General features: G+C 60.6%; 111 protein-coding genes and 1 pseudogene (2 of these 112 cut by a window edge). 61 read left to right on the top strand and 51 right to left on the bottom strand.

All coding sequences use genetic code 11. From position 1 onward, the window contains the following. The 7 genes from FHT77_RS16005 to FHT77_RS15975 form a co-directional block, all read left to right on the top strand. Positions 1-697, top strand: the 3' portion of a protein-coding gene (locus FHT77_RS16005) for an ABC transporter substrate-binding protein (protein ID WP_183755932.1). It extends 614 nt beyond the left edge of the window; 697 of the gene's 1,311 nt are visible here — the last part of the coding sequence; its start codon lies beyond the left edge, outside the window; its stop codon occupies positions 695-697. Between the two features lie 137 nt (positions 698-834). After that, positions 835-1,707, top strand: coding sequence for a carbohydrate ABC transporter permease (locus tag FHT77_RS16000; protein ID WP_016556940.1), 873 nt, complete (start codon positions 835-837; stop codon positions 1,705-1,707). Position 1,708: 1 nt separating this feature from the next. Continuing rightward, a complete protein-coding gene (locus tag FHT77_RS15995; RefSeq protein WP_016556941.1) occupies positions 1,709-2,539 on the top strand; it encodes a carbohydrate ABC transporter permease in 831 nt (276 codons plus the stop codon). Positions 2,540-2,557: 18 nt separating this feature from the next. After that, positions 2,558-3,556: an ABC transporter ATP-binding protein gene (locus FHT77_RS15990; RefSeq protein WP_183755931.1), complete on the top strand. Its 999-nt coding sequence runs from the start codon at positions 2,558-2,560 to the stop codon at positions 3,554-3,556. A 105-nt stretch (positions 3,557-3,661) separates the two neighbouring features. After that, positions 3,662-5,143: a mannitol dehydrogenase family protein gene (locus tag FHT77_RS15985; RefSeq protein ID WP_183755930.1), complete on the top strand. Its 1,482-nt coding sequence runs from the start codon at positions 3,662-3,664 to the stop codon at positions 5,141-5,143. 83 nt (positions 5,144-5,226) lie between these two features. Continuing rightward, positions 5,227-5,916, top strand: coding sequence for an HAD family hydrolase (locus FHT77_RS15980; protein ID WP_183755929.1), 690 nt, complete (start codon positions 5,227-5,229; stop codon positions 5,914-5,916). Then, a complete protein-coding gene (locus FHT77_RS15975) occupies positions 5,916-7,499 on the top strand; it encodes an FGGY-family carbohydrate kinase (RefSeq protein ID WP_183755928.1) in 1,584 nt (527 codons plus the stop codon). Before FHT77_RS15980 ends, FHT77_RS15975 begins: the two co-directional genes overlap by 1 nt. A gap of 49 nt (positions 7,500-7,548) precedes the next feature. Here FHT77_RS15975 and FHT77_RS15970 read toward each other — a convergent pair whose 3' ends face one another. After that, the gene (locus FHT77_RS15970) at positions 7,549-8,403 is read right to left on the bottom strand and encodes a MurR/RpiR family transcriptional regulator (protein WP_183755927.1); all 855 of its coding nucleotides are present in this window, start codon (positions 8,401-8,403) and stop codon (positions 7,549-7,551) included. Positions 8,404-8,630: 227 nt separating this feature from the next. Between FHT77_RS15970 and FHT77_RS15965 the strand changes: the two genes are divergently transcribed. Continuing rightward, complete coding sequence (locus tag FHT77_RS15965) at positions 8,631-9,344, top strand: sulfate transporter family protein (protein ID WP_183755926.1); 714 nt, start codon at positions 8,631-8,633, stop codon at positions 9,342-9,344. A 1-nt stretch (position 9,345) separates the two neighbouring features. Here the strand turns inward: FHT77_RS15965 and FHT77_RS15960 are convergent, their stop codons facing one another. Further along, positions 9,346-9,771 (bottom strand): VOC family protein, encoded by a 426-nt coding sequence (locus FHT77_RS15960; RefSeq protein ID WP_183755925.1) that lies wholly within the window; start codon positions 9,769-9,771, stop codon positions 9,346-9,348. Between the two features lie 83 nt (positions 9,772-9,854). On the opposite strand from FHT77_RS15960, the gene FHT77_RS15955 reads away from it, so the two are divergent. Further along, complete coding sequence (locus FHT77_RS15955; RefSeq protein WP_183755924.1) at positions 9,855-10,433, top strand: TetR/AcrR family transcriptional regulator; 579 nt, start codon at positions 9,855-9,857, stop codon at positions 10,431-10,433. Here the strand turns inward: FHT77_RS15955 and nth are convergent. After that, positions 10,398-11,180, bottom strand: a complete 783-nt coding sequence (gene nth / locus FHT77_RS15950; protein ID WP_183755923.1) for an endonuclease III — start codon at positions 11,178-11,180, stop codon at positions 10,398-10,400. The two genes, FHT77_RS15955 and nth, sit on opposite strands and share 36 nt — an antisense overlap. Positions 11,181-11,202: 22 nt before the next feature. Between nth and FHT77_RS15945 the strand changes: the two genes are divergently transcribed. The 3 genes from FHT77_RS15945 (at position 11,203) to FHT77_RS15935 (ending at position 13,235) form a co-directional block, all read left to right on the top strand. After that, positions 11,203-11,700, top strand: a complete 498-nt coding sequence (locus FHT77_RS15945; RefSeq protein ID WP_016556951.1) for a DUF2244 domain-containing protein — start codon at positions 11,203-11,205, stop codon at positions 11,698-11,700. A gap of 69 nt (positions 11,701-11,769) precedes the next feature. After that, on the top strand, positions 11,770-12,642 hold the full coding sequence (locus FHT77_RS15940; RefSeq protein WP_183755922.1) for a methylated-DNA--[protein]-cysteine S-methyltransferase: 873 nt from the start codon (positions 11,770-11,772) through the stop codon (positions 12,640-12,642). Between the two features lie 113 nt (positions 12,643-12,755). Next, a complete protein-coding gene (locus FHT77_RS15935) occupies positions 12,756-13,235 on the top strand; it encodes a hypothetical protein (protein WP_183755921.1) in 480 nt (159 codons plus the stop codon). A gap of 19 nt (positions 13,236-13,254) precedes the next feature. On the opposite strand, the gene FHT77_RS15930 is transcribed toward FHT77_RS15935, so the two are convergent. Further along, the gene (locus FHT77_RS15930) at positions 13,255-14,238 is read right to left on the bottom strand and encodes a sugar-binding transcriptional regulator (RefSeq protein ID WP_183755920.1); all 984 of its coding nucleotides are present in this window, start codon (positions 14,236-14,238) and stop codon (positions 13,255-13,257) included. Positions 14,239-14,563: 325 nt separating this feature from the next. On the opposite strand from FHT77_RS15930, the gene tal reads away from it, so the two are divergent. Beyond that, positions 14,564-15,529, top strand: a complete 966-nt coding sequence (gene tal / locus FHT77_RS15925) for a transaldolase (protein ID WP_016556954.1) — start codon at positions 14,564-14,566, stop codon at positions 15,527-15,529. Positions 15,530-15,585: 56 nt separating this feature from the next. Here tal and FHT77_RS15920 read toward each other — a convergent pair whose 3' ends face one another. Then, positions 15,586-16,422: an amidohydrolase gene (locus tag FHT77_RS15920; protein ID WP_183755919.1), complete on the bottom strand. Its 837-nt coding sequence runs from the start codon at positions 16,420-16,422 to the stop codon at positions 15,586-15,588. 209 nt (positions 16,423-16,631) lie between these two features. Between FHT77_RS15920 and FHT77_RS15915 the strand changes: the two genes are divergently transcribed. The 3 genes from FHT77_RS15915 (at position 16,632) to FHT77_RS15905 (ending at position 19,386) form a co-directional block, all read left to right on the top strand. Further along, on the top strand, positions 16,632-17,363 hold the full coding sequence (locus FHT77_RS15915; RefSeq protein WP_183755918.1) for an SDR family oxidoreductase: 732 nt from the start codon (positions 16,632-16,634) through the stop codon (positions 17,361-17,363). A gap of 98 nt (positions 17,364-17,461) precedes the next feature. Beyond that, positions 17,462-18,100 (top strand): DUF1345 domain-containing protein, encoded by a 639-nt coding sequence (locus FHT77_RS15910; protein ID WP_246712609.1) that lies wholly within the window; start codon positions 17,462-17,464, stop codon positions 18,098-18,100. A 71-nt stretch (positions 18,101-18,171) separates the two neighbouring features. Beyond that, positions 18,172-19,386, top strand: a complete 1,215-nt coding sequence (locus FHT77_RS15905) for an adenylate/guanylate cyclase domain-containing protein (protein WP_183755917.1) — start codon at positions 18,172-18,174, stop codon at positions 19,384-19,386. Here the strand turns inward: FHT77_RS15905 and FHT77_RS15900 are convergent. The 8 genes from FHT77_RS15900 to FHT77_RS15865 form a co-directional block, all read right to left on the bottom strand. Then, positions 19,383-19,556 carry a DUF1328 domain-containing protein gene (locus FHT77_RS15900; protein WP_037133354.1) on the bottom strand — a complete coding sequence of 58 codons (174 nt, stop codon included), beginning with the start codon at positions 19,554-19,556 and terminating at the stop codon, positions 19,383-19,385. The genes FHT77_RS15905 and FHT77_RS15900 overlap by 4 nt on opposite strands. A gap of 152 nt (positions 19,557-19,708) precedes the next feature. Further along, entirely contained in the window at positions 19,709-20,203 is a 495-nt protein-coding gene (locus FHT77_RS15895) for an ester cyclase (RefSeq protein WP_183755916.1), read from the bottom strand. Between the two features lie 67 nt (positions 20,204-20,270). After that, positions 20,271-21,698, bottom strand: coding sequence for a gamma-aminobutyraldehyde dehydrogenase (locus tag FHT77_RS15890; RefSeq protein WP_183755915.1), 1,428 nt, complete (start codon positions 21,696-21,698; stop codon positions 20,271-20,273). Between the two features lie 52 nt (positions 21,699-21,750). Beyond that, positions 21,751-22,566 (bottom strand): ABC transporter permease, encoded by an 816-nt coding sequence (locus FHT77_RS15885; protein WP_183755914.1) that lies wholly within the window; start codon positions 22,564-22,566, stop codon positions 21,751-21,753. Continuing rightward, positions 22,556-23,530 (bottom strand): ABC transporter permease, encoded by a 975-nt coding sequence (locus tag FHT77_RS15880; protein WP_183755913.1) that lies wholly within the window; start codon positions 23,528-23,530, stop codon positions 22,556-22,558. Before FHT77_RS15880 ends, FHT77_RS15885 begins: the two co-directional genes overlap by 11 nt. Continuing rightward, positions 23,527-24,513 carry an ABC transporter ATP-binding protein gene (locus FHT77_RS15875; protein WP_183755912.1) on the bottom strand — a complete coding sequence of 329 codons (987 nt, stop codon included), beginning with the start codon at positions 24,511-24,513 and terminating at the stop codon, positions 23,527-23,529. Before FHT77_RS15875 ends, FHT77_RS15880 begins: the two co-directional genes overlap by 4 nt. A 201-nt stretch (positions 24,514-24,714) precedes the next feature. After that, complete coding sequence (locus FHT77_RS15870; RefSeq protein WP_183755911.1) at positions 24,715-25,875, bottom strand: ABC transporter substrate-binding protein; 1,161 nt, start codon at positions 25,873-25,875, stop codon at positions 24,715-24,717. 130 nt (positions 25,876-26,005) lie between these two features. Beyond that, complete coding sequence (locus FHT77_RS15865; protein ID WP_183755910.1) at positions 26,006-26,914, bottom strand: LysR family transcriptional regulator; 909 nt, start codon at positions 26,912-26,914, stop codon at positions 26,006-26,008. 181 nt (positions 26,915-27,095) lie between these two features. On the opposite strand from FHT77_RS15865, the gene FHT77_RS15860 reads away from it, so the two are divergent. Then, the gene (locus FHT77_RS15860) at positions 27,096-27,821 is read left to right on the top strand and encodes a hypothetical protein (protein ID WP_183755909.1); all 726 of its coding nucleotides are present in this window, start codon (positions 27,096-27,098) and stop codon (positions 27,819-27,821) included. 64 nt (positions 27,822-27,885) lie between these two features. Here the strand turns inward: FHT77_RS15860 and lysS are convergent, their stop codons facing one another. The 4 genes from lysS to FHT77_RS15840 all read right to left on the bottom strand — a co-directional run bounded on the left by lysS (position 27,886) and on the right by FHT77_RS15840 (position 33,509). Then, positions 27,886-29,382, bottom strand: coding sequence for a lysine--tRNA ligase (lysS, locus tag FHT77_RS15855; protein WP_210280918.1), 1,497 nt, complete (start codon positions 29,380-29,382; stop codon positions 27,886-27,888). Positions 29,383-29,398: 16 nt separating this feature from the next. Then, positions 29,399-30,856: a glutamate--tRNA ligase gene (gene gltX, locus FHT77_RS15850; protein WP_183755908.1), complete on the bottom strand. Its 1,458-nt coding sequence runs from the start codon at positions 30,854-30,856 to the stop codon at positions 29,399-29,401. A gap of 192 nt (positions 30,857-31,048) precedes the next feature. Further along, positions 31,049-32,818, bottom strand: coding sequence for an SLC13 family permease (locus FHT77_RS15845; protein ID WP_183755907.1), 1,770 nt, complete (start codon positions 32,816-32,818; stop codon positions 31,049-31,051). Between the two features lie 139 nt (positions 32,819-32,957). Then, positions 32,958-33,509 carry a TetR/AcrR family transcriptional regulator gene (locus FHT77_RS15840; RefSeq protein ID WP_183755906.1) on the bottom strand — a complete coding sequence of 184 codons (552 nt, stop codon included), beginning with the start codon at positions 33,507-33,509 and terminating at the stop codon, positions 32,958-32,960. A gap of 113 nt (positions 33,510-33,622) precedes the next feature. Between FHT77_RS15840 and FHT77_RS15835 the strand changes: the two genes are divergently transcribed. Further along, positions 33,623-34,657 (top strand): aldo/keto reductase, encoded by a 1,035-nt coding sequence (locus tag FHT77_RS15835; RefSeq protein WP_183755905.1) that lies wholly within the window; start codon positions 33,623-33,625, stop codon positions 34,655-34,657. A 52-nt stretch (positions 34,658-34,709) separates the two neighbouring features. On the opposite strand, the gene FHT77_RS15830 is transcribed toward FHT77_RS15835, so the two are convergent. Then, positions 34,710-35,471 (bottom strand): hypothetical protein, encoded by a 762-nt coding sequence (locus FHT77_RS15830; RefSeq protein WP_183755904.1) that lies wholly within the window; start codon positions 35,469-35,471, stop codon positions 34,710-34,712. 135 nt (positions 35,472-35,606) lie between these two features. Between FHT77_RS15830 and FHT77_RS15825 the strand changes: the two genes are divergently transcribed. Next, positions 35,607-36,155: a glutathione peroxidase gene (locus tag FHT77_RS15825; protein WP_183755903.1), complete on the top strand. Its 549-nt coding sequence runs from the start codon at positions 35,607-35,609 to the stop codon at positions 36,153-36,155. A 27-nt stretch (positions 36,156-36,182) separates the two neighbouring features. Here the strand turns inward: FHT77_RS15825 and FHT77_RS15820 are convergent, their stop codons facing one another. Beyond that, positions 36,183-36,839 carry a TetR/AcrR family transcriptional regulator gene (locus FHT77_RS15820; protein WP_183755902.1) on the bottom strand — a complete coding sequence of 219 codons (657 nt, stop codon included), beginning with the start codon at positions 36,837-36,839 and terminating at the stop codon, positions 36,183-36,185. Between the two features lie 122 nt (positions 36,840-36,961). On the opposite strand from FHT77_RS15820, the gene FHT77_RS15815 reads away from it, so the two are divergent. Together FHT77_RS15815 and FHT77_RS15810 are read left to right on the top strand one after the other, a co-directional pair. Next, entirely contained in the window at positions 36,962-38,161 is a 1,200-nt protein-coding gene (locus tag FHT77_RS15815) for an HlyD family secretion protein (protein ID WP_183755901.1), read from the top strand. A gap of 24 nt (positions 38,162-38,185) precedes the next feature. Continuing rightward, a complete protein-coding gene (locus FHT77_RS15810) occupies positions 38,186-39,754 on the top strand; it encodes an MDR family MFS transporter (protein ID WP_183755900.1) in 1,569 nt (522 codons plus the stop codon). A 50-nt stretch (positions 39,755-39,804) separates the two neighbouring features. On the opposite strand, the gene FHT77_RS15805 is transcribed toward FHT77_RS15810, so the two are convergent. Continuing rightward, positions 39,805-40,632: an AraC family transcriptional regulator gene (locus FHT77_RS15805; RefSeq protein WP_183755899.1), complete on the bottom strand. Its 828-nt coding sequence runs from the start codon at positions 40,630-40,632 to the stop codon at positions 39,805-39,807. A 95-nt stretch (positions 40,633-40,727) separates the two neighbouring features. Between FHT77_RS15805 and FHT77_RS15800 the strand changes: the two genes are divergently transcribed. Beyond that, on the top strand, positions 40,728-41,660 hold the full coding sequence (locus tag FHT77_RS15800; RefSeq protein ID WP_183755898.1) for a phytanoyl-CoA dioxygenase family protein: 933 nt from the start codon (positions 40,728-40,730) through the stop codon (positions 41,658-41,660). A 31-nt stretch (positions 41,661-41,691) separates the two neighbouring features. Here the strand turns inward: FHT77_RS15800 and FHT77_RS15795 are convergent, their stop codons facing one another. The 3 genes from FHT77_RS15795 to FHT77_RS15785 form a co-directional block, all read right to left on the bottom strand. Further along, positions 41,692-42,441 (bottom strand): TerC family protein, encoded by a 750-nt coding sequence (locus FHT77_RS15795; protein WP_183755897.1) that lies wholly within the window; start codon positions 42,439-42,441, stop codon positions 41,692-41,694. Between the two features lie 101 nt (positions 42,442-42,542). Next, complete coding sequence (locus tag FHT77_RS15790) at positions 42,543-43,382, bottom strand: AraC family transcriptional regulator (protein ID WP_183755896.1); 840 nt, start codon at positions 43,380-43,382, stop codon at positions 42,543-42,545. Between the two features lie 101 nt (positions 43,383-43,483). Then, positions 43,484-44,161, bottom strand: coding sequence for a TetR/AcrR family transcriptional regulator (locus tag FHT77_RS15785; RefSeq protein ID WP_183755895.1), 678 nt, complete (start codon positions 44,159-44,161; stop codon positions 43,484-43,486). 155 nt (positions 44,162-44,316) lie between these two features. Here FHT77_RS15785 and FHT77_RS15780 point away from each other — a divergent pair, with 155 nt between their 5' ends. From FHT77_RS15780 to FHT77_RS15750, 7 genes are all read left to right on the top strand, one after another. Then, the gene (locus FHT77_RS15780) at positions 44,317-45,513 is read left to right on the top strand and encodes an HlyD family secretion protein (protein ID WP_183755894.1); all 1,197 of its coding nucleotides are present in this window, start codon (positions 44,317-44,319) and stop codon (positions 45,511-45,513) included. Positions 45,514-45,533: 20 nt separating this feature from the next. Next, positions 45,534-47,126, top strand: coding sequence for a DHA2 family efflux MFS transporter permease subunit (locus FHT77_RS15775; protein ID WP_183755893.1), 1,593 nt, complete (start codon positions 45,534-45,536; stop codon positions 47,124-47,126). Between the two features lie 147 nt (positions 47,127-47,273). After that, positions 47,274-48,299, top strand: coding sequence for a LacI family DNA-binding transcriptional regulator (locus tag FHT77_RS15770; RefSeq protein ID WP_183755892.1), 1,026 nt, complete (start codon positions 47,274-47,276; stop codon positions 48,297-48,299). Between the two features lie 18 nt (positions 48,300-48,317). Continuing rightward, a complete protein-coding gene (gene xylB / locus FHT77_RS15765) occupies positions 48,318-49,772 on the top strand; it encodes a xylulokinase (RefSeq protein ID WP_183755891.1) in 1,455 nt (484 codons plus the stop codon). Between the two features lie 37 nt (positions 49,773-49,809). Further along, the gene (xylA, locus tag FHT77_RS15760; RefSeq protein ID WP_183755890.1) at positions 49,810-51,120 is read left to right on the top strand and encodes a xylose isomerase; all 1,311 of its coding nucleotides are present in this window, start codon (positions 49,810-49,812) and stop codon (positions 51,118-51,120) included. A 141-nt stretch (positions 51,121-51,261) separates the two neighbouring features. Continuing rightward, a complete protein-coding gene (locus FHT77_RS15755) occupies positions 51,262-52,032 on the top strand; it encodes a phosphodiester glycosidase family protein (protein WP_183755889.1) in 771 nt (256 codons plus the stop codon). Positions 52,033-52,140: 108 nt separating this feature from the next. Beyond that, complete coding sequence (locus tag FHT77_RS15750; protein ID WP_183755888.1) at positions 52,141-52,536, top strand: ester cyclase; 396 nt, start codon at positions 52,141-52,143, stop codon at positions 52,534-52,536. A gap of 2 nt (positions 52,537-52,538) precedes the next feature. On the opposite strand, the gene FHT77_RS15745 is transcribed toward FHT77_RS15750, so the two are convergent. From FHT77_RS15745 to FHT77_RS15725, 6 genes and pseudogenes are all read right to left on the bottom strand, one after another. Continuing rightward, positions 52,539-53,474, bottom strand: a complete 936-nt coding sequence (locus tag FHT77_RS15745) for an NmrA family NAD(P)-binding protein (RefSeq protein WP_183755887.1) — start codon at positions 53,472-53,474, stop codon at positions 52,539-52,541. 41 nt (positions 53,475-53,515) lie between these two features. Next, the gene (locus tag FHT77_RS15740; protein ID WP_183755971.1) at positions 53,516-54,511 is read right to left on the bottom strand and encodes a nitrilase-related carbon-nitrogen hydrolase; all 996 of its coding nucleotides are present in this window, start codon (positions 54,509-54,511) and stop codon (positions 53,516-53,518) included. Between the two features lie 312 nt (positions 54,512-54,823). Then, positions 54,824-55,006: pseudogene (locus FHT77_RS32245) on the bottom strand (MarR family transcriptional regulator); the annotation flags it as partial. A 191-nt stretch (positions 55,007-55,197) separates the two neighbouring features. After that, a complete protein-coding gene (locus FHT77_RS15735) occupies positions 55,198-55,425 on the bottom strand; it encodes an antibiotic biosynthesis monooxygenase (RefSeq protein WP_312859752.1) in 228 nt (75 codons plus the stop codon). 84 nt (positions 55,426-55,509) lie between these two features. Further along, positions 55,510-56,034, bottom strand: a complete 525-nt coding sequence (locus tag FHT77_RS15730) for a hypothetical protein (RefSeq protein ID WP_183755886.1) — start codon at positions 56,032-56,034, stop codon at positions 55,510-55,512. A 15-nt stretch (positions 56,035-56,049) separates the two neighbouring features. Then, positions 56,050-56,493: an Ohr family peroxiredoxin gene (locus FHT77_RS15725; protein WP_409527456.1), complete on the bottom strand. Its 444-nt coding sequence runs from the start codon at positions 56,491-56,493 to the stop codon at positions 56,050-56,052. Positions 56,494-56,600: 107 nt separating this feature from the next. On the opposite strand from FHT77_RS15725, the gene FHT77_RS15720 reads away from it, so the two are divergent. Next, positions 56,601-57,098, top strand: a complete 498-nt coding sequence (locus FHT77_RS15720; protein ID WP_183755884.1) for a helix-turn-helix domain-containing protein — start codon at positions 56,601-56,603, stop codon at positions 57,096-57,098. Positions 57,099-57,227: 129 nt separating this feature from the next. Then, positions 57,228-57,446 (top strand): hypothetical protein, encoded by a 219-nt coding sequence (locus tag FHT77_RS15715; RefSeq protein WP_183755883.1) that lies wholly within the window; start codon positions 57,228-57,230, stop codon positions 57,444-57,446. A gap of 21 nt (positions 57,447-57,467) precedes the next feature. Here FHT77_RS15715 and FHT77_RS15710 read toward each other — a convergent pair whose 3' ends face one another. Further along, positions 57,468-58,499: a LacI family DNA-binding transcriptional regulator gene (locus tag FHT77_RS15710; protein WP_183755882.1), complete on the bottom strand. Its 1,032-nt coding sequence runs from the start codon at positions 58,497-58,499 to the stop codon at positions 57,468-57,470. 170 nt (positions 58,500-58,669) lie between these two features. On the opposite strand from FHT77_RS15710, the gene FHT77_RS15705 reads away from it, so the two are divergent. From FHT77_RS15705 to FHT77_RS15695, 3 genes are all read left to right on the top strand, one after another. After that, the gene (locus FHT77_RS15705; protein WP_183755881.1) at positions 58,670-60,193 is read left to right on the top strand and encodes a sugar ABC transporter ATP-binding protein; all 1,524 of its coding nucleotides are present in this window, start codon (positions 58,670-58,672) and stop codon (positions 60,191-60,193) included. Between the two features lie 80 nt (positions 60,194-60,273). Further along, positions 60,274-61,278 (top strand): ABC transporter permease, encoded by a 1,005-nt coding sequence (locus FHT77_RS15700; RefSeq protein WP_016556995.1) that lies wholly within the window; start codon positions 60,274-60,276, stop codon positions 61,276-61,278. An 88-nt stretch (positions 61,279-61,366) separates the two neighbouring features. Continuing rightward, positions 61,367-62,314, top strand: a complete 948-nt coding sequence (locus FHT77_RS15695) for a substrate-binding domain-containing protein (protein WP_183755880.1) — start codon at positions 61,367-61,369, stop codon at positions 62,312-62,314. 63 nt (positions 62,315-62,377) lie between these two features. Here the strand turns inward: FHT77_RS15695 and FHT77_RS15690 are convergent, their stop codons facing one another. Further along, a complete protein-coding gene (locus FHT77_RS15690; protein ID WP_183755879.1) occupies positions 62,378-64,153 on the bottom strand; it encodes a tetratricopeptide repeat protein in 1,776 nt (591 codons plus the stop codon). 280 nt (positions 64,154-64,433) lie between these two features. Here FHT77_RS15690 and FHT77_RS15685 point away from each other — a divergent pair, with 280 nt between their 5' ends. The 3 genes from FHT77_RS15685 (at position 64,434) to FHT77_RS15675 (ending at position 67,332) form a co-directional block, all read left to right on the top strand. Next, the gene (locus FHT77_RS15685; protein WP_183755878.1) at positions 64,434-65,486 is read left to right on the top strand and encodes a sugar phosphate isomerase/epimerase family protein; all 1,053 of its coding nucleotides are present in this window, start codon (positions 64,434-64,436) and stop codon (positions 65,484-65,486) included. A gap of 150 nt (positions 65,487-65,636) precedes the next feature. After that, entirely contained in the window at positions 65,637-66,824 is a 1,188-nt protein-coding gene (locus FHT77_RS15680; protein ID WP_183755877.1) for a Gfo/Idh/MocA family protein, read from the top strand. Between the two features lie 124 nt (positions 66,825-66,948). After that, positions 66,949-67,332 (top strand): hypothetical protein, encoded by a 384-nt coding sequence (locus FHT77_RS15675; protein WP_183755876.1) that lies wholly within the window; start codon positions 66,949-66,951, stop codon positions 67,330-67,332. A gap of 58 nt (positions 67,333-67,390) precedes the next feature. Here the strand turns inward: FHT77_RS15675 and FHT77_RS15670 are convergent, their stop codons facing one another. Continuing rightward, on the bottom strand, positions 67,391-67,792 hold the full coding sequence (locus tag FHT77_RS15670; protein WP_183755875.1) for a DoxX family protein: 402 nt from the start codon (positions 67,790-67,792) through the stop codon (positions 67,391-67,393). A 355-nt stretch (positions 67,793-68,147) separates the two neighbouring features. Here FHT77_RS15670 and FHT77_RS15665 point away from each other — a divergent pair, with 355 nt between their 5' ends. After that, the gene (locus FHT77_RS15665) at positions 68,148-69,749 is read left to right on the top strand and encodes an ABC-F family ATP-binding cassette domain-containing protein (RefSeq protein ID WP_183755874.1); all 1,602 of its coding nucleotides are present in this window, start codon (positions 68,148-68,150) and stop codon (positions 69,747-69,749) included. Positions 69,750-69,765: 16 nt separating this feature from the next. On the opposite strand, the gene FHT77_RS15660 is transcribed toward FHT77_RS15665, so the two are convergent. Together FHT77_RS15660 and FHT77_RS15655 are read right to left on the bottom strand one after the other, a co-directional pair. Continuing rightward, entirely contained in the window at positions 69,766-70,494 is a 729-nt protein-coding gene (locus tag FHT77_RS15660) for an esterase family protein (protein WP_153271540.1), read from the bottom strand. Next, positions 70,491-71,459 carry an acetylxylan esterase gene (locus tag FHT77_RS15655; protein ID WP_183755969.1) on the bottom strand — a complete coding sequence of 323 codons (969 nt, stop codon included), beginning with the start codon at positions 71,457-71,459 and terminating at the stop codon, positions 70,491-70,493. The genes FHT77_RS15660 and FHT77_RS15655 overlap by 4 nt, the downstream gene beginning before the upstream one ends. Positions 71,460-71,628: 169 nt before the next feature. Between FHT77_RS15655 and FHT77_RS15650 the strand changes: the two genes are divergently transcribed. From FHT77_RS15650 to FHT77_RS15640, 3 genes are all read left to right on the top strand, one after another. After that, positions 71,629-73,002 (top strand): GH1 family beta-glucosidase, encoded by a 1,374-nt coding sequence (locus tag FHT77_RS15650; protein ID WP_183755873.1) that lies wholly within the window; start codon positions 71,629-71,631, stop codon positions 73,000-73,002. A 43-nt stretch (positions 73,003-73,045) separates the two neighbouring features. Beyond that, a complete protein-coding gene (locus FHT77_RS15645; protein ID WP_183755872.1) occupies positions 73,046-73,594 on the top strand; it encodes an NADPH-dependent FMN reductase in 549 nt (182 codons plus the stop codon). A gap of 147 nt (positions 73,595-73,741) precedes the next feature. After that, on the top strand, positions 73,742-75,952 hold the full coding sequence (locus FHT77_RS15640; protein ID WP_183755871.1) for an EAL domain-containing protein: 2,211 nt from the start codon (positions 73,742-73,744) through the stop codon (positions 75,950-75,952). A gap of 6 nt (positions 75,953-75,958) precedes the next feature. Here the strand turns inward: FHT77_RS15640 and FHT77_RS15635 are convergent, their stop codons facing one another. Genes FHT77_RS15635 through FHT77_RS15625 form a run of 3 tightly spaced genes read right to left on the bottom strand, consistent with a single transcriptional unit; the run spans position 75,959 to position 78,321 of the window. Further along, positions 75,959-76,900 (bottom strand): rhodanese-related sulfurtransferase, encoded by a 942-nt coding sequence (locus tag FHT77_RS15635; protein ID WP_183755870.1) that lies wholly within the window; start codon positions 76,898-76,900, stop codon positions 75,959-75,961. A gap of 46 nt (positions 76,901-76,946) precedes the next feature. Then, positions 76,947-77,855: a CHAD domain-containing protein gene (locus FHT77_RS15630; protein ID WP_183755869.1), complete on the bottom strand. Its 909-nt coding sequence runs from the start codon at positions 77,853-77,855 to the stop codon at positions 76,947-76,949. Next, positions 77,833-78,321, bottom strand: coding sequence for a CYTH domain-containing protein (locus FHT77_RS15625; RefSeq protein ID WP_183755868.1), 489 nt, complete (start codon positions 78,319-78,321; stop codon positions 77,833-77,835). The genes FHT77_RS15630 and FHT77_RS15625 overlap by 23 nt, the downstream gene beginning before the upstream one ends. Positions 78,322-78,476: 155 nt before the next feature. Here FHT77_RS15625 and FHT77_RS15620 point away from each other — a divergent pair, with 155 nt between their 5' ends. The 4 genes from FHT77_RS15620 to FHT77_RS15605 all read left to right on the top strand — a co-directional run bounded on the left by FHT77_RS15620 (position 78,477) and on the right by FHT77_RS15605 (position 80,909). Further along, complete coding sequence (locus FHT77_RS15620; protein WP_183755867.1) at positions 78,477-79,115, top strand: 2-dehydro-3-deoxy-phosphogluconate aldolase; 639 nt, start codon at positions 78,477-78,479, stop codon at positions 79,113-79,115. Positions 79,116-79,223: 108 nt separating this feature from the next. Then, positions 79,224-79,934, top strand: coding sequence for a tellurite resistance TerB family protein (locus FHT77_RS15615; protein WP_183755866.1), 711 nt, complete (start codon positions 79,224-79,226; stop codon positions 79,932-79,934). Positions 79,935-80,004: 70 nt separating this feature from the next. Beyond that, positions 80,005-80,697, top strand: a complete 693-nt coding sequence (locus tag FHT77_RS15610; protein ID WP_183755865.1) for a GNAT family N-acetyltransferase — start codon at positions 80,005-80,007, stop codon at positions 80,695-80,697. After that, the gene (locus FHT77_RS15605) at positions 80,694-80,909 is read left to right on the top strand and encodes a hypothetical protein (protein WP_183755864.1); all 216 of its coding nucleotides are present in this window, start codon (positions 80,694-80,696) and stop codon (positions 80,907-80,909) included. Before FHT77_RS15610 ends, FHT77_RS15605 begins: the two co-directional genes overlap by 4 nt. A 16-nt stretch (positions 80,910-80,925) precedes the next feature. Here the strand turns inward: FHT77_RS15605 and FHT77_RS15600 are convergent, their stop codons facing one another. From FHT77_RS15600 to FHT77_RS15590, 3 genes are all read right to left on the bottom strand, one after another. After that, positions 80,926-81,945, bottom strand: a complete 1,020-nt coding sequence (locus FHT77_RS15600) for a nickel/cobalt transporter (protein ID WP_246719870.1) — start codon at positions 81,943-81,945, stop codon at positions 80,926-80,928. A 53-nt stretch (positions 81,946-81,998) separates the two neighbouring features. After that, positions 81,999-82,640, bottom strand: a complete 642-nt coding sequence (locus FHT77_RS15595; RefSeq protein WP_183755862.1) for a DUF1007 family protein — start codon at positions 82,638-82,640, stop codon at positions 81,999-82,001. Positions 82,641-82,727: 87 nt separating this feature from the next. Beyond that, positions 82,728-83,621, bottom strand: coding sequence for a LysR family transcriptional regulator (locus FHT77_RS15590; RefSeq protein WP_183755861.1), 894 nt, complete (start codon positions 83,619-83,621; stop codon positions 82,728-82,730). A 570-nt stretch (positions 83,622-84,191) separates the two neighbouring features. Here FHT77_RS15590 and odc2 point away from each other — a divergent pair. The 4 genes from odc2 (at position 84,192) to FHT77_RS15575 (ending at position 88,281) form a co-directional block, all read left to right on the top strand. After that, positions 84,192-85,325, top strand: coding sequence for an ornithine/lysine decarboxylase (gene odc2, locus FHT77_RS15585; RefSeq protein ID WP_065694722.1), 1,134 nt, complete (start codon positions 84,192-84,194; stop codon positions 85,323-85,325). A 139-nt stretch (positions 85,326-85,464) separates the two neighbouring features. Further along, positions 85,465-86,055 (top strand): GNAT family N-acetyltransferase, encoded by a 591-nt coding sequence (locus FHT77_RS15580; protein ID WP_183755860.1) that lies wholly within the window; start codon positions 85,465-85,467, stop codon positions 86,053-86,055. An 897-nt stretch (positions 86,056-86,952) separates the two neighbouring features. Continuing rightward, positions 86,953-87,183: a DUF6719 family protein gene (locus tag FHT77_RS32050; protein ID WP_312859751.1), complete on the top strand. Its 231-nt coding sequence runs from the start codon at positions 86,953-86,955 to the stop codon at positions 87,181-87,183. An 87-nt stretch (positions 87,184-87,270) separates the two neighbouring features. Continuing rightward, entirely contained in the window at positions 87,271-88,281 is a 1,011-nt protein-coding gene (locus FHT77_RS15575) for a serine hydrolase (protein WP_183755859.1), read from the top strand. Positions 88,282-88,302: 21 nt separating this feature from the next. Here FHT77_RS15575 and FHT77_RS15570 read toward each other — a convergent pair whose 3' ends face one another. The 4 genes from FHT77_RS15570 to FHT77_RS15555 all read right to left on the bottom strand — a co-directional run bounded on the left by FHT77_RS15570 (position 88,303) and on the right by FHT77_RS15555 (position 91,821). Continuing rightward, entirely contained in the window at positions 88,303-88,800 is a 498-nt protein-coding gene (locus FHT77_RS15570) for a GNAT family N-acetyltransferase (RefSeq protein WP_183755858.1), read from the bottom strand. A 5-nt stretch (positions 88,801-88,805) separates the two neighbouring features. Beyond that, on the bottom strand, positions 88,806-89,795 hold the full coding sequence (locus FHT77_RS15565; RefSeq protein WP_183755857.1) for a WD40 repeat domain-containing protein: 990 nt from the start codon (positions 89,793-89,795) through the stop codon (positions 88,806-88,808). After that, complete coding sequence (locus FHT77_RS15560) at positions 89,795-90,904, bottom strand: CobW family GTP-binding protein (RefSeq protein WP_183755856.1); 1,110 nt, start codon at positions 90,902-90,904, stop codon at positions 89,795-89,797. Before FHT77_RS15560 ends, FHT77_RS15565 begins: the two co-directional genes overlap by 1 nt. Before the next feature lie 125 nt (positions 90,905-91,029). Continuing rightward, positions 91,030-91,821 carry a creatininase family protein gene (locus FHT77_RS15555; protein ID WP_183755855.1) on the bottom strand — a complete coding sequence of 264 codons (792 nt, stop codon included), beginning with the start codon at positions 91,819-91,821 and terminating at the stop codon, positions 91,030-91,032. Positions 91,822-91,993: 172 nt separating this feature from the next. Here FHT77_RS15555 and FHT77_RS15550 point away from each other — a divergent pair, with 172 nt between their 5' ends. The 3 genes from FHT77_RS15550 to FHT77_RS15540 all read left to right on the top strand — a co-directional run bounded on the left by FHT77_RS15550 (position 91,994) and on the right by FHT77_RS15540 (position 94,618). Continuing rightward, on the top strand, positions 91,994-92,506 hold the full coding sequence (locus tag FHT77_RS15550) for a MarR family winged helix-turn-helix transcriptional regulator (RefSeq protein ID WP_183755854.1): 513 nt from the start codon (positions 91,994-91,996) through the stop codon (positions 92,504-92,506). 121 nt (positions 92,507-92,627) lie between these two features. After that, positions 92,628-93,650, top strand: a complete 1,023-nt coding sequence (locus FHT77_RS15545) for a LacI family DNA-binding transcriptional regulator (RefSeq protein ID WP_016557029.1) — start codon at positions 92,628-92,630, stop codon at positions 93,648-93,650. Between the two features lie 20 nt (positions 93,651-93,670). Beyond that, a complete protein-coding gene (locus FHT77_RS15540) occupies positions 93,671-94,618 on the top strand; it encodes a 2-hydroxyacid dehydrogenase (protein WP_183755853.1) in 948 nt (315 codons plus the stop codon). Positions 94,619-94,666: 48 nt separating this feature from the next. Here the strand turns inward: FHT77_RS15540 and FHT77_RS15535 are convergent, their stop codons facing one another. Then, entirely contained in the window at positions 94,667-95,038 is a 372-nt protein-coding gene (locus FHT77_RS15535) for a hypothetical protein (protein ID WP_016557031.1), read from the bottom strand. Positions 95,039-95,281: 243 nt separating this feature from the next. Between FHT77_RS15535 and FHT77_RS15530 the strand changes: the two genes are divergently transcribed. Then, positions 95,282-96,184, top strand: a complete 903-nt coding sequence (locus FHT77_RS15530; RefSeq protein ID WP_183755852.1) for an adenylate/guanylate cyclase domain-containing protein — start codon at positions 95,282-95,284, stop codon at positions 96,182-96,184. Positions 96,185-96,221: 37 nt separating this feature from the next. On the opposite strand, the gene FHT77_RS15525 is transcribed toward FHT77_RS15530, so the two are convergent. After that, on the bottom strand, positions 96,222-96,998 hold the full coding sequence (locus tag FHT77_RS15525) for a gamma-glutamyl-gamma-aminobutyrate hydrolase family protein (RefSeq protein WP_183755851.1): 777 nt from the start codon (positions 96,996-96,998) through the stop codon (positions 96,222-96,224). 296 nt (positions 96,999-97,294) lie between these two features. Between FHT77_RS15525 and FHT77_RS15520 the strand changes: the two genes are divergently transcribed. Continuing rightward, positions 97,295-98,404 carry a TRAP transporter substrate-binding protein gene (locus FHT77_RS15520; RefSeq protein ID WP_183755850.1) on the top strand — a complete coding sequence of 370 codons (1,110 nt, stop codon included), beginning with the start codon at positions 97,295-97,297 and terminating at the stop codon, positions 98,402-98,404. A 60-nt stretch (positions 98,405-98,464) separates the two neighbouring features. Here the strand turns inward: FHT77_RS15520 and FHT77_RS15515 are convergent, their stop codons facing one another. Both FHT77_RS15515 and FHT77_RS15510 read right to left on the bottom strand, forming a co-directional pair. Next, on the bottom strand, positions 98,465-100,003 hold the full coding sequence (locus FHT77_RS15515) for a TRAP transporter large permease subunit (RefSeq protein ID WP_183755849.1): 1,539 nt from the start codon (positions 100,001-100,003) through the stop codon (positions 98,465-98,467). A gap of 21 nt (positions 100,004-100,024) precedes the next feature. Then, positions 100,025-100,564 carry a TRAP transporter small permease subunit gene (locus tag FHT77_RS15510; protein ID WP_016557036.1) on the bottom strand — a complete coding sequence of 180 codons (540 nt, stop codon included), beginning with the start codon at positions 100,562-100,564 and terminating at the stop codon, positions 100,025-100,027. A 330-nt stretch (positions 100,565-100,894) separates the two neighbouring features. Here FHT77_RS15510 and FHT77_RS15505 point away from each other — a divergent pair, with 330 nt between their 5' ends. The 7 genes from FHT77_RS15505 (at position 100,895) to FHT77_RS15475 (ending at position 108,264) form a co-directional block, all read left to right on the top strand. After that, positions 100,895-103,198: a bifunctional diguanylate cyclase/phosphodiesterase gene (locus tag FHT77_RS15505; protein WP_183755848.1), complete on the top strand. Its 2,304-nt coding sequence runs from the start codon at positions 100,895-100,897 to the stop codon at positions 103,196-103,198. A gap of 150 nt (positions 103,199-103,348) precedes the next feature. Beyond that, on the top strand, positions 103,349-104,101 hold the full coding sequence (locus FHT77_RS15500; RefSeq protein ID WP_183755847.1) for an N-acyl amino acid synthase FeeM domain-containing protein: 753 nt from the start codon (positions 103,349-103,351) through the stop codon (positions 104,099-104,101). A gap of 183 nt (positions 104,102-104,284) precedes the next feature. Beyond that, a complete protein-coding gene (locus FHT77_RS15495; RefSeq protein WP_114714416.1) occupies positions 104,285-104,509 on the top strand; it encodes an aa3-type cytochrome c oxidase subunit IV in 225 nt (74 codons plus the stop codon). A 101-nt stretch (positions 104,510-104,610) separates the two neighbouring features. Beyond that, complete coding sequence (locus FHT77_RS15490; RefSeq protein ID WP_183755846.1) at positions 104,611-105,759, top strand: Re/Si-specific NAD(P)(+) transhydrogenase subunit alpha; 1,149 nt, start codon at positions 104,611-104,613, stop codon at positions 105,757-105,759. Beyond that, entirely contained in the window at positions 105,759-106,157 is a 399-nt protein-coding gene (locus tag FHT77_RS15485; protein WP_183755845.1) for a proton-translocating transhydrogenase family protein, read from the top strand. Before FHT77_RS15490 ends, FHT77_RS15485 begins: the two co-directional genes overlap by 1 nt. A gap of 7 nt (positions 106,158-106,164) precedes the next feature. Then, complete coding sequence (locus tag FHT77_RS15480; protein ID WP_183755844.1) at positions 106,165-107,559, top strand: NAD(P)(+) transhydrogenase (Re/Si-specific) subunit beta; 1,395 nt, start codon at positions 106,165-106,167, stop codon at positions 107,557-107,559. 81 nt (positions 107,560-107,640) lie between these two features. Beyond that, positions 107,641-108,264: a LysE family translocator gene (locus tag FHT77_RS15475; RefSeq protein WP_183755843.1), complete on the top strand. Its 624-nt coding sequence runs from the start codon at positions 107,641-107,643 to the stop codon at positions 108,262-108,264. A 51-nt stretch (positions 108,265-108,315) separates the two neighbouring features. Here FHT77_RS15475 and FHT77_RS15470 read toward each other — a convergent pair whose 3' ends face one another. The 3 genes from FHT77_RS15470 to FHT77_RS15460 all read right to left on the bottom strand — a co-directional run. Further along, on the bottom strand, positions 108,316-108,798 hold the full coding sequence (locus tag FHT77_RS15470) for a DUF992 domain-containing protein (protein ID WP_183755842.1): 483 nt from the start codon (positions 108,796-108,798) through the stop codon (positions 108,316-108,318). 57 nt (positions 108,799-108,855) lie between these two features. Then, positions 108,856-110,514 carry a sensor histidine kinase gene (locus FHT77_RS15465; protein ID WP_183755841.1) on the bottom strand — a complete coding sequence of 553 codons (1,659 nt, stop codon included), beginning with the start codon at positions 110,512-110,514 and terminating at the stop codon, positions 108,856-108,858. Positions 110,515-110,736: 222 nt separating this feature from the next. Then, on the bottom strand, positions 110,737-111,407 hold the 3' portion of the coding sequence (locus tag FHT77_RS15460) for an FAD-binding oxidoreductase (protein WP_183755840.1). 394 nt of this gene lie beyond the right edge of the window; 671 of the gene's 1,065 nt are visible here — the last part of the coding sequence; the start codon falls outside the window, past its right edge; its stop codon occupies positions 110,737-110,739.

Raw genomic sequence — 111,407 nt, 5'->3', positions numbered from 1 at the left:
GTTCGATGAACAGTGGAAGCCGCAGTTCGATCAGCCGGAGTGGAAGGACACGCTGAACTTCTACGTCAACTTGATGAAGGAAGCTGGCCCTCCAGGCGCGTCCTCGAACGGCTTCAACGAGAACCTTGCGCTCTTCCAGACCGGCAAGTGCGGCATGTGGATCGACGCGACCGTTGCTGCCTCCTTCGTCAGCAACCCGAAGGAATCGACCGTCGCCGACAAGGTCGGCTTCGCTTTGGCTCCGGACAAGGGCCTCGGCAAGCGCGGCAACTGGCTCTGGGCCTGGAACCTCGCCATCCCGGCAGGCTCGCAGAAGGTCGAAGCAGCTGAAAAGTTCGTCGCCTGGGCAACCAGCAAGGACTACACCAACCTGGTCGCCGAGAAGGAAGGCTGGTTGAATGCACCTCCGGGGACGCGCTCCTCGCTGTACGCGAATGCAGACTATCAGAAGGCTGCGCCTTTCGCGAAGATGACGCTCGACAGCATCAATGCAGCTGACCCGACAAAGCCGACCGTCAAGCCGGTGCCCTATGTCGGTGTCCAGTTCGTCGCTATCCCTGAATTCCAGGGGATCGGCACCGCCGTCGGCCAGCAGTTCTCGGCAGCTCTTGCCGGCCAGGTCTCGGTCGATCAGGCACTGCAGAGCGCCCAGCAGTTGACGACCCGCGAAATGACCAAGGCTGGTTACATCAAATAACTAACCTCCTGAGAAGGCGGGGAAGTTGACATCCCCGCCCGTCTGGGTCGCCGAATTGCCCAAACTGCGTCGGCGACCCCCTTTTTTCTCAGCTGCCCTGCAGCCGGCTACCCATTTGAACAGGATCGGTCATCGCCATGGCAACGTTACATACCCGCTCCGCAGCGCGAATGATGATCGCACCGTCTGTTGTGCTCCTCTTCCTGTGGATGATCGTCCCCCTTGTGATGACGATCTACTTCTCGACGCTGAACTACAATCTGCTCAGCCCGGGGATGGAAACCTTCGTCGGCTTCCTCAATTACAAATACTTCCTCACTGATCCGGCCTTTTTCTCCGCGCTCATCAATACCCTGCTGCTAGTGCTCGGCGTGCTCCTGATCACCGTCGTGGGCGGCATCGCGTTCGCGCTGCTTCTAAATCAGGATATCTACGGGCAGGGCATCGTTCGCATCCTGGTGATCGCTCCCTTCTTCGTCATGCCGACAGTTGCCGCGCTGGTGTGGAAGAACATGTTCATGAACCCGGTCAACGGGCTCTTCGCGCATCTCGCCAAGGCGCTTGGAATGCAGCCCTATGACTGGCTTGCCAATGCACCACTCTTTTCGATCATTCTAATCGTCGCCTGGCAATGGCTGCCGTTTGCCACGCTTATCATGCTGACCGCCCTGCAATCGCTGGACGAAGAGCAGCAGGAAGCCGCTGAAATGGATGGCGCCGGCGTCGTTTCGAAATTCATCTACATCATCCTGCCGCACATGGCCCGCGCCATCACTGTTGTGATCCTGATCCAGACGATCTTCCTTCTTTCGGTGTTCGCCGAAATCCTGGTCACCACCAACGGCGGCCCCGGCACGCAGAGCACGAACCTCACCTATCTCGTCTATGTGCAGGCGCTCCTGCAGTTCGATATCGGCGGCGCTTCTGCGGGCGGTATCGTGGCGGTCATCCTCGCCAACATTGTTGCGATCTTCCTCGTGCGCCTCGTCGGCAAGAATCTGGAGGCTTGAGATGGCTAGAAAAGTCACAACCCAGCGCAAGGTCGTCATGACCGCCATCGCCTGGACGCTCGGCATCCTGATATTCTTCCCGATCCTCTGGACGTTCCTGACGAGCTTCAAGACGGAAGCGGATGCCATCGCCTCGCCGCCGCAGTTCCTGTTCTTCCACTGGACGACGGAGAGCTATTCGGAAGTACAGAGCCGCTCCAACTATCTCAGCCACTTCATGAATTCGGTGATCATCTCCTTTGGCTCGACGCTGATCGGCCTGATCATCGCCATTCCGGCGGCCTGGGCGATGGCGTTCTCGCCGACGAAGCGGACCAAGGACGTCCTGATGTGGATGCTGTCGACGAAGATGATGCCGCCGGTCGGCGCCCTCATCCCGATCTATCTGATGTTCCGCAATTCCGGACTCCTCGATAGTCGCACCGGCCTTGTCATCATCCTCACACTGATCAATCTGCCGATCATCGTCTGGATGCTTTACACCTACTTCAAGGAAATTCCCGGCGAGATCCTCGAAGCTGCGCGCATGGACGGCGCCTCGCTTGCCAAGGAGATCATCTACGTGCTGACGCCGATGGCAGTGCCCGGCATCGCCTCGACACTGCTCCTGAACATCATCCTGGCCTGGAACGAAGCCTTCTGGACGTTGAACCTCAGTGCCTCGAAAGCGGCGCCGCTGACAGCGTTTATTGCCTCCTATTCCAGCCCCGAAGGCTTGTTCTATGCCAAGCTTTCGGCAGCTTCGACCATGGCGATCGCCCCGATCCTGATCCTCGGCTGGTTCTCGCAAAAACAACTCGTCCGCGGCCTGACCTTCGGCGCGGTGAAATAAGATATCAGGGAGAGAAACATGGGCAGCATTACCCTTCAGAGAGTCTCGAAGGTCTTCGGTGAAGCCAAGGTCATCCCGTCGATCGACCTCGACATCAAGGACGGTGAGTTCGTCGTCTTCGTCGGCCCCTCGGGCTGCGGCAAGTCCACGCTTCTCCGCCTCATTGCAGGTCTTGAAGACGTGTCGGACGGCAAGATAGTCATCGACGGCAAGGATGCAACCGAGAAAGCTCCGTCGGAGCGCGGGCTGGCAATGGTGTTCCAATCCTATGCGCTTTATCCGCATATGAGCGTGCGCAACAACATCGCGTTTCCGCTGAAGATGGCCAACGTCGACAAGGCGGAAATTGACCGAAAGGTCGCTGATGCCGCACGGGTCTTGAATCTGACGGACTATCTCGAACGCAAGCCGCGCCAGCTCTCGGGCGGTCAGCGCCAGCGCGTCGCGATCGGTCGTGCGATCGTGCGCCAGCCGTCGGCCTTCCTCTTTGACGAGCCGCTGTCGAACCTCGATGCGGCGTTGCGCGTCAACATGCGCCTTGAGATCAGCGAACTGCATCAGCAGCTCAAGACGACCATGATCTACGTGACTCACGACCAGGTCGAGGCCATGACCATGGCCGACAAGATCGTGGTGCTGAACCGCGGCAACATCGAACAGGTCGGTTCGCCACTGGAGCTCTATCACAAGCCGCGAAACCTCTTCGTCGCGGGCTTCATCGGCTCGCCGAAGATGAACATCGTCAAAGGCCAGTATGCCGCGCAGCTTGGCGCGAACACGATCGGCGTGCGGCCCGAGCATGTGCTGCTGTCGATGGAGAGTGGCGACTGGAAGGGCAAGGTCATGGTTGCCGAGCATCTCGGCGCCGACACCTTCCTGCATGTCGATGTCGAGGGTATCGGCCACGTCACAGCGCGCGGCGGTGGCGATTTCCCGGCCAAGGCTGGGGACATCGTTTATCTGACGCCCGACAAGACGCGGATCCACAAATTCAACGAAGGTGGCCTCACCATCTGAGAGTATTGGTGCCGGGTTGGGGAAGAGAGTGCGCGCCGGACAAATGCCCGGCATGCCGATATCGGGATCGTAGCCGATCCCGAAGACCTTCAAGAGGACTGAAACATGACGTGCAAACTATCGCTGGCAACGCTTTCCGAGGCGGCAAAGACGGCCGCCGTACCGACCTATGAGCGGGCGTCGCTGAAAGCGGGCATCGTGCACTTCGGCGTGGGCAACTTCCACCGCGCTCACCAGGCGATCTACCTCGACGACCTTTTCAATCAGGGCCAGGATCACGATTGGGCGATCATCGGCGCGGGTATTCTTCCTTCCGACGCGGCAATGCGCGAAAAGCTCGCCGCCCAGGACTTCCTGACGACCGTGGTCGAGCAGGACAACAACAAGACGGCCGCGCGCGTTACCGCTCCAATGATCGACATTCTGCCTGTTGGCGATGCCAAGACGATCATCGCCAAGCTCGCCGATCCAACCATCCGGATCGTTTCGATGACGATCACCGAAGGCGGCTATTTCATCGACGCGTCCGGCAAGTTCAATCCGGGTCATCCGGCAATCGCTGCGGACGGCCAGAACCCTTCCGAGCCGAAGACCGTCTTCGGTCTTGTTGTCGCGGGCCTCAAGGCGCGCAAGGAAAAGGGCATCGTGCCTTTCACCGTCATGTCCTGCGACAACATTCCGCATAACGGCGTCGTTACGTCGAATGCCGTCGTTGGTACAGCACGCCTGTCAGATCATGCCTTTGCCGACTGGATCAAGGCGAACGTCGCATTCCCGAATGCCATGGTGGACCGCATCACGCCGGCGACAGGCCAGCGTGAAATCGATTTGTTGAAGGATGTCTTCAGCATCGAGGATAACTGGCCGGTCTATTGCGAAGAGTTCAAGCAGTGGGTGCTGGAAGACAAGTTCACCGCCGGACGACCGGCGCTGGAGAAGGTCGGTGTGACCTTTGTTCCCGATGTGACGCCCTATGAACATATGAAGATCCGCATCCTCAATGGCGGCCACGCAGCGATTGCCTATCCGGCAGCGCTGATGGACATCCACTTCGTCCACGACTCGATGGAGGATCCGCTGATCCGGGCATTCCTGGCCAAGCTCGAGAAGGACGAGATTATCCCGATCGTTCCGCCGGTCCCGAATACCTCACTGACCGACTATTTTGCGCTGATCGAGCATCGCCTTCTCAATCCGAAGATCGCCGACACCATCCCGCGCCTGGCGCAGGATGGATCAAACCGGCAGCCAAAGTTCATTTTGCCGTCCACGCTCGACAACCTCAACCAGGGCCGGGATGTCGTCGGGCTGGCGCTCGTGTCGGCGCTGTGGTGCCGCTATTTCGCGGGCAAGACCGACAGCGGCAAGGACATCGTCTTCAACGACGCCAGCGCCGATCGCCTGCATGCGGCCGCACTGAAAGCCAAGAGCGATCCAATGGCCTTCCTCGCCTTCGACGACATCTTCGGCGAGGTGTCGAAATCAGAACTGTTCCGCAAGCGTTTTGCCCATGCGCTGAAAACGCTGTGGGAAAAAGGCACGCGCGAAACCCTGCAGCTTTATCTCGACAACAAGCTTGCTGTGTAAGGTCTAGTGGCGGCATTCTTGCCGCCGCGTCCGCCAAGTCCGGCGGCTGGAACTTTCCTGCACCAATTGCGAATGGGTCTGCCATGGCAGAGGTTGAAACACGGCTGGTCATCTTCGATTGCGACGGCGTTCTCGTCGATAGCGAACCGATATCGGTCAGCGTTCTTGTCAAGGCGATGAACGATCTCAACATCCCGATCACCGAGGAAGAGGTCTACGGCCGCTTCCTCGGACGCAGTCTGGCGACGGTGATCGAGACGATGAAAACCGAATACAACGTCCACCCGGGGCAGGAATTCCTCGAGCAGATCCGCACAGACCTCTACGCCCGCTTTCGCAAGGAGCTGAAACCGATGGACGGGATCGCCGAGACGATCGACACCCTCGGTATTCCGTGCTGCGTCGCCTCTTCCAGCCAGGTCGAGCGCATCCGTCTGTCGCTGACGGTCACCGGTTTGATCGATCGGTTGCCGAATATCTTCAGTGCTACGATGGTCAAGAACGGCAAACCGGCCCCGGACCTGTTCCTGCATGCGGCGCGTGAAATGAATGTCGATCCGGCAGGTTGCGTCGTGGTCGAAGACAGCCCCGCCGGGATCGAGGCGGCCAAGGCCGCAGGCATGAGGGTGTTTGCCTTCACCGGTGGTTCACACGCTAATTTTTCCGGCTATCGCGCTGAACTTGACCGGCTTTCGCCCGAAGCCGTGTTTGACGCGATGCCGGAATTGATACACCTTGTCCGCAAACATAAGCAGGACGGGATGCACCTTTAATGCCTCAGCATGTGGTTGCGGTCGATATCGGCACGGGCAGTGCGCGCGCCGGCGTCTTCGACGCTCGCGGCGCGCTGCTTGGCAAGGCCGAACACCCGATCATCATGAACCGACCGCGTGAAAACCACGCCGAGCACGATTCCGAAGACATCTGGTCGGCAGTCTGCATTGCTGTGCGCAAGGCAATGGAGCAATCGGGGGCTGCGCCGGCATCGGTCGGCGCTATTGGCTTCGACGCCACCTGCTCGCTCGTCGTGCGCGATGTCGAGGGCAATCAGATCAGTGTTTCGACCGGAGGCGAACGGCGTTTCGACACCATCGTCTGGCTCGACCACCGGGCACTGAGGGAGGCCGATTTCTGCACGGCGACGCAGCATCCGGTGCTGGAGCACTCAGGCCATTTCATGTCCCCGGAAATGGAAATGCCGAAGCTGATGTGGCTGAAGAAGAAGCTGCCCGGCACTTGGATGAACACCGGCTATCTCTTCGATCTGGCGGATTTCATGACCTGGAAGGCGACAGGTGCTTTGGCCCGCTCGCGTTGCACGTTGACAGCCAAATGGAACTACCTGGCGCATCTCAACAAAGGTTGGCAGAAGGACTTTCTCGAGCAGATCGGGCTCGACGACCTGCTGGAACGCGGACGGCTGCCGGAGGAAACGGTGGCGGTTGGCAAGACTGTCGGGACCCTGACGCAGGAGGCCGCCTCGGCGCTGGGATTGACGACGGCGTGCCACGTTTCCTCGGGCATGATCGATGCCTATGCCGGAGCACTCGGCACACTCGGCGGCGAGGCGCGCGATGCCCGCGGGCTAGAGCGCCAGCTGGCCCTGATCGCTGGCACGTCGAGTTGCATCGTCTCGTTCTCGCGCGAGCGCAAGCCAAGCCACGGCATGTGGGGCCCGTACTACGAAGCAGTCTTTCCAGAAACGTGGCTGGTCGAAGCAGGGCAATCGGCGACGGGCGCGCTGCTCGACCATATCGTACGGATGCACGCGGCCGGCGGCGAGCCGAGCGCGGCATTGCACCAGAAGATCGTCCTTAGGATCGCGCAGCTCCGCGCCGACGAGGGGGACGAATTCGGTGCGCGGATCTTCGTCCTGCCGGATTTTCACGGCAACCGCTCGCCGCTCGCTGACCCGCATGCCGTCGGCGCGGTAAGCGGCCTGACCTTGGACACCTCCTTCGATGGGCTCTGCGCGCTGTATTGGCGTACCGCAGTGGGGATAGCGCTCGGGATACGCCACATCCTGGAGCGGATGAAAGAGTACGGCTATGTGCCGGACACCCTGCATGTCGCCGGCGGCCATGTGAAAAATTCGGTGCTGATGGAGCTCTATTCGGATGCCACTGGTTGCAAGGTCGTGGTGCCTAAGATGAACGAGGCGGTGCTCCTTGGCACGGCGATGGCGGCTTCCGTGGCGTGTGGCCTCTATGCTGACCTCGCAGAAGCGGGAGCGGCGATGTATCCCGGCGGCGAAGAGCGGCTGCCGGATGCAGCAAGGCAGGCGCTTTACGACCGCGATTATCGCAGGTTACTTGCCATGTATCGTCACCGCGCCGAACTGGAGGCGATGGAGTAGGGCCAATCGGTTGCCTCGGTCTGACCGGACAACCTGTCGGAGGCCCGATCTAGCGGTTTCCGCTTTCGCCCAGCATGCTGCCAAATTCCACCATGCGGCGGGTGCGGGCGCTCGCTTCGTCGCCTGCGGCAGCAATGACGGTTTCCGACAAGCAGTCGAGCAAGGCCATCAATGGCGGCAGGTTATCGGCGTCCTCGGAGCGGGCGGGCGGAAGGGCCAGCACGAGATTGGCCTGATCTGGTATCCAGTTGGCGCCTTGTGCGGTAATCAGAATGACCTTGTATCCGTAGCGCCGTGCCGTGCGGGCGAGCAGGCGGGCCTTGCCGAAACGGCGGCTATCAATCACCACGAGCAGGGCATCATTGCCATCGAGCCGTGCGAAGAGCTCGGCGAAGCGGCTGCCCGTACCATCAAGCGCATGCACGCCATCGCGTGCATAAGTCAATCGCTGGGCGAAGTGGGATGCGAAACCGGACAGGCGCGCATGCGAAGCGATAAAGACCTCATGAGCGGCTGAGATCATCGAAACGGCTTCGGTCCACTGCGGCTGGCCGGTCAGGTGGTAGATGTGGTGCAATGCCTGGATCTGTTCGGAGACGAGTACGGCGAGCGGCTTTCCGGCGGTAGCATCGGTTTGCAGCTCAGTGAGAGATGCCTGCATCTGCGTTGGCGAGATGGCCGTTGTCTCACGGATGTGGACCTTGACGCTGTCGAGTCCCTGATAGCCGAGCGCGCGCAAAAAGCGGCCCACTGTCATTGGGCTGAGATCCAGGCGATCGGCAACCGAAGCGGCTGTTTCGAACGGCAGATCGTTCAGGTGTTCGGAGAAGTACTTCGCGATTCGTCGCTCGGCCGGGGTGCCGGACTTGGCATATTGGCGGAGCTTTTGAACAAAATCTTCCACGTCAGCCGTCCAGATCTTCCGAAGCAATTCCCGGATAGGCAGGGCAACCCCCGTCGCTTGCAACTATTCCGAAAGCTGCGTCTCAGGATAAAGCAATCTTAGATGATAAATTACTATATATTAACATAGGTTTCCCGACAAGTTTTGGGGCGATCGACCGGATTTATTTCAGCCTTGCCGTTCAAACTTCAGACTCCTACATGGTTATTGCAACCGGAGACCCCAGGATGATCTTAGAGGCCGCTCGACTATCCCTTGTCAATCTTTTTGCAGCGGAGACACGTTCAGTCTTTTGGAAGGTCCTGGGTTTGACTCTTTTGGTGCTCGTAGGGCTTTGGCTAGCATTGCGAAGTGCTTTTATGTCATTCGTTTTCCCGTGGGTTGCGAGCTTCTTTCCGGCCATGCCAGATTGGGCCGGGTGGCTGGGCTTCGTGTTTGCGATCGCAGCCGGGATTGGACTGGCGCTCGGGTTGGCCCTGTTGCTATCCCCGGTAACGGCGCTGATTGCCGGGCTGTTTCTCGACGACGTAGCCGAGGTTATCGAAAAGCGGGACTATCCCTCGGACCCGGCCGGCACCGCGATGCCGCTCGGTCCGGCGCTCGCAAGTTCCATCAAGTTTCTCGGCATTGTCATCGTCGGCAATGTCGTCGCGCTTTTTCTGCTGTTTGTGCCGGGCGTCAACCTGATTGCCTTCTTTCTCGTCAATGGTTACCTGCTCGGCCGCGAATTCTTCGAGTTTGCGGCGATGCGGTTCCGCTCACCGCAGGAGGCGCGGTCGTTCCGGGCGAAGCATGCGGCGACGGTGTTTCTCGCGGGGCTCGTCATTGCGGCGTTCCTTGCCATCCCGATCGTCAATCTGCTGACGCCGCTGTTCGCTGCCGGACTAATGGTGCACCTGCATAAGCTGATCTCCCGCGAGGATGCGGGCTTTCGCGGCTAAGTCAGGTTGGTAGGGCTGAGGCGTCGTACATTGCAGCGTATTCGGCACTCGGCGGTATCGGCTTGATGATGTCGATCAGAACCCCGTTCGGGTCGGCCGTGATGAAGTGTCTCTGTCCGAAATCCTCGTCGCAGATCGGCTTCAGGATCGGCAACTTCGCCTCTCCGCAGGCCGCATAGATAGCGTCGACATCGTCTACTTCGAAATTGAGAAGCAGTCCGGAGACCTTGCCGCGTGCGATCTCCGGGATCGTCTCATGGCTGCCGTCGAGGATTGCGAGGATGACGTGCTCGTCGTCCATCGACTGCAGGTGAATGTACCAATCGCTTTCGAAAAGCGCCTTGAAGCGGAAATGGCCGATGTAGAAGCGAGCTGTCTCGTGGACCCGGTCAGTCATGATTACGGGATAGTAGCTGGTCGATTTCATCTCTTTTCCCTCTGCTCGTTTTTTCATACAATCTGCATGTTTTGTAATTAACATACGTACAGATTGTATGTAAAGAGAATCCTATGAGCAGAAGCAATCGCGAGCGCACTGAACAGACGAAACAGGCTTTGCTCGATGCCGCGCGCCGCTTGTTCGTGGAGAAAGGTTATGGCGATACGGCGACGCCAGATATCGTCGCCGCCGCGGGGGTGACGCGCGGCGCGCTCTATCATCACTTCGAGGACAAGAAGGCACTGTTTCGCGCGGTGGTCGAACGGGAAGCCGCAGCGGTTGCTGAGGCGATCGAAGCGCGCACCTCGGGCGATCTGACGCCCCGTCAGGCATTGCTCGAGGGCGGCTCTGCATATTTCGATGCATTGGCGCAAGAGGGGCGAACGAAACTGCTCCTGCTGGAGGCACCCGCCGTCCTTGGCCTTCGCGATGCAGGCGTCATCGACGAGGAGAACGCTGAAGCCACGCTCCAACGGGGCCTCGAAGCATATCTTCCAGGCGGAGGCCCCGTGCTGCAGCCGATCGCGCGGCTTCTTTCGGCCGCCTTCGACCGCGCCGCGATCGCAATCGCAGCCGGTGAGGAACGCAGCGAGTATGAGCAGGCGATTGCCGCCTTACTCGACGGCCTCTCCTATAACCTGTCGCGGTAACTCGACCAACGCCGCCGGCACATCGCACGTCTTCTCGGGCGACTTGCAGATGTCGGCAATCACGCAACGTTCGCATTCCGGCTTGCGCGCCTTGCAGGTATAGCGGCCGTGCAAGATCAGCCAGTGGTGGGCATGATAGAGGTAGTGCTTCGGCACCACCTTCATCAGGCGTTCCTCTACCTCGTCAGGCGTCTTGCCCGGTGCCAGCTTGATGCGGTTGGCGATCCGAAAGATGTGGGTGTCCACCGCCATCGTTGCCTGACCGAAGGCCATGGAGAGTACGACATTGGCGGTCTTGCGACCGACGCCAGGTAGTGTCACCAGTTCGTCGCGCGTTTGCGGTACGACGCCGCCGAATGTGTTGACCAGCATCTGCGAGAGAGCGATGACGTTCTTCGCCTTGTTGCGATAGAGCCCGATCGTCTTGATGTAATCGCGTACTCGTTCCTCCCCGAGCGCCAGCATCTTTTCAGGCGTGTCGGCGATCTTGAAAAGTGCGCGCGTCGCCTTGTTGACGCCCGCATCTGTCGCCTGGGCGGAGAGGGCCACGGCAACGACCAGCGTGAACGGGTTGGTGTGCTCCAGTTCACCCTTCGGCTCCGGCCGCTGGATGGAGAAGCGGCGGAAAATCTCCTCGCGCTCAGCCTCGGAATAGGCCGAACGGACCGTGGCCGGCTTCTTGCTGCGAATGATCACTTTTGAGTTCTGCGGCGATGTGGCTGATGATTTGAGTTTCGGAGTTGGCATGTAAAATCTATACTTGCCAGCCATGATGGAAAGCAACGCCGATAGGGCCAACGAACAACCTGTTTTTGCTGCCGAGCTTTTTCCGTACCGGTCGCTCGGTCGCAAAGGCTTCAAGGTGTTGCTGCTTTTGACCGGCGCCGTGTGCTTGATGTACGGCATGTTCTTCGTCGCGACTGGCGCTTGGCCGATCGGCTTCTTTTTTGGGCTGGATTTCCTGCTGCTCTACGGCGCGTTCTGGCTGAACTACCGTGCCGGCCGTGCGCGGGAGGAAGTGACCGTGTCGCGGAGCGATATCTCCGTGCGCAAGTTCGCGCCCTCCGGGCGGATGGTCGAACATCATTTCAATCCCTTCTGGACGCGCTTCTTCGTTCGCCGGCATCAGGAAATCGGCATCCTTTCCATGCATATAACAGGCGAGGGAAAGGGCACGGATATCGGTTCTTTCCTGAACCCTGACGACCGCGAGAGCTTTGCCAAGGCCTTCAAAGGCGCGCTTGCCACCGTCAAGCAACGGATTTGATCGACGCGCAAGAAACGGGTGGTTTGCGGGCGGCCACTTGACTATCTCCTTGGTGTAAGGAGAAAGATCATGAACATGGTAGCCAAGCTGAACACCGATATCACCCCTGACGGTTCCGACTACGAGACGGTACGCCGGGTGATCGAACTCATCACCGAGGACTACCGCGATCAGCCGTCCCTCGAAACGATGGCGGCGCGGCTCAACCAATCGCCGACGCAGCTGCAAAAGACGTTTACCCGCTGGGCCGGTCTGTCTCCAAAGGCTTTCCTGCAGGCGGTCACGCTCGACCATGCGAAGCGGCTGCTCCGCGAGGAAGCAATGCCTCTGCTGGAGACCTCTATCGAAGTCGGGCTTTCCGGCCCAAGCCGCCTGCATGATCTTTTCGTTACGCATGAGGCGATGTCGCCCGGAGAATGGAAGGCGAAAGGTGGCGGGTTGACGATCCGCTATGGCTTCCATGCGTCGCCATTCGGCGTTGCGCTTGTGATGGCAACCGACCGTGGCCTCGCGGGACTTGCTTTCAGCGATCTCGGAGACGAGGCGGCCTGCTTTGAGGACATGACGTGCCGTTGGCCGAACGCTAGTTATGTCGAGGATTCAGAGGCAACGGCGCCTTACGCAGAGCGAATATTCGAGCCGGGCCGCTGGACCTGTGATCAGCCGTTGCGAGTCGTCCTGATCGGCACCGATTTCCAGGTGCAGGTTTGGGAAAGCTTGCTGAAGATCCCCTTCGGCAGAGCCGTGACCTACAGTGATATCGCTAATGACATCGGCCGGCCGAAGGCAATGCGCGCCGTCGGCGCAGCGGTTGGCGCCAACCCGATTTCCTTCGTGGTTCCCTGCCATCGCGCACTCGGCAAGAGCGGGGCTTTGACGGGGTATCACTGGGGCCTCACGCGCAAGCGGGCGATGCTGGGCTGGGAGGCGGCGCACGCGTGACCGCAGTCACGCGTCCATCTACGCTGTGGATACGTTACCTCCCTTGAGAGTCCGGCCATCAAAAACTCAGGAATCACCGGTTTGATTCCGTGGCTGGGACTCGAGGAGGCGAAATGAACCCTGGAGAAAAGCCATGCAAGATCGCGGGCATTGCCGTTGGCCTGCTCGCGCTGTCGCTCGTTCCAGCCTGGGCGGGCTGCAAGTCGGCGATGAGTAGTCCGCAATGGCCGGAGGTCGCGCGAGCGATATCGACCGCGCAGCTATGCGAGCAGCTTCCCGTGGGGCCCAATCGAACCAGCGGCTTCAAGGTTGTGTCCGCAGATGTCTGTTCGACGGGAGCCAATCTCGCATCCGTGAAGGCAACGGCGCTTTTGACCTGCGAGACCGGTGACAATGCGCTCTTTCAGATGGCACCGGTGGAGGGCAAGGTCGTCGCCACGGTCTCGCTCGATGTGGGAGCGTGCAAGATCACTGACACCCACGTAGAGATCGATGGTGAGATCGGAAGCCTCCTGTCGGAGCTACCGGACACCCAGGATTTTGCGCGGAACTGGGCGCAATCGCAATTGTCGCGTCTCTGCCAGTTGCAATAACGGCCTGCTCTGGAAGCTGCTAAGATGCTTCCGCCAGGGCCAACAGCGCCTTGGCGGCGCTCTCGTCCGTGATGAGGGTATTGCAGCCGATGCGTTTGATCGTCGCCCGGATAGCCACGGCGCGATGCGCACCGCCCGATGACAGCACGATGTGCTTGGCCTTCTTCAAAGTATCGAGGTCCACGGACATGACGCGGCTGTTGATCGAGTGATCGATCGTGTTGCCGCTCTGGTCGAGGAAATTGAACATCGTGTCGCAGACGCAGCCGGCGTCGATGAGTTGCTGCAGCTCCGCTTTGGAGATCCAGCCTTCCGACAGAGAGGTGGAATGCGGGCCGATATCGCCGCAGCTGACGATCGCGAGATCAAGCGTTTCGGCCAGACGATAGATCGTATCGAGCCCGCATTTCTCGATGAGGTTCCGCTTGGTCTCCGTCGAATCCACCAGCAGCGGGGCGAGGAACATGTAGCACTCGGCACCGAGCTGGCTCGCCAGCCGCCAGGTGTAGTCGATGGGGTTCGTCTGGTGGACGGCGACGACGCCGCCGAGCAGCGAGACGACCTTGCAATTGTCACGGCGGGGCGGCCGGAAGCTGGAAAGGGAAGCGGTCATGGTGCGCCCCCAGCCGACGCCGATCGTGTAATTGTCAGGAATGGCTTCGGAGAGGAACTGGCCGAGCGCCAAGCCGACGCTCTTTGCCATTGAATTGGCGTCAGGGCTTGCCGGCGCCGGCACAACAATCGCCTCATCGAGACCATAGGTACGTTCGAGCTTGACGGACAATTCGACGCAGTCGCCGATCGAGTCGTTGATCCAGATCTGAACTTCGCTGCGCTTCATCGCCTCGTCGAGCAGGCGGATCACCGTCGTGCGGCTGATGCCGAGTTGTTCGGCGACATCCTTCTGGGTCAGGCCCTGGTTGTAATAGAGCCAGGCCGCACGCAGCCTGAGAGAGGAGGCCTCGGAATAGGCCGTGTGCGTGCCGCGTTTGAGCTTGACCACATCTCCTCCGGAGCGAAATGCGCCCTAGATCTACCATTAAGCCAGGACAGGTTCGGTGTTGCGCCTGATAATGACGGGTGTGACACTTATGTCAATTGAAATGCACAAATGTCCTTGACATATCTAGGTCGTAGTAGCGATAGTCGCCGCGAAGAAGTCGCCCTTATGCGTCCGAGGAGGTAAGGTGCAACTGTCCCTCACGTTGCAGTTCGTTTGAGCAAGACGAGCGCAGCCCGATGTGCAGCATACTGACCGCTTGTTCGTAGATTATTTTGCCGGTCGAATAGGCGCCGGCTCGCAGCTCAAGTCAAAAGGACCAGTGACCATGACATCCAAGCTTGACCAACTCCGCGAAATGACCACCGTCGTTGCCGATTCCGGTGACATCGAAGCTGTTGCCCGTCTGAAGCCGGTTGATTGCACGACGAACCCAAGCATCGTCCTCAAAGCACTGGGCACGCCGATGTTTGCAGACACGGTCAAGGAAGCCGTTGCCTGGGGCAAGAAGCAGGGCGGCAATCCAGAGGCCGTTTCCGCAGCCGTTGCCGATCGTCTCGCGATCTCCGTCGGTGCTGCGCTCGTCAAACTCGTTCCGGGTCGCGTCTCGACTGAAGTCGATGCGGACCTTTCCTTCGATACCGAAGCATCGCTTGCCAAGGCACGTTCGATCATCGCTGCCTACAAGGAACGCGGTATCGAGCGTGACCGCATCCTCATCAAGTTGGCTTCGACTTGGGAAGGCATTCGTGCGGCCGAGATCCTGCAGAAGGAAGGCATCGACTGCAACTTGACGCTTCTGTTCTCGAAGGCCCAGGCGATCGCCTGCGCCGACGCCAAGGTGTTCCTGATCTCGCCGTTCGTCGGCCGTATCCTCGACTGGTACAAGAAGTCGACCGGCAAGGAGTTCACGCCCGAGGAAGATCCGGGCGTCATTTCCGTTCGCGACATCTACAACTACTACAAGGCCAACGACATCAAGACGATCGTCATGGGCGCGTCGTTCCGCAGCGCCGGCGAAATCGAAGCCTTGGCCGGTTGCGATCGCTTGACGATTGCGCCGAACCTCCTCGACGAACTCTCCAAGGACCAGGGTAAGCTCGAGCGTAAGCTGTCGCCTGACGTGACGAAGCCTGCTCCCAAGATCACCGTCGACGAAAAGACCTTCCGCTGGATGATGAACGAAGACGCGATGGCGACCGAAAAGCTTGCTGAAGGCATCCGTGCCTTCGCCAAAGACCTCGGTACGCTGCGTGGTAATGTTCAGAAGGAACTGCAGCTCGCAGCCGCTTAAGGTTATCGGGCGAACTAAACTGAAAGGGCGGCGCCGATGGCGCCGCCCTTTTTGTTTCATATCGACCAGATGCGCTTGGCATTGGCCTGATAGAACTTATCGCGCTCCTCCGGGCTGCAGCCTGCAGTCAGAGCATGGGTGGCCGCGACCCAGGGTGTCAGCCCGCCACCCAGCGTGGAGACCGGCCAGTCGCTTCCCCAGACGACGCGATCCCAGCCAAAGCTCCCGATCGTATGCTCGACATAGGGGCGCAGGCTGTCGACCGACCATTTTTCAAGATCACCATACGCGACGACGCCGGAGACCTTTGCGGTTACGTTCGGGCGCCGGGAAAAATCCGTGACACCCTTGCGCCAGACTTCGTTCATGCCCTCCTTGATCGGCGGATTGGCACAATGGTCGAGAATGAAGCGAACGTCTGGGCAATGATCGACAAGTGCGAGGATGGTTTCGAATTGATGCGGGAAGACGCAGAGGTCGAACGTCATGCGGGTGCCGGAGAGGCGCCGGACGTTCTCGCGAAACAGCGGTCGGGCGGCCGTATCGTCGGGTGCTACATGCAGGACGCGGCGGAACCCCTTGATGAAGGGATCGGCGAGCGATCGCTCGAGATACGCCTCGAACCCGTCTTCCTCCGGTCGGCATGCGGTGACGACGCCGCGCACGAGGCTACCTGGACGACGGCTGACCTCATTGACGTAGCTCGTCTCATCATCGATGCGGGTGGGTGCGACATCCACCTCCATGTGCAGGACGTTGGAGATCCCACATCGCATCGCATCGCGTGCATAGTCTTCGTAGAGACTATCTCGATTGAGATCTCCGGCGCTCGAAAGCCAGGGATAGTCAAGCGCCTGCCGATCGACGATGTGCAGGTGTGTGTCGAAAAGCATGCTGTTCCTCCACTGCATGATAACTGCCGCAGACATAAGCATATCGGTCGGGCGGCGTTCCGCGACCAGATTTGTCATGCCCGGCGACATGAGATTGATTAGGCTTCCTCCGGCGTGCAACTCTGCTCCACCCAGGTTGACGCCAATCTGAATATATTGTTTGCATATGAATGAACGCGTCGCAAGCGCTGGATTCTTTGGGAGGACGTATGAGCCACGGTCTGGAAGGCAAGAAGGTCGTCATCACGGCGGCAGGGCAGGGCATTGGTCGAGCGAGCGCAGAGCGTTTCCTGTCGCTCGGCGCGCATGTCTATGCGACTGATATCAACGAGAAGACGCTGTCCACGCTTGAGGGCGCCGAGAAGCACATTCTTAACGTACTCGATGGCGACGCTGTCCGAGCCTTCGCGACTGAGATTGGCCCGGTTGACGTTCTCTTCAATTGCGCCGGCTTCGTTCATGCCGGCACAATCCTGGATTGCGAGGAGAAGGACTGGGATTTCTCCTTCAACCTCAATGCCAAGGCGATGTATACGACCTGCCGTACTTTTCTTCCGGGCATGCTGGAGAAAGGCAAAGGGTCGATCGTCAACATGGCTTCGGTTGCTTCCAGCGTGAAGGGTGTTCCCAATCGCTTCGCCTACAGTGCATCGAAGGCTGCCGTCATCGGGCTCACCAAGTCGATCGCTTCGGATTTTGTGGCGAAGGGCATTCGCGCCAACGCCATCTGCCCCGGCACGGTAGATAGCCCGTCGCTGCACGATCGCTTGCGTGCCACGGGCGATTACGACAAGGCGCTGAGGGATTTCATCGCTCGCCAGCCGATGGGACGAATTGCGACACCAGAAGAGATTGCTGCCCTTGTGACCTATCTTTCTGGCGACGAGGCAGGCTTTACGACCGGTCAGATCCATGTTGTCGATGGGGGCTGGACTGGCTGAGGCCATATTGCTCGCGCTGCCATCAAGCTGATATCAAAGGCAATCTTGCAGTATGCGCGCTCGCCTAAGAAGACGTGTGCGACCGGGGAAGTCACGGAATGGGGCAGGTTCGCAAACACATGGTCTTTGTCGTCGCCGTGGCCGCCGGGCTGGTGACGTTTCTGCTTTTGACCAGCCGGGAGGTCAATCCGCAAAACCTGATCGTCGCCTGGAACGTCAGTGCCATCGTTTTTACCGCGCTGACCTGGCGGCGAATGTTGCGCGCGAGTGTCGCCAGCATCCGCAAACGCGCTGAGGACCTCGATATTTCGGACGTCGTCCTGCTGGCGTTGTCAATTTTGGCTGCCGTCGCCAGTATCGCCGGCATCGCGCTCGAGTTGCACTTCGCCAAGGAAGCGGGACCGAGCGAAGCGTTGGCCCGGGCGCTGGTGGCGATCGTCACCATCCTGAATTCCTGGTTCTTCCTGCACACGCTCTTCACCGTTCACTACGCGCACCGCTACTATGGCGGTTCCCACAAAGGCGATGGACTGAAGTTTCCGGAGAGCACGAAAGAGCCGATCTATTGGGATTTTCTCTATTATTCCTTCACGATCGGCGTTGCCTCGCAGACGGCGGATGTCGCGACGACATCGGTGACGATGCGGAAGCTGACGCTGCTGCATTCCATACTGTCGTTTCTGTTCAACACGACGATCCTGGCGCTAGCCATCAATGTTGGGGCGAGTCTGCTCTAACCCCTTTGGCTGCGTGGAGGGGCGCACGGATTTGGGGTAGAAAGCAATCTCCTTCCCCAAGGGTTGCCGTCATGGAAGCGTTGCCGCGTCAGAGATTGTTGGTGCTTGCCGGCTGCGACGACGCTCGGCTTGACGATCTTGAGCAACGGCAGATCATCGGTCCGGGCGTGCATGGATACTCACTCAGCGATGTCAGTAGGCTCCGCCTGATCCTTGCTCTGCAGGACGCGGGCATCGGCCCTGACATTCTGGCGGAAGGGCTAAGAAGAAAAATCTTCTCGTTCGAATTCGCCAGTCAAGTGATGTTCGAACCGGTAAGCATGACCAGCGCATCGGTAGCGGACGAAGTGGCGGCTGGAACCGTCGACCTCGATACGTTGAACGGTCTCAGGGCCAGCGCAAGCTTGCCGCCGTTGTCGGCGGAGCGCTCACTTCGCGAGGACGATTTGGAGTTCGTCCGGCTTATCGCCGAATGCATGCAGCTTGGCGCCTCGGCTGCGGGAATGGAGCGTGTCTTGCGCGTCTTTGGGCATTCGGTCCGGCGCTGCGTCGACACGATGCGCGACCTCTTCCGGGCCGAAGTCGAAGAGCCAATGCTGAATGCCGGCCTGAGTTACCATCACCTTCTGGAGATCTCCGCGGCCAAGCGTCTTGCTCTTCAGCGGATCGGCTTTCGGGTGCTCTTCCTGTTGCAACGACGAATGCTTGAAGAGGCTGTCTTCGACAATATCGTTGGCAGGCTCCAGGATGCATTGCGCGAACATGGTCTGGAGCCGGAGGACGAAGACAGCTTGCCAGCAGTCGCTTTTGCCGATCTGTCGGGGTTCGCCGGATTGACGCATGAGATCGGTGATGCACCCGCCGCCGAGAAGGCCGCTCGTTTCGAGGCGATCGCGCAACGGCTTTCTTGCTCATTCGATGGACGGATCGTCAAGCCTTTGGGCGATGGAGTCATGATGCTCTTCCCCGACGCGGCTTCGGCAGTCGAGGCATCGCTATCCTTGGTGGAGCAAAGCCGTGAATGCGATCTTCCGCCTGTGCGGGTCGGTGTCGCGACGGGCCAGGTGGTACCGCGCGATGGCGATATTTTCGGGAGGACGGTCAATCTCGCGGCACGCGTTTCCGCAGTTGCCGGGCCGTCTCAAACTCTTGTCTGCCTGAATACGCGTACTGCCGCCGAAGCGGCAGTACGCGGTCTCGCCTTCCAGGGTCTGGGAGCTGTGTCCCTGAAAGGCTTCAAGGACTCTGTGCCTCTGTTTGCTGCCCAACGCAGAACGTCAGGCTAAAGCACAGCATTGCCGGCCATCAGCGCCAGAATCAGGAAGATCAGGAAGATCACCAGCGCGATGCCGAAAAGAACGCGCGCAATTGTCGCCGTCGCGGCCGATATGCCGGAGAAGCCGAAGAAACCGGCAATCAGCGAAATAACGAAGAATATAAGAGCCCATTTAAGCATGGATTTTTTCCTCTTTGTTCATCGCTTAGATGACGCAGCGCGAGGAAATTTGTTCCATACGCTCTTTTCCGCAATCCGCGGGTGCAGGTTGCGGATGCAGCGGAGGGCTTGTGGTGACGCCCTCGAGGAGCGTCGCCATTCCGTATGGGCCGTTACATCAGGCCCAATTGCTTGTAGAAACCAAGGGCATCGTAATAATCCGACTGCTGCTTGATCGCGTTGTTCTCGATGACGAAGACGGAGGCGCCGTCGAAGGAGAAGGACTTGTCAGTCGCCTTGGTCCCATCCGCCCAGGCGCCGCTGTTCTTTCCTGAAAAGGTCCACTCGAAGGAGACCTTGTTTCCGCTGACGATCGGGTCGCCACGCATCACCCATTTCAAGTCTGGTACCGCCGCCATGAAGCTGTCGATCACGGCAGCCTTGGCTTCTGCTTTGCCGACTGTCGGTTTACCGACGGATGCGTCGTAGTAGCTGACCTTCTCATCGAAGTAGGAAGCGGCCTTGGTGGCATCATGCGCGTTCCATGCGGCGAGATACTGTTGGACGACCTCAAGCGGCGTCTGCTCGGCGGCATAGACCGGTGCGCCGACAAACGTCGAGGCGAGGCAGATGCCGCCAAAGGCGGCAAGAATGGTACGGCGTTTCATGTGGACTCCCCTTTGTACATTGTTCTGTTTTTGAATTGCGGCCGGACCGTCTGCCCAGCCGCGCGGATCAACCGTGGTTGATCATGACGTGGCGGACGGCCGTGTAGTCTTCCAAGGCGTAGACCGACATGTCCTTGCCATAGCCGGACTGCTTTAAGCCGCCATGCGGCATCTCGTTGGTGAGCATGAAGTGGGTGTTGATCCAGGTGCAGCCATATTGCAGGCGGGCCGCCATCTTCATGCCGCGGCTGATGTCCTTGGTCCAGACCGACGAAGCGAGGCCGTAGTCGCTGTCGTTGGCCCAGGTGACGGCATCCTCGACATCGGTGAAGCGGGTAACCGAGACGACGGGGCCGAAGACCTCGCGGCGAACAATTTCATCGTCCTGCGTGGCGCCGGCGATAACGGTCGGCGTGTAGAAGAAGCCCTTGTCGCCGGAGGTCTTGCCGCCGGTGGTGATTTCCATGTGCTTGTGCTCAGATGCACGGGCAACGAAACTTTCGACGCGGTCACGCTGGCGTTTGGAGATCAGCGGGCCAATCTCGTTTTCAGTGTCATCAGCCTGGTTGAACTTGATCGAGGAGACGGCCGAGGAGAGGTCGGCGACGAACTTGTCGTAGACCTTCGCGTCGGCATAGATGCGGCAGGCGGCGGTGCAATCCTGGCCGGCATTGTAGTAGCCGAAGGTGCGGATGCCTGCGACCACGGCATCGATATCGGCGTCGGCGAAGACGATGACTGGGGCCTTGCCGCCGAGTTCCAGGTGGGTGCGCTTCACGGTTTTGGCGGCTGCCTGAAGCACCTTCTTGCCGGTTGCGACGTCGCCCGTGATCGAGACCATCGAGATCTTCGGGTGGTTGATCAGCGCGTTGCCGACGCTTTCGCCGCGGCCGAGGATGACGTTGACGACGCCTTCGGGCAGGATTTCGGAGAGCAGCTTCGCCATCTTCAGCGCCGTCAGCGGCGTCTGCTCCGAAGGCTTGAAGACGACGGTGTTGCCACCGGCGATCGCCGGCGCCAGCTTCCAAGCCATCATCATCAGCGGGTAGTTCCAGGGCGCGATCGACCCGACGATGCCGACGGCATCGCGGCGGATCATCGAGGTGTGGCCGGGCAGGTACTCGCCGGCGACCGGGCCGTGCAGGTTGCGCACCGCGCCGGCGAAGAAGCGATAACAATCGACGATCGCGGGGATTTCGTCATTGAGCACGGCATTGATCGGCTTGCCACAGTTCAGTGCTTCGAGGGCTGCGAAGCCTGCGGCGTCCTTCTCGATCGCATCGGCGATCTTTAGGAGGTAGTTGGAGCGTTCGCCCGGCGTCGTCTGCGACCATTGCTTGAACGCGGCTTCCGCCGCGTCCACGGCGGCGTCGATCTGGCCAAGCGAGGCTTCCGGCAGGTCAAGCACTGTTTCACCCGTCTTCGGGTTCAGGATGTGCTCTTCCGTTTCCGTGCCCGCTTCGAAGCGGGACCCAATCAGCATCGCGGTGTCCATTTTGTTCTCCCTTGTCTTTGAGGGGCGGGATGGGGGTTATCCCGCTTCCTGTTTATTTGCCGGCTCCGGCGACCTGGTCGCCGTCGCGAGTGAGGTAGTAGGCTGCCAGGATCGGCAGGAAGGTGACGAGCACGACGACCATCGCGACCACGTTGGTAACAGGGCGCTGGCGCGGGCGGATGAGTTCCTCGAGCATCCAGATCGGCAGCGTCGATTGCTGGCCGCCGGTGAAGGTGGTGACGATGACCTCGTCGAAGGACAGCGCGAAGGCAAGCATGCCGCCAGCCAGAAGCGCGGTGCCGATGTTCGGCAGGATGACGTGCCGGAAGGTCTGGAAGCCATCGGCGCCAAGATCCATCGACGCTTCGATCAGGGATCCCGAGGTGCGGCGGAAGCGGGCGACGGCGTTGTTGTAGACGACGACGACGCAGAAGGTCGCGTGGCCAAGCACGATCGTCCAGACCGAGAACGGGATGTCGAACAGGCTGAAGGCGGAGCGCAACGCAATGCCGGTGATGATGCCGGGCAGCGCGATCGGCAGGATGACCAGCAGCGAGATCGCTTCACGGCCAAAGAACTTCGTCTGGCTGACAGCGGCGGCGCAAAGCGTGCCGAGCACCAGCGCGATCGACGTGGCGATCACCGCGACCTGCACCGACAGTCCGAGCGCTGCCCAGACATCCGGGCGGTTCCAGGCGATCCCGAACCACTGCGTCGTCAGGCCGGGTGGCGGCCATTGATAGCTCTTCTCTTCGGTTGTGAAGGCGTAGACGAAGATCAGAAGGATCGGCAGGTGCAGGAAGAGCAGACCGCCGCCGGCAGCGATCTTCAGGAGCAGCGGCGAATGCTGCGAACGGTCAGAGCGCATCGAAGGCCCCCTGTTTCTTGGCTAGCCAGAGATAGATGGCCATGATGACGATCGGGACGACGGAGAAGGCGGCGGCGAGCGGGACGTTGCCTGCCGTGCCTTGTTGCGCATAGACCGCCTGGCCGATGAAGAGACGCGACGAGCCGATGATCTGCGGAATGATGAAGTCGCCTAGCGTCAGCGAGAAGGTGAAGATCGAGCCGGCGACGATGCCGGGCAACGCCAGCGGGAACAGCACCGTGCGGAAGGTCTGGCTCGGGGTGGCGCCGAGATCGGACGAGGCCTCGATGAGGTTGCCGGGCACGCGTTCGAGTGCAGCCTGTGTCGGCAGGATCATGTAGGGCAGCCAGACATAGACGAAGACGAGAAATGTGCCGAGATAGCTGACCGACAGCGAGTTGCCGCCGATGACGGGCAGGTTGAGGACGCCGTCGAGCAGCCAGGACAGATACAGCTTATCGAAGATCCAGGTCAGGATGCCTTCCTTGGCGAGGATGAGCTTCCATGCATAGATCTTCACGAGATAGCTGGACCACAGCGGCAGCATCACGCCGAGATAGAACAGCGCCTTCCATTTGCCCTGCGCATAGCGGGCGGCATAGTAGGCGATCGGGAAGGCGACGACGGCTGAGGCCAGCGTGACTAGCGCCGCCATGATGATGGTGCGGATGATGATGTCGAAATTCGTCGGGCTGAGGAGCTGTGCGTAGGTCGCCAGCGTGAACTCGTAGTTCACTAGGCCCGAGAAATCGTCGATCGAGAAGAAGCTCTGCAGGAGCAGCGCGATCAGCGAGCCGATATAGATGATGCCGAGCCACAGCAGGGGCGGCGTGAGCATCAGGAAAAGCAGCAGCTTCGGGTGCCGCCAGAAGGCGTCGGACAGCCCGCCGAAGAAACCGCCGCGACCGGGTAGGATCGAGGTCTCGCGCAGTTCGGCCGGCTTCGTCAGTGCAATGGCGGTCATGCTGCGTTATCCATGTAGTGCACGTCGACCCGCTGCCAGGCGAGGCGGACGTTCGCGCCGACATCAGGCACGTTGGCGCCGGCGGGCAGCATCACGTGCAGGCGCGTGCCTTTGGTGGCGACCGTCAGACGGGTTGCGGCCCCCAGGAAGCTTGCATTTTCCACGCGCGCCTCGACACCTTCGTCCGCGACATGGATCGCTTCGGGACGGAGGCTCGCCCAGCGCTTCTCCCCGCCGAGCGCGGTCATCAGGTCTGGCGCGATGACATTGGAGGAACCAACGAAATCGGCGACGAAACGAGTTTTCGGGCGGCGATAGATGTCATGCGGCGTGCCCTCCTGGACGATGCCGCCATTGTTAAAGACGGCGACGCGGTCGGCCATCGACAGCGCCTCACCCTGATCGTGGGTGACGAAGATGAAGGTGATGCCGAGCGCACGCTGCAGGCTTTTCAGCTCCTCCTGCATCTGCTCGCGCAGCTTCAGATCAAGAGCGCCCAGTGGTTCGTCGAGGAGAAGGACCTTCGGCTTGTTGACGAGGGCGCGGGCGAGCGCCACGCGCTGTCGTTGGCCGCCGGAGAGTTGGCCGGGCTTGCGTGCGCCATAGCCGGGAAGCTTCACCAGCTCCAGCGCCTGTTCGGCGGCTTTGGTGCGTTCGGCCCTACCAACACCCTTGACCATCAGGCCGTAGGCGACATTGTCGAGGATATTGAGGTGCGGGAACAGCGCGTAGTCCTGGAAGACGGTGTTGACGTTGCGGCGATAGGGCGGAATGCCCTCGGCCGTTTCGCCAAAGATTTCGATGTGGCCGCCCGTCGGCTGTTCGAAGCCGGCGATCAGGCGCAGGCAAGTGGTTTTGCCGGAACCGGATGGGCCAAGCATGGCGAAGAATTCGCCCGGCGCAATTTCGAGATCAACGCCATCGACGGCACGGACCTGGCCAAAATGGCGCGAGACCTTTTGGAAACGGACGGCGGGGGTCATGGTAAGCTCCGGAATGTCGTGTTTGTTTTGACTTCTTCGCAGTGGGAAGAAGGTGGCCCAAAAGGCTCTAACGAGGGGGCAACCCGGCGTTCCGTCATCGCGCCCCCGCGCTGACGTCCGCTCTTTTGTTCGGTTGTCCCCTCGTCTGCCCTCGCAGGGCGTCTCTCCCCGAGTGAGGAGAAGACGAGGTTGCGGACGAAATTATCGTCCGCCGATTACGCCGATGTAGTCAGAGACCCAACGGTGATAGGGCACGCACTCATTCTGCGTCGTGCACTTCGCAGTCGGCGTTCTCCAGAACTTGATCTTGTCGAAGTGGTCGTAGCCGTTGGTTGCGCAACCTTCGTCGGTCAGCAGTTCGTTGCCCTTGCAGGCGGCGGGAACCGACGGCACAGCGCCGAACCAGGCAGCGGCGTCGCCCTGGACCTTGGCCTGCAGCGAATGCTCCATCCACATGTAGGCGCAGTTCGGATGCTCGCTGTCGACGTGCAGCATGGTGGTGTCAGCCCAGCCGGTCGCCCCTTCTTCCGGGAAAGTCGAGGCGATCTTCTGCTTGTCGGCCTGCATCAGGTTGACCTGGAACGGCCAGGAGCCGGAGGCGACGACGCCTTCGTTCTTGAAGTCGTCGATCTGGATCATCGCGTCGTGCCAGTAGCGCGAAACGAGCTTGCGCTGGCCGCGCAACAGCTCGATCGCAGCCTTGTACTGATCTTCGTTCAGCTCGTAGGGATCCTTGATGCCGAGTTCCGGCTTGTGGGCCATCAGGTAAAGGGCGGCATCGGCGATATAGATCGGGCCGTCATACGCCTGGATGCGACCCTTGTTGGATTTGCCATCCGGAAGCGTTTCTTCCTCGAAAACGACCTTCCAGCTGGTCGGCGCCTTACCCTTGAATGCGTCGGTGTTGTACATCAGGACGTTCGGTCCCCAGAGATAGGGAACGCCGTAGTGGACGTCCTTGACGGTATACCAAGGGCCCTTCTGCAGGCGGGGGTCGACGTTCTTGAAGCTGGAGATCAGATCGGTGTTGATTGGCTGGACACGCTTGCCGGCGATCAGCCGAAGCGATGCATCGCCGGAGGCGGTGACGAGGTCGAAGCCGCCTTCGTTCATCAACGAGACCATTTCGTCCGAGGTCGCGGCCGTCTTGACGGAGACTTTGCAGCCGGTTTCCTTCTCGAAGCTGGTGACCCAGTCGTAGCTCTTGTCGCTTTCGCCGCGTTCGATGTAGCCCGCCCAAGCGACGATGCTGACCGCACCTTCGCCCTTGCCCAGTGCCTTCAGCGGTTCGGCGGCTGCAACCTGCGTCACGAAGCTCATGCTGGCGAGCGCAGCCGTGCACGATTTCAGAAGATATTTCATCTGATGTCTCCCGGTTTTGCCACTTTTCGTGGCGTTATGTTCCCGGTTGAAAAAGTGCGCCGAATTCTCCGGTTTCGCAAATTCATTTATCAGAAAGCCGATATCGGAATCTCCGATATCGCGACCAATCTCAACGCGGCCGACCGGACCGCAGCGCTTCGGCTATGCCGACGAAATCGCGCGCCGCTTGTGGCAGGCTGGATCCCTTCCGCCAGACCATGCCGACCTGCACGACTGGCAGCGAGCCGGACACGTCGCGGCTCTCGATTCGATCGCCTTCGAGCGACCAGGGGCGATAGACGAGATCAGGCAACAGTGCCACCCCGGCGCCCGTCGCGACCAGGCTGCGAACTGCTTCCACCGAGCGCGTGCGGAAGGCAACATGCGGACGGGCACCGAGCGCCGACAGCAGTTTGCCGGTGTTTTCCTCGATTTCGTCGACGGTCAGCATAATCAGCGGTTCGCGGGCGATATCGGCGACGGAAATGATGTCGGCGGAAACCAGCGGGTGGCCCATAGGCAGCCACAGACGGTAGGGCGAAGTCTCAAGAATCTCCGCCTGCAGCGCCATGCGGTCGCGCAGATTGGAGATGACCATGACAGCGACGTCGAGTTCGCCGCCGACCAAAAGGTGTTCGAGGTAGCCGCCATTGTCCTCGATGGCGCTGACTTCGACGCCCGGGCAGGCGCGGCGATAGCGGGCCAACAGGTCTGAGAGCACGTAGCCGGCAACGAGCGAAGTGACGCCGATGTTGAGCGTGCCTGAAAGCTCGTTCTGCTTGCCAGAGAAGCTGGTGCGCGCATCAGAGACGCTTGCGAGGATCTTGGTCGCATGCCGCAGGAACTGATGGCCCTTGTGGGTGATCGTCAGGCCCCGCGGATGGCGCTCGAAGAGCTCGACCCCAAGGTCGGTTTCCAGTTCCTTCAGCGCCTCCGTAACCGAGGATTGCGAGATCGAAAGGTTCTGCGCCGCGCGCGTTACGGAGCCTTGTTCGGCGACGGCGACGAAATACTGGATCTGACGAAGCGTGAAAGCCATGCGCCGTTAGAGCATGGCGGCTAACGGATTGGCAAGCATAGGGAAAGCTTGGACCTTTTTTGGTGCTAATCCCATACTGACGCAAAGTTGGAGGCCGCGTTTAAGCATTCGGAAACGTCATTTCTCTAGCGTCGAAACCACTCGTATTGCGTTGGAGCTTGTTAATGGCGGAGCAGTTGGCGTGAAGGCCCTACTGCGCATCTTCCGGCCCTCCCGGAAATTGGTGTTTATCATCGCTGGCGTCGCCCTCCTTGGGGGCGTCTCCGGCGGTGCCGCGCTTTTTATCGGCAAAGACAAGATCCTTGGTCCCTCCGTCGAAGCAAGCAATGGGCTGACCTGCACCGACGTTAATCTGGTTACCATCAAGAAGCAGGACCGCGTCTGGATCCGCAAGTATATCAAGACCGAACCGACCGATGGCATGACGCGGGTCAAGACTGCGCTTCGCGTGGCAAAAGCGATTTACGATGCGCAGAAACCCGATCTCGTGCAGGTCGTGGTTCTCGACACTAACGGACCGACGTTGCGCTCGGACATTCGCGGTCGGGCGATCGGCGCCGACGTCGTCTATATCCCGCATCCCGATTCCGTGCTCGAAAGCGCGGACGCCAAGACCTATACCGCGCGCTACTACGATGGAAAGGCTGCCGCGAACGGACTCTTCTTCGGCGAGCGCGTCGATCTGCCGGAAGACGAGATCACCGCGATGAATGCGTCCTTCAGGGACTATACGGACTGTATCGATCCGATCGCCGTTGCTGCCACGAAGGGCGGGGAAGGCGAGGGCAAGAAGGGCGGAAAAAACGGCGAGGCGAAGGAAGAGAAACCGGCGGAAGGCGGTGAGCATGGTTCCGCGCCGGCCGAAGAACCCGCCGCGGCGGAAGCCGCGCCTGCTGCCGGCCACTAACAGACTTCAACAAAAAGGCGGCAAGCCCGGTGCTGCCGCCTTTGTCTATTCCGCATAAACCGGCTCAGTCAGCCTTGCTGCGGCGAGCCGGGAAGAGGATGACGTCGCGAATCGACGGGGCGTTGGTGAGCAGCATGATCAGGCGGTCAACGCCGATGCCGAGGCCACCTGCGGGCGGCATGCCCTGGTCGATCGCATCGAGGAATTCGTCGTCCAGCTGCTTTTCCTTTTCGCCGCGGGCATGCGCCTGCTCCAGCTGCTCGACCATGCGGCGGCGCTGTTCTTCCGGATCGTTGAGCTCCGAGAAGGCGTTGCCGAGTTCCCAGGCGTTGCAATAGGTCTCGAAGCGCTCGACGAGGCGCGGCTCGCCCGGTACTTCCTTGGCGAAGGGCGAGATGTCCTTCGGGAAGTGGGTGACGTGGCTTGGCTGGATCAGCGTGCCCTCGACCTTCTCTTCGAAGATGAAGGCGAGGCATTCGCCCCAAGTCCAGTCCTTCTCGACCGCGAAGCCGGCAGCCTTGGCGGCTGAACGGGCTTCCTCATCCGTCTTCATGGCGAGGAAGTCGAGACCGGTCACTTCCTTGACGGCATCGGGCATTGGAACGCGCTTGAACGGACCCTTGAAGGAGATCGTCTTGTCGCCGAAGGGGAATTCCGTCGTGCCGTGGATCGCCAGAGCCAGGCTTTCGAACATCCGCTCCACGAGGTCCATGATGTCCTCGTAGTCGGCATAGGCCCAGTAGCATTCCATCATCGTGAATTCAGGATTGTGCCGGGTCGAGACACCTTCGTTGCGGAAATTGCGGTTGATCTCGAACACCTTGTCGGTGAGGCCGGAGACCAGCGTACGCTTCAGGAACAATTCCGGAGCGATGCGCAGATACATATCCTGCTTCAGCGTGTTGTGGTGCGTCTTGAATGGGTCTGCCGTGGCGCCGCCGTAGACCGAATGCAGCATTGGCGTTTCGACTTCCATGAAGCCGTCGTTTTCCATGAAGCGGCGGATGCCGGAAACGATCTTCGAACGCTGCTGGAAGCGGAGCTTCGATTCCTCGTTGGTCATGATGTCGAGGTGACGCTTGCGATAGCGGATCTCGATGTCGGAAACGCCATGCCACTTCTCCGGCATCGGGAGCAGCGACTTTGTCAGCATGGTGATTTCGCGAGCGTTGATCGACAGCTCGCCGCGCTTGGTGCGGCGCACGGTGCCGGTTACGCCGATGATGTCGCCGATGTCGATCATGCCGAGCATGTTGCGGGCTTCTTCCGGCGTCACGTCCTTGTGGCTGAAGATCTGGATCTTGCCGCCGGCGTCATGGATATCCATGAACATGCCTGAATTGCGCGAGGAATAGACGCGACCGGCAACGGTCACGACATCCTGCGTTTCTACGTCAGCTTCGAGATCCTTGTACTTGTCCGCCAGTTCGGCATTCGTCATCGTCCGGTGGAAATGCGCCGGATAGACGTCGCCGATCTGTTCGCGCAGCAGCTTCAGCTTCTGGGCGCGGACTTCTGTTGCGTCGGACGACAGGGTCGCTGTTTCAGTCTTTTCGGTCATGATGCAAACGTCCGGTTCAGTTCTTCGGGCCGACGAGGGAGGCGACTGCCTGAGAGGCCAGTTTCAGCCTCTGGCGCACGACGGAGCGACCGAGGATCGCCATGGAGTCGAACAGCGGCAGCGAGCGCGACGAGCCTGATACGGCAACAAAGAGCGGGGCCACGATGACCTTCAGCTTCTTGCCCATGCGATCGGCAATGGCGCGCAACTCGGCTTCGATCGTCTCGACGTTCCATTCGAGGATCTTTTCGAGATCGGGCTGAACGGTGTTGAGGATCTCGAGGATCTCTTCCGGCGGCGACTTGATCTTGGCGAAAGCCGACGGGTCGACACCGAGATCGGACTTCAGCAGGAAGCCCGCGAGATCAGGCAGTTCGCCAAGCTTGGAGATACGCGACTGCGACAGGCGCAGGCCGGCCTTCAGACGATCGTTCTCCATCGCCCAGTCGAGCACGCGGGCCTGGAATTCTTCTTCCGACAGTTTCTCGCGGATCCAACGACCGTTCAGCCAGTCGAGCTTCTGGATGTCGAAGATCGCGCCGGCCTTGGAAAGGTTCTCAGGATCGAACTTCTCGGAGAGCTCTTCCATATCAAGCAGTTCTTCGCCTTCGGCGATCTGCACGAAGAACAGGCCGAGGAAGTTCATCAGCGCTTCCGGAATGTAGCCGAGAGCGGAGTAATAGGAGATCGACGTCGGGTTCTTGCGCTTCGAGAGCTTCGACTTGTCGGCATTGCGCATCAGCGAAAGATGCATGAACACCGGCTGTTCCCAACCGAAATAGCGGTAAAGCAGGATGTGCTTCGGTACCGAAGCCAACCACTCTTCGCCGCGGGCGACATGGGTGATCTTCATCAGATGATCGTCGATGACATTCGCCATGTGATAGGTCGGCATGCCGTCGCCCTTGATCAGGACCTGCATGTCGACCGAATCCCACGGAATGCTGACATCGCCATAGACGCCGTCGGTGAAGTCGCAGGAGCCCTCGGTCGGGATCTTCATGCGGATCACGGAGCCTTCGCCAGCGGCCATCTTGGCGCTGACCTCTTCGGCGGAGTATTTCAGGCAACGACCGTCATACTTCGGTGCCTTGCCGGCGGCGCGCTGTTCTTCGCGCATCGTTTCCAGACGCGCGGGCGTGCAGAAACAGCGGAACGCGTGGCCCTTGTCGAGCAGTTCCTGGCCGTAAGGCGTATAGATGTCCTTGCGGTCGGACTGACGGTACGGGCCGTAGGGGCCGCCGATATCAGGACCTTCCTTCCATTCGAGGCCGCACCATTTCAGCGCGTCCAACACCTTCGTCTCGAATTCCGGTGTCGAGCGCGTGGCATCGGTGTCTTCGATGCGCAGGATGAACTCGCCGCCGTTCTTCTTGGCGAAAAGATAGTTGAAGAGTGCGATGTAAGCAGTGCCGACATGCGGCTCGCCGGTCGGCGAGGGAGCAATGCGGACGCGGACGCCGGAAGCTGTCATTTTTATGTGCCCGTCAAATGAATGCCGGACGGCTTTTCCTGAGAAAGCGACGTTCGGCCGGAAAGAATGCAGATAACTGGATCAGGAAACCGGCCGGAAAAGGGCACTGCCCCCGTTCATCCGCCGATTGCCCATTTGGCTGGCCTTAAGGCCATATTCGACCGCGCGCGTCAAGGAAAATGGGCAGTTGGGTCAACGAACCGGCCAGACGTACAGAAGAACCGGTACGCTGACGAGGACGATGATGAAGGACAGCGGCAGGCCGAGGCGGGGGTAGTCGCTGAAACGATAGCCGCCGGGACCGAAGACCAGCGTGTTGCATTGGTGGCCGATCGGCGTCAGGAAATCGCAGCCAGCCCCGATGGCGACCCCCATCAGAAAGGCTTCGGGTCTATAGCCGAGCGTATGGGCAAAGCTCGCCGCAATCGGCGCCATGACCAGAACCGTTGCGGCGTTGTTGAGGAATGGGGTCACCGCCATGGCGGTAATGACGATCAGCGCCAATGCGCCGAAGGGCGGCATCTGGGCCGCAAAATGGCCAAGCCACCCGGCAATTAGATCACTGCCGCCGGTCGTTCGCAATGTGTCGGAGACGGGGATCAGGGCGGCAAGCATGATGAGGATCGGGCCGTCCACCGCCTTGTAGACCTCGGCGAGAGGGACTGCCCGGAAAACCACCATCGCCAGCGCCGCGCAGAAGAAGGCGACCGAAACCGGAACCATTCCGGCCGCCGTCACTGCCATGGCAATCCCGAGGATCAGCAGCGGCACGTAGGCCCTGCGTGGCGTCCCAAGCATGATCTCGCGCTGCGCCAACGGAAGACAGGAGAATTCCTGCAGGAAGGCCGGCAGGTTTCGACGGCTGCCCTGCAACACAAGAACGTCACCGGCGCGCAGCGTGACTTCGCTCAGCCGTTCCGTCAGCCGGTGGCCGTGTCGGCTGACCGCAAGCAGGTTGATGCGCCGGCGATTCCAGAGCGAGAGCTGGCGCGCGGACCAGCCGATCAGCATGGACTCGGAGGAGACCACTGCTTCGATCGAAGTCACGTCACCTTCCGTCTTTGCCTCGGGGATCGGCTTGCCTGAAAGCTTGAGCTTGGCGTTGGAAACGACGCGGTCCAAGGCTTCAGGACGCCCCTCCAGCAGGATCGTGTCGCCTGGCTTCAGGAGAATGTCGGGGAATGGCGAGAGGCGCGAATGCCCGCGAAGGATCGCGGTTGCGACCACTTCGCCATCTCCGAGCTGCAGGATTTCGTTAAGCTTCTTGCCTTCGAAGCCGGAGCCTTCGACCACCGTTGCTTCGGAGAAATAATTCTTCAAATCCAACGCTTCCTCAAGCGATGGGTTCTCGTTCTGTCGCTCGGGAACGAGCCAGTGGAAAAAGATCAAGAAGACGATACCGACCAGAGCAAGCGTCGCGCCGACGGGTGTGAAGTCAAACATCGTGAAGGGTGTTCCGGTGATTTCGCCGCGAAGTCGCGAGACCACGATGTTCGGTGAGGTGCCGATCTGCGTCATCAACCCGCCTAGAAGCGCGGCAAAGCTCATCGGCATCAGGTAGAGCGACGGCGACCTCCCGCTCTTTCGGGCAAACTGGAAGGCGACCGGGATCATGATCGCCAGCGCGCCGATATTCTTGATGAAGGCCGATAGAACCGCAACGACGATGAGCAGCAAGGCGAGCTGCGCGTGTGGCTTGGTCAGGTTGGGGAACAAGCGCTTGATCGTACTGTCGACGATGCCCGAACGCGCCACACCGGCACTGACCACGAGCGCACTGCCGACGATGATGACAATATCATCGCTGAAGCCGGAAAATGCCTTGTCGAAAGGCACAATGCCGACACAGATGGCCAGCACCAAAGCGCAACATGCAACCAGATCATAGCGAAACCGGTCCCAGATGAAGACCGCCATCATCAGGCCGATGACGCCGAAGGCGAGTATCTGTTGGGTCGTCATGCTCTTCCGAAAACTGAAACTCGGCAGCAGAGAACCTCCTGCCGTGAAGTCATAACTGTACCGCGCCGTCGGCTATTCAATCCCCGGCGGTGCGCAAAAGCTCGGACAGACGTCAGCGATCGGGATGGGGATAACGATCTCAGCCGTTACTGACGATGCGGATGGTTTCCGCGAGAATTTCGTCAGAGAGAGCCTCGTCATCGACCGCGCGGGCCATGACAAGGGCGCCTACGAGACTTGCAAGATCGGCAATCGCTTTGCCGCGATCGGCTTGGCCGCCGGTCTTTTCCTGCAATGTCTCCATCTGATCTATGCGCTTCCTGACATAACTGGCGATCACGCCACGCTTTCCGCTTGGCAGACGCGCAAGTTCCGGGCCGAGGGAGGCCACTGTGCAGCCATTCTCGGCTTCGTCTCGATGCGCTTTGGAGAGGTAGGTCTCGGCCAAAGCCGCGACCGAGGGAAAATCCTGCTCCGATCTCAGGCTTTCATCCATGGCGTGGCTCAAAGCTTCGGCCGCGAGGTCGCCCTTTGATTTGAAATGACCATAAAAGCCGCCATGCGTAAGTCCGGCGGTTTTCATAACCTCATCGACGCCGACCGCATGGATTCCCTTTTCGCGAAACAGCCTTCCGGCCGCGTCGATGATCCGCTTGCGGTTTTGGTCTGCCTGTTCCTTGGTTGGGCGCATTTTTTGGCCTCTCCTGATTTGCTCTTGACAAATTATATGACGTTCGTCATTTAATTGCAAATGAATGACGACCGTAATTTAAAAAGTGATGACCAACGAAAGAGGACGATGACATGCGATACAGGATCTTCGGCCGGACCGGCCTTCGCGTCTCCAGCCTGGCACTCGGCACGGGCAACTTCGGGACCGGCTGGGGCTACGGCTCGAGCCGTGAGGAGGCTAAAGTCGTGTTTGATGGCTACCGCAATGCGGGTGGCAACTTTGTCGATACGGCAGATCAGTATCAATTCGGCCAGTCTGAGACGATGCTAGGCGAATTCATCGCCAGCGACCGGGATGACATGGTCGTCGCGACGAAGTTCTCGCTCGGGGATCGTCATGGCGCCGGCCTGCAGGCTACCGGGAACAGCCGCAAGGCGATGGTGCAATCGGTCGAAGCGAGCCTGAAGCGGCTCGGCACCGATCGCATCGATCTCCTCTGGGCCCATATGCCTGATGCGGTGACGCCGATCGATGAAATCATGCGCGGCTTCGACGATCTCGTCCGCTCGGGCAAGGTCCTCTACGCTGGCCTCTCCGATTTTCCGGCCTGGCGGGTGGCGACGGGTGCGACGCTTGCGGAGCTGCGCGGTTGGGCGCCGTTGTCGGCCTTGCAACTGGAATACAGCCTTGTCGAGCGTACGTCCGAGCGCGAGCTTCTGCCGATGGCGGCCGCCTTTGGTCTGGGTACTGTCGGCTGGTCGCCGCTCGGCGGCGGGCTGCTGACCGGCAAGTACCGCAAGGGCGAAACAGGCCGGAAGCAGGGACTTGGCGTCGTCATTCATGGCGAAAGCGATGCCCGCAAGACCGCAACAGTCGACGCGGTGCTTGCGATTGCCGAGGAGACCGGCGTCTCCGCCGGCCAGGTTGCCATCGCCTGGGTATTGCACAAAGGCACGCTGCCAATCATCGGACCGCGTACGGCGGCGCAGCTGTCGGACAACCTCGCAGCGCTTGATGTAAAGCTAACCGATGAACAGGTCCGGCGCCTCGACGAAGCGAGCGCCATACCGCTCGGTTTCCCGCATGACGTGGTCTCCCGCAGCCGGGATACGCTCGCCGGGGCCAAGGCCGATTTCATTGATTGGCCAACGGTTGCCGTTCGCTGACGCCGAAGGCGAGTCGTGCCGTCTCGTGGCGGCGGCACGGGATTCGGAGCCGCTATTGTTGCAGCTCGGCCAGCGCCCTGCGCAGAGGCGTGTCGGAGATCTGAATCCAGCCTGAGAATGGGATATCCATATCGAGCACGACGAAGATCGACAGCGATATCAGCAGCGCCGAGATCGAGAACATCAGCACGACGATGATGTTTCTCGGCGCTCGATAGCCAAAGCTCGCAAAGATCAACGTCAGCCATGCTGTCAGCATGCTAATGAGCGGCCTCGGAATGACGCCTTCCGACTGCTCGACGATGACCCATCGCTGCTCCACGATCCTCTGGTACTGCTGGCGGGCGTCGTTCCACAGCGCAACGTGTCCGGGGTCGGACGGCCTGATCAGCGAAAGACCGTCGCCGACGGCATTGAGGGCAAATTCGGTCGTCCGGTCACTCTTGACCAATGGATCCGGCGCCGTACGTGCAGGATTGGTGAGGGCTTTCTCGACGTAATTCTGCAGTCGCTTGCGGGTTTCGGTGGCTTCGAGGCCGTAGGTGCGCAAGGTCCGGTCGAGAAGAATGATCTGCGTCGCGAAGGCGTGAACGTTCTTGTCGATCTCGCCGAAGGTATTCTTTGACGAGTTGATCATCAGGCCAAAGACGAGCGATGTCATCACGACGAAGATGTTGGCGACGAGCCGGACGACCGTATTGGTCTCGTCCTGGCGGTGATGAACCGGCAACTTCGAGTAGGTCAGCATCGTTCCGATCGAGGCTGTCATGAGCAAAGCGAAAACAGCGGCCGCCACCAGCAATTCCAGCCCCATCTTTCGTCGCGCCCTCCTCTGCTCTTGGGGCAAACTAGCTGTTTTGTTTGATTTTGCCAGTGGACGCTATCGGACGGCTGGACAAATGCACCGGTGGGTATAGCTTCCGCCGCGGAATTCATGCTGGAGATAGCGATGACGGATCTTTTGAACATACCGGTGAAACTGGCTGACGGTCGCGAGACGACCCTGAACGATCACCGCGGCAAGGTGATCCTGGTCGTCAATGTCGCTTCCAAATGTGGCCTGACGGTCCAGTACGAAGGACTTGAGAAACTCTATGAGGACAAGCGCGAGCGCGGCTTCGTGATCGCCGCCTTTCCAGCGAACAATTTCAAGGGGCAGGAACCGGGCACGGATGCCGAGATCGTTGAGTTCTGCACCCTCACGTATGACGTGAAGTTCCCGATCTTCTCAAAGATCTCGGTCAAGGGCGATGACAAGCACCCGCTCTATCAATTGCTGACAACTTCCGCCGGCACTGCGGTCGGGGACGGCCCGATGCGGGAGCGCTTGCGTACTCACGGGATCGAGACCGGCGACAAGAGCGATATCCTCTGGAACTTTGAAAAGTTTCTAATTGGTCGCAATGGCAAGGTCGTGGCGCGGTTTGCGCCTGATATCACGGCGGAAGATCAGCGACTGGTCTTGGCGATCGACAAAGAACTGGCGGCGTCGGCCTGACGCTGTAGCGAACAGCAAGCGCGGCCGTCATGCATGGACGACGGCCGCCCCGTTCAGAAACAGATCAGCGCACATCTTTGCCCGGTTGGCGATCTCCTCGATCCCAGGTGCGGGCCGCTGGCGCAGCATTGTCGCGCGCTGCGGCTCCATGGTCATCATCCCGCGCAACATGCCGCATGCGGCATGCGGATCCTCGAGGGCGATCGCACCGCGCTCGATCTGCCTGCGCAGCCATCCCTCCATCAGCGTATTGGTTCGGACTACGGCTCGTTCGTAAAACGAATTCGCGATCTCCGGGAAGCGATCGGACTCGCCGATCACAAGCCGTATCATGGTGATCGTATCTTCCGAGAGCGTCAGCATGCCGTAGGCCATCAGCATCCGCTCCAACCCTTGGCGTAGATCAGCTGCCGCAAGCGTAGTCGGGTCGAGCGCCAGCAGAAAACGGCCAATGCGATCGGAAATAAGGTCCGAGAAAAGATCGGCCTTCGTTGGAAAGAGGCGGTAGAGCGTCTTCGTCGATACGCCCGCTTCCTGGGCAATCGCCGCGATGCTGGCGGTTGCGAATCCATTTTCATGAAACTGCCGGCTTGCAGCCTCGATGATGACGCTCCGGGTGTCCTCGTCGCAGCGCATTTGCGGTCTGCCACGCTGCTTTCTCTCGATTTCGTGATTTTGGACCATCACTATTTTCCAAATTCGTGTTGACATCGATTTTATAGTGCATATTTTGGAAAACGTCAATTTTCCTTTTATGCATCACGGCCGCAGCTTCCTCTCACGGCGACCCTGATCCGGAGAAAACAATGACCATCCAGAAGCTGCATGCTCTGAACAACAACGCTCCAGCCACTGAAACGGTCGCAGAGGTAGCGCCGGAAACCCTCGAAGCCGGCAAGCCGCTGCCAGTGGCGGCGCCGGTTGCCGCCTCTGAAGGCAAGCAAGCCCGCAAGCGCCGACCGGGCCGGTTGTTGCTGCTCGGTGCGGCTGCACTCGCAATCGTCGCCGCCGGTGCTTACTACGGACACGATTACTGGACGGTCGGCCGTTTCCATGTGTCGACAGACGACGCCTATGTGAAGGCGGACACCAGCGCGATTGCCCCCAAGGTCTCCGGCTATCTCGCCGAGGTGCTTGTGCGGGACAACGAACCGGTCAGGGTTGGTCAGCCGCTTGCACGCATCGACGACCGCGATTTCCGCACAGCGCTCGATCAGGCAAAGGCGGACGTTGCCGCCGCGACGGCCACATTGAGCGCGAAGCAGGCCGCCCTCGAGATCCAGCAATCGACGATCGCCGCCGCCCGCGCCACCGTCGAGGTTGACAAGGCGAACGAGACTTTCGCCGAGCAGAACAACAAGCGCTATTCGAGCCTTGCCACAAGCGGATATGCCCCGGTCCAGACCGCCCAGCAGGCCGCGTCGCAGATCGCCGCCACTCAGGCGACGATCGTGCGCGATACGGCCGCCCTCGACGCCGCGGTCAAGCAGGTCGATCTTCTGAACGCCGAGCTTGCGCAGGCAAAGGCCACTCTGGCCCGAAGCCAGGCGATCGAGCATCAGGCCGAACTCAACCTCTCTTACGCGACGATCGTCGCGCCGGTCGATGGCACCGTCGGGAACCGCACCCTGCGCGTCGGCCAATACGTTCAGGCAGGCACACAGCTGATGTCGGTCGTTCCCGTCAGCGCGGCCTACATTGTTGCGAACTATAAGGAAACACAGCTGACCGACGTGCATGCCGGACAGCCGGTCGAAATCGAAGTCGATACCTTCCCGGGCCGGACCTATCACGGCCATGTCGACAGCATTGCGCCGGCAAGCGGACAGGAATTCGCCCTGCTGCCGCCTGACAACGCTACGGGCAATTTCACCAAGGTCGTGCAGCGTATTCCGGTCAAGATCGTGCTCGACGGCAACGATACTGCCAGCGGCGATCTTCGCCCCGGCATGTCCGTGCAGCCAAGCATCGATACCAAGGCCGCCGATACGGCTCACGGAGTGTAACGGGAGCGGGATGGGGATCTTGTCATGTCTACTTCAATTGCAGTCTCCCAGCCCCGAGCCAGCACGAGGGATTGGATAGCCGTTTGCGCCGGCATGATCGGCGCGTTCATGGCAATCCTCAACATTCAGATCACCAATGCTTCGCTGCTCAACATCGAGGGCGGCATCGGAACGGGCGTCGACAACGGCGCCTGGATCTCCACCTCCTATCTGATCGGCGAGATCGTCGTCATACCGCTGACGGCCTATTTCAGCAGCGTCTTCTCGTTCCGCCGCTACATTCTCGTCAATTCCATCCTCTTTCCGCTGTTTTCAATGGCATGCGCGTTCGCGCACGACCTTGGCACGATGATCCTGTTTCGCGGCCTCCAGGGGTTTGCCGGCGGCGTCCTGATCCCCATGGCCTTCACCATGGTGCTGACCAAGCTGCCGAAGAGCCAGCAGCCGCTCGGCCTGGCGCTCTTTGCCCTGTCGGTAACCTTCGCGCCCGCCATCGGGCCGACAATCGGCGGATATCTCACGGAGAATTGCGGCTGGCAGACGATCTTCTTCATCAATACCCTTCCGAGCGCCATCATGGCGGTGGCCCTTGCTCTGACGCTGCAGAAGCAACCGATGCAGTTGCATTTGCTGAAGGAAGGCGACTGGGCGGGTATCGCCACCATGGCAATCGGCCTCTCTGCCCTGCAGACGGTGCTCGAGGAAGGGAACAAGGACGACTGGTTCTCCTCACCCTTCATCATCAAACTCAGCATTGTTGCCTTTGTCTTCCTTGCAGCCTTCATCTGGATCGAGCTCAAGGTCGAAAAACCCCTCGTGAAGCTGCGACTGCTGAAGCAGCGCAATTTCGGCATCGGTGTTTTCGTCAACGTGCTCGTCGGCGTAGCCCTGTTCGGGTCCGTCTACATCGTCCCGCAATATCTCGGCCAGGTACAGCGCTACAACGCCGAGCAGATCGGCAACGTTCTTGCCTGGACGGGTCTGCCGCAGCTGATGCTGATCCCTCTCATCCCATGGATGATGAAGCGCGTGGACGTCCGTGTGCTCGCCGTCGTCGGCGTGAGCGTCTTTTCCATCAGTTGCTTCATGAACATCTGGCTGTCGCCCGACAATGCAGGCGACCAGTTCTGGATCCCGAACATCGTGCGCGCCATGGGTCAGGCACTCGTCATCACGCCGGTCACCGCCATCACCACGGGCGGCATCGCTGCAGCGGACGCTGCGGCTGCCTCGGGCCTGACGAATATGCTGCGCAACCTCGGCGGTGCCGTCGGCACTGCCTCGCTGGGTACGATCCTGACGAAGCGCGAGCAGTTCCATTCGAACATCATAGGTCAGTCGGTGACGCTTGCCCGTGACGAGGTTCGCGACCGGCTCACCCAGACGACGAACTATTTTCTGGCGCACGGTGTTTCGGATCCGGCACTCGCCACCCAAAAGGCCATCGTCGCCTTGGGTCAGATCGTCAAGCGCCAGGCGCTGATCCTCGGCTTCAGCGACACGTTCGCCGTCATCGGCGTCGTGCTTGCGATCGCCGCGTTCGCCTTGCTCTTCACGCGGAAGACGCAGGCCGGCGGCGCCGGCGCGCACTGACCGCCATTCGTCAAATCGCGAGCGAGGGCCGGCTGACGCCGGCTCTCGTTTTATAATCGGCGGTGCTGGCGACGAAACTCGCTCGGTGAACAATGTTCGCGATCCTGAAACAGCCGCGAAAAATAGAACGCGTCGTCAATGCCGATGGCGTTCGAGACCGCCTCGATCGAAAGATCGGATGTTGCCAATAACTGCTTCGCCCGGTCGATGCGGAGGCGCAGCTGGAACGCTTTCGGCGACAGGCCGAGAGCGGTGTGGAACCGACGTCGCAGTGTTGCCGGAGACACGCCGAATTCCTGTGCTAGGGAATGCATATCGATCGGCTCGAATGCACGACGTTGCAGGGTTTCGATCACCAATTCCAGCTTTAGTTCCCCGCCATCGTCCCTGCGCGTGTTTGTCTGGCGCGCGCCCTGAATGGCAATGCGGTGAAGCGTTGCCGCTGCCGATGCGAGGCCGAGCGGATCGCCTGCGGCGAAGTCCGAGTACAGCGCGCCGAAGAGATGCTGCATCTCACGAAGATTGTGCAGGCGCACGAGCGGCGCTGTTATCGAAATTAGGCGCTGGCCGATCAGGTCCGCCATCAACGTTCCCTCGAAGAGCGCCCATCGCTCCTCCCAGCTTTCATTCTGGGCGGGACCATAGGAATGCAATGTGCCGGCGGGCAGCCAGAAGAGCGACGGGCCATTGATCTCTTGTATGCCGGCCTTCACCGTCTGCAGCGTGCCGCGTCCGGCTTCCACCAACACGACCGCATGCATGAGCAGACGGCGGTTGATGATACGCGTTCCGATGTCCTGGCGTCCGAATCCCGTGACCGCGATTGCCGTCCGGTCGGAAGAGGGGGAACGGTACAGAGCAATTGGACCGTCCATCATGAGCGAAAAGTCCAGTAATGCCTTTCGTCCATGGCGAACCTCTTTTGTTTCCTTCAAATTTCCAGCGTTTCTATCTCACTTTGGGAGTGATCGGAATGTCAAGTCTCGCCTTAGATCGCGGGCCAACTCAAGTGCCGGCAATCGACCTAGTCGCCAACGGGAAAATCCTTTCGACCGTTCCGAACCGGCTGGGGGCGCTGGAGCCGACGGATCCGTCGATCGGCGTGGAGGCGATCCGCAGGCTGTATCATGAACACGGTTATGTATGGTTGAAGCGGTTTCTCGATCCCGTTGCCGTCAACGCCTTTCGCGGCTGGGTTTTCGCGCATCTGGCGCGTGGCGGGCTGATCGCGCCCGGCTCCGATCCGATGATGGGGCTGTTCGCCAATGCGGTGCCGGACAAAAGCCAAGTGGATCGCATCCTCATGTCGCTCGTCCGTTCGGTTGCTTTCGAGGGCTTTTGTGCCCAGAGGCGGCTTGCGCAGTTTATGGACGAGTTCCTCTCGGGGATTTCCTATTTGCACAAGCGGAAGATTATGCGTTTCACTCAGCCCGGCACGACGACGGCCACGCCTGCTCACTACGATCTCGTCTATCTGCGCGGCGGTACGAGCCGGCTGGTGACGGCTTGGATTCCGATCGGCGATACACCGGTCGATATGGGCGGCCTCGTCTACCTCGAGGGGTCGCATGCCATCGGCGCGCGCATGGAGGAGGCGTTCGCCAGGAAGAGCCAGGATCTCTCCGCCGAGGAGAGGATCAGCGCCTTCAATCGCAACATGACCGAGGGCGGCTGGGTTTCAAAGGACCTTCCCGAGATGGCGGAGCGCTTCGACACGCGCTGGCTGATCGCTGACTATGAGGCCGGAGACGTGGTGTTGCACAGCCCGTACATGATCCATGCCTCGACCACCAACCAGAGTGCTTCCAACCGGATCAGACTGTCCACTGATATCCGCTACCAGAACGTCGATGACGAGATCGACGCGCGTTGGAGCAACCATTGGAGTTTGGGGGACATGCTGTAGGACGCGGCCTCAGAACCGCGCCCTCAGCACTTTAGTGACTGCCTTGCTTTTTCCGCTGGCGAGCATTGCGGGCGAAGATGTTGAGCACTTCCACCAAGGCGGAGAAGGCCATCGCGGCATAGACGTAACCCTTCGGAACATGGAAGCCCATGCCTTCGGCGATCAGGGTCGTGCCGATCATCATCAGGAAGGCGAGGGCCAGCATCACGATGGTCGGGTTTCTCTCGATGAAGTTCGCGAGCGGCGTTGCGGCAACCAGCATGACGGTCACGGCGGCAATCACGGCGACGACCATAATCGGCAGGTGCGGCGTCATGCCGACGGCGGTGATGATGCTGTCGACCGAGAAGACGAGGTCGAGTAGCAGGATCTGACCGATTGCGGCTGTAAAGCCGGCCGTCGCGGCAGTGCCAATGAAATCTTCGTTGTGATCGGCCGGATCGACGTTGTGATGGATTTCCTTCGTCGCCTTCCATAGCAGGAAAAGACCACCAGCGATGAGGATGATGTCCTTCCAGGAGAAGCCGTGGCCAAACAGTTCGAAGATCGGCGTCGTCAGCTTCACGATCCAGGCAATAGTGCCGAGGAGAGCAAGACGCATGATGAGGGCAAGGCCGATGCCGACCTTGCGTGCTTTTTCGCGATGTTCGGGCGGAAGCTTGTTGGTGAGAATCGAGATGAAGATGAGGTTATCGATCCCGAGGACCACTTCCATCACCACGAGGGTAACGAGAGCCACCCATGCGGCCGGGTCCTGGACGAGCATCATGATATCTTGCATCAGCGTTTATCCCCTTGCGCCACAGAATCTGACGCTCGCAATGTACGGACGCGTCCTGCCTTGGCAAGCGCGCAAGGGGATATACGAAAGCCGAGTGACTTTTATTCCTTGATGGGGATCCAGATTTCCGTCAGACCCATGCCGGTATAGGGATCGAAACGCTCGTCGTAGCGCTCGAACATGTCGGGCAGACTGCTAAATTCCATACCGGAGTTCGGCACCCATTCCCCGAAGATCCGGTGCATCGTCGCCGGAATGCCCGAGACATGGCCGCGATGGGCAAAGACCGCATAGCGCTGGCCAGGGATTTTCAAGGTGACAAAGCCGTCGGGCAGGTCGCTGCTGTCGTTGACTTCCACGGCTGCCATGTAGCGGAATTTTTCCGCCTCTCCTTCAATATGTGTGCAGACGCCATAGGCGACATTGCCGATCTGGCCGGGAATGTTGCCGAAGTGCGTATTGAATCGCTGCCACAGCGAGGGGATCGCGGCATTGCCACCGTAGGGGTAGGTCTCCTGCAAGCCGGCAAAGAGCATCGGCGGCAAGGTTTCGAAGCGCGGCGGTTCAAGTTCGGGAAGGCGAGCGGGGTCCATGCGGATAGGCTCCAGAAGCGCGAGGTTGCGTATGTGTCCTTGCTTGCGCACGGCGTCCGGCGTGACGCCGAATTGGTCGCGAAAGGCACGGGTGAACGCCTCGTGCGAGCCATAGCCCGCGTCGAGGGCAACCTCGAGAATGTTGGCCGGCTGGTTGACCAGCATCCGTGCCGCACCGCTCAGGCGGCGGGCGCGGATATAGCTGCTGATCGAATGACCAGTGACGAGTCCGAAGACGCGCGAAAGATAGTAGCGCGAAAGCCCGGCAACGTCCGAAATCTCTTCAAGAGTAATGTCGTTGCCGAAATGACTTTCGATAAACCAGATCGCTCGTGCGACGGCGCTCATTCTTTCTCCCTTGGCTGCATTTCCTTCATAGCGAAGGGCAGCAGACCGCGTTTGATCCCAGTTGCTGGATTCTGGCGCGGATGGAGAAGGAAATCAAAAGGTCAGGCGGGATCGCTCCGCTTGGCGCCATAGGCAGCCATGAAAACGCGGATGGCGCCACAGATGACACGCTCTATCTCGGGTCCCGATGGCGGTTGTTCCATGCTGCCGAAGAGCCGAAACTTGAAGAAGCTGCCACTGGAGAGATCCAGGAATTGCCCCGCTGCCAAGTCGATGTCTTCGATCTGCAATTGCCCGGTCTGAACGTAGCGCTCGAGATAATCGTGCAGGATAGTCCGGAGGTTCTCCGGCCCTTTGAAGAAACGTTGACAGAGAGCCGGCATGCGCTCACGAACTCCGAGCACCGTGCGCATGGCGCTGATGACCTTTTCATCGGTCATGTGCGCGATGAAGCTTACACCAAAGTCGTGAAGGCCTTCCTCGACATCGTCATGCTCTTCAAGCGTCGTGCGCATCGATGCGATGAAGGCGGCCCGTTCACTTTCGATTATCGCCGTGAACAGCTCTTCCTTGTTGGCGAAGTAGACATAGAGCGTTCCCTTTGAAACTCCGGCTTCGCGCGTCACATCGTTCATGCTCGCTGCATCGAAGCCAAGCTTCATGAAAACGCGGCGGGCGCCGTCGAGAATCTGTTTGCGCTTGGCGGGATCTTCGCCAGCGGCCCAACGGCCACCTATCGAGGGGGTATCGTCCACGCGCGTATCGGAAAGCTCTGTCATCGCTCCTTAACCATGTTCGCATCAGCGAATTTTTCGTTAATAAAACCGAACCAATCGGTTCGATATATCTTGATATGAATGGAAAAAGGTTCTATGTCAACTGAACCGAACCGTTCAGTTCGATTAAATTCACTCAATTTGCCCGGTAGTCGCTCATGTCGTCCAGTCCAAAAGCCAATGTTGCCCGCATCGTCAGCGAAACCGATGAAGCCGAAGGCAAGGCTCGGGAAGTAGCAATCCCTGCTGCGGAAGCACCACGCACGCCGCAGAGTCCTGGCGATACGCAGGCTGTTCCCGCCGAAAAGAAGAAAAAGCGCAGTCTCGCGCTGCCGATCATCGGCCTTGTCCTTCTCGCCGGTGCCGCTTGGTACGGATACGACTGGTGGACGACTGGCCGCTTCATGGTCTCGACCGATGACGCCTATATCGAAGGCGACATCGCAACCATCTCGCCGAAGGTCACCGGCTATGTCGCCAAGGTGAACGTCGTTGCCAACCAGAAGGTCAAGGCAGGCGATGTGCTCGCGACGCTTGATGACGGCGATTACAAGCTTGCTCTCGATCAGGCCGTCGCTTCCCTCGAGACGGAAAAGCTCTCGCTGCAGCGCATCGATGCACAGATCGCCGGCGGGCAGGCAAGTCTTGATCAGGCCGAGGCTCAGAAGACGGCCCTGGAAGCCACCGTTCGCGGCGCGCAGATCACCCAGACCCGCGCTGCCGAGTTGCAATCCAAGTCCGTTGGCACGACCGCCAACCTCGATGCGGCTAACATCGCGCTTGATCAGGCCAAGGCAAACCTCGTTGGTGGTGATGCGGCGATTGCATCCGCGCACGCCAACGTCACGCTCCTGCAGGCGCAGCGCCGCGAAGCCGAGGGTACGATCCGCCAGCTGGAGCTTTCGCGCGATAAGGCTGCCCGTGACCTCTCCTTCACGATCCTGAAGGCGCCCTACGAGGGCGTCGTCGGCAACCGGTCGGTGCAGGAAGGCGATCTGGTGTCGCCCGGTCAGCGGCTGATGGCGCTCGTCCCGGTCCGTCAACTGTATATCGACGCGAACTTCAAGGAAACGCAGATCCAGCATCTGGTTCCCGGCTCGAAGGTCAACGTCCATGTCGATGCTTATGGCGATCATCCGATCGTTGGCACGGTCGAGTCGATCTCGCCGGCCTCCGGCTCGGTCTTCTCGCTGCTGCCGCCGGAAAACGCCACCGGTAACTTCACCAAGATCATCCAGCGCGTCCCGGTGCGCATCGCCCTGCCGCAGGATGCTCTCGACAGCGGCCGCCTGCGGGCCGGCCTAAGTGTCGTCGTCGATGTCGATACGCGCACCGCGCCGGATGCCGGCAAGTAAGGTCCTGACGAGGTAGGCCCATGGCCGGCAGCGCAACAGTTGGAACCATCCCGGCCGCTCCGGCGGCCGCGGAGCACATGGACCCACGCAAGCTCATCGCCTTCTTCGCGATGGTGCTTGGCATGTTCATGTCGATCCTCGACATTCAGATCGTCTCGGCATCGCTCGCCGAAATCCAGGCGGGCCTCAGCGCCGGCTCGGACGAGATCGGCTGGGTACAGACATCTTACCTGATCGCCGAAGTCATCATGATTCCGCTGTCGGGCACCCTCGCGCGGATTGTTTCGACGCGATACCTGTTCGCGGCCTCGGCTGCAGGGTTCACCATGGCGAGCGCGCTCTGCGCAACGGCGACGAACATCGACCAGATGATCGTGTACCGCGCCATCCAGGGCTTCATCGGCGGCGGCATGATCCCGTCGGTCTTCGCGGCCGCCTTCACCATCTTCCCGCCGTCCAAGCGCAGCATCGTGTCGCCGATCATCGGTCTGATCGCAACGCTTGCGCCGACGATCGGCCCGACCGTCGGCGGTTATCTCAGCCACGCGTTCTCCTGGCACTGGCTGTTCCTGGTCAACATCGTGCCGGGCATCATCGTCACGATCGTTACCTGGAATTTCATCGATTTCGACAAGCCGGAATTCGCGCTGATCAAGAAGTTTGACTGGTGGGGGCTGCTATCGATGGGTGTCTTCCTCGGTGCGCTGGAATACGTGCTCGAAGAAGGCAACTCCAACGACTGGTTCAACGACAGTTATATTTTCATGGGCGCGATCGCCTCTGCGATTGCTGCCGTTGTCTTCTTCTATCGGGCCTTCACCGTCGAATTTCCGGTGGTCGACCTGAGAGCCTTCACCAACCGGAACTTCGCTTTCGGTTCGGTGTTCTCCTTCGTCATGGGCATCGGCCTTTACGGACTGACTTACATCTACCCGGTCTATCTCGGGCGCATTCGCGGCTACGACTCGCTGATGATCGGCGAGACCATGTTCGTGTCTGGCCTCGCGATGTTCTTCACGGCGCCGATCGCCGGAAAGCTGTCGACGAAGATGGATCTCAGGCTGATGATGGTCATCGGTTTCGTCAGCTTCGCGTGCGGCACCTACATCATGACGCACCTGACCCAGGATTGGGACTTCTACGAACTCTTTATTCCGCAGATCTTCCGCGGCTTCGGGCTGATGATGTGCATGGTGCCGATCAACAACATCGCGCTCGGTACGATGCCGCCCGCCCGTATGCGCGGCGCGTCCGGCCTCTTCAATCTGACCCGCAACCTTGGCGGCGCGGTGGGGCTGGCTGTGATCAACACGGTGCTGACGAACCGGCAGGACGTGCACTACGAGCGACTGCGCGAAAATATCGATTGGGGCAATCCGGCGGCGATCGACCAGATGAACAACATGGCGGCGAACTTCAACACCTACGGCATGGACGGCGCTGCTGTTGCCATCAAGCAGATGGTTGGACTTGTTACGAAACAGGCAATCGTTCTGTCGTTCAGTGACGTCTTCCTGATGCTGACCGTGTTATTCCTTGCGATGATCTTCGGTGTCTTGATGCTGGACAAGCCTGCGCCACAAGGCGGAGGCGGTGGTGGCGGAGGTCACTAAGAAGGCATATCAAACCAGCTTACGAGGCCGGTCCGGACAACGGGCCGGCCTTTGCTTTTGCACAAAGAGTTGACGTGAACGGAAACGTTTGCAGTTTTTGATTTACGTACATCAAATTTGGAGTTAAAGGTCTCGTCAGGAGGAAAGATGAGGCCAACAGTTCACGATATCGCTGCTGCGGCAGGCGTCAGCCTGGCGACCGTCGACCGGGTTTTGAACCAGCGGCCGGGCGTACGCCACGTGACCCGCGAGAAGGTCGAGAACGCCATTCGAGAGATCGGCTATGTCAGGGACGTTGCTGCCGCCAACCTTGCCAAGGGCCGGACCTACCCACTCGTGTTCATCCTCCCGGCCAGCGACAACTCCTTCATGCACGGTCTGAACGACGAGGTACGCGCCGCCGTCGCCCGCTCGCCCGCCGAGCGGACGGATATTCGCACGATCGAGGTGCCGGCCTTCGATCCGACCGCGCTCGTCAAGGTCCTGGATCAGCTTCGCGAGGAGCGGCCTTCGGGGATCGCCCTTGTCGCCACGGATGCGCCTGATGTGCGCGACGCCGTCGACCGACTGGTGAAAGACGGCATTCCCGTCGTGACCCTTGTCTCCGATCTTACCGGCTCGCAGCGCCATCACTATGCCGGTGTCGACAACATCGCTGCCGGCCGTACAGCCGCGCGGCTGCTGGGCCGTTTCCTCAGTAGCGCAAAGGGCGAGATCGCCGTGCTCGCCGGTTCGATGCTGGTGCGCGACCATCGCGAGCGCCTCGAGGGCTTTGCCGCCGTTATCGCGGCGGAGTTTCCGTCGCTCTCCATCCTGCCTGTCATCGAAGGCCGCGACGATCCCGAGATGGCGTATATGCTGGTTGCGGACGCGCTGTCGAAGAAAAGCGGCATCATCGGGGTCTACAGCCTCGGCGCTGGTAATCGTGGCCTGATCAGGGCGTTGAAGGAAAAGGCGGTCGATCGGTCGCTGACGGTCATCGCCCATGAACTGACCGCCCATACCCGCGCTGCGCTGCTCGACGGCACCATTGACGCAATTCTCAACCAGAATGCGGGCCATGAAGTGCGCAGCGCCATCCGCGTCCTCAAGGCGAAGGCGGACGGGCTTGCCGTCATCGAGGCGCAGGAGCGCATCCGCCTCGACATTTTTCTAAAAGACAATCTGCCGTAACGGCAAAGGGAGAAACACATGTATCTGGGTCTCGATCTCGGAACCTCCGGTGTCAAAGCCATGCTGATCGACGGCGATCAGAAGATCATCGGTTCGGCCAATGGTTCGCTCGACGTTTCGCGCCCGCATTCCGGCTGGTCGGAACAGGAGCCCTCGCACTGGATCCGCGCAACGGAAGAGGCGGTTGCCGGGCTGAAGGCAAAGCACCCGAAGGAGCTCGCCGCCGTGAAGGGTATTGGCCTCTCCGGCCAGATGCATGGCGCGACCCTGCTTGATGCCGACGACAAGGCGCTGCGCCCCTGCATTCTCTGGAACGATACGCGCTCCTACGTCGAAGCGGCTGCGTTGGATGCTGATCCGCGCTTCCGCAAGCTGACCGGCAACATCGTTTTCCCCGGCTTCACCGCGCCGAAGCTTGCCTGGGTCGCCAAGCATGAGCCTGCGATCTTTGCCAAGGTCGCCAAGGTGCTGCTGCCAAAGGACTACCTGCGCCTCTGGCTAACAGGCGAGCACATCTCCGAGATGTCGGACTCCGCCGGCACCTCCTGGCTGGATACGGGCAAGCGCGCATGGTCCTCCGAGCTTCTCGCGGCGACGGGTCTCGATGAAAAGCAGATGCCTCGCCTGATCGAAGGCGCGGAGCAGGGCGGCAAGCTGCGCGGTGAGTTGGCCGGGCAGTGGGGCATGTCGGGAAGCGTCGTCGTTGCCGGCGGCGCCGGCGACAACGCGGCCTCCGCCTGCGGCATGGGCACCGTCAGCGATGGCGCGGCCTTCGTGTCGCTCGGCACCTCTGGCGTTCTCTTTGCTGCCAATGCCGCCTACCTGCCGAAGCCGGAAAGCGCCGTACACGCCTTCTGCCACGCGCTGCCGAACACCTGGCATCAGATGGGCGTCATCCTCTCGGCGACGGACGCACTGAACTGGCATTCCAGCGTGACTGGAAAGTCGGCTGCCGATCTGACCACCGAGCTCGGCGAGACGCTGAAGGCGCCGTCCGGCGTCACCTTCCTTCCCTATCTCTCCGGCGAGCGCACGCCGCACAACGATGCCGTCATTCGCGGCGCGTTCATCGGCCTCGAGCATGAGAGCAGCCGTGTGGTGCTGACCCAGGCGGTTCTCGAAGGCGTGTCCTTCGCCATCCGCGACAATCTCGAAGCGCTGCGCTCGGCGGGCACGGATATCTCCCGCGTCACGGCGATCGGCGGCGGTTCGCGTTCGCGCTACTGGCTGGCCTCAATCGCAACCGCGCTCGGCGTGCCGGTCGATTTGCCTGCCGATGGCGACTTCGGCGCGGCATTCGGTGCAGCACGGCTCGGTCTGATCGCGGCAACAGGTGCCGATCCGGTTGCCGTCTGCACGCCGCCGAAGACGGCTGGCACGATCGAGCCCGTCACGGCGCTCTCCGGCGCCTACCAAGATGCCTACAAGCGCTACCGCGCTCTCTACCCGGCGATCAAATCGCTGCAGCACTGAACCCAGAACAACAATTCGAAACCTGAGGAGACACGAGATGAGCACCGGATTTTTCGGCGACATCCAGAAGATCAAGTACGAGGGCCCTGAGAGCACCAACCCGCTCGCCTTCCGCTACTACAACAAGGACGAAGTCGTTCTCGGCAAGCGCCTGGAAGACCATCTGCGCTTTGCAGTCGCCTATTGGCACACCTTTGCCTGGGAGGGTGGCGATCCCTTCGGCGGACGGACCTTCCTGCGCCCCTGGTTCGAAGACACGATGAAGGCTGCGAAGCTGAAGGCCGACGTCGCGTTCGAACTCTTCCAGATTCTCGACGCACCGTTCTACTGCTTCCATGACGCCGACGTGCGCCCTGAAGGCAAGAACTTCGCTGAAAACACCAAGAACCTGAACGAGATCGTCGACTATTTCGCCGAAAAGCAGGCTGCCACCGGTACCAAGCTGCTCTGGGGCACGGCGAACCTCTTCTCCAACCGCCGCTTCATGTCGGGTGCCGCCACCAATCCGGATCCGGATGTTTTCGCCTACTCCGCCGCGACGGTTAAGACTTGCATGGACGCCACGATGAAGCTCGGCGGCGCCAACTACGTTCTCTGGGGCGGTCGCGAAGGCTATGAAACCCTGCTCAACACCGACCTGAAGAAGGAACTCGACCATCTCGGCCGCTTCCTCAACCTCGTCGTCGAATACAAGCACAAGATCGGCTTCAAGGGCACGATCCTCATCGAGCCGAAGCCGCAAGAGCCGACCAAGCACCAGTACGACTACGACGTCGCGACGGTCTATGGCTTCCTCAAGAACCACGGCCTCGAAAACGAAGTGAAGGTCAACATCGAGCAGGGCCATGCGATCCTCGCCGGCCACTCCTTCGAGCACGAACTGGCACTTGCCAACGCGCTCGGCATCTTCGGCTCGATCGACATGAACCGCAACGACTACCAGTCCGGCTGGGATACCGACCAGTTCCCGAACAACGTTCCTGAAATGGCGCTTGCCTACTACCAGGTTCTGCAGGGCGGCGGTTTCACCACCGGCGGCACCAACTTCGACGCCAAGCTGCGCCGCCAGTCGCTCGACGCGGAAGATCTGCTGATCGGCCATATCGGCGGCATGGATGCCTGCGCCCGTGGTCTCAAGGCTGCTGCCAAGATGATCGAGGACAAGGCTCTGTCCGGCCCGCTCGACGCCCGCTACGCCGGTTGGGATTCGGCCGAAGGCCAGAAGCTCGCCCGCGGCGAATACTCGCTCGAGCAGATCGCCGAGTGGGTCGAAGCCAAGGACATCAACCCGCAGCCGAAGTCCGGCAAGCAGGAACTGCTCGAAAACATCGTCAACCGTTACGTCTGATCGACGGTTGATTGTGGAGGAGAGGGCCGGGGAGCGAACGTTTCCCGGCCTTTCTTGTTGATCGAGGCGATGCCGTCTCCATGTTTGGTGGAAGCCTGATCGCTGGTATTGGCCACTCCGCGTCTCAAGGAAAGGGCTGCGATGGACTTCAGAAAGCCTATGCTTGCCGGCGCCGCGATGCTGGGCGCTGCCGCGTTTGCGGGTGCGGCCGTCGCAGAGCCTTGCCTGCAGGATACATTCGAAGGCGAGGCGTATGTCGTGTGCACCGTCGAGAAAGGAAGCGACCTCCGTTTGTTCTGGAAGAACGCGGCTGGAGAACCCTATCGCGACTTCTCCGGGGTTGACGAGGCCGTTCAAAAGAGCGGGCAGAGCTTAGTGTTTGCGGTCAATGCCGGTATGTATCTGCCCGATTTTTCGCCGATCGGGCTCTATGTCGAAGACGGCAGGGAATTGCGGCCAGCCAGCACCGCGCAAAGCAATGGGCCCGCCGACGGCCCGGTGCCGAACTTCTACAAGAAGCCGAATGGCATATTCTTCATCGATGAGACGTCCGCGGGAATACTTCCGACCCAGGAATTCCTGAAGCGCCGCCCCGATGTCCGGCTCGCCACGCAATCCGGCCCGATGCTCGTGATCGACAACAAGCTGAACCCGATCTTCATCGTCGGATCGACCGACAAGACCCGTCGCGGCGGCGTCGGTATCTGCAGCGGTGGTGTGGTGCGCTTTGCGGTCAGCGAAGACAGGGTGAACTTCCACGATTTCGCGCGCCTGTTCCGCGATCATCTGGCCTGCCCGAATGCGCTGTTTCTCGATGGCGGCCGGGGTGTCGGGCTCTACAGTCCCGCCTTGGGACGTGACGACAAGTCTTGGCATGGCGGGTTCGGCCCGATGTTCGGCCTCGTCGAATAGCGCACAGCATGAGCCGCATTCAGGGTATCCGGATCGTGCCCATGTCTGGTTGCCAAATCTCCGCGTCATCCTAATTGGCCCCGGTACCATAAGAACCGGAGGAGAGTCGTGTCCAAAGCCGACCTTGCCGCCATCTATCGGGAATACATCGTCTGCCTGAACAGCCAGAATTGGTCGGCGCTCGGACAGTTCATTCACCCGGATGTTCGCTACAACGGAGAGCCGATCGGGTTGTCTGGATATCGCCAGATGCTAGAGGGTGACTTTCAAACGATTCCGGACCTCTTCTTCGATATCGATTTTCTGGTTTCCGAGCCGCCGCGCGTCGGAAGCCGCCTGCGGTTTGACTGCACGCCGATAGGGCTGCTGTTTGGGCTGCCGGTGAATGGCAAGAGAATCTCATTCACCGAGAACGTGTTTTATGAATTTCGGGATGGGCAGATCGAGGCGGTCTGGTCTGTCATCGACAAGGCCGCCATCGCATCCCAGCTCCTGCAAAGATAGCGTCAGCCCGCGGCACCGCCGCGCGTGAACGCGGTGGCATGGTGTTTTACGAATTCCTGCATACTGACAGGTGCCTTGCCGATGAGATGGAAGAGATCATCGGTCATGCGGTCGTAGCTGCCCTGCTTGTGGAGGTCTGCCATCACGGCAAGGTGGCTGGCAAGATGCGGCGGTACGCCGGCATTCTTCAACGCATCAATCCATGCGGGCAGCGGAATGTCACGGTAGCGAATGGGCCGTCCGAGGGCTTCGGAAAAGCTACGCGCATGGTGGTCAAGATCGGCCGACTCGTAGCCGGTCAAGTTATAGATCTTTCCGATGTGCGGTGCCGGATCGTCGAGGATCACGGCGACAGCCCTTGCAACATCCGCGGCGGCGACGGGCGACGTCTTGCTGCTGCCGAGCGGCAATGCGAGTTCGTCTCGTTCCCGGACGCTGTCGGCGGCGAGCCGCAGGAAGAAGCCTTCCAGAAAGGCCGTGGGGCGGACGGTAACCACCGGCAGACCGGACCAGGTCAGGGCTTGCTCGGCAAGCCAGTGCAGCCGGTGTTGCGGGCTGTCGGTTGTCTCGGTGATGCTCATTTGCGAAACGGTCATCTGCGACATGTTCACGAACGCCTCGACACCATGATGGCGCGCAACGGCCGCGGTATTGATCGTCGCTTCCAGATAGGCAGCCGAGATCGACATGCCGAAATAGATACGCTTTGTGCCTTGGATCGCCCGATGCATCGAGGCGAGGTCGGTCAGGTCACCCTGGACCACCTCGGCTCCGAGGCGCCTCAGGGCTTCGGCACGTTCATCCTCCCGGCGGACCAGGGCGCGCACCCTGTGGCCCTTCGCGAGCAGCATCTCTGTAAGGTTGCGGCCAACGGCGCCGACGTCGCCGGCCGCACCGGTTACGAGGATCGGGCTATCCTGAGACGATTGAGTAGTCATGGTCCTTGCCTTCTTTCCGTTCGTTCAAATTCAGCGCGCGTTCAGAGAACCTCGACGGCCTTTTCCTCAACAGATCTTGCGCGGAAGGCTTCGGCCTTCGGCTGTGCGCTCAGATCATGGACATGGAGGGCCGGCGTGCGGTCGATCCGCAGGCTGAGGAACTCCGGACGGCTGTAGTGGCCGGCGGCGTCCATGAGCCTCTTGCGTGCGTCGATCAGGGCAAAATCGAGATCGGCGACCACTTCGCCTTCGCCTGCGGTCAGCGGCTCGCCGATGATCTGCCCCTCGGGATTGACGATGGTCGTGAAGCAACCGCCGGAAATCGGCCCTCCGGCGGACCCCGTGTCCTTCAGGATCTGAGCCTGCTGATCGGCGTCGAGCCAAGCGGTAGCGTTGACCACGAAACAGGCGGATTCCAACGCATGCTGGCGAATGCTGACTTCTATCTTGTCAGCAAAAGGCTGGCCGTACATCGATCCCGGATACATCGCCGAGTGGATCTGCTCGCCGTCGGCGATGAGGGCGTAGCGGGCCAGCGGGAGGAAATGCTCCCAGCAGGCAAGCTGGCCGATGCGCCCGACGCAACTGTCGACCGCCTGCAGGCCCGAGGCGTCGCCCTGGCCCCAGATCATGCGCTCGTAATAGGTTGGCGTGAGCTTGCGGCGGCGCTGGATCAGCGTACCGTCGGCATCGAAGAGGAGCTGCGTATTGTAGATCGATCCGCCGTCACGCTCGTTGACGCCGATCGAGACGACCATCTTTGCCTCGCGGGCCGCCTCGCCGATGGCACGCGTTTCGGCGGAAGGCACTGTCACCGACTCTTCGAGCAGGCGCTGGTGCTCCTTGCCCATCTGGAATGCGGGTTGCAAGAAGGAGAAGTAGGGGTAGTAGGGAACGAGGGTTTCCGGGAAGGTCGCGAACTGAACGCCCTGCTTGCCCAGTTCTCGGATCTTCCTGACAACCTTGTCGACGGTGCCCGCCCGGCTGTAGAGCACGGGACTGATCTGCACGGCGGCGGCTTTGACGATGGTGCTCATGATAACGGTCCTTTCAGTTGAGCGTATTCGGCAACTTAATTGCATATGCAACATTGAGATTACTGATATTGCATATGCAACATTTGTGATTCCTTTACTCGACTTGGCCGAGTGACAGGCTGTCGGCCACATCGAGCACGGCAGCAACGCCTTCCGCGCCAGCAAGGCCCGCGCCTTCGTCTGCGCTAGTCGCCAGGCCGGAGCTGCCGAAGTCAGCAGATCCTTGCCGGCTTGTGAGAGGATGATCGGACGGCTCCGGCCGCCCTTTTCGGAAACCTTCTCTTCGATCCAGCCTTCATTCAGGAGGAGGGCGAGATTGCGTGTCAGCGTTGAGCGATCTTGGTAGTTGGCGCGCCCGATTTCGGCCCGGCTTGAACTACCGAGCTTAGCGATCAGCACAAGCAAGGAGAACTGTGGGGCGTTGACCCCGTAGTGCCGCAGTTCATGGTCATAGAGATTGGTTACGAAGCGCGATATGCGACGCGTGCGCGTCATCAGACAGTTCTGCGTGATCTCGCCGACGATATTGGTCACGCCATTTTTGCTTTCCGCCTTCGTTTCCATGGACAAAGATATGGTGTATATGCAACATAATGTCAACATGGAAATTTTCAGACGTTTCCAGCGGTCGCCCGTATGGCTGGAGCGGCGGCGAAAGGCGGCGCCGCCGTTTCTCCCAGTTGGCCCTATTGCGCCAGCGTGGACTTCGCCACAACGATGCCGGCTACCATCCCCGCGGTTTCTTCGCGAAACCGCCTGATGGAGGAGGTGTTCAGATGCGCCTCGAATGCGGCGGCATCAGCGTAGACTTCATAGATATGCAACTTCGCCTCGTCGTCGCTCGACACCATGACCTCGAAGGTCAGGGTACCGCTCTCATCATGGAGACAGCAGGCCCTGTGGTTCAGCAGCACGATCGACGAAGAGGAGCGCTGTCGCTTGATTGCTGTCGTTCGGCTGTGACATGTCTGTCTCCAAAGTTTGACGTTCCGAGATGCCTAATTGCGAAGCGCGGCGCGCTCGATGCTCGCAGCGAAGAGGGGCGTTTCTCCCTTGTTGTGCGCAATCGACATCGGCTGCCGTTGGGCGCGGAACACGTCGAAGGGGATGCCCTGCCTGTCGAGAAAGGCCTTGAACTCTTCCGTTGCCTTGGAACGAACGTGGTTCGTGAATTCGCAGGTCTGATCGTCGATGCGCCTGACGCTGAGTTCCCAAAGCACATGGATCGTCGTGCGGCCCGTCGGTGTGACTATATCCGAAACCGACTCAAGGATCAGGTGGTCCTTTTCACCCAACGTCTCGACGTAGTGTTGAACCATCAGGCTGCCGCCGATCGTCTCGACGTTGATGGACATGCGCCTGCCGTCCGGTGCGGTGGTGAAGCCCGCGGCGATGTGAGCCGGCGAGCATCGCTGATATTCATCCTCCGGCAGCGTGAAGCACCATTTCGGAATATCTATCTTCTCGATCGGTGCGTTGATGATGGCGGTAAAGCTTGAATCGACGATTTCATGATCGCTCATGGCTGGTTCCTTTCATTACGGGGTAAGTTTGATTTCGACATCCACGTTGCCTCGCAACGCTTTCGAGAAGGGGCAGGTGAGATGCGCCTGCTCGACGATTGCCTCCGCTGCCTTCGGATCGACACCGTCCAGCCGGACGTTCAAACGCGCCCGCAGAAAGAGGCCATCATCGGCAAGGTTGAGGTCAATTTCGGCATCGATCTCCGGACCGGAGGGGAGGGAGATCTTTTTGCTGCGTGCGACGCGGGCAATGGCACCCTCTAAGCATGCCGCCGACCATCCCGCTGCCAAATGCTGCTCTGGGTTGCTGCCCGGTCGTCCGGAGCCCGGAATTGCGAGCTTCATGTAGAGACTGTCGTCGGAACTGCGAGCAGTTCCCCTTTCCCGACCGCCGACTGTGTGGGTCTTGGCGGTATAGAGGGTTGTCTCGCCGTTGTGAGGGGCTTGGGCCATTGCCATTCCTTTCGGCGCAGGTCCGTCTGGACCTATTGCACTTGCTTCCACGGTTTCTTATGTTGGCTATGAAAATCATAGTTGCAAGTACCTATGAAAAAGAAAGTAGCGAAATGGACAAGGAATCGGTTTTGGATACGCTATGCCCGGTGGCCCGCTCAGAGGCGGTGGTCGGGGACCGATGGACGGTACTGATCCTGCGCGAGCTCTTCATGCGCAGTTATCGGTTCGAGGAGATCCAGGCGCAGACCGGGGGGACGCCGCAGATGATTGCATCGCGTTTGAAGTCGCTGGAGGCGGAAGGCATTGTGGAACGCCGGCGCTACAGCGAGCGGCCTCCGCGCTACGAGTACCATCTGACCGAAAAGGGCGAGGCTTTTTATCCGGTGATCCTGGCGCTATGCGCTTGGGGTGAAACCTGGATGAAGTCGCCGGATGAAGGTCGGGCGGTCCAATATACGCACCTGACCTGCGGCAAGCCGGCGGGGCTTGGCCCGGTATGCGAAAGCTGCGGCAAGCCGATCAGCAGGGAAGATTTGAGCGCGGCGCTTAATCCTGCTTACCAGCGCGAACGGGACGAGCGGTGGGAGGCGTTCAAGCGCAGTCGGTAGCGGTAGTGACGCCGCATCGATTCCGTGTGCGAGCCACGGCCGTGCAGCCAAGAGCCAATTTTTCGTTCCGCTTGCGCAGCGAACGCCGATAAGCTTAGACCGTCGTTTTTCAAATCAGGGGGCTAGGCTATGGCCGGCAGAGAAAGGGACTTGACGGCCATCGCGCAAGCGGTTGCCGACAGCCCGAAGCGCGACAACAGCGTCTATCACAAGGCAATGTCAGAAGCCCGCCAAGCCTTTGAGGCAGCCGAGGCCGCAATCGGCGGACCGGTTGAGGTCATGACCAAGACAAAACTGAAGCGAAACGGGCAGTATGTTGTGAAGTGGATTTTCAGGCCGGCCGAATAACGCCCTGCGATCGGCTCCCGCTCAGCGTTTCGTCCATCGGCGCGACGGCGCGCCAACTGAATTGCGCACGACAAGATCTGGACGCAGGAGGATCTCGGTTTCCGCCGGCTGGCCGTCAGATAGGAACTCCAATAGCAGCGCCATGGCCTGCTTGCCGATCAAAGTCCGTGGTTGGCGGATCGTTGTCAGCGGCGGCGACATGAAGACGGCCTGTGGCACGTCGTCAAAGCCGGTTACCGAGAAATCAGTCGGGATGTCGTAGCCGCGGGCGCCAAGGCCGATCATCACGCCGATCGCCGTCTGGTCGTTGACGCACATGAAGGCGGTCGGCAGGGTGTCGCGCATGAACAGTTGCTCGACGGCGTGGCGGCCGCTTTCCAGCGTTCCGTCGCCTTCGAGAACGATGCGCATGTCGGGCGCGACACCCGCTGCATCGAGCCCCGCGTCATAGCCCTGCCGACGCCGGCTGTAGGCGAGGCGTGTGCGCGAATCGCCGATGAAGGCGATCTTGCGATGGCCTTCTGCCAACAGCAGGTCGACCGCTTTTCGGGCGCCCTCGACGTCGTCGACGCCGACATATGGGATGCCGCCATTGAAAACCGGCTCGAACACCCCGACGCTCGGCGGCAGGCGCGCGGTCATCGTCTGATGGCCGAAGGGCAAAATGCCGGTGAAGAGGATCAGTCCGGCGGCCTGGTTTGAATTCAGGAACTTCAGATATTCGAGGCCACGCTGCGCATCGTTCTGCGTGTGGCCGATCAGGATGCCGTAGCCATGGGCACGCGCTTCGTTCTCAAGACCGACGAGAATGTTCGAAAAGTTCGGGTCGCCGATATCAGGGGCAACCACCAGAATCATGTTCGATCGGCCGAGGCGCAGGCTGCGAGCCATGGCGTTGGTCGTGTAGCCGGTGATGGCGATCGCCTGATTGACCTTCAGCCGCGTCGAGTTGGCGACCTTTTCCGGCGTGTGGATCGCCCGCGATACCGTCGCGATCGAAACCTCGGCGATCCGAGCGACGTCTTCTATGGTTGCGGGCGTGGAATTCGACACTGCGTCCTGCCTTGGGATGCCTTCGCCGCGACACTACACAGACTTGCCCGCAGGTCAAACGCTGCGGCCTGCAGATCTGTGTGTAACAGCGATGTAAACCTTTACATGCGTCGTGTAAAGGTTTACATGTGGCTTCAAGCGGATGGGAGCCGCAGGGAGGAAGTCAGTCAATGAGTGTGGATTCTGCCGACGCCGCGCCCGTGGTGTTGTCCGCGCGGCGCATCTGCAAGTCGTTCAGCGGCGTGCAAGTCCTCTTCAGCGTCAATTTCGATCTCCGTGCCGGTGAGATCCACGCCCTCATGGGTGAAAATGGCGCGGGCAAGTCGACCTTGGTCAAGGTCATGTCCGGTTTTGAGCAGCCGAGTTCGGGCGAGATCCTGCTGGATGGCAAGCCGGTCGTGTTGCCGGCCAACGGCGCGGCCGAAGCGCTCGGCATCGTTCTCATCCATCAGGAATTCAATCTCGCCGAACATCTGACGGTCACGGAGAGCCTTTTCCTCGGTCGCGAAGTCACGCGGTTCGGCGTGCTCGATCGCAGGTACATGCGCGCCGAGACCCGCAAGGCGCTTGATCTCCTCGGCTCCCATGTCGACGAGAATGCCATCATCAGCACATTGTCGATCGCCGACAAGCAGATGGTGGAAATCGCCAAGGCAATCAGCCGCGATGCCCGCGTCGTCATCATGGACGAGCCAACCGCTGTGCTGTCGCGCGAGGAGACGAATTTCCTGTTCCGGCAGGTGCGCAAGCTACGCGACAAGGGAACAAGCTTTATCTTCGTGTCGCATAAGCTCGACGAGGTGATGGAGATCACCGACCGGGTGACCGTGCTGCGCGATGGCCAGTGGGTCAAGACGGCACCGACGGCGATGCTCGACGGCGAATCCATTGCGCAGCTGATGGTCGGGCGCGAACTGTCGAGCCTTTATCCCACCAAAGTGGAGCCCAATGTCGACGAGGAAGTCGTCCTCCGGGTCGAAGGTGTTTCAACCGGCTATGTGCAGGATGCGAGCTTCGAGGTTCGCAAGGGCGAGATCATCGGCTTCTCCGGCATGATCGGTTCCGGTCGCACGGAGCTGATGGAAGCAATCGCCGGGTTGCGGGCGCGTGCGTCCGGCGAGGTCGTCATTCGCGGTGAAGCCGTGCTTTCGGGCGATGTGCATGCAGCCAACCGCGCAGGGCTTGCCTACATGACGAAGGATCGCAAGTCGAAGGGTTTGCTCCTGCGTTCCGGCATGATGACCAATCTGACGCTGCAGTCGCTCGGCCAGCATTCGCGGCACGGCTATCTCAGCCCGAGCAGCGAGGCGAAGGCGCTTGCCAAGGCGCGGCGGCGCTTCGATATCCGCGTTCGCGACACCAACATCGTTGCCGGCCGCATGTCAGGCGGCAATCAGCAGAAGCTGTTGCTGGCCAAGGTCATGGAGACCGAGCCCGAGATCATCATCATCGACGAGCCGACACGCGGCATCGATGTCGGCACCAAGCAGCAGATCTATCATTTCATCTCGGCATTGGCGCGCGATGGTCGATCCATCATTGTCGTTTCCTCGGAAATGCCTGAAGTGATCGGCCTCTGCACGCGCGTCGCCGTGATGCGCGAGGGACGGATCGTTGGCGTGCTCGAGGGTGACGAGATCTCGGAGCAGGAGATCATGCGTTACGCCGCCGGATTGAAGAGAAAAGCCGCCTGACATTGGCGGGAGGCGGCTGCGTCAAGCGCGCTGCGAAAATATGATGCCCATCGAATTTGGGGCGGGAGGTTGGTTTGGAAATGAGCGTGAACGAGGAGACCAGGGAAATCCGGCGTCGCCCCTGGCGGGATATCGACCTCAGGGCCGTTGCGCCTTTTGCAGCCCTGATATTGCTCTTGATCGTCGGGGCACTGGTCAATCCGAACTTCATCGGCATCACCAACCTTGCCAATGTCGCGACCCGCTGCGCCTTCATCGCCATCATCGCCGTCGGCGCCACATTCGTGATCTCCGCAGGCGATCTTGATCTGTCCGTCGGGTCGATGGTGGCCTTTGTTGCCAGCCTGATGATCCTTTTGATGAATTCCGGCGTGATTGCCGATCCGACGCTGATGCTGGCGGCTGCGGTCGTCTTCACGCTGGTCGCCGGTGCGCTCTGTGGACTGGCCAACGGCCTGATCACTACGGTCGGCAGGATTGAGCCGTTCATCGCCACGCTCGGCACCATGGGCATCTATCGTGGCCTAACAACATGGCTCAGCCAGGGCGGCGCGATCACGCTGCGCTCGGCCGATATCCAGACGCTTTACCGTCCGGCCTATTTCGGCAGCATTCTCGGCGTGCCGGTGCCGATCGTTGTCATCCTTGCCGTCACTGCGGTGGCAGCCTTCATTCTCTACCGCACACGCTATGGACGCCATGTCGTCGCGGTCGGTTCCAACAGTGACGTGGCACGCTATTCCGGCATCGCCGTCAATCGCGTCCGCACGATCGCCTTCGTCATCCAGGGGCTCTGTGTTGCTATTGCCGTGCTCCTCTACGTGCCGCGCCTTGGCTCGACCTCGGCAACGACGGGCATTCTCTGGGAACTGCAAGCAATCACCGCCGTCGTCGTCGGCGGGACGGCACTCAAGGGTGGCGCCGGTCGCGTCTGGGGCACCATCTGCGGCGCTTTCATTCTCGAGCTCGTCGGCAACATCATGCTGCTGTCGAACTTCATCAGCGAATATCTCATCGGTGCAATCCAGGGTGCGATCATCATCATCGCCATGCTGGTGCAGCGCTCGCTGGTCCGCAAATCGTAAGCGGACTGGCTCCAGGAATTGGCCGGGATCACAGGGCGTCCGGTTGACGGGTAGGAAAAGTCCCTGACGTTTATTGGGAGGAAATAGAATGCGCAAACTCATGTTGGGTCTTGCGGTTGCGGCCGTCACGCTGGCGGGTACCGCATACGCACAGGACAAGAAGTTCACCATCGGCGTCTCGATTCCGGCAGCCGACCATGGTTGGACCTCGGGCGTTGTGTTCCACGCCGAACGCATCGCCAAGAAACTGATGGAACAGCATCCGGGCCTGAACGTCATCGTCAAGACTTCGCCGGATGCAGCCAGCCAGGCGAACGCTGTGCAGGACCTTGATACACAAGGCATCGACGCCCTCGTCATCCTGCCGTCGGATCCGGATCCGCTCGTCAACGCCATCAAGGAAGTCAAGGGCAAGGGCAAGTACGTCGCGCTCGTCGACCGTGCGCCCTCGACCAACGATGACACCGTCCGGGACCTTTATGTCGCCGGCAACAACCCGGCGCTCGGCGAAGTCGCTGGCAAGTACATCGCTGCACAGACGCCGGACGCTGAAGTCGTCATCATCCGCGGCCTGCCGATCCCGATCGACCAGCAGCGCCAGGACGGCTTCGACAAGGGCATTGCCGGCTCCAAGGTCAAGGTTCTCGACCGCCAGTACGGCAATTGGAACCGCGACGATGCCTTCAAGGTCATGCAGGACTACCTGACGAAGTACCCGAAGATCGACGTGGTCTGGTGCCAGGATGACGACATGGCTGTCGGCGTGCTGCAGGCGATCGAGCAGGCCAAGCGTACCGACATCAAGTATGTTGTCGCCGGCGCCGGCTCCAAGGACATGGTCAAGAAGGTCATGGACGGCGACAAGCTGATCCCGGTCGACGTTCTTTATCCGCCGGCAATGGTTGGCACGGCCATGGAGCTGACGGCTGCTGGTCTCTACGGCCAGGTTCCGGTTCGCGGCACCTTCGTCCTCGACGCGACGCTTGTCACGAAGGACAATGCGAAGGACTTCTACTTCCCGGATTCTCCGTTCTGATCTGAAAATCCAATGCGGCGCCCGTTCGAAAGGACGGGCGTCTTTTTTTGACAACGTCGCCTTTTAGTCCGGTAGGCCGGCCTTGGCGAGGTCCGTGATGCAGCGGTCGATGAAAGCTTCGGTCATGACTGGATTGTCGCCGAAATAGAATTCTCGGCGGGCGTCACGGCACGTCATACCCGGCCGGAAGCGATGAAGCCTGGAGATTGCCTCTCGCGCTTCGTTCATTTCGCCTTGCCTTCCGAGGGCAGCGGCCAGAAAAATCGCCGGCCAGAACGTTGCGTTCGGGGAGCGGAGCGATGCACGCGCTGCCTTGGCCGCTTCCGCCATGTTGCCCAATTGATAGTTCGCGAGCGCGAGAACGTTATGGAAAGTCCACAGATGCGGATCGCGAGGACTGAGCCGGAATGCTTCCTTGATCTCCTCTATGCCTTCGGTGGGGCGTTCGACGTAGCAGAGGACCTGTCCAAGTGCGAAGTGGGCCTGCGCAAAACTTTGGTCCAACTGCAACGCGTTGCGCAGATGCGCAAGCCCGGCTTCCGTCGCGCCATCAAGCGCCAGGGCCCTGCCCAAGGCGAGGTGCGCGGCGGGCTCTCTCTGATCGGATATGATGGCGCGTTCGGCAAGGTCGATCGCATCACAAATCCGCTCCGCGCGTTCATCAAGTGGGCCATACCAGCCGAGTTGAATGTGAACATAAGCCAGTCGCGCCTGCGCCTGTGCGAAGGTCGGATCAATATCGATTGCCTGTTCGAACAGCGCCTTGGCAGTCTTCAATTCGTCGAGCGTGAACCGGTAGAGATGCCAGAGGCCCTTCAGGTAGATTTCCCAGGCATCCATGTCCAACACGGTGCGGCCCCGAAGGGCGGCGAATTCGATGGAACCGAGTTCCGGCTCAATCGTTCCGGTGATTTCCGATGCCAGCTGGTCCTGAACCTCGAAGATGTCCGCCAACGTCCGGTCGTAGCGTTCCGCCCAGAGCAGACTGCCATCCGTGCCGTTCAGCAATTGTGCGGTAATGCGAACGCGATCTGCCGCGCGGCGCACGCTCCCCTCCAGCACGTACTTGACGCCAAGGTCCTCCGCCACCTGTTGCGCATTGGGCTTGCGGCCCTTGTAGCTGAACGAGGAGTTGCGGGCTGCCACCAGCAGCCAGCGACAGCGCGCCAGCGTGGCGATCAACTCGTCGGTGAAGCCGTCCGAGAAATGTTCCTGTTCCTCGATGCTCGACATGTTGCTGAACGGCAGAACTGCAATCGAGGGCCGATTGCGCAGAGGCCTCATTCCCTTGTGCTTCGATGTGGCAGCCGATGGAAGCTGCTCGCTGTCCGCCGTCCATCGCCAGACCCGGATTGGTCGATCGACGTTCTTAAGTTTGCGATTGCCGAAATCGATTGCCCGGAAGTCAAGCTTCGACCGGATCTGATCGTTGACCTGCTGGGACACGCAGATACCGCCCGGCGGCGCCAGCGCCTGCAGGCTTGCGGCGACGTTCACGCCATCACCGAAGATGTCCTCTTCCTCAACCAGTACATCGTCAACGTGGATGCCGATCCGCCACAGCATGCGCCGATCCGGTTCGAGTGCCTCGTTGCGTTGAAGCAGTGCTTTCTGGATCTCCATGGCGCAGCCGACGGCATCGACCACGCTTGCGAATTCGGCGAGCGCTTCATCGCCAACAAATTTGACAACGCGTCCGTGATGCCTGCCGATGCTGGGGACGATGATTTCGCTATTGTGCGCTTTCAGCGTCGCGAACGTACCGCTTTCGTCAAGGCCCATCAGCCGGGAGAAGCCGACAACATCCGCATCCAAGATTGCTGCCAGACGCCGGGTCATGCGCCAACCTCCTGGTCTGAAGACAGTAGCACGAGACGACGCGATGTCTACCGCCGCGGTCGCGGGGGCAGAGACGAGATGCGCCAGTTGTCACCCGTCGAACGGGAAATGCGGTACGTACATCTTGCAGCCCGGGGCAGGCCGTGGTTAAGTCGGCCGCTTTCGATTTCCGCCCCGCGGGGCAAATTTGCAGTTTCGCCTAAATCGGCTTGCAGACTTCAAATCGCGTGGTAGAACACTGCCAGAAACGTTTACGGTCATCTTTTAGGGAGGAATTGACATGAAAACGATCAAGGGCCCAGGCCTGTTCCTTGGACAATTCGCGGGCGATGCCGCGCCTTTCAACTCTTGGGATTCGATCACCAAATGGGCAGCCGACATCGGCTACAAGGGCGTGCAGGTTCCAACCTGGGCGAGCCAGCTGATTGACCTCAAGAAGGCGGCTTCCTCGAAGGATTATTGCGACGAGTTCGCTGGTGTTGCCCGCCAGAACGGCGTCGAAGTGACGGAACTCTCCACCCATCTTCAGGGCCAGCTCGTCGCCGTGCATCCGGCCTATGACGAAGCCTTCGACGGCTTTGCGGCACCTGAAGTGCGCGGCAATCCGAAGGCCCGCCAGGAATGGGCAGTCGAGCAGGTGAAGATGGCGCTGACGGCGTCGAAGCACCTCGGCATCAAGGCGCATGCGACCTTCTCGGGCGCGCTTGCCTGGCCGTTCATCTATCCGTGGCCGCAGCGCCCGGCCGGTCTTGTCGAAACCGCCTTCGACGAACTTGCCAAGCGCTGGACGCCGATCCTCAACCACGCCGACGAAAACGGCGTCGACGTCTGCTACGAGATCCATCCGGGTGAAGACCTGCATGACGGCATCACGTTCGAGATGTTCCTGGAGCGCGTAAAGAACCATCCGCGTGCCAACATGCTCTACGATCCGTCGCACTATATCCTGCAATGCCTCGACTATCTCGAGAACATCGACATCTACAAAGACCGGATCAAGATGTTCCACGTCAAGGATGCCGAGTTCAACCCGAGCGGTCGCCAGGGCGTCTACGGCGGTTACCAGGGCTGGGTCGAGCGTGCCGGCCGCTTCCGTTCGCTTGGCGACGGTCAGGTCGATTTCGGCGCTGTCTTCTCGAAGATGACGGCCAACAACTTCGACGGCTGGGCCGTGGTCGAATGGGAATGCGCGCTGAAGCATCCGGAGGACGGGGCACGCGAAGGTGCGGAGTTCGTCAAGGCGCATATCATCCGCGTCACCGAGAAGGCGTTCGACGACTTCGCAGGCAGCGGTACGGATCAGGCGGCCAACCGGCGGATGCTGGGGCTTTAAGTTCGGAGGAATACCCCTCCCCAACCCCTCCCCACAAGGGGGAGGGGCTCAGGTGAGGCGCCGCCGCGCGTCCTCTCCCCCTCTTTGTGGGGGAGATGCCCGGCAGGGCAGAGGGGGACTTTTCCCGCAGGGAACAATTTGGAGGAACCAATGGCAATTGAAGCATCTACAGAACAGGCGCGCGAACCGCGTATCCGTCTCGGCATGGTCGGCGGCGGCGCCGGCGCGTTCATCGGCGCCGTCCATCGCATTGCAGCCCGCATCGACGACCAGTACGACCTGATTGCAGGTGCGCTGTCGTCAACGCCGGAAAAGGCAATGGCATCGGGCCGCGACCTCGGCCTCGATCCTGATCGTACCTATTCCAGCTACCGCGAGATGGCGATCCGGGAAGCGAAGCTGAAGAACGGCATCGAAGCGGTGTCGATCGTTACGCCGAACCACGTCCACTACGACGCCGCGAAGGAGTTCCTGCGTCGCGGTATTCACGTCATCTGCGACAAGCCGCTGACCTCGAACCTTGCCGACGCCAAGAAGCTGAAGAAGGTCGCCGACGAAAGCGGTGCGCTCTTCATCCTGACGCACAACTACACCGGCTACCCGATGGTTCGCCAGGCACGCGAGATGATCGCCAATGGCGAACTCGGCGATATCCGCCTGGTGCAGGCCGAGTATCCGCAGGACTGGCTGACCGAGGCTGTCGAGCAGACGGGCGCCAAGCAGGCCGTCTGGCGCACGGACCCGGCGCAGTCGGGTGCTGGTGGTTCGACCGGCGATATCGGCACGCATGCCTATAACCTTGCGTCCTTCGTATCAGGCCTCGAACTCGACAGCTTGGCTGCCGATCTCGACAGCTTTGTGCCCGGCCGCCGGCTGGACGACAACGCTCACGTCATGCTTCGCTTCAAGGCAAAGGGCTCGGAGAAGCCGGCCAAGGGCATGCTCTGGTGCAGCCAGGTGGCGCCCGGCCACGAGAACGGCCTGAAGGTCCGCGTCTATGGCACGAAGGGTGGTCTCGAATGGGTTCAGGCCGATCCGAACTACCTCTGGTTCACGCCCTTCGGCGAGCCGAAGCGCCTGATCACCCGTAACGGCGCCGGCTCCGGTGCTGCGGCCGCCCGCGTTTCGCGCATTCCGTCTGGACATCCGGAAGGCTATCTCGAAGCCTTCGCGACGATCTACACCGAGGCCGCGCATGCCATCAACGCCCACAAGAAGGGCAAGGCGGTTGATAAGGCCGTGGTCTATCCGACGGTCGATGACGGTGTGAAGGGCGTTGCCTTCGTGGAGGCCTGCGTGGCCTCCTCGAAGAAGAACGGTGCCTGGGTCAAGGTCTGATCCTCGCTCCACTACATCACGGATAAAACCAATGGGCGCGCTTCCTAGAATATTAGGGACCGCGCTCATTGTCGTTTAACAATGCTGTGGCAGAAATGAGCGCAATCAGATGGAGAAACGGTCGATGAAAGCCTCTGCCCGAATTCTGACATGCATCTTCGCGCTCGCTGCGTCTCCGGCATTGTCGCAGGAAGTCCCCAACCGCACACCGAACTTCTATGCCGGCCAGCGTGTTCCTGGCACGGTGAACGTGCAGACGACGGTATCCCTGTCCGTGCCTGTCGAGGCCGGGGAGGAAGCCGGGGAACAGATCAAGGCCGCGCAAAAGGGCTTCTACATGATGGCTGGGGGGCAATGCGATCTCATCCTGCAGACGCTGGCCGAGAGCTGCCAGATCATCAACCTCACCAGCAGCGCCGATCTCAATCGCGGTTCGCGAAACGACATTGTTGTGCGTGGCACGGTGACGATGGCGGTCAAGCTCAGGGACGCCAAGCAGAACCCCTAGCGTTCTCCGGCATAGTGGGCCGAAGCGGCAGAGCGCGCCGCTTCGGCTCGGGTATTGATCAGGCCGCTGCCTGCTTGCGCTTGATGAGCGCATCGATGCTGAAGGGGCCACCGCCGGCCGCAACCAGATAGAGAAAGACAAAGCAGAACAGGATTGCGGCGACGCCACCGTTCTGCGCTGGGTAGAACCCTTTTGGGGCATGCCCGATGAAATAGGCAAAAGCCATCAGACCCGAGAGGACGAAAGCCGCGGCGCGTGTCTTGAAGCCTGTTAATACGAGGAAGCCGAGCGTCAGTTCGAGCAGGCCGGCGATCCAGGACATCGAGCCTACGTCTGGCACTCGTTCCGCGGCCGGAAAATGCAGGATCTTCTGCGTGCCGTAGCTGAAGAGCACGAGCGAGGAGACGACGCGCAACAGGCTGAGGAGATATGGCTGCGCCAGGTGGATCGAGGAGAGCATCGCGTTCCTTTCGTGGTGATGTCCTCCTTGCTCTCTAGCGTGGCTTCCAGGGATCGCAAATTCACGACTTCTGACATCAGCGTTATCAGCGTTTTCAATATGATAGCATTTGATCGGGAGCGCACACGCTGGCACGGCTCGCGGCGGCCGGATGCGCGTATACAGGTCGATCGTTCCTCGCTTGAAAGCAGGCTGGCGATCTCCCGTGATCTGACTTCCGCCGTCCGCTGCCTTGATTTCGGCGTGGTGCCCGCCTAGATTGCGGTCATCGCCAGTACCAACAGGATGTGTGCAGCAATGGATTTCACCCCGATCGCAACGCCAGTTCGCCTTGCTATTCGGGAGTCCTTTATCCATGCCTGCATCCATTACCCTGTCCAATCTTTCGTGGTCCACGCCTGACGGGCGCACCCTTCTTTCCCACCTCGATCTGCGCTTCGGCGCTGAACGAACCGGCCTCGTCGGTCGCAACGGTGTCGGCAAGACGACGCTGCTGAAGCTCGTTTCCGGCGAACTGCAGCCGCAGTCGGGCAGCATTGCCTTTGGCGGACGCCTCGGCATCCTCCGCCAATCGGTTCAGGTGGAGGAGGGCGCAACCGTCGCCGATCTCTTCGGCGCTAGTGATGCGCTCGCTATCCTTCATCGCGCCGAAGCCGGCGACGCCACCACTGACGAACTCGCCAATGCCGATTGGACGATCGAGGCGCGGATTGCCGCGGCGATCGAACGCGTCGGGTTGGACGCGGAACCGGAAACGCTGTTGACCTCGCTTTCGGGTGGCCAACGGACGCGTGTGGGTCTTGCGGCCCTTGTCATTTCCGATCCCGATTTTCTTGTGCTCGACGAGCCGACCAACAATCTCGACCGCGATGGGCGGGAAGCCGTGATCGCTTTGCTCGCCGGCTGGCGCGCCGGCGCCATCGTCGTCAGCCATGATCGCGAACTGCTTGAAACCATGGATGCGATCGTCGAGATCACCACGCTTGGCGCCCGGCGATATGGTGGAAACTGGAGCGCCTTTCAGGAGCGCAAGTCGCTCGAGCTCGCTGCCGCCGAACACGATCTCGCGGACGCCGAGCGGCGCGTTGCCGATGTGGTCCGCAGCGCCCAGGTCGCCGCGGAGCGGCAGGCCCGCAGTGACCGCAACGGCCGCAAAAAAGCGGCACGAGGCGATATGCCGCGCATTGTCGCCGGCGGTCTCAAGCGGGCGGCGGAAAACACCAGCGGCAACAAGGTTCGCCTTGGCGAAAAACGTCGCGAGGAGGCGATGGAGGAAGCGTCTGCTGCCCGGCAGCGGATCGAGATCCTGCAGCCGTTCTCGGCGCAGCTCGCCTCAACAGGACTGCCGCCCGGCAGGGACGTTCTCAGGCTGGAAAGCGTCACCGCCGGCTATCGGTCGGAGGCGCCAATCATCCAAAACCTCTCCTTCGCGATGACAGGCCCCGATCGTGTCGCGATCGCCGGACCGAACGGGTCGGGCAAGACGACCCTGCTGGCGCTGATCACAGGCGCGTTGCAGCCGTGGTCCGGAACGGTCTCCGTCATGGCGGGCTTTTCGCTGTTCGATCAGAGCGTCAGTCTTCTCGACCGATCGTTGTCGATCCGGGAGAATTTCTGCAATCTCAATCCCGGCGCCAATGAAAATGCCTGCCGCGCGGCGCTGGCGCGTTTCATGTTCCGGGCAGATGCCGCCCTGCAGCAGGTGTCGACGCTGTCAGGAGGGCAGCTGTTGCGCGCTGGGCTTGCCTGCGTCCTCGCCGGTGCGAAGCCGCCGCCGCTGCTGATCCTTGACGAACCGACCAACCATCTGGATATCGATTCCATAGCGGCCGTCGAGGCTGGCCTTCAGGCTTATGATGGGGCGCTGCTGGTCGTCAGTCACGACGAGGTGTTTCTGGAGAATATCGGCATATCGCGAATGATACAGCTTCCGCTGGGAGAAGAGGTTCTCGTCTAGGCGAATGGCTGCCGGATCAGATGTAGAGGCCGGCCATCTTGCGCCAGGCGCCTGCGCGATGCGCGCGACCGTTCCAGACATGCAGCTGGTGTCCGACCTGCTTCTCCGCAAGCAGCCGGCTGAGGTGGTAGTTGTTGTCGAGGAACGGGTCGGCGTCGCCGATGGTCAGGACGATCTCGACCTCGCGTAGTTTCTCCAGCTGCCAGCCGCCATGCAGTCCCGGCAGGAAGTGCGTCGGCGTATGGAAATAGACGGCGTCGTCGTAATAGCCGTCGAACAGATCGCCGAAGGATTCGACCCTGATCGTCAGGTCATAGCGGCCGGAGAAGGCAACCAGCTTGCGGAACAGGTGCGGATGCCGGAAGACCAGGCTGGCGGCCTGGAAGGCGCCGAGGCTGCAGCCATGCACGATGGTGCACTCATGTCCGTTCTTCGATGCCATCAGCGGCAGGACTTCGTTCAGGATGTAGTCCTCGAAGGCCGTGTGGCGGCGGATGCGCTCGGCCGGATGCCGGTCGAAGCCGTAGAAGGTCTCGGCGGCGAGCCCCTCGATGCAGTAGAGCTGCAGTTGGCCGGCGTGCAGCTTTTCGGCAAGACTCTCTATAACGCCGAGCCTTTCGTATTCCCAGAAACGTCCCTCGCGGGTCGGAAACATCAGCACCTTGGCGCCGGCATGGCCGAACACCAGCAACTCCATCTCGCGATGCAGGCGCGGACTATGCCAGCGCAGATATTCCCGGTTCATAACACCTTGAAGAAATCTCGGACTTTCTCGCGCAGAATCGCGCTCTGCTCAATGCTTCCGGGATAATCGAAGTGTCCCGCATCCAATATGAAGGTTTCATTATATTTTGATGTCGGCAGGGCGTTGGCCACCGCGAACTGGCAGGGCGGTGCCACGGCCGGGTCGAAGAGGGCGACGGCTGCGAGCATCGGCACCTTGATCCGGCTTGCAGCACTGGCGGCGTCGAACATGCGCAGGGTGTCGAGCACGCTTCCGTGTGCCTTCTGGTACGTCTGCACGGAATCGGCGCTGCCGACGGTCGGCAGTGTCAACCATTGTTCCCGGTCGCCGAAGGTCGGGACGACGAGGTGGCCGCGATCGATGCGCGGATCGAACGGGATCGCCAGTGCGCCGATGCCGCCGCCGAAGCTGACGCCGCTATAGCCGATGTGGCCGGAGAGCCATGGATAAAGTGCCAGAAGCGTTGACACGGCAAGCCAGAGATCGTCGACGCAGCCACCGATGATGTAGGTGTCCGGACGTGCGATGCCCTGCAGGACGTGGCCCGACGCATCGGCCGGAATCGGCGGGCGGGCGCTGAGCGACAGGCCGCGGGCGCAGGGGAAGAGGATGGCAGCTTCCTCGACCGGCAGGTCGAAATCGGGCGCGTCGCGACCGCCATAGCCGTGGCCCACTACCAATCCGCGGCGTACCGGCCGTTGCCGGGGCAGGAGCAGCCAGCCGCCGATCTCGAAGCCACCGGTCGAGGTGGTGTAGGTGATGTCGAGCACCTGCCAGTCGGGATGGGTCAGCTGGCTTTTCCGAAGTACCGGCCGTGGGTCGGTGGCGATCGCCTTTTCGTATCGGGCCTGCCAGAAGGTGTCGAAGCCCGGCGGCGCCTCGGGCGGTACGATCGCTCGGAGATCGGCAAGGGTCATGCCGTAGGTGGGGTCGAAGGCGAAGGGGTGTGTGGTGGGAATGCTCATGGGAGGGTTGTTTCGCGAAAAGGCGGGCGATGCAAGGCACGAACACCTGATGCGTAAGGCGCCCTCGGGATGGCTAACCTGAAACGTTACAGTGTTGTCACTTCCACCCTGTACAACACCGGTCCGCTTGGCTAAACCGCCTCTCGAAACCATGAAGAACGGGATTTCCATGATCGATCCGAAGACCCTTGCTGCCCGCTTCCCGGGCGATTTCACCTTTGGCGTTGCGACGGCAGCGTTTCAGATTGAAGGCGCTTCCAAGGCAGACGGCCGCAAGCCCTCCATCTGGGATGCCTTCTGCAACATGCCGGGTCGTGTCTTCAACCGCGACAATGGCGATGTCGCCTGCGATCACTATAACAGGCTCGATCAGGACCTCGATCTCATCAAGTCCATGGGCGTCGAAGCCTACCGCTTCTCGATCGCCTGGCCGCGTATCATCCCTGACGGCACTGGCCCTGTGAATGAGGCGGGTCTCGATTTCTACGATCGCCTCGTCGATGGCTGCAAGGCGCGGGGCATCAAGACCTTCGCAACGCTCTACCACTGGGATCTGCCGCTGCTTCTTGCCGGTGACGGCGGCTGGACGGCGCGGTCGACGGCATATGCGTTCCAGCGCTATGCCAAGACCGTGATGGCCCGCCTCGGCGACCGCCTCGACAGCGTCGCGACCTTCAACGAACCGTGGTGCATTGTTTGGCTCAGCCATCTCTATGGCATTCATGCGCCGGGCGAGCGCAACATGCAGGCGGCGCTGCACGCCATGCACCATATGAACCTCGCGCATGGCCTCGGCGTCGAGGCGATCCGCGCGGAAGCGTCCAATGTGCCTGTCGGCCTCGTGCTCAACGCCATGTCCGTCATGCCGGGCTCCGACAGCGCGGCCGATCAGGCGGCTGGCGAACGTGCGCACCAGTTCCACAACGGCGCCTTCTTCGATCCGGTCTTCAAGGGCGAATACCCGAAGGAGTTCCTGGAAGCGCTCGGCGACCGCATGCCTGTTGTGGAAGAGGGTGACCTGAAGATCATCAACCAGAAGCTCGACTGGTGGGGCCTCAACTATTACACGCCGCTGCGTGTCGCCGATGATCCTGCGAAGAACGGCGATTTCCCTTGGACCGTCGAGGCGCCACGCGTCAGCGACGTGAAGACCGATATCGGCTGGGAAGTCTATGCGCCTGGCCTGAAGAACGTCGTTGAGGACCTCTATCGTCGCTACGAGCTGCCGGAGTGCTACATCACCGAGAACGGTGCCTGTGACAATGCCGGCATCGAACAGGGAGAAGTCAACGATACGATGCGCCTGGATTACTACGGCGAGCACCTGGATGTCGTCGCCGACCTGATCAAGGACGGCTATCCGATGCGCGGCTACTTCGCCTGGAGCCTGATGGACAATTTCGAGTGGGCCGAGGGCTACCGCATGCGTTTCGGCCTCGTCCATGTCGACTACGACACGCAGGTTCGCACGGTGAAGAAGAGCGGCAAGTGGTACAGCGAGCTTGCCGCGCAGTTCCCGAAGGGGAACCACAAGAGCAGCTAAGGGCACATGGCGCGAATCGGCGCCGTGGCTTAAACCCAAGCGCATGGAAAAGCCGCTCGTCCTCTATGCGATCTGCGGCAGCCAGCGAAAGGCTTCGACCAACCGCCGGCTGCTCGAAGCCCTCCGCGACAACGCACCAGCAGGTGTCGCGATCGAGATCTCGGATCTGATCGGCGAACTGCCGATCTTCAGCCCCGACCGCGAGGGCGAAAACACGCCAGCGATCGTTGAAACGTTCGCAGCCAAGATCCGGGCGGCCGACGGCATCATCGTCGCCTGTCCGGAATATGCCCATGGCCTGCCGGGCGGATTGAAGAACGCGCTCGATTGGCTCGTGTCCCGTGACGAAGTGCCATTCAAGCCTGTGATGATCGCGCATGCCTCGCATCGCGGCGATTTCGCGCTAGAACAGTTGACCGAAGTGCTGAGGACGATGTCGTTCGCCCTCGTCGACGGCGCCTTTTTGCGGCTTCCGTTGCTCGGAAAATCGGACGGCGCGCTGGCAGCCGCCTTGGCCGAAAGCACCATAAGCGGTCCCCTCGTATCAGCACTTGTAAAATTCTGTGCTGCAATCAATATCCCAAAGATCTGATCGCGTCAGACAAGTATTTGAAATATTTAAACATATTCTGCGTTTCTGTGTTCATCACGCTGGAAGGCGGATGATTAATCGTTACATCGATCTTTAACCGTTTCTTGAGCCCTTGGCTGGCAGACTTCCTCAATCGGGGAGCAGTGAATGCGGGCTATTCTTGGGGGAAGCAGAAGAGGTTTAGGCTTCGGTCGTCATGCGACCGTTGCTGGCGTGCTCTTTTCCTTCGCCATAGTCGTCGCGATCGTCACCCTACTCGTGCTAAGCGCGCTTCAACGCGTCGCGGACCGTTCGAATGTGTTGGACGACGAGCGCTCAAGCGAAACGATGTCCGGCGCGCTGAAAACCTTCGAGATGCAGCTGGGCGCGACGCTCAACGACTACGCAGCCTGGGATGACGCTGCCGTTAACGTCTATGCCGCCGATGGCATGGCTTGGACGATCAGCAACTACGGTGAGATGTCGGTCAACAGCTCGCTGTTCGACATGGCGATCGTGATCGATGACGAGAAGAAGCCGATCATGGCCTATCAGGAAGGCAAGCCAATGAACGGCGCGCTGAATGATTTCTTCTCCTCTTCGCTCTGGACGCTGTTCGACAAGGTGAAGGCTGCGGCCCCGCAGGACAACCCGGAGGCGACGGGTTTTGTCAGTACGAAAGCCGGGATCGCCGTCGTTGGCGTGGCGCTGGTGCGCGAGAAATCGGGTGCGCTCGATATTCCGGCAGGAAAGCATCGCTATCTCATCTTCGCCAGGCATCTGAACGCCGACAAGGTTACGGAGCTTGGTGCGACCTACGTTATTGGCGGGTTGAAGCTGGTCGCTCCGGAATTCGAAACTCCTTATTCCGTGACGATCACCGACGCGCAATCGGTTGCTCTCGGCAAGCTGGTCTGGGTGTCGCGAGCGCCCGGCGATATCGGCTATGGCGAGGTTCGTCCGATGGTCGTGAAGGCGGTCGGGCTCGTCGGCCTGTTCTTCATCGTCCTCCTCATCATCGGCTGGCTGGCGCTGCGACGCCTCAAGGCGGAGGAAATCAATGCCCGCGAGGAAGCCAATCGTGACAGGTTGAGCGGTTTGATGAACCGCGACGGGCTTGGAACGGCGATCGACGCCTTCGTCGCAGAAGCAGCCGATACCCGCCGCAATGTGCTCATCCTTTACCTCGATCTCGACGGCTTCAAGGAAGTCAACGACGCGTATGGTCACGGGACTGGCGACCAGCTGATCCGCGCGGTTGCCGCCGGTCTCAACGTGCTTATCCCGGAGGGCGCTGTTCTGGCCCGCATCGGTGGCGACGAGTTCGCCATCGCTTTTGTCTCCGAAAGTGAGCATGCGGTTGCTCTGCAGCTTTCCGAGCAGATCCTGGACTTCCTGGCCGAGCCCCTGGAGATCGGCCGGCGTGTCGTTGTCATCGGCGCGAGCATCGGCATCGCCATGTCGGAAGGCGGCGCGATCGACCGCGAGGAACTGGTTCGTCGCGCCGACCTTGCCATGTACAAGGCCAAGGAAGCCGGCCGCGCGCGCATGACGCTTTACGATCCGGCAATGGATGCGGACCGCGCGGAGCGCAACGCTCTGGAACTCGATTTGCGGATGGCGATCGAAGGCGGCGACCTGCAGATCGCCTACCAGCCGCTGATCGACGCCGCGACCCATGAAATGACGGGCGTCGAGGCGCTGGTGCGGTGGAATCGCCCAGGCCACGGCCCGGTTTCACCCGAGGTCTTCATCCCCATCGCGGAAACCAGCGGGCTGATCGAGGCGCTGGGTCTTTTTGTTTTGCGCAAGGCTTGCGAAACCGCCAAGCAGTGGCCGGAGCTGCGTATCTCGGTCAACGTCTCGCCGGGGCAATTCCGAAACCCGGCTTTCGCCGACTATGTCCGATACGTGTTGAAGCAGACGGAGATCGAGGCCAAACGCGTGACGCTCGAAGTCACCGAAGGCTACATGATCCAGAACCCGCAGCGCACCCGGCAGGCAATCGAGCGGCTGAAGACGCTGGGGGTCAAGGTTGCGCTCGACGATTTCGGCTCGGGTTTCTCGTCCATCGGTTATCTCAGGCAGTTCGGCTTCGATCGCATCAAGATCGATCGCTCGCTGGTCATGAACATCCTCGAAAGCGAGAGCCAGCGCGAAATGCTGCAGGCGACCGTGGCGCTTGCCCGCTCGCTCGACATTCCGGTCACGGCGGAAGGCATCGAGACCGAGGAGCAGGGCATCGCGGTGCGGCTCTTCGGCTGCGATACGCTGCAGGGCTATTTCTTCGGTCGACCGATGCCCGCAGAGCAGATCACTGAACGGCTGATGCACGTTCGCGCGGCGAAGGTCACAACCCGCCGCACCAACGCCGCCTAAGGCAAGTTAAGTGCCGATGTGCTTCTGGCCACGCTTCTTGGCGAGCGCAATCTGATGCTGCCGCTGGCGATAGCGCAGACGGTCGTCCTCGCTGCGCGTGTGGTAGCAGTTGCTGCAGGACACACCTTCCTCGTATTGCGGTGAGGTAATCTCCTCGGCCGTGATCGGATTGCGGCAGGCGTGGCAGAGCTTGTGCTCGCCCTCCTTCAGGCCATGCTCGACCGACACGCGCTCGTCGAAGACGAAGCAGGCGCCGTCCCAGAGGCTCTCTTCCTGCGGGACTTCCTCGAGGTATTTCAGTATGCCACCCTTGAGGTGGTAAACCTCCTCGAAGCCCTGCTCCTTCATGAAAGCGGTTGCCTTCTCGCAACGGATGCCGCCGGTGCAGTACATGGCGATCTTCGGCTTGTTGTGCAGGCCGCTGTTGTTGCGCACCCAGTCCGGGAACTCGCGGAAGGTTTTCGTGTTCGGATCGACGGCTCCGCGGAAGATTCCGATTGCCGTTTCGTAGTCATTGCGGGTGTCAATGACGATCGTATCAGGATCGGAGATCAGCGCATTCCAGTCCTGCGGCGTGACGTAGGTGCCGACCACCTTGTTGGGGTCGATGTTCTCGACGCCCATGGTGACGATCTCTTTCTTGAGCTTCACCTTCATGCGCAGGAAGGGCATCTTCGATGCACGGCTTTCCTTGTGCTCGAGCGCGGCGAATTCCGGCTGGGCACGCAGAAACGCCAGCACCGTCTTTATGCCCGCATCCGGGCCGGCGATCGTGCCGTTGATCCCCTCGTGCGCCAGAAGCAGCGTGCCCTTCACGCCGTTTTCCTCGCAAAGCGTCTGAAGCGGCTCGCGCAGGCTCTCGAAGCGCGGGACCGAAACGAAATGGTAGAGAGCCGCAACGAGGAAGGGGCTCGTCGCAGACGTCGGTTGTGTCAGCGTGTCTGTCATGCGGCTGCAAATACAGCTTTCCGGGTTTTTGCGCAATTGGGGCGATTCAGCTCACCTGCGCGCGCCAGAGCAATTCGATCCGGTCCGCTTCCTCCTGCGGATCATCGCCGAAGACGTCTTCTGCCCGCTCAAGTGCCGCGCGTCGGTCCTCCTGCTGGCGGAAGATGATCGCGTCGAGCAGTCGCGCGAGGTCGTCGGCATTCGGAAAATGTTGCGGTTCGGCCTCCACCAGTGCGCAGAGCACATCGAGGTCATGGATATGGCCGAGCAGATCGATCAGGCCGGTCGTCACCTCGTATTTCGCCTTCATTGCCGCAGGCCAGAGCGGTCGAAGCAGCCGCTGGTAGGCCCGGCAGTCCTGCGCCCGCTTGCGCAATGTGTGAAAGGTTTCCGCCGAGGCTTCGGCATGGCAATGCTCGATGGCCTTCCGCGCCTTCGATGTCGTGTCGCGCCAGCCCTTGGCGACAAGCCGTGCATTCCTGCGCGGACCGCCGTTGAAGTGGACCTCTTCAACAGCTGCGATGGCGTCCCTCAGCACGCCCGGTGCCTCGGCGAGTTTTTGATCAATGTCGGCCTCGGCTTCGGCCATATGGTCGCGCCGGTTTTCGAGGGCTGCGACGATGCGGCCAAGCGCCTTCGCCTCTGCCGTGTTGCGGGCGGTTGTCTTCAGGTAGCCGACGGTCTCGATCAGCGCGGTCGCGTCCCGGATAGCGGAAAGCGACATTGCGAGATCACGAAGTCGGACGTTCTCGCTCTCCCGAAACGCCGGCACTTCGCTGGCCACCAAGCGATAAAGGGAACGCACGCGCTTCAGTTTTTTGCGAAAGGCATGGACCGCCTCGTGCTTACCCTCCGGCCTTTCTTCAAGTGCACGGATCGCGTGAGACAGCTGGCCGCCAGCCGCCTTCCTGAACTCTGCCGTGAAACTGTGGTCAGGCCGTATGCGAAAGGGCATGCCGATCGTGCTCGTATTCCGTGGCAAGCGCTTGGTTTGAGTAACGGAAATCGCCTGTGACCTCGCGGCCGACCCATGAAGGCAGCGAAGGATTGTCGCTCTCCGAGCGCATCTCCACTTCGGCGATCACCAAGCCACGGTACTGCCCGGCGAACACGTCAACCTCCCAAACGAAACCGCCATGGGGTACGCGATACCGTGTTTTTTCGATGACGATGCCTATCGCGTCGTCGAGGAGTTGCTCGGCGTCGGCGACGGGGATGTCGTATTCGAATTCCTCGCGGGTCAGCGTGCTCCGGCCGATCTTTACGGTCAGTCTCGCCTTCACATTGTCGAGTACGCGCACGCGTACCGAGCGGTCGTCCATCGAGGCAATATAGCCTTGCTTGAAAACGGATTTTGTCTCAGCTCCAGCGCGCCAGGCATCGCCGTGCACCAGAAACTTCCGCTCGATTTCTTTCGCCATTTCCGGTGAACCTTGTGTGACGATTTTATTACGCTAGCCTAATTTTACCCCCATGGGTACCCATAGTATTCCAAAGATGTGTTTCGGCTCGACAAAGCTTACCCTTGGGGTTATTCCGATCCCGAATTCAATCGTTTCAAAAGGATCACGCGGCCATGGGCGAAAAGACAGAAAAGCTCCTTTCCATCCTGAAACTCCAGCCTGTTGTTCCGGTCCTGATTGTCGATGACGTCAAGTCCGCCGTTTCGCTCGCGCGCGCTCTTGTCGCAGGCGGTTTGAAGGCAATCGAGATCACCATGCGCACGCCCTCTGCGCTCGATGCTGTTCGTGCCGTTGCCGACGAGGTCGAAGGCGCCGAGGTCGGGGCTGGCACCATCCTCAATGCCGCCCACTGGGATGCGGCGGTTGCCGCTGGCTCCAAGTTCGTCGTCAGCCCGGGTGCAACACAGGAATTGCTCGACGCTGCGCGCAAGTCGTCGGTTCCGCTGCTGCCGGGTGCTGCGACCGCAAGCGAAGTCATGGCGCTGCGCGAGGAAGGCTATCAGGTTCTGAAGTTCTTCCCGGCAGAACAGGCTGGTGGCGCGGCTTATCTCAAGGCGCTGTCCTCGCCGCTAGCAGGCACCGTCTTCTGCCCGACGGGCGGTATCTCGTTGAAGAATGCAAGGGATTACCTGTCTCTGCCGAACGTCATCTGCGTCGGTGGCTCCTGGGTTGCGCCGAAGGAACTGGTCGCCGCTGGCGATTGGGCCGGCATCACCAAGCTTGCGTCTGAAGCAGCTGCCCTGAAGGCCTGATTTCGCGGGAAACTCGCGCATGATGCAGGCGGAGGCTCCGCCTGCATTTGTATTTCGAGCGCCAATACCTATCTCCCCTCTGGCCTCTAGACAGGGAGATGATGAGGAATGTTCGACGCGAAAAAGCTTCTTGAGCAGTTCTTGGGTTCGCAGGTGCCAGGGGTCGGCGGTTCCGTCAAGGACCGGGCCGGCGACGCGATCCAGATGGCCAAGGATAATCCGTGGAAGGCAGGCGCGCTTGCGACCGTGCTCCTCGGAACCAAGACTGGTCGCAGTATCGCTGGCAATGCACTGACGATCGGTGGTTTGGCCGCCATCGCCGGCCTCGGCTATCAGGCCTACAGAAATTACCAGGCAGGGCAGGCGCCCGCAACGCCATCCGATGCGCCGCCTCCAAAGACGGCCGTCCTGCCGCCGCCCGCTGACTCCGGGTTCGGGGCGGCTTCACCGGCTCAAAGCAACGAGTTCGTCCTCGTTCTCATCCGCGCGATGATCGCTGCGGCCAAGGCCGATGGTCATATCGACGATGGTGAACGGGCGCTCATTCTCGACAAGATCAAGGCTGCCGATGTCAGTGGCGAAGCTGCCGCCTTCATCGAACGGGAGCTGTCGCAGCCGACCGACATCGATGCGCTGGTTGCAGCCGCGGCGACCGAGGAGCAGCGCGTGGAACTCTACACCGCGTCGCGCCTGACCATTGAACCGGATTCGCGCGCCGAGCGTGGCTATCTCGATCTGCTGGCCGGTCGTCTCGGCCTTCCCGATGCGCTTGTCGATCACATCGAGGCAACGGTGTCATCCGCCAAGATCAGTTTGTAAGGGTACCAATCGGCCAGTTGCCTTTCCCGGGCGGCTGGCCTAAGCCATGTGTCCTTATCTGGAGGAGCGCATGCGCGATCTATCGAATTTCAAGGGTTGCCCGGCACCGCAGCCGGTAACCCTCAAGGGCCGTTTCGTCACGGTTGAGCCCTATGTTCGCGAACAACATCTGCAAGCGTTGTGGGATGGGCTCGGCGGCATGGCTATCAATCCCCTGCTGCGCTATTTCGCGCAGCCCGATTTTACCGGTATGGAAGATTTCTCCAACTGGCTGCAGTCGGTCGCCAAATCGGGTTGGCTGACGCATATCTTCCGCGACAATGCCTCCGGCAAGATCGTCGGCATGGCAAACTACATGCGGGCCGATCCAGCCAACGGCGTGATCGAAGTGGGCGGTGTTGCGCACGGCGCTGATATGAAGCGCTCGCCGCTCTCCACGGAAGTCCACTATCTGATGGCCAAGCATATCTTCGAGGAGCTTGGCTACCGGCGCTATGAGTGGAAATGCGATAATCTGAACGAGGCGAGCAAGACAACGGCAGCCCGCTATGGCTTCACCTTCGAAGGCGTGTTCCGCCAGCACATGATTTCCAAGGGCCGCAACCGCGATACGGCGTGGTTTTCGATGATTGATTCCGAGTGGCCCGCCCTGAACGCGGCATTCGAAGCATGGCTGTCTCCCAACAATTTTGACGCGGATGGCAAGCAGAGGAGCCGGCTGGAGGATATTCGTGCTGAGATCAGCAAGGAAACAGCCGTATGACGGCTCCGAAATCGGAAGGCCGTTCGCAGGCAATTGCGGCGGCCATCATTCTCGTGACCGCCGGCATCGTGCTCTATTTCATGCCGGCCATCGTGCTCGCACTGGGCAGCTACTCGCCGTATCTTGCGGCCGGTGTCGGCGCCTGCCTGATCCTGGCCTTCTTCGTCGTGTTCTGGCTGAGAGCACGCTATCAGCGCCGGCGCGGCAAGTAGCGCTGCAGCCGTTCGACTAGCCTTGTAGCGAGGCGCCGAGCAGCAGCGCGCCCATGGCAATCACCAGCAGGGCGCCCAGAATTTCGATCGAATTCCCAATCCATACCGAAGCCGCCGAGCCGCGGCCGGCAAGCCGCATCGCCGTGCCCTTGGCGGTGACGGCAAGCGTTGCCAGGATCGCGACCGTTATCGCAGTGCCGAGCGACATGGCGATCACTGACAGCACGCCGCCGAGATAGAGCCCATTCAGAAGCGAGAAGGTCATCACCAGAAGCGCGCCCGAGCAGGGGCGCAGGCCGACCGCAATGATGGCTGACCAGGCTTCACGGATATTGAACTTCTCTCCCCCGAGCAGCGATGGATCGGGCACGTGCGATTGCCCGCAGGTCTCGCAGGCCATTCCCGCGATGAATTTGTGGCCGGCCCTAAGCGCGTCGGCTTCGCCGAAGGCGTAGCTCGAGCCCTGCGTCTGCGCTTCATTATCCTTCCAGTCCAGCATCATGCTGACGGGACCGGAAGAGGTTGCCATGGCCTCGCGGTTCGGCATGCCGGCGGTAAGCACCCGCAGCTTGCGAAACAGCAGCCAGCAGCCGAAGAGGATGATCATGACGAAGCTGGCGATTTCCATCGCCTGCGTTGCTGCAGTCAGGGTTATTCCAGTGCCACGAAGCACCAGCCATGCGCCGCCGACCAGGACGATTGCGACCAGTCCCTGCAGGAAGGCGGAGACGAAGGAGATCGACACGCCGCGTTTCAGCTCGATTTCGTTGGCGATCATGTAGGACGAAATGACCGCCTTGCCGTGTCCCGGGCCAGCGGCATGGAAGACGCCATAAGCAAACGAGAGGCCGATCAGTGTCCAGAGATGCCAGGAATCCTCACGCATGGCGCGCAGCGCGCCCGTCAGTGCACGATAGAAGGCCTGCTGCTGCGCATTAATGTAGAGGAGGAGGGGAGCGAGCGGGCCGCCTGTCGGCTGGAAGCTCGGCTCTGACGTGCCGATGCCGAGCGGCGACTGTGCATGGGCAACGGCCATGCCCGCGACGAGCACCAATGCGGCGCAGAGCGCAACCGGGCGAAGCCCGTGCCTCAGCATGTCAGATCCAGCCGCGTCGCGAAGAGCTTCGACATGTTCGTCCCCGTCGGGTCGTTGAAGAAGGCGTCGGTCAAGGATTGCTTGTTTTCGGCGATCACTTGGTCAGCATCAGGGCGGACGACCTGGTGCTTGCAGCTTTTGAAGCCATCGCCGACGAGGACCAGTTCGTTGTCGCTCGGAAAGTCGATCGAGGTGTAGAGCGTCGGATCATAGACGCCGAAGGTCAGCTGTCCCTTGAGCGGCATCTTCTCCGCCGGCTTGACGGCGAAGAACATCAGGAGCTGGCCCTGCTTGTAATCCACATGGATCAAGTCGGGCTTCTCGACCTTGATGTTCTTACCGTCCATCGTGAGGTTCATGTAGTAGTCGTAGTCGACTAGGGAGTCCCGCACCGTCTTGCCGACCTCGGCGAGCTCGTTCGGATCGAGCTTCAGGTCTGTATTCTTGTCGAAATCCATGACGACGGAGGACGAGAAGACCTCGTCGAAACGCCAGACGTTGCGCAGCTCCGCGACATTGCCATCGTCGTCAGCGACTATTTCGAGCCTTGCCTCAACGAACACATGCGGGTGCGCAAAGGCGGCGGCTGGCAGAAGCGACAGGAGCGACGCCATCAGGAGTGTCGATTTCTTCATGCGTGCTCTTAGTTGCGGGATCGCGTTGCGCCCTGAATCCTCGCCAGAAAATGGGACGGAATTGGGACCGGCCCCGGACAGCAAAGCTCAGGGGTGCTTCTTGAACCAATTGTGAAGATAGTCGACGAAGATGCGCACCTTGGCCGGCAGATACCGCCGGTGCGGATAGACGGCATAAATGCCGCGATCGGTCGGAATGTAATCGTTGAAGAGCGTGACCAGTTCGCCATTCTCGATCGGTTTGCGGGCGATGAAATCGGGAATCAACGCAACGCCGATACCCGCCAGCGCCGCGCGTAGCGTTGCATGCGGGCTGTTGACTTCCATCGGGCCGGTGACGGCAACAGCGAAGGAGGTGTTGTCGGGATTGTAGAAGCGAATGCTACCCTGGCTGCGCGAGTTCGTGTCGATGATGAAGGGGACGTTCGAGAGGTCCGAGGGGTGGGCGAGTTCGGGATGACGTTCCACGAAATCGGTTGTCGCGCAGAGATGGACCCGGAAATCCGAGATCTTGCGGGCGATCATGCCGGAATCCTCGAGCTTGGTCACGCGGATGGCGACGTCGAAGCCTTCCTCGATAAGATCGACGAATCGGTCGTCGGCGGCAATCTCCAGCGCGAGATCGGGATTTTCCCTGGCGAAATCGATCAGCGACTGGCCGACATCGGCGTCGACGAAGGTGCGAGGCACGGAGACCTTCAGCCGGCCCTTCAGCTGCGCGTTGTTCTCGCGCACGAGATCGGCGAGGTTGTCGATCTCCTTCAGGATGTCGGAAGCGGTGCGATAGTAGGTGTGGCCAGCCTCCGTCATGGAGAATTGGCGGGTCGTGCGATTGAGCAGCAGGGCGCCGAGTTCGTCTTCAAGTTCGCGGACATATTTGGAGAGCAGCGCCTTGGAACGGCCAGTGCGCCGCGCGGCGGCCGAAAAGCCTTCCGCTTCAACGACGTCGATGAAGGCGCGGATGCGAGTGAGCGTGTCCATGGTGGTCTCCCCCAAAAAAGCGCCGAACCGCCATTCAAATCAGTCAGTTGCGGGCCGTTTCGCCACGTTGAACAAATTGCGGTGTATTGTTCAAATATTTTCTGCCGGTAGATGCGAAAAAACCGCTTGATTATGACTGCGAATATTCCTATTTCGGGGTCAGCCCAAAGTCGCACGTGCCCATGGGTGTCCGCCGAACCCTCGAATTGGTGAGGAAATCGGTAAGGTACCTGGAATTAACCCCTCCAGTCGCTATTCCGGCCAACCGGAAAATGCGAGGACGCCTGAAGCAACGACGGTGCGGGCCTTTTTGTTCTCTCCCTGCTTTCCATCAGTGGGGGTTACTGAAGAGGCACACCTTCATTGCCGGAAGTGCGGTAGGGAACCCCCTCCAATCCATGGCAGACAAAGCCGGATCCATGTCGCTTACGCGGCGTTGATTCATCATCTGCGCAATCCAAGCGCTTGCTAAGGTTCCGGGGTCTCCACCGGCTGGTTCCTAGGCGAGTGATTGGTTGCCCTTTGTCCTCCGGTTTTTTCCGGAGCTCTGGAATTGGAAAAGGGATTGATATGACCACTCAGCGCATCCGCGACTTTCTCGCAACCCGACGTCCCGACGGTCCCTGCCTCGTGGTCGACCTCGACGTCGTGCGCGACAATTTCTCCGCTTTCCGTCACGCCATGCCGGATAGCGCGATCTACTACGCCGTCAAGGCAAACCCGGCTCCTGAAGTCCTGAAGCTGCTCGCCGACATGGGCTCCAACTTCGATTGCGCGTCCGTCGCCGAAATCGAAATGGCGCTGAACGCCGGTGCGACCGCTGCCCGTATCTCCTACGGCAACACGATCAAGAAGGAACGCGACGTTGCCCGCGCGCATGCGCTCGGCGTCAGCCTCTTTGCGGTCGATAGCCACGAGGAAGTGGAGAAGATCTCGCGTGCCGCTCCCGGCGCCCGCGTGTTCTGCCGCGTTCTCACCGATGGCGAAGGTGCCGAATGGCCACTGTCGCGCAAGTTCGGCTGCGTGCCGCAGATGGCCGTCGACGTTCTCGTCTACGCGCATCAGCTGGGCCTCGAGTCCTACGGTGTGTCGTTCCACGTCGGTTCGCAGATGACCAAGGTCGATGCCTGGGATTCGGCTCTTGCCGATGCCAAGCGCGTCTTCGTTCAGCTGGCCAAGCAGGGCATCCACCTGCAGATGGTCAACATGGGCGGCGGCTTCCCGACCAAGTATCTGCGCGACGTTCCGTCGGCAGAAGCTTACGGTCGTGCGATCTACCAGAGCCTTCGTGACCACTTCGGCAACAACCTGCCGAAGACGATCATCGAGCCGGGCCGCGGCATGGTCGGCAACGCCGGCGTCATCAAGACGGAAGTCGTGCTGATCTCGAAGAAGTCCGACAACGACGCCGCTCGCTGGGTGTTCCTCGACATCGGCAAGTTCGGCGGTCTGGCCGAAACGATGGACGAAGCCATTCGTTACCCGATCCGCACTGAGCGCGACGGCGACGAAATGGAGCCCTGCGTCATCGCCGGCCCGACCTGCGACTCTGCCGACGTGCTTTATGAGAAGAATCTCTACCCGCTGCCGCTCACCCTTTCGATCGGCGACGAGATCCTGATCGAAGGCACCGGCGCCTACACGACCACCTATTCGGCGGTCGCGTTCAACGGCTTCGAGCCGCTGAAGGCCTACATTATCTAGCACATGACCCTCGGATCGCAGATCCGGGATAGGCTTATGTGCCAATAAAGACCACGCTCGCCCCGTAGCCAGCCGGGGCGGCACCCTCACAATGATCTGACGATACCGTTTGAAACGGTTTTGAGTTCGGGAGGCCACGATGGCCGCTGTTCTTGATTCTGTCCGCGCATATTTTGCGCCTTCTGTCTTCGCCATCGACGCCGAAAACCCCGGCGATGTCGTCGCGCGCGAAAACCTGCTCGATCGCGCCATGGGCCCGAACCGCCGCAAGAAGTCGTCGGAGAAGATTCGCCGCGGCCGCCTGCCGGCCGAAGGCCTGGCACTTGTCGCGCGCGATCGCGACAACCATGTCATCGGCACTGTCCGTCTATGGAATATCGAGGCCGGCGTTAATGCCGATGCGACGCCGATCAATGCGCTGTTGCTTGGGCCGCTGGCCGTCGATTCCACCTTCGAGGGCAAGGGCGTCGGTTCGGCACTGATGCGCGCCGCCATTCTGGAAGCCAAGAACCGTGGGCACGGCGCCATCCTGCTCGTCGGCGATGCCCCTTACTACGAGCGTTTCGGCTTCTTTGCCGAAAAGGCTCAACATCTCGTCATGCCGGGTCCTTTCGAACGCTCGCGCTTCCTTGCGCTGCAGCTCATCGAGGGCTGGCTTGACGGCGCGGCCGGCATGATCGTCCCCTCGGGACGGATGCTGACAAGCGCCCCGGTCCGCAGGGCGGCGTGATCGGTGGAGCCTCTCCCCATCAGGGAGAGGCTTTTTTTGTTTCCTGCTTTTTGGAAATCGAGTTTAGAGGCGCCGGAAGAGCCGGCGAACGCGTAGCCTAAACTTTTACGACTGCTTGCCCCCTCAGGCTTCAATCATTTCACGACGCTTGCGTCGATGATTTGAGTTCCGGCAGTCTGAACGACATTTTCAGGTATAGCGGCGATGAAGAACATCGTGAAAGCATAAACCGCGAATACAGTCGCTGCGGCAGTGGCCCTTAGAATCATTCATGCACTCCTATTCTCAGGAGTTCAATGTGGGCTCAAAAGGCGGCTTTCCCAAGAGTTTTCTGAACGCCAGATGAACAAAAAACTGTGAGAGCAAAAATTAATGATATTTTAGCAACACCTGAGTTTCGCCCCGAAGGGGATGAAATTCCCGGTTTGTTCTCATCAATGTGCAATAATTTCAAGCATATAGATGAAAGTTTCGGCAGAAGTTTTCCTCGCTGACGCCGGGTCGCTCTATGATCTCCTCGTCATCGGGCAGGGAGCCGGGTTCATGAACCGGTCCGCTTTCCGTTCATATTTCGGCGCCCGATGACGGTTGCCAAGGCTGGGTCTGAAGCCGTCAGGGTGGAAGATCCATCGGGGGAATTGGGGTCGGGAGACGCTCCTGCCGATCTCGAGGTGCTGAAAGCCTGACGCTATCGGGCAGGCGATGCAGCCTGACATTTGCACTCCATCACTCCAATCGCCTGCCCGCCTCCCATCCGGCAAAGCCGTCGCGAAGCACTGCTCCGCGCGGCGTCTTGGGCTGCCTGCGCAAATGCCGGCTTACGCCTTTCGGCTTCGTTGTGCCGGCCTTCTTTCGGTAAGATAGTAAATTAGCAATGTTGAACTTGAGGGTGTGCAAATGGGACGTTCAATCTTGGTTCTGATGTTCACTTCGTTGCTCCTCGTCGCGGGCAGCTCCGCGCCGGCAAGCGCCGCGATCCGGACGGTCACATCGAAGCCGACCTTGGAGTCGCTGGAGCCGGGCCAAGCGGTGCTTTATGACGATAAGAAATGTCCGAGCGGCATGATCGCCAAGTACAGAAAGGCGCCGAAACGGTCGTCGATCAGCCGCACTTGCGTGCATCAGTGAACGCCCACCGATCATAAACCTTCACGTCCGCGTGAGGCGCATCGCGCGGGCGATGATTTTGGAGTGTGGCTACGCTAGCTCAGCGGAATGATTACACGCCTCGCTCTTCTCGTTTTTGTCCTGCTGTCGCCGTTTGCTGCCTTCGCGCAGCAGGAAAACGGCCGGATGGCAGCTCTCCTGGAGAATTTGTCGTCCCGCACGGATCTCAAGCCACTGAAGGCCGTGATCGTCGCTAGAGACGGGCGGATCGTGGCGGAGCAAGGATATCGCGGCCACACGACGACCGAGTCCGTCAACATCAAGTCCGCGTCGAAATCGATCATTTCAAGCCTCGTCGGCATTGCGATCGAGAAGAAGCTGCTCGAGGGCCCTGACCAGCCGATCGCTCCCATCTTGAAGGCCGACCTGCCTGCCGATCCCGATCCGCGTCTCAACCAGATCACGATTGGCAACCTGCTTTCCATGCAGGCGGGGCTTGGGCGGCTCTCCGGTCCCAACTACGGCCGCTGGGTTGCCTCGCAGAATTGGGTGCGGTTCGCGCTTGCGCAGCCTTTCGACGACGAGCCTGGCGGTCAGATGCTTTACTCGACTGCCTCCACGCACCTCCTCTCGGCGATCCTGACGAAGGTCAGCGGGAAGTCGACGCTGGCGATCGCCCGCGAATGGCTGGGACCCGTCGACGGTTTTCGGATCGGCGCCTGGGAACGGGACCCGCAAGGCATCTATCTCGGCGGCAACCAGATGGCGATGACAGCGCGCTCGCTGTTGGCCTTCGGGGAACTCTACCGCAATGGTGGCAGGACGGCGAACGGGACGCAGGTCGTTCCGGCGGACTGGATCGCCCAGTCCTGGCAGCATCGTGCCAATTCGCGCTTCTCTGGCGACGACTACGGCTATGGCTGGTTCTCACGCCGGATCGGCGGGGAAGAGGTCCATTTCGCTTGGGGCTATGGCGGCCAGATGCTTTATATCGTCCCCTCGCTCGGGATGACTGTTGTTATGACATCGGAGGAAACCGGCCCATCCGCGCGCACCGGCTATCGCGATGCCCTGCATGGTGTATTGGCCGAGATTATCATTGCCAGCCGCCAAAGCTGATCAGCGAAAGTCGGATACGGGCTAAGTGTCCGAAGACTTCAGTTGGTCACTCAATGACGGCGGGCGGCGCCAGTGATACAGAACATCAGGCTCCCGCTCCTCGTTGCCAGTGCCGTCCGTCTCTTCCACGGCCACAAAACCGTGGCGCTCGTAGAAACGTCGGGCATCAGTGTTCTTCTGAAACGTCCAGAGTTCTATTTCGTCCATCTCTTGCTGAGCGCGGTGAAGCAACATGCTGCCTATACCCCTGGCCTGGAACTCGGGGAGGACATAGAGCTGCTCGATTTCATTTTCGCCATACGCGATAACTCCGACGAGCCGTTGATCCGAGATGGCGCCGAGTATCGTGCGGTTGGGGAAAAGCTGCGTGCGCCAGTAAGCCTCGTCTTCTTCCGGGGTATGAACATCCGACAACCAGGGGAGCCGCTCCCAAAGCGCGAGACGACGCAGCATTGCGGCGTCTCGCATATGTTTGGCCTCAAGCCGGATAACGTCGGGCTGCTGCATCCCGCGGCGCATGGCGGCTAGGCCGCGATGTCGACGACGCCGCAATCGCCGGCTTCGGAGGCGAAGGCCAGCAGCTTTCCGTTCTTGCTCCAGCTCATCGAGGTGATGGCGCCCTTGCCGGGGCGCCGCAGCAGCGCTTCCTTGCTGTCGTTGAGACGTACGGCGAGGATCATGCCGTCGATGAAGCCGATTGCGAGGATGTCCTCCACGGGATGGAACTTGACCGACGTCGCCATGATGTTGGCGCGGGTGCCAAGCTCGAGCGGCGCCTTGCCCATCGGGCCGTCCTTGCCCTGGAAGGGCCAGACGATGGCGGCCGGTGCACCCGAGGAGGCAAGCCACTTGCCCTTCGCCGACCAGGAGAGCGACTTCACCTTGGAGGGGTAGCCGGTCATGCGCATGTGGCGGGCCTCGGCGCCGGCCTTGCTGTCGAGCTTCCAGCCGTGCAGCGCGTTTTCCTGCATCGTGGTGACGAGGAAGTTGCCGTCAGGCGAGAAGGTGACGCCGGTATGAGCACCCTTCCATTCGAGGTCGACGGGCTTGGCAGCGGTGCCGACCCAATGCAGCGATACGCCGTTATAGCGCGCCGCGGCAATGCGCATGCCCTTCGGCGCAAAGGCGAGGCCTTCGACGGTGCGTTCTTCGGTAAATTCCTTGGTCGTACCATCGGCGAGGCGGACGAAGGCGCTCTTGCCGTAGGAGTAGGCGACGGAGCCCTGCGGGCCGGCGGCAAGCTGGGAAATCCACTTGCGCGGCGCATTGGCGAGTTCTGTGACGTTGGCGTCGGCCGTGATGCGCAGCACCTTGCCGTCTTCGCCGCCGGAAATCAGGCTTTCGCTATAGGGGTCGCGGATGCAGCTCAGCATGCCCTGATGGGCTTCGGTCACCTTCTCGCCGCCGTCGAGGCGGTGAAAGGTGCCAGCGGCATTGGCGAAGAAGGGGGTGTCACCTAAAAATTCGACGGCCAGGATATGGCCGTCGAGATCAAACGGGGCAACTGTCGGCATCAGGCTGCCGCCTCGCACGCCTTGAAGGAAGCCTCGAGCTTTTCGCGGTCGAGTTCGCGGCCGATGAAGACGAGGCGGGTTTCGTGCTTCTCGCCATCCTTCCACGGACGCTGATGATCGCCTTCAACGATCATGTGGACGCCCTGAATGACATAGCGCTCCGGGTCGTCCTTGAAGGCGATGATGCCCTTGAGGCGCAGGATGTTCGGGCCCTGCGTCTGGGTGATCTTCTGGACCCAGGGGAAGAAGCGTTCGGGGTTCATTTCGCCGCCGCGCAGCGACACCGACTGCACCGTTACATCGTGGATCGGCGACACGGCGCCATGGTGATGGTGGTCGTGATCGTGGTGATGATGGTCATGGTCGTGATCGTGATCATGCGCATGGTGATGATGGTGGTGGTCGTGATCGCAATCCGGGCCGCAGACGTGATCGTCGTGGTCATGATCGAGGAAGTGCGGATCATTTTCCAGCGCGCGCTCCAGGTTGAAGGCGCCCTGATCGAGAACGCGCGCCAGATCGACGCCCGAACGACTGGTCTTGTAGACGCGGGCCGACGGGTTGATGGCGTGGACGACGTCCTCGATCTGCGCCAGCTCTTCCGGCGTCACGAGGTCCGTCTTGTTGATCAGCACGACATCGGCAAAGGCGATCTGGTCTTCGGCTTCGCGGCTGTCCTTCAGGCGTAGCGGCAGGTGCTTGGCGTCTACAAGGGCGACAACGGCATCGAGTTCCGTCTTGGCGCGGACATCGTCATCCATGAAGAAGGTCTGCGCGACCGGCACCGGATCGGCAAGGCCCGTGGTTTCAACGATGATGCCGTCGAAACGGCCGGGGCGGCGCATCAGGCCTTCGACGACGCGGATCAGGTCGCCGCGCACGGTGCAACAGACACAGCCGTTGTTCATTTCGTAGATTTCTTCGTCGGATTCGACGATGAGGTCGTTGTCGATGCCGATCTCGCCGAACTCGTTGACGATGACCGCATATTTCTTGCCGTGGTTCTCCGACAGGATGCGGTTGAGCAAGGTCGTCTTGCCGGCACCGAGGTAGCCGGTGAGGACGGTAACGGGAATTGGCTTCTGCTGGGTGGGGATCGCGTCGGTCATAAGAACCTCGAGAGATGGCACGCCCGGGGGCGGGGCTGAAAATTCGTTGGCTTCATATAAGGAGTTGCGGGCGGCAGTTCAAAGGGTTTTGTATGTTATAAGATCACATCGTGACGGCGGCCGCCTCAATGAAGCTCTGCCGGGTCGAATGCGTCGACATCCTCGAGCAGTTCGACCAGCCCTGTTACGGAATGCACAATCAGCGCCTCGCCCTTTTCCGCTGTCGCCAGCGATGCGTTGCCCGCCACACCCGATGCACTGAGATCCGAGATCTTCCACCCGAAGGCGTGCGGGCCGTAGGCACGCAGATGCTTGAAGCGGGCGGCAAAATCGGACTGACGGGAGGGAAAATCCCGGGCCTTGCTCATGTCGACCTTGTCAGGATGAAGCGCCAGCATCACCGACGTTTCTATGTCGCCGCCGTGGATATCGATCGCCTTTGCCTCGGGCGAGATGACGCCGGCGGGAACGCCGAAGCGCGTCCAACTGGTGGCGACGGCAAGCATATCGAACCGGACCCGCGCCTCTGTCGCGACGATCGTCATCAGTGGTGAGTTGCCGCCATGGGCATTCAGCATCACGAACTTGCGAATACCCATCTCCGAGAGTCTCTCGGCAATGCCAAGCCAGCGTTCGATTGCCTCGCCATATCGCAGCGTTTGTGTGCCCTTCACGTCCATATGCTCGATCGAGTAGCCGACCTCTTCCGTGGGCAGAAACGTCGCCGGCAAGGCGGCCGGAAGTGCGGCTTTGAGCCGGGCAACGATGCCCCTCGCGATCAGGGTGTCGGTATCGAAAGGCAGATGCGGACCATGCTGTTCATGCGCGCCAAGCGGCAGAACGGCGATCCATTGACGGCGGTCCGCGGGCGTCAGGTTCGTATCGTTATCCGCGAAGTCGCGAGAAGGCTCCGTCATCCGGCTAAGACCTCTTGTTTATGACGAAATGATGCGCAATGTCATTGTGCAGCGTTCTCAATGCTTAGCGCATAACCCCTTAAATCGAAATCGATTTGGGGGAGGTGATCATGAATGTTCCTGCTCCCCACACGTAAGGGGTGCGCAACGCAGCAAAGTCAAAGGGATGGCGATGGGGAAGAAGCACAAGGACGGAAAGAAGCAGAAGTCCAAGAAGAAGGACCAGACTGAATATACCGTCGTGGATCTTTCGCCGGCTTTGACGCAGGCAGCACGATCGATGCGAACCGTCCTTTCACGCAATCTCCTCGAAAGCGGCCTTTATGCGGGTCAAGACGGCGTGATCCTTTCCCTGGCTGAAAGCGACGGGATGACGGCTGGCGGGCTGGCCCACAAGCTCGGCGTCAAGGCGCCGACCATGACCCGTACGATCGGACGCATGGAGGCGCAAGGCTTCCTCGAGCGCAAGCCGGACGCAGAAGATGCCCGCCTGACCAAGGTCTACCTCACCGAGCTTGGTCGCGGCAGCGTACAGGCAATCGAAACGGCAGCGTCGGCCTGCGACCACATGGCGACCCAGGAATTTTCCGAGAAGGAAATCCGCAATCTGGTCCGTCTCTTGAAGGCCATCGATGCCAATCTGCAGTCGGCCGCGATCCCGTTCGACGAGCCTGAGGAAATCTGACAAATTTGTGAAATTACGAATTGCCTCGCTGCGTTTAATCTTTTAATTAAACATTTTAATAAGGCTCGGCCGCTCCGTCGGCTGAGCGCATAGAAATCCGCGCGTTGCCTGGGGAGGACACGTGGCACAAAAGATCAAGCTTTCGACGATCGCCGAAACGCTCGGCATTTCAACAGCAACCGTATCTCTTGCCTTACGTGACAGCCCGCTGGTGGCTGGCGCCACCCGAGACAAAATCAAGGAACAGGCGCGGGCGCTCGGCTATATCTACAACCGCCGCGCCGCCAGCCTGCGCACGTCTCGCTCAGGCATCATCGGTGTCGTTGTGCACGACATCATGAACCCGTTCTACGGCGAGATCCTGAAGGCGATCGAAAGCGAGCTCGATCGCAGCCGCCATACTTTCATCCTGTCCAATCACTACGACTCGGTCGAAAAGCAGCGCACCTTCATCGAGACATTGCTGCAGCTCGGTGGCGATGGCGTCATCATGTCGCCGGCGATCGGCACGCCGCAGGAGGACATGCAGCTTGCCGAAGACAATGGCATGCCGGCGATCCTGGTTGCCCGTTCGCTGGACGGCTTGGACCTTCCGACGTACCGCGGCGACGACAGCTACGGCATTTCACTCGCGACCAATCACCTGATCGGGCTGGGCCACAGCTCGATCGCGATGATCGGCGGCACCGACCAGACCTCTACGGGACGCGATCGTTACCAGGGTTACGTCAACGCGCTACGCAAGGCCGGCATAGATGTCGACCCTGGCTTGCGCATCCCCGGCCCGCGCTCGATGCAGGGCGGCTTCGAAGCGGCGGTGCACTTCCTGTCGTTGCCGCAGAAGCCGACGGCTGCCGTCTGCTGGAACGACCTCGTCGCGATCGGACTGATGAACGGCATTGCCCGCGCCGGTCTCGTCCCGGGCAAGGATATCTCGGTCACCGGCTACGACGACCTCGAGGAAGCGTCGATCTCAATGCCGGCGCTGACGACGGTATGGAATGGCCAGGCCGAAGTCGGACGCCTTGCGGCTCGCGCGCTTCTCGATCGTCTGGCCGGCAGCCACGAGCCTGACGGGCTCCATCTCATCAAGCCGGAGATGCGCATCCGCCAGTCGACCAGCCCCCATCGCCCGCGCCCCTAGGCAAGCCAAGAGGAAATGCCATGTCCCGCATCGCTGTTCTCGTTCCCGGGAAGATACACGAACGCGTCCTGAAGCGCCTGAAGGAGGGCTTTGAGGTCATCGAAGCCGATCCGACGACGCTCGACGCGGCGGCCGCGGGGCGCATTCGCGGCGTCGCCGTCTCGGGCACGTTCGATGCGGCTGCAATCGACAGTCTTCCGAGTGTGGAACTGATCTCCAGCTTCGGCGTCGGTTACGATGGCGTCGATGCCAAGCATGCCGCGACCAAGGGCATCATCGTCACCAACACGCCCGACGTGCTGAACGACGAGGTCGCCGATACGGCGATCGGGTTGTTGCTCAACACGATCCGCGAGTTTCCGCGTGCGGAAAACTGGCTGCGTGCCGGCAACTGGCTGCCAGGGCAGAACTATCCGCTGTCACGTTTCTCCCTGAAGGGGCGGCATGTCGGAATCTACGGCCTTGGGCGGATCGGCCAGGAAATTGCCAAGCGCCTGGAGCCGTTCAAGGTCAAGATCAGCTATCACACGCGCACGCGTCATCCCGATGCGCCGTACGGCTATTATCCGTCGCTGAAGGATCTCGCCGAGGCCGTCGATACGCTGATCTCCATCGTCCCGAAGACACCACAGACCCATAAGACCATAAATGCGGAAATCCTGTCCGCACTTGGACCTGACGGCGTCTTCATCAACATAGGGCGCGGCTGGACAGTCGACGAGGATGCACTTGCTCAGGCGCTGAAGTCCGGAACCATCGGTGCCGCCGGGCTCGATGTTTTCTACGACGAGCCGAATGTCCCTACTCAGCTGCTCGATCTGCCGAACGCGGTGCTTCTGCCGCACCTCGCGTCGGGCTCGGTGCCGACACGGAATGCCATGGCGAATCTGGTTGTCGACAACCTCGTCGAGTGGTTCGGGAAGGGCAAGCCGCTGACACCCGTACCAGAGACTCCGGTGAAGGCGTAGCTCGCCAGCGGGCGCGCGAAGGCGCGCCCGTCGGGATAGGCGACTCAGCTATTTGGCAACATGCCAGACGCCGCCCATGCCATCGCCCTTCATGTCGCCTTCCATCTTGTCGTCGACAAACATGTAGAGCGGCTTGCCTTCATAGGCCCACATTTCCTTGCCGTCCGCTGCCTTGACCAACGTCCAGTCGCCTTCCGCCTTGGCCTTGGCCGCGGCATGGAAGGCTGGCCATTTCTTCAGGCAGGCCTTGTCGCAGTTTGACTTGTCCTTGGCATCCTTGTCGAAGGTATAGAGGGTCATGCCCTTTTCGGTTGCCAGGATCTTGCCCATCTTCGTATCGACCATCTTGGCCGGTTCGGCGGCAAATGCCGAGAGGGCACTCGTGGCCAACACGGCCATTGAGAGCAACAGCGTTTTCATGATTTTCCTCCCACTCGGGAGCGCCAGCGGAATGCCGGTAATACCCGATCTAACTGATAGAAACGCTCCATCGGGACAGCTGTTCCGCGATCATCGGCCTGCGGCAGAATGTCGCGGTCAGCAGGGCGTGCATGAGAGGTTTTTCGGCAACGTTCGGTCGCGTCAATTTACATCAATCACAATCGCGCATATTCATTTCGCTTCTCGGACGGCCTTGCGTTGATTGGGTAAAGGCGAGACATCATGAACGAAATGCGGCGCAAGCTGACGACCATCTTCTCTGCGGATGTCCAGGATTACACGCGACTGATGGGTGCCGACGAAGAGGGCACGCTTGCCATGCTGAAGTGGTCGCGCGATGCGATGTCGCGACTGATCGGCGCGCATGGCGGCCGGGTGATCAATACCTGGGGCGACGGGCTGATTGCCGAATTCCCGAGCGTCGTGGAGGCCGTACGCGCCGCAATCGACGTCCAAAACGAACTCGTCGGCATGAACGCAGCTCGGCCGGCGGACGGGCGGATGCTCTACAGGATCGGCATCAATCTCGGCGATGTCCTCGCCGAGGGCGACGATATCTACGGCGACGGCGTCAATATCGCCGCTAGGCTTCAGGCTTCAGCACCGGCCGGCGGCATCGTGATTTCCAATACCGTCTATGATCAGGTTCGCAACAAGGTCGCCGTCGGCTTCGATTTTCTAGGAGCGCTGACGGTAAAGAACGTCAGCGAGGCTGTGCCAAGCTATGCCGTTCGGATCGGAGTAGAACCATCTGCCGGACCAGCTCCGGCGGCCGGTCCGTCGCCGGCGGTCGCAGCGTCCGAGCCGGTCCGCTTGTCTGACCCCAGGGTGCGGAAGATGGCTGGCGTGTTCGCGGTTGTCGCCATCGCTCTGTTGCTAATCAACCTGCTGTCGTGGCAGGGCGTGTTCTGGGCAGCGTGGCCGCTTCTTGCCCTTGCCTTTGTGGTCGCCATGGGGTGGGTCCGCAGCCAGAACCGTTTTGACCGGCGTATAGCCGGATTCGCGGTTGTCGGCATCGGCATTGTCATGATCAATCTGTTGTCATGGCACGGCGTATTCTGGGCCATATGGCCGCTTCTGGGCCTAGCCGTGACTGTAGGATTGCGATGGGCGATGCGCCGCTAGAAGCGACCGATTGGCCGGCGGTCAGGCGGTCAGGCGGTCAGGCGGGCAGGTGTCTTTCCCTCAGTAGCTTGCTTGCCGCATAGTCCCTGACGGCGTCGCCGAAGGCCGTGAAGATCTGGTTCGATGGCTTGTCGGTCTCGGCCCAGTATTCCGGATGCCATTGAACACCGACCGCAAAAGCCGGCGCATCGATCACGGAGACCGCTTCGATCGTCCCGTCTTCGGCCACTGCTTCCGCCTGCAGGCGTGGGGCCGTCTTAGCGATGGCCTGGCGATGCAACGAATTCACCCTGATTTCGCCCGGACCGACAATGCCCGCGATGCAGGACCCTTCCTTGACGAAGACGCTCTGGCGGATCGCGTACTTGCCGTCACGGTCAACCTCGGCCGGGGTGCGGTGATCCCATATGCCGGGCTGGTCCTGGATTTCGCTGGCAAGCGTGCCGCCCAAGGCGACGTTGAGTTCCTGAATGCCGCGGCAGATTGCGAGCAGCGGAATGGCCCGGTCGATGGCACGGCGGATCAGGGGCAGGGTGGTGGCATCACGCGCGATATCGAAGGGGCCGTCGGCATCGGTCGCGGTTGCGCCGTAGTAAGACGGGTGGACGTTGCTGGCCGAACCGGAGACAAGGAGGCCGTCGACCCGGTCCAGAATCGCGTCCGTTCCGTAGCCTTCCTCGAAGGCCGGAATGATGAAGGCCATGACGCCGGCGGCATTGAGTGCCGCGCGCACATATTGATGCTGGACGGCATGCCACGTCGCACCGTCGAAGGTGCGGATATCGGCAGGAACGGCGACGATCGGCTTCGTCATTTCAACCCCGGTCAGAAGATCAAGTTCGCTATTGTGAGAGCCGAGAACGGCCCGGAAGTCAACGTCTCGGCGCAATCGCGGGCGGAATTACGGCGTTGCTCGCCGCCGGTTTCGCCAGGGCCCGTCTAACCCGCTGATTTTGATGGAAATGCCTCGGCCACCATATTGCCGTCGTGATGCCAAAGACTAATGGGACAGTGCTTGAAACACGGTCGCCACCGTGCTTAGTTTCGCCTATCGCTGCGGGGCAAAGATGAGGGTTCACCTCGCAGTACCATCTATACGGGAGGTTTTTGATGGATCGTCGTTCATTCATGAAGAAGGCAGGGACCGCCGGCGTCGGTGCGGTTGCTGCTGCAGGCACGCTGGCAGCGCCTGCGATTGCACAAGAGAACCCCAAGATTTCGTGGCGCATGACGTCGTCGTTCCCGAAGAGCCTGGATACGATCTATGGCGCGGCCGACGATATCTCCAAGCACCTAGCCGCGGCGACCGACGGCAATTTCACCATTCAGCCGTTCGCGGCTGGTGAAATCATTCCGGGCCTGCAGGCCGCTGACGCCGTCAGCGCAGGCACCGTCGAGGCAGCCCACACCTGCTCGTATTACTTCGTCGGCAAGGATCCAACCTATGCGATCGGAACGGCGATCCCGTTCGGTCTCAACGGTCGCCTGACCAATGCCTGGTTCTACGAAGGCAACGGCAACAAGCTGATGAACGAGTTCTTCGCCACGCAGGGCATCTACGGCCTGCCGGCGGGCAATACCGGCGCGCAGATGGGCGGCTGGTTCCGCAAGGAGATCAATACGCTCGACGACCTCAAGGGCGTCAAGATGCGTATCGCCGGTCTGGCCGGCCAGGTCATCAGCAAGGTTGGAGTCATTCCGCAGCAGATCGCCGGCGGCGACATCTATCCGGCGCTCGAAAAGGGCACGATCGATGCCTCGGAATTCGTCGGTCCCTATGACGATCTGAAGCTCGGCCTGCACAAGGTTGCGAAGTACTATTACTATCCGGGCTGGTGGGAAGGTGGGCCGACCGTCCATGCCTTCTTCAATCTGGAAAAGTGGAACAGCCTGCCGAAGCACTACCAGGCGGCGCTTACCGATGCCTGCGCCTTTGCCAATACCAACATGATGGCAAAGTACGACATGAAGAACCCGCCGGCGCTGAAGCAGTTGGTATCGGAAGGCGCCACGCTGCGTCCCTTCAGTCAGGAAATCATGGAAGCCTGCTTCCAGGCTGCGCTCGGCATCTACGCCGAGATTTCGGCATCGAACCCGTATTTCAAGAAGATCTATGAGGACCAGACCGCGTTCAAGCGCGATGCCTATCTCTGGGCACAGCTGTCGGAATACACCTTCGACACGTTCATGATGATTCAGCAGCGCGCCGGCAAGATCTGACAGGCAGCTCAGTACGGACAAGGAAAAAGCCCCGGATTTCGATCCGGGGCTTTTTTGTTGTCAGTTGATCTTCGGCGGCTGGCTGAGGTCCGTTGCCGGCGGCGGTGCGGGTGCCGCTGCTGGCGGTTGGCCGGGCAAGCCGTTCATCGGCGGCAAGGTCAGGCCAGGCAGTTGTGGCGAGCCGCCCGGTGCTCCAAGCGGCGGCAGCCCCAGGCCGTTGCCGCCGAAGCCCGGCACTTCGATCTTGATCGAGTTCGGATCGACCTTCGGCCCCTTGTCCAGCCAGTAGGTAACCGACTGCGGCCAGAAGATCACGATTGCGACGAGGATTAGCTGCATGCAGACCCAGGGTAGGGCGCCCATGTAGATGTCGGATGTCTTGACGTTGCGATCGGCAATGGACCGCAGATAGAAGAGCGCGAAGCCGAAGGGCGGGTGCATGAAGCTCGTCTGCATGTTGACGCAGATCAGCACGCCGAACCAGATCAGGTCGATGCCGAGAGCCGAGGCCACCGGTGCCAGCATCGGGATGACGATGAAGGCGATCTCGAAGAAATCGAGGAAGAAGGCCAGCACGAAGATGAAGATGTTGACGAAGATCAGGAAGCCGACCGGGCCGCCTGGGATGCCCGACAACATGTGTTCGATCCAGCGCGAGCCGTCCATGCCCTGGAAGACAAGGCTGAACACGGTCGAGCCGATCAGGATCATCACCACCATCGAAGTAATGTGCATGGTCGACCGCATCGCTTCCTGCATCAGCGGCCAGGTGAGGCGGCGATGCATCGCGGCAAGCACCATGGCGCCGACGACGCCGAGCGCGCCCGCTTCCGTGGGTGTTGCGAGTCCCATGAAGATCGTGCCGAGGACAAGGAAGATCAACACGATCGACGGCACCATGCCGGAGAGCACCCTCAGGAGCAGGGACCAGTTGAAGTCGCCGCGCACTTCCTTCGGCAGCGGCGGCATGGAGGCCGGCTTCAGGATCGACAGGACCAGAATATAGCCCATGAAGATCGCGACCTGGAGGATCGATGGGCCGATGGCGCCGAGATACATGTCGCCGACCGACTTGCCGAGCTGGTCGGCAAGGACGACCAGCACGAGCGACGGCGGGATGACTTGAGTGATGGTGCCGGAGGCGGCGATGACGCCGGTCGCGAGCCTTGGGCTGTAGCCGTAGCGCAGCATGATCGGCAGCGAGATGACGCCCATGGTGATGACGGAGGCGGCCACCGTGCCGGTGATGGCGCCAAGCACGGCGCCGACCAGGATTACTGCGTAGGCCAAGCCGCCCGGAATGCGGCCAAACAGTTTGCCAGTTCCCTCGAGCAGGTCCTCGGCGAGGCCACAGCGTTCCAGGATGGCGCCCATGAAGGTGAAGAAGGGGATGGCGAGTAGCAGATCGTTGGAGACGATGCCGAAAAAGCGTAGCGGCAGCGCCTGCAGGAAGGCTTCGCTGAAATGTCCAGTGGCGATGCCGATAATGCCGAAAAACAGGCCGACGGCAGCCAGCGAAAAGGCGACCGGAAAGCCGTAGAGCATGAAAAGGACCATGCCCACGAACATGGCCGGCGGAATGATGCCGAAATCAAACAATGGTGTTCCTCCCGGTCCGGCTTACTGCAGCGGCTTTTCGTATGTTGTGTCGATCTGCATGTAGCCGGTGAGGGCCGCGATCCGCTTGATCAACTCCGAGATGCCCTGAAGGGTCAGCAGCCCGAAGCCGAGGAACAGAACGAGCTTGACCGGCCAGCGGATCAGGCCGCCGGCATTGGCAGAGATCTCATGCTGCAGGTAAGACGCCAGGAAGAAGGGCCAGCAGAGCCAAGTCAGGAAGATGCAGGCGGGGATCAGGAAGACAATGAGCCCGATGATATCGATCCAGATCTTGGCCTTGTCGGAGACGGAGCCGTAGATAAGGTCCACGCGCACGTGTTCGTTCATGCGCAGCGTATGGGCTGCGCCTAGCACGACGATGAAGGCGAAGAGATACCATTGGATCTCGAGCCAGCCGTTGGAGCTGTAGTTGAAAGAGTAGCGGATCAGCGCGTTGGCTGCGCTGATCAGACAGCAAAGCAGCACCATGTATTCGGACAATTTGCCCATGAATTGGCTGACCGCATCGATCAGCCGGCTGACGGTCAGCAAAGCCGGCATGCCATTCCCCCTGTTATGTCGCGCGGTTTTATGCGCCTTTTATCTTTCCACCGGTGTAGACCACGGTTTTTTAAATTGAAAGGTCAAAGGGGGTATGTTGGAATATAGTCGTATAAGCCTTTCGCAACCCGCTAGGCGTTAGTGCTGAAGCATCTAAACAACCTGAAGCTAGGCGGGAAACGGCGAAAACTTCCCCGCATGGCTGCATAAGTCCTTGCAATCGCTAAAAATCACGCCAGGGTTTTGGAAAATTCGACAAAATGTGTGGATTACACGAAATCAATTTTTAAAGGGTTGGGGATAAGGTTTCGCCGCACAGGGAAAGTATGGATGAAGCCACATAACCCGAACAGGGTCCCTACCGACGTTTATCTGTCGTTTGTCAGTTCCCTCTTCGGGAATCGCATGACACTCGTCGCGGGTGTCGTCGTGCATGTGGTTGCCTTCCTCGCTGTTGCCCTGAAAACCAGCTCTCCATTCTACGTCGTTCTTTCGCTCGGTTTTCTTGCGGTTTTCGCCGGCCGCATGGTCACCTTCCGCATGTTCGACAAGGTCGATAAGCTGACGCTGTCGCGTGACCAGATCGAACATTGGGAAACGGTCTACGTCATCGGCGCTGCCTCGACCGCTGCGATCCTGGGCATCGGCAGCGGTTACGCGATCTTCTTCCTGCAGGATCCGTTTGCCGAACTGGCCTGCATCGCGGTCACCATGGCGTCGATGGTCTCCGTCGTCGGCCGAAACTACGGATCGCAAAAGGCGATCGACCTGCAGACGCTGGCCTGCTGTCTGCCGATGATCATCTGCAGCCTGATGGCGCTCGACTTCTATCGTGCGATCCTGTCGGCCTTCCTCATTCCGTTCGGCCTGACGACGCGGGCAATGGCAAATGGTGTGCGCGAGTTCCTCTATGAGAACGTCATTGCGCGCCGCCAGATCTCGATGATCGCCGATCGCTTCGACACGGCGCTCAACAACATGCCGCACGGCCTGGTGATGGTCGATCCGGAAAATCGCATCCAGGTCATCAACCGCAAGGCCTGCGACCTCCTGAAGATCGGCGATCCGGATCGCTTGAAGGAGCGCGACCTCGGTGCGGTGCTGCGCTACGGCGCCCGCTACAGCTTTATGGATTCCACGCAGCCGGAGCTTATCCTGCGGCAGATGACGCACGTCGCCGAAGGCAAGCTGTCGCGCACGTTGATCCACTTTCCTGAAGATCTGTCGCTGGAGTTTTCCGCCAGCCGCCGTGCCGACGGCGGCGCCGTGTTGATTTTCGAAGACGTATCGAGCCGCGTGAAGGCCGAGCAGAAGATCCTGCACATGGTTCGCTTCGATGCACTGACCGGCCTGCCAAACCGCGAGTACTTCAGCCATCTCGTGCAAGACTACCTAGGCAAGCATCCGAAGAAGCGCGGCCCCGTCGGCTTCATGGTTCTGGATATCGACGAGTTCAAGCATGTCAACGACATGCGCGGCCACATCACGGGCGACCGCCTGCTCTGTGCCATCGCAGCCCGCATCGCCAAGCAGGCGGGCAAGGCGATCGTCGGCCGCCTGATGGGTGACCAGTTCATCCTGTTCTTCCCGCATGCGAAGGACATGGCTGCGCTCGACGCCGAGATTCATCGGTTCCATGAGAGCATCCAGGGCAACTACGAGGCCGATGACGTCACGTTCCTCGTTTCGCTGAGCGCCGGCTTTGCGATTCTCGAGAGCGATGCCTTCGCGATGGAGGAGTGGAGCATCAAGGCGGATCTCGCGCTCTTCGAGAGCAAGTCAAAACAGCGCGGCGGCATTGCCGGCTTCGAACGCGAGATGGATGGCCGCTATATCGAGCAGCAGAAGCTCAAGGCGGATCTGCGCGAGGCGATCGGCAAGCACGGCCTCAGCATTGCCTACCAGCCAATGTTCAGGGCTGACGGAACACGCATCGAATGCGCCGAGGCGCTGGCGCGCTGGGTCCACCCGGAGAAGGGTGCGATCCCTCCGGATGTCTTCATTCGTCTTGCAGAGGAGATGGGCATCATCTCGGAGATTACGCGCTTCATCCTCATGAAGGCGTGCGCCGACTGCATGAGCTGGCCGGATCATATCGCGGTTTCGGTCAACCTGTCGGCGCGCGACCTGCGCGACGCGGATATTCTTGCCGTCGTTTCCGAAGCGCTCGAGGCGTCGGGTCTCGAGCCCGCGCGATTGCATCTCGAAATTACCGAAAGCTGCCTGATCGACGAGCCGGCCGCGGTGCGCGCGATCCTTGCCGAACTCAGGGCGCGCGGGATCACGATTGCGATCGACGACTTCGGCACCGGCTTCTCCAGCCTCAGCTACCTCGACACGCTGCCGCTCGACATCGTCAAGATCGACCGCTCGTTCCTGCGCAACATCGTCGAGGACGGGCGCCGCCTCAAGTTGCTGCGCGGCACCGTCAACCTGGCGCGCGAGCTCGGCCTCAAGATCGTCACCGAGGGTGTCGAGACCACCGAGCAACTGGCCTTGCTCAACAAATATCGTGCCACCGATCTGGTGCAGGGTTACGTCTTTTCGCCGGCCGTTCCGGCGCAGAACATCGCCATCCTCTCCCAAAGCCTCAGTCGCCGCACGGCCCCACGTCGTCGCCCGAAAGTTGCATGATCTGAGCGGCCGCTTCGGCCGACCGCGCTCTGGTTCAAGAGCGGGCCGTTAACCTTAACAATTCAAATATAACGCAAATCCTCGAAGCATTCTTGCCCTTCGCCCGGTTCCATATGATTAATGCTTCGTTAACAGGCGGACCGGGTAACTATGGCAGACAGCCCTTTAAAGACGAGTGATTTCAGCAGTAAACTTCTTGAGATAATGGACCACGTCGAATACCGTCGTGTCGAAAGCGGCGAGGACATGGAAGCGGTGGAGCGCCTGCGCTACAAGGCCTACAAGGCCCGTGAAGTGCTTCCGGTCGCCGCCAAAGGCATGATCGACGAAGCCGATTTCGATAGCCAGGCGTATGTTTTCGGACTGTACTATTATGAACAGCTCGTCAGCACGATTCGCATCCATCACGTGACGCCGGACCACCGTGTCTCACAATCGGGCGGTATCTTTCCGGCGGAAATGGATGCGTTTCTGGACGCGGGGCTGAGCCTGATCGATCCGGCGCGCTTTGCTGCCGACCCCGAACTCAGCACCGAAATGCCGTGGATCCCTTATCTGACGCTGCGTCCGAACATCGTCGCTGCCGCGCATTTTCGCGCGGACCGTGTAATGCAGCATGTGCGCCCTGCGCACGCGGCCTTCTACAAGCGCGTCTTCTACGCCGACACCGTTGTCGCCAGCCGGATGACGGAGACCTACGGTTTCGACCTGACACTGATGGCGACCAACGTCATCGAGGTCGGGCGAAAGCTGTTGACGCGCTATCCGTTCTTCATTTCGAGCGCCAGCGAACAGCGGATGATGTTCTCGCGAACGCCCAATCACACGCTGCCGCCGCTGACCATCATACCGACGGCACGGTTCATGGCTGAAGGCGACCTCGGATCCGATCTTCCCCTGTGATCCCATGCGCTTGAATTTGGCTGAGAATGTCGCCCGCCTGCGGCATTCTCATGCATTGCGCTTTATCGAAGCTTTGTGTAATCCCTCTGCAGGGATATTCCCTCGTGGGATCGAGGGAATCATGGCAGTCGAACGGTCGTGCTGCTTGCGTGCCGACCGGGAAGTTTGAGGGAGACGATATTCATGGCCGAGCATCACACCGGACCTGCCGAAGTCGGCGCGCCGATGGACTACAAGGAGCATGAGCAGACTTACAACATGTTCCTTGCCGCGACGAAGTACGGCACACTGTTTCTTGTTGCTCTTCTGCTTGGCATGACGGCTGGCTTCTTCACCGGTGCTGGTTTCCTTGGTGGCCTCGTTGTCCTGCTGATCGTCTTCATCGCTGGCCTCGTTCTGCTGCGCTAAGCGCAGCGCGGGGAGGGGCGCTTTTTCCAAAGCTTTGACTGAATGCTCGGGCTGGGCAGGCGAAGCCTGCGGCAGACTGGCTGACCCGGAGGAGGGGGCGGTTGGGCAATATTGTTTTTGTGGCGAAGGAAACCACGGGGGAGGAGACGCGCGTCGCTGCGTCCGTGGAAACCGTAAAGAAAATGGTTGGTCTTGGCCTCGACGTCGTCGTCGAGGCGGGAGCAGGCACCAAGTCGAAAATTCCGGATGCGGAATTCGAGGCCGTCGGTGCACGGATCGGTTCGGTTGGTGCCGCAGCAACCGCCGATGTGGTGCTGAAGGTTCGGCGCCCGACCGACGAGGAGATTGGCGGTTACAAGGGCGGCGCGATCGTAATCGCCGTCATGGACCCCTATGGCAACGACGAGGCGATCGCCGCCATGGCCAAGGCCGGGCTTTCGAGCTTCGCCATGGAACTGATGCCGCGCATCACCCGCGCGCAGTCTATGGACGTTCTTTCCTCACAGGCTAACCTTGCAGGCTACCAGGCGGTCATCGAAGCGGCAGCGGTCTATGATCGCGCCATGCCGATGATGATGACGGCGGCCGGCACTGTTCCTGCGGCGAAGGTTTTCGTCATGGGCGCCGGCGTTGCCGGCCTGCAGGCGATCGCCACGGCGCGTCGTCTAGGTGCTGCGGTATCGGCGACCGACGTTCGTCCGGCGGCGAAGGAGCAGGTTGCCTCGCTCGGTGCGAAGTTCATCGCCGTCGAGGACGAGGAGTTCAAGGCGGCCGAAACCGCGGGCGGCTACGCCAAGGAAATGTCCAAGGAATACCAGGCGAAGCAGGCGGCCCTTGTCGCCGATCATATCGCCAAGCAGGACATCGTCATCACCACGGCCCTGATCCCGGGGCGTCCGGCGCCAAGGCTGGTCTCGCGCGAGATGCTGAAATCGATGAAGCCGGGCGCGGTCGCCGTCGATCTCGCCGTCGAACGCGGCGGCAACATCGAAGGCGTCAAGCCGGGCAAGGTCGCCGACGTCGACGGCGTGCGCGTCATCGGTTACGCAAACCTGGCCGGTCGGATCGCGGCCAGCGCTTCGGCTCTCTACGCCAAGAACCTCGTCACCTTCCTCGAGACCATGGTCAACAAGGAAACGAAGGCGGTTGCCCTCAATCTCGAGGACGAACTGATCAAGGCGACGATGCTGACGCATGCCGGCAGTGTCGTGCACCCGGCATTCGGCGGCGCGAAAAAGGGGGATAACTGATGGCCAGTGAGGCAATGGACAAGGCGCTGGAGCAATTGAACCAGGCCCTGAATGCCGTGACGTCGGCTGCTGCCCACGCACCGGAGGCCGCAAGTGCCGCCACAGGCGGCGCGATCGACCCCTTCGTGTTCCAGTTCGCGATCTTCGTGCTGGCGATCTTCGTCGGCTATTACGTCGTCTGGTCGGTGACGCCGGCGCTGCACACGCCGCTGATGGCGGTCACCAACGCGATCTCCTCGGTCATCGTTGTCGGTGCGCTCCTGGCGGTCGGCATTTCGACGAGCGGGCTTGCAACCGGCTTCGGCTTCGTCGCGCTCGTTCTCGTTTCGGTGAACATCTTCGGCGGCTTCCTTGTCACCCAGCGCATGCTGGCGATGTACAAGAAGAAGGACAAGTGAGGACCGCATGAGCAGTATCGCAGCCTTCCTTTATCTTGTTTCCGGCGTTCTCTTCATCCTGGCATTGCGCGGGCTTTCCCATCCGGCCAGCAGCCGCAAGGGCAATCTCTACGGCATGGCCGGCATGGCGATCGCCATGCTCACCACGTTGACGCTGGCGACGCCGTCCTTCGGCGGCTTCGTGCTGATCGTCCTCGGTCTCGCGATCGGTGGCGGCGCGGGCGCCTACATTGCCCGGGTCATTCCGATGACGTCGATGCCGCAGCTGGTTGCCGGGTTCCACTCGCTGGTGGGCCTCGCGGCCGTGCTGGTCGCAGCTTCTGCGCTCTACACGCCGTCGTCCTTCGGCATCGGCAACATCGGTGAGATCCACACCGAGGCACGGATCGAGATGGCGCTCGGCGTCGCGATCGGCGCCTTGACCTTCACCGGGTCGATCATCGCCTTCCTGAAGCTCGACGGGCGCATGTCCGGCAAGCCGATCATGCTGCCCTTCCGGCACGTCATCAACATCGCGCTGCTGGCACTGATCGTGCTCTTCATCGTCGGTCTCGCGGCAACGGAAAGCCATTTCGATTTCTGGGCGGTCGTCGTTCTGTCGCTGGCGCTCGGCGTTCTGCTGATCGTGCCGATCGGCGGCGCCGACATGCCGGTCGTCGTGTCGATGCTGAACTCCTATTCGGGTTGGGCAGCAGCCGGCATCGGTTTCACGCTCGGCAACCTGGCACTGATCATAACAGGCGCGCTGGTCGGCTCGTCGGGTGCGATCCTGTCCTACATCATGTGCAAGGGCATGAACCGCTCGTTCATTTCGGTCATTCTCGGCGGCTTCGGCGGCGAAACCGTCTCGGGTGGCACGGATAATTCCGACAAGACCGTCAAGCTCGGTTCGGCGGAGGACGCCGCCTATCTGATGGCGAACGCCTCCAAGGTCATCATCGTGCCGGGCTACGGCATGGCGGTGGCGCAGGCACAGCACGCTCTTCGCGAGATGGCCGACAATCTGAAGAAGAACGGTGTCGAGGTTAAGTACGCGATCCATCCGGTCGCCGGTCGCATGCCCGGTCACATGAACGTGCTGCTGGCCGAAGCCAACGTGCCTTACGACGAGGTCTTCGAGCTCGAGGACATCAACTCGGAGTTCGCACAGGCTGACGTTGCCTATGTCATCGGTGCCAACGACGTCACCAATCCGGCGGCGCGCGACGACAAGACCTCGCCGATCTACGGCATGCCGATCCTCGATGTCGACAAGGCCAAGACCTGCCTGTTCGTCAAGCGCTCGCTCGGCTCCGGCTACGCCGGTATCAACAACACGCTGTTCTACAAGGACGGCACGATGATGCTGCTCGGCGATGCCAAGAAGGTGACCGAGGAAATCAACAAGGCGATCGGCCACTGAGCCGTCGCCAGGCCGCTTGATCTCGGTTAAAGTATAAGGGCGCAGGCTTGGCCTGCGCCCTTTGTTTTGCACGGTGATGTCATGTCCCTCGAAACGCTGCTTTTCTACGTTCCCGCCTGTTTTGCGCTGAACATGGCGTTTGGTCCGAACAACCTGCTCTCGGTGACGATCGGCGCGCGAGCTGGAATGGGCATGGCGATTGCGGCTTCCGCCGGCCGCATCGTCGCCTTCGCCATCATGATCGCCATTACAGCCTTCGGTCTCGGTGCCCTGCTAATGGCGTCAGGTGTGGCCTTCTCGATCGTGAAGTGGCTGGGTGTCGCTTATCTGCTCTGGATTGGTTTCAAGCTGTTCCGCGCGAAGGTGGATGTGTCGGAACTGGCGGCTGCCCAACACCCTTCAACGTTCAGGGCCTATCTGCGGCAGGAATTTCTCGTCGCGTCGAGCAATCCCAAAGCGATCCTGATTTTTACGGCGTTTCTGCCGCAGTTCGTCGAACCCAGTGCCTACTGGCAAAGTTTCTTCATGCTTGGGGGAATTTTCCTGGTCTTGGAGGTTGTCGCGATCGCCATCTATGCCTTCGTCGGTTCCCGACTCCGTGGCGTCATGCGCAACGCCTGGGCGGTTCGCCTGGTCAATCGCATCAGCGGTTCGATGATGATGCTGTTCGGGGGCGCTCTTGCCCTGACACACCGTTCCGCCTGATATACAAGGAGAGAGGCTTCTCGCCTCTCTCCTCTTTGGCGCGACCTGAAATCAGGTGGCAGCCGGCGCCAGCGTCAGTTTTTCCACGCCGAGCGCGAGGTTCAGACCCTCCTGGGCCTGCACGTTCAACGGCTGCAGCATGAAGGATTGGTTGGTGCCGCCGGCAATGACCTTGGCACCAGCACCGGCGCCGAAACTCGCATCGGCGCCTACGCCGTAATACTCACCGGCCAGCGCGAAATCGGGAATATTGGTTCCGGTCTTGGCGAGCACCTGCCAGATCATGACGGTTTTGCCCGTCTGGCCGACATCCAGCCCAAATTTCTGGATCGTACCGGCATAGACGACCTTCGGTCCGCCCTCCGCCGGTGTGTAGGTGCAGAGGAGGTTTTTCTGAGACGTGACGATCATTCCCTGGCCACCCTGCGATCCGCAGACGAGCTGGCCAAGTGTCATATAGTTTGCAGCACTTGCCGGGTTGGCGATGGCGGCTACTGCGGCCGCCGCCGCGGCAATCATCGTTTCCCTGAACATGGTCTTCTCCTTTCGAGTAGCCTGTCGGAAACGAGCGTTTGCGAGGTTTGTTCCGCGCTAGGCGCGCTCGAAGGAGCGGCGCGGTGCCGTCAACGTCCAATAGAAACCCTCAGGCCGGAACTCAATCTCGACGGTACCGGAGAAGGCTGCAGCGGCGTGGTTCTTGATGATCGTCGTACCGAAACCCGAGCCCTCAGGCGTGCGGGTGTGCGGGCCGTCTCGTTCTTCCCACGTAAAGATAATGAGGGGCTCCTTGCGCGTTTCATCCTGGGCATCCCGCCAGCTCAGCCGAACACGGCCATGGGGGACGGAGAGAGCCCCGTACTTGACCGAATTGGTCGCCAGTTCATGCAACACGAGGCCGAGGTTCTGCACGACGTCCGGCTTCAGGGTGAAGTCCTTGCCCGAAATCTCGGCCTGCTCGGTCGCCTGCGGAAAGCTCTTGAAGTGAATGTCGATCACCCGGCGCAGCGATGCGCCCGCCCATTGCTCGCTGGTCAGAAGATCGATCGAGCGGGACAGGCCTTCGAGGCGATCAGCAACAGCCGCCTGGTATGCCTCGACGCTGTCGGCGCGCTTGGCGACCTGCCGCATCATCGCCTGAACCAGGGTCAGGAGGTTCTTGGTGCGGTGCACGAGTTCGTTCATCACGAAGTGCAGCCGATCCTCGGTCTGACTCCGGTCAAAAGAGGCATTGGAGAGCGCGATCGCGACCTGGTTGGCCTCGATGACGCTGGTTTCGATCGGCGCCACGATGTGGCCTTCGCCCATGCGATTGGCCATGTCAGCGATCGATCGTATCGTCGTGCGGACCTGACGCGCCACCACATAGGCGGCCAGAATGGCGACCAACATCAGCGCCAGGCCGCCGATAACCAGAAAGCGCCACGTTGTCAGTATCGACGCCTGCGCCGTGGCGACTGGTCCCCATATCACCGCCTTCCAGGACCAACCCGGGATCTGCGCGTAGCCGAGCATTGCCCTGGGCAGGACCTGCTTGTTCTCGTAGACGCCGCTGGAATTGATCAGTGACGGAAGGATGCTTGGATTGAAAGGTTGGCCGAAGCCGATACTGGTGGCGCCGGCGGAGGCAACAACGTGGCCGCTCTGGTCGATCACAGCGGCAGACCAATCGTTCGGTAGGCCTTCGGTGGTCACAAGTTTTGCCAGGTCCCTGGCATTCTGCGTGATGATCAACGCCCGGACCCTGCCAGCCTGCATCGGCATCGTGACGTTGTAGACGAATTCGCCGCTCGTTCGCCCCATGAACACGTCGGACGCTTCGATTCGCCCCGATTTGATAGCTGCTTCGATGGAGGGGAGATTGCCAGCCTTGCCGAGCGCCTCGCCATAGTCTCTGCGCGTGTTCAAGAGTTGCTGCCCGTTCTCGTCGACGGCGAGGACGTAGAGGTTGTCAGCCCGCAGAGACGTTTCGGTTCGCGCATGGAACGACGCAAAGTCATTGCTCTCCAATTCCGGAGAGTTGGAAAGCAATCTTAAAGTTGTAGCCATGTCCTGAAGCTGGCGATCAATGGAGCGGGCAAGCGCGGTGGCGTCCTGGGCTGTCTCACGCTTCAAAATCGACCGTTGGTTGTCTTCCAACTGTGCCAGCAGAAGAGCCACGAGGGCGAAAATTGGCAACGCCGTCGCAACGGCCATCGCGATCAGGTAGGTCCCGATCGATGCTTTGGGAAAGAAGCGGAAGCGGCCCTTCATGAGCCTACGCTTCGCTGAAGCACGCGGCCGGAAACATCGGTGTGCGCACCGCTTACAGGCATGAAAGCAAAAAACTGGACCACCGCAATTGCCTTCAACGCGCCCCCGGGTCTTCCTGATAGCCTGCTATCGAAGTCGCTGCATGTTAGGGACAGGTGCTGCTGCTTGCAACATACTAAAACATGTCGTCCGGCAATTCGCAAATCTTTGTTCGACTGCCTCTCAGCCAAATCTTTTGAGACGGAACGACCCGAGGGATGGATCCGCTTGGCCAGAAAGAATCTCGTTAGACGCGAGTACGCCGACGAGCGGCGCCAGTGTCACGCCCGAGTGCATTACGGCAAGATAGAGGCCGTCCGGCCCGCAATTGCCGATAATGGGGAAGCCGTCCTTGGGTGTTGGACGGTCGCCGACGGTGAAGAAGTCCATGCTCAGCCGTTCGCTCCCTTTCAGGCGTTCCTTGAGCCTCGCAAAGAGCGCAGCGGCAGTCGCGTGCTGGTCGGCGCCGGGATCGGTGCCGCCAAAATCGGAGCCGGCGATGATACGGCCGTCGGCAGTCTGACGCATGTGCAGGTCGGGTGCCATGACCAAGCCGATCAACCGTGTTTCGAATGGACGTGAGTGAACGATCAGCCCGGGTGGCGCTTCCAAGGGCAGTGTAACGCCGACGGAGGCGGCAAGCGGTACGCTGCCGGCACCCGCCGCCAGCACGACATGGTCGGCGTCGATCATGCCTGCCGAGGAGACCACGCCCACAATCCGCTCACCGCTGCGCACAAGACCGTCGACCGCGGCGCTGACAAACCTGGCGCCCCTGGCCTCCGCATCGGCGATGAGCAACCGAGCGGCCGCAACGGGCTCGACCGCGCCTTCTTCCGCGACCGAAAGCGCGA

The sequence above is a fragment of the Rhizobium sp. BK181 genome (genome assembly GCF_014193305.1).
Classification (GTDB): domain Bacteria; phylum Pseudomonadota; class Alphaproteobacteria; order Rhizobiales; family Rhizobiaceae; genus Rhizobium.
This window is presented reverse-complemented; position numbering and strand designations above follow the sequence as displayed.

What these genes read in the sequence shown, in the direction of transcription:
- FHT77_RS16000 (WP_016556940.1), top strand. Translation starts at nt 835, where the DNA reads ATGGCAACGTTACATACCCGCTCCGCAGCGCGAATGATGATCGCACCG.
- FHT77_RS15995 (WP_016556941.1), top strand. Translation starts at nt 1,709, where the DNA reads ATGGCTAGAAAAGTCACAACCCAGCGCAAGGTCGTCATGACCGCCATC.
- FHT77_RS15990 (WP_183755931.1), top strand. Translation starts at nt 2,558, where the DNA reads ATGGGCAGCATTACCCTTCAGAGAGTCTCGAAGGTCTTCGGTGAAGCC.
- FHT77_RS15985 (WP_183755930.1), top strand. Translation starts at nt 3,662, where the DNA reads ATGACGTGCAAACTATCGCTGGCAACGCTTTCCGAGGCGGCAAAGACG.
- FHT77_RS15980 (WP_183755929.1), top strand. Translation starts at nt 5,227, where the DNA reads ATGGCAGAGGTTGAAACACGGCTGGTCATCTTCGATTGCGACGGCGTT.
- FHT77_RS15975 (WP_183755928.1), top strand. Translation starts at nt 5,916, where the DNA reads ATGCCTCAGCATGTGGTTGCGGTCGATATCGGCACGGGCAGTGCGCGC.
- FHT77_RS15965 (WP_183755926.1), top strand. Translation starts at nt 8,631, where the DNA reads ATGATCTTAGAGGCCGCTCGACTATCCCTTGTCAATCTTTTTGCAGCG.
- FHT77_RS15960 (WP_183755925.1), bottom strand. Translation starts at nt 9,771, where the DNA reads ATGAAATCGACCAGCTACTATCCCGTAATCATGACTGACCGGGTCCAC.
- FHT77_RS15955 (WP_183755924.1), top strand. Translation starts at nt 9,855, where the DNA reads ATGAGCAGAAGCAATCGCGAGCGCACTGAACAGACGAAACAGGCTTTG.
- nth (WP_183755923.1), bottom strand. Translation starts at nt 11,180, where the DNA reads ATGCCAACTCCGAAACTCAAATCATCAGCCACATCGCCGCAGAACTCA.
- FHT77_RS15945 (WP_016556951.1), top strand. Translation starts at nt 11,203, where the DNA reads ATGATGGAAAGCAACGCCGATAGGGCCAACGAACAACCTGTTTTTGCT.
- FHT77_RS15940 (WP_183755922.1), top strand. Translation starts at nt 11,770, where the DNA reads ATGAACATGGTAGCCAAGCTGAACACCGATATCACCCCTGACGGTTCC.
- FHT77_RS15935 (WP_183755921.1), top strand. Translation starts at nt 12,756, where the DNA reads ATGAACCCTGGAGAAAAGCCATGCAAGATCGCGGGCATTGCCGTTGGC.
- tal (WP_016556954.1), top strand. Translation starts at nt 14,564, where the DNA reads ATGACATCCAAGCTTGACCAACTCCGCGAAATGACCACCGTCGTTGCC.
- FHT77_RS15920 (WP_183755919.1), bottom strand. Translation starts at nt 16,422, where the DNA reads ATGCTTTTCGACACACACCTGCACATCGTCGATCGGCAGGCGCTTGAC.
- FHT77_RS15915 (WP_183755918.1), top strand. Translation starts at nt 16,632, where the DNA reads ATGAGCCACGGTCTGGAAGGCAAGAAGGTCGTCATCACGGCGGCAGGG.
- FHT77_RS15910 (WP_246712609.1), top strand. Translation starts at nt 17,462, where the DNA reads ATGGGGCAGGTTCGCAAACACATGGTCTTTGTCGTCGCCGTGGCCGCC.
- FHT77_RS15905 (WP_183755917.1), top strand. Translation starts at nt 18,172, where the DNA reads ATGGAAGCGTTGCCGCGTCAGAGATTGTTGGTGCTTGCCGGCTGCGAC.
- FHT77_RS15900 (WP_037133354.1), bottom strand. Translation starts at nt 19,556, where the DNA reads ATGCTTAAATGGGCTCTTATATTCTTCGTTATTTCGCTGATTGCCGGT.
- FHT77_RS15895 (WP_183755916.1), bottom strand. Translation starts at nt 20,203, where the DNA reads ATGAAACGCCGTACCATTCTTGCCGCCTTTGGCGGCATCTGCCTCGCC.
- FHT77_RS15890 (WP_183755915.1), bottom strand. Translation starts at nt 21,698, where the DNA reads ATGGACACCGCGATGCTGATTGGGTCCCGCTTCGAAGCGGGCACGGAA.
- FHT77_RS15885 (WP_183755914.1), bottom strand. Translation starts at nt 22,566, where the DNA reads ATGCGCTCTGACCGTTCGCAGCATTCGCCGCTGCTCCTGAAGATCGCT.
- FHT77_RS15880 (WP_183755913.1), bottom strand. Translation starts at nt 23,530, where the DNA reads ATGACCGCCATTGCACTGACGAAGCCGGCCGAACTGCGCGAGACCTCG.
- FHT77_RS15875 (WP_183755912.1), bottom strand. Translation starts at nt 24,513, where the DNA reads ATGACCCCCGCCGTCCGTTTCCAAAAGGTCTCGCGCCATTTTGGCCAG.
- FHT77_RS15870 (WP_183755911.1), bottom strand. Translation starts at nt 25,875, where the DNA reads ATGAAATATCTTCTGAAATCGTGCACGGCTGCGCTCGCCAGCATGAGC.
- FHT77_RS15865 (WP_183755910.1), bottom strand. Translation starts at nt 26,914, where the DNA reads ATGGCTTTCACGCTTCGTCAGATCCAGTATTTCGTCGCCGTCGCCGAA.
- lysS (WP_210280918.1), bottom strand. Translation starts at nt 29,382, where the DNA reads ATGACCGAAAAGACTGAAACAGCGACCCTGTCGTCCGACGCAACAGAA.
- gltX (WP_183755908.1), bottom strand. Translation starts at nt 30,856, where the DNA reads ATGACAGCTTCCGGCGTCCGCGTCCGCATTGCTCCCTCGCCGACCGGC.
- FHT77_RS15845 (WP_183755907.1), bottom strand. Translation starts at nt 32,818, where the DNA reads ATGACGACCCAACAGATACTCGCCTTCGGCGTCATCGGCCTGATGATG.
- FHT77_RS15840 (WP_183755906.1), bottom strand. Translation starts at nt 33,509, where the DNA reads ATGCGCCCAACCAAGGAACAGGCAGACCAAAACCGCAAGCGGATCATC.
- FHT77_RS15835 (WP_183755905.1), top strand. Translation starts at nt 33,623, where the DNA reads ATGCGATACAGGATCTTCGGCCGGACCGGCCTTCGCGTCTCCAGCCTG.
- FHT77_RS15830 (WP_183755904.1), bottom strand. Translation starts at nt 35,471, where the DNA reads ATGGGGCTGGAATTGCTGGTGGCGGCCGCTGTTTTCGCTTTGCTCATG.
- FHT77_RS15825 (WP_183755903.1), top strand. Translation starts at nt 35,607, where the DNA reads ATGACGGATCTTTTGAACATACCGGTGAAACTGGCTGACGGTCGCGAG.
- FHT77_RS15820 (WP_183755902.1), bottom strand. Translation starts at nt 36,839, where the DNA reads ATGGTCCAAAATCACGAAATCGAGAGAAAGCAGCGTGGCAGACCGCAA.
- FHT77_RS15815 (WP_183755901.1), top strand. Translation starts at nt 36,962, where the DNA reads ATGACCATCCAGAAGCTGCATGCTCTGAACAACAACGCTCCAGCCACT.
- FHT77_RS15810 (WP_183755900.1), top strand. Translation starts at nt 38,186, where the DNA reads ATGTCTACTTCAATTGCAGTCTCCCAGCCCCGAGCCAGCACGAGGGAT.
- FHT77_RS15805 (WP_183755899.1), bottom strand. Translation starts at nt 40,632, where the DNA reads ATGATGGACGGTCCAATTGCTCTGTACCGTTCCCCCTCTTCCGACCGG.
- FHT77_RS15800 (WP_183755898.1), top strand. Translation starts at nt 40,728, where the DNA reads ATGTCAAGTCTCGCCTTAGATCGCGGGCCAACTCAAGTGCCGGCAATC.
- FHT77_RS15795 (WP_183755897.1), bottom strand. Translation starts at nt 42,441, where the DNA reads ATGCAAGATATCATGATGCTCGTCCAGGACCCGGCCGCATGGGTGGCT.
- FHT77_RS15790 (WP_183755896.1), bottom strand. Translation starts at nt 43,382, where the DNA reads ATGAGCGCCGTCGCACGAGCGATCTGGTTTATCGAAAGTCATTTCGGC.
- FHT77_RS15785 (WP_183755895.1), bottom strand. Translation starts at nt 44,161, where the DNA reads ATGACAGAGCTTTCCGATACGCGCGTGGACGATACCCCCTCGATAGGT.
- FHT77_RS15780 (WP_183755894.1), top strand. Translation starts at nt 44,317, where the DNA reads ATGTCGTCCAGTCCAAAAGCCAATGTTGCCCGCATCGTCAGCGAAACC.
- FHT77_RS15775 (WP_183755893.1), top strand. Translation starts at nt 45,534, where the DNA reads ATGGCCGGCAGCGCAACAGTTGGAACCATCCCGGCCGCTCCGGCGGCC.
- FHT77_RS15770 (WP_183755892.1), top strand. Translation starts at nt 47,274, where the DNA reads ATGAGGCCAACAGTTCACGATATCGCTGCTGCGGCAGGCGTCAGCCTG.
- xylB (WP_183755891.1), top strand. Translation starts at nt 48,318, where the DNA reads ATGTATCTGGGTCTCGATCTCGGAACCTCCGGTGTCAAAGCCATGCTG.
- xylA (WP_183755890.1), top strand. Translation starts at nt 49,810, where the DNA reads ATGAGCACCGGATTTTTCGGCGACATCCAGAAGATCAAGTACGAGGGC.
- FHT77_RS15755 (WP_183755889.1), top strand. Translation starts at nt 51,262, where the DNA reads ATGGACTTCAGAAAGCCTATGCTTGCCGGCGCCGCGATGCTGGGCGCT.
- FHT77_RS15745 (WP_183755887.1), bottom strand. Translation starts at nt 53,474, where the DNA reads ATGACTACTCAATCGTCTCAGGATAGCCCGATCCTCGTAACCGGTGCG.
- FHT77_RS15740 (WP_183755971.1), bottom strand. Translation starts at nt 54,511, where the DNA reads ATGAGCACCATCGTCAAAGCCGCCGCCGTGCAGATCAGTCCCGTGCTC.
- FHT77_RS15730 (WP_183755886.1), bottom strand. Translation starts at nt 56,034, where the DNA reads ATGAGCGATCATGAAATCGTCGATTCAAGCTTTACCGCCATCATCAAC.
- FHT77_RS15725 (WP_409527456.1), bottom strand. Translation starts at nt 56,493, where the DNA reads ATGGCAATGGCCCAAGCCCCTCACAACGGCGAGACAACCCTCTATACC.
- FHT77_RS15720 (WP_183755884.1), top strand. Translation starts at nt 56,601, where the DNA reads ATGGACAAGGAATCGGTTTTGGATACGCTATGCCCGGTGGCCCGCTCA.
- FHT77_RS15715 (WP_183755883.1), top strand. Translation starts at nt 57,228, where the DNA reads ATGGCCGGCAGAGAAAGGGACTTGACGGCCATCGCGCAAGCGGTTGCC.
- FHT77_RS15705 (WP_183755881.1), top strand. Translation starts at nt 58,670, where the DNA reads ATGAGTGTGGATTCTGCCGACGCCGCGCCCGTGGTGTTGTCCGCGCGG.
- FHT77_RS15700 (WP_016556995.1), top strand. Translation starts at nt 60,274, where the DNA reads ATGAGCGTGAACGAGGAGACCAGGGAAATCCGGCGTCGCCCCTGGCGG.
- FHT77_RS15695 (WP_183755880.1), top strand. Translation starts at nt 61,367, where the DNA reads ATGCGCAAACTCATGTTGGGTCTTGCGGTTGCGGCCGTCACGCTGGCG.
- FHT77_RS15690 (WP_183755879.1), bottom strand. Translation starts at nt 64,153, where the DNA reads ATGACCCGGCGTCTGGCAGCAATCTTGGATGCGGATGTTGTCGGCTTC.
- FHT77_RS15685 (WP_183755878.1), top strand. Translation starts at nt 64,434, where the DNA reads ATGAAAACGATCAAGGGCCCAGGCCTGTTCCTTGGACAATTCGCGGGC.
- FHT77_RS15680 (WP_183755877.1), top strand. Translation starts at nt 65,637, where the DNA reads ATGGCAATTGAAGCATCTACAGAACAGGCGCGCGAACCGCGTATCCGT.
- FHT77_RS15675 (WP_183755876.1), top strand. Translation starts at nt 66,949, where the DNA reads ATGAAAGCCTCTGCCCGAATTCTGACATGCATCTTCGCGCTCGCTGCG.
- FHT77_RS15670 (WP_183755875.1), bottom strand. Translation starts at nt 67,792, where the DNA reads ATGCTCTCCTCGATCCACCTGGCGCAGCCATATCTCCTCAGCCTGTTG.
- FHT77_RS15665 (WP_183755874.1), top strand. Translation starts at nt 68,148, where the DNA reads ATGCCTGCATCCATTACCCTGTCCAATCTTTCGTGGTCCACGCCTGAC.
- FHT77_RS15660 (WP_153271540.1), bottom strand. Translation starts at nt 70,494, where the DNA reads ATGAACCGGGAATATCTGCGCTGGCATAGTCCGCGCCTGCATCGCGAG.
- FHT77_RS15655 (WP_183755969.1), bottom strand. Translation starts at nt 71,459, where the DNA reads ATGAGCATTCCCACCACACACCCCTTCGCCTTCGACCCCACCTACGGC.
- FHT77_RS15650 (WP_183755873.1), top strand. Translation starts at nt 71,629, where the DNA reads ATGATCGATCCGAAGACCCTTGCTGCCCGCTTCCCGGGCGATTTCACC.
- FHT77_RS15645 (WP_183755872.1), top strand. Translation starts at nt 73,046, where the DNA reads ATGGAAAAGCCGCTCGTCCTCTATGCGATCTGCGGCAGCCAGCGAAAG.
- FHT77_RS15640 (WP_183755871.1), top strand. Translation starts at nt 73,742, where the DNA reads ATGCGGGCTATTCTTGGGGGAAGCAGAAGAGGTTTAGGCTTCGGTCGT.
- FHT77_RS15635 (WP_183755870.1), bottom strand. Translation starts at nt 76,900, where the DNA reads ATGACAGACACGCTGACACAACCGACGTCTGCGACGAGCCCCTTCCTC.
- FHT77_RS15630 (WP_183755869.1), bottom strand. Translation starts at nt 77,855, where the DNA reads ATGCCCTTTCGCATACGGCCTGACCACAGTTTCACGGCAGAGTTCAGG.
- FHT77_RS15625 (WP_183755868.1), bottom strand. Translation starts at nt 78,321, where the DNA reads ATGGCGAAAGAAATCGAGCGGAAGTTTCTGGTGCACGGCGATGCCTGG.
- FHT77_RS15620 (WP_183755867.1), top strand. Translation starts at nt 78,477, where the DNA reads ATGGGCGAAAAGACAGAAAAGCTCCTTTCCATCCTGAAACTCCAGCCT.
- FHT77_RS15615 (WP_183755866.1), top strand. Translation starts at nt 79,224, where the DNA reads ATGTTCGACGCGAAAAAGCTTCTTGAGCAGTTCTTGGGTTCGCAGGTG.
- FHT77_RS15610 (WP_183755865.1), top strand. Translation starts at nt 80,005, where the DNA reads ATGCGCGATCTATCGAATTTCAAGGGTTGCCCGGCACCGCAGCCGGTA.
- FHT77_RS15605 (WP_183755864.1), top strand. Translation starts at nt 80,694, where the DNA reads ATGACGGCTCCGAAATCGGAAGGCCGTTCGCAGGCAATTGCGGCGGCC.
- FHT77_RS15600 (WP_246719870.1), bottom strand. Translation starts at nt 81,945, where the DNA reads ATGGCCGTTGCCCATGCACAGTCGCCGCTCGGCATCGGCACGTCAGAG.
- FHT77_RS15595 (WP_183755862.1), bottom strand. Translation starts at nt 82,640, where the DNA reads ATGAAGAAATCGACACTCCTGATGGCGTCGCTCCTGTCGCTTCTGCCA.
- FHT77_RS15590 (WP_183755861.1), bottom strand. Translation starts at nt 83,621, where the DNA reads ATGGACACGCTCACTCGCATCCGCGCCTTCATCGACGTCGTTGAAGCG.
- odc2 (WP_065694722.1), top strand. Translation starts at nt 84,192, where the DNA reads ATGACCACTCAGCGCATCCGCGACTTTCTCGCAACCCGACGTCCCGAC.
- FHT77_RS15580 (WP_183755860.1), top strand. Translation starts at nt 85,465, where the DNA reads ATGGCCGCTGTTCTTGATTCTGTCCGCGCATATTTTGCGCCTTCTGTC.
- FHT77_RS32050 (WP_312859751.1), top strand. Translation starts at nt 86,953, where the DNA reads ATGGGACGTTCAATCTTGGTTCTGATGTTCACTTCGTTGCTCCTCGTC.
- FHT77_RS15575 (WP_183755859.1), top strand. Translation starts at nt 87,271, where the DNA reads ATGATTACACGCCTCGCTCTTCTCGTTTTTGTCCTGCTGTCGCCGTTT.
- FHT77_RS15570 (WP_183755858.1), bottom strand. Translation starts at nt 88,800, where the DNA reads ATGCGCCGCGGGATGCAGCAGCCCGACGTTATCCGGCTTGAGGCCAAA.
- FHT77_RS15565 (WP_183755857.1), bottom strand. Translation starts at nt 89,795, where the DNA reads ATGCCGACAGTTGCCCCGTTTGATCTCGACGGCCATATCCTGGCCGTC.
- FHT77_RS15560 (WP_183755856.1), bottom strand. Translation starts at nt 90,904, where the DNA reads ATGACCGACGCGATCCCCACCCAGCAGAAGCCAATTCCCGTTACCGTC.
- FHT77_RS15555 (WP_183755855.1), bottom strand. Translation starts at nt 91,821, where the DNA reads ATGACGGAGCCTTCTCGCGACTTCGCGGATAACGATACGAACCTGACG.
- FHT77_RS15550 (WP_183755854.1), top strand. Translation starts at nt 91,994, where the DNA reads ATGGGGAAGAAGCACAAGGACGGAAAGAAGCAGAAGTCCAAGAAGAAG.
- FHT77_RS15540 (WP_183755853.1), top strand. Translation starts at nt 93,671, where the DNA reads ATGTCCCGCATCGCTGTTCTCGTTCCCGGGAAGATACACGAACGCGTC.
- FHT77_RS15535 (WP_016557031.1), bottom strand. Translation starts at nt 95,038, where the DNA reads ATGAAAACGCTGTTGCTCTCAATGGCCGTGTTGGCCACGAGTGCCCTC.
- FHT77_RS15530 (WP_183755852.1), top strand. Translation starts at nt 95,282, where the DNA reads ATGAACGAAATGCGGCGCAAGCTGACGACCATCTTCTCTGCGGATGTC.
- FHT77_RS15525 (WP_183755851.1), bottom strand. Translation starts at nt 96,998, where the DNA reads ATGACGAAGCCGATCGTCGCCGTTCCTGCCGATATCCGCACCTTCGAC.
- FHT77_RS15520 (WP_183755850.1), top strand. Translation starts at nt 97,295, where the DNA reads ATGGATCGTCGTTCATTCATGAAGAAGGCAGGGACCGCCGGCGTCGGT.
- FHT77_RS15510 (WP_016557036.1), bottom strand. Translation starts at nt 100,564, where the DNA reads ATGCCGGCTTTGCTGACCGTCAGCCGGCTGATCGATGCGGTCAGCCAA.
- FHT77_RS15505 (WP_183755848.1), top strand. Translation starts at nt 100,895, where the DNA reads ATGAAGCCACATAACCCGAACAGGGTCCCTACCGACGTTTATCTGTCG.
- FHT77_RS15500 (WP_183755847.1), top strand. Translation starts at nt 103,349, where the DNA reads ATGGCAGACAGCCCTTTAAAGACGAGTGATTTCAGCAGTAAACTTCTT.
- FHT77_RS15495 (WP_114714416.1), top strand. Translation starts at nt 104,285, where the DNA reads ATGGCCGAGCATCACACCGGACCTGCCGAAGTCGGCGCGCCGATGGAC.
- FHT77_RS15485 (WP_183755845.1), top strand. Translation starts at nt 105,759, where the DNA reads ATGGCCAGTGAGGCAATGGACAAGGCGCTGGAGCAATTGAACCAGGCC.
- FHT77_RS15480 (WP_183755844.1), top strand. Translation starts at nt 106,165, where the DNA reads ATGAGCAGTATCGCAGCCTTCCTTTATCTTGTTTCCGGCGTTCTCTTC.
- FHT77_RS15475 (WP_183755843.1), top strand. Translation starts at nt 107,641, where the DNA reads ATGTCCCTCGAAACGCTGCTTTTCTACGTTCCCGCCTGTTTTGCGCTG.
- FHT77_RS15470 (WP_183755842.1), bottom strand. Translation starts at nt 108,798, where the DNA reads ATGTTCAGGGAAACGATGATTGCCGCGGCGGCGGCCGCAGTAGCCGCC.
- FHT77_RS15465 (WP_183755841.1), bottom strand. Translation starts at nt 110,514, where the DNA reads ATGAAGGGCCGCTTCCGCTTCTTTCCCAAAGCATCGATCGGGACCTAC.